The following is a 115,343-nucleotide window of genomic DNA, read 5'->3' on the forward strand; positions in this document are numbered from 1 at the left end:
ACAATCATTATTTTATTTCAAGAGTGTTATTTAGCATTAGATGAAAGGAAATCAATAAATGGATAGCAAAAAAAGAATGATGTTTATTTTAGAGGAAGATTATTATTTTATTACAATCAAGATTCTTTCAATTTTAAAAGCATTAGACTGTGAAAAAAATCCATTTCAGGATTATAGAAAATTGGGAATAATATTTGAGTTTATAAAAAACGATGAAAATATTTGTTTCCTAAAAAAATTAATTAAACATAATTCAGAAGAAATTTTGGATAGTGAAAAAACTTTAAAGATTTTTTGTGAATCAAGGTTGTGTGTTGCTGTAATAAAAAGAGTGATTTTCTTTCTTGAAAAAAAAGATATAATTGAATTGATTAGGAATAAAAAAAATTGTAACATAGATATTAGATTAAAAGAATCAATTGTAATGGAAGAATTAATGAATTTGGATATCTTGCACTGTGATATAGAGAAGTGTAAAGAAATAAAGGATTTAGTTCCTAGAATTAGAAGTTTGAAATTAGAAACACTTCAAACAAAAGTATTTGGATATAATGAGGTATCAAAATGGGAAGATTAGCCATTCGAAGAGTAATTTATAAAGGTGAAAAATATAGTTATGAGTCTCCTTATTTAAATGATGGATTGGTCATAATGGAAGGAGTTAATGGTCATGGAAAAAGTACATTTATGAGTTTAATCTATTATTGCTTAGGCGGAAGTGTACAATCATTCAATAAGAATGATAATTCAGGGAAAAAACATAAAGAAATATGTGAAGACAAGAATAATTATGTTGAAATGTTAATAGAAATTAATGGTGAGGAATATGAACTAACGAGGTACATTGGTAGTTCGTCTATTTTTATTGTAGATGAAAAGGAAAATGTAATTGAAACGTGTGTATTTAGACAACAAAATGATAAAACAATAACGGTTTTTTCTGACTGGATACTAGACAAGTTGAAAATCGAAGTATTTGATCTTGTTCAAGGAACAAAGAGTTTTAAATTAAATTTTACTGATTTAATGAGACTTATTTATCATGATCAAACGACAGAAGTAGATCGAATTTATAAAGATGCAGATAATTCTAATTTTATGTCAGACTCATTAGAAATTAGGAAGGCAATTTTTGAGATTTTATTGGGAAAGATATATAATGACTATTATTATACATTGGGACAATACAAAATAAAGTTAAAAGAATATGAAAAAGCACAGGCGATTATGGATAGTTACGATGAGTTTTTGAGAGAAATATTAGATGAGGATTTATTAAATGAAATTCATATTAAATCTATGGTTTTGGAAAACGAAGAAATGGTCGAAAAAGTGAAACTAGAGCGTGATATTATTATTAATCAACAAAGCGATGTAAATGATGTGTGGGATATTATCAAGGAGCAAAAAAGTGTATTAGCAGAAGAACAAAGTAAGGAAGAGGAATTATTATATTCAAAATATATCACAAATCAATCAATAGATAAAATTATATATTTAATAGATGAGGCTGAGAAAGAGTTAGAGGAAATTAAAAAAATTCGTTTAGTAAATAAAAAGTTAAAATTATTTAATCCAGATACATGCCCATATTGTTTAAGAAAGGTAGAAAGGAAAGAAGGAAAATGTATTTGTGGAAAAGATATTACAGAGGAACAATATGAAAAATTTTTTTATACAGATGAAGAGTATTTGGATATATTAAAAGTAAAGAAAAAATCTATTTCATCACTCAATTCATTGCTAGAAAGAAAAAAAGACAGTTTACAAACTATAGCTAAAAAGATAGAAATAGTTCGAGATGAAAGTGAAAAAACTAAAGATTATATTGCAGAATTAATGAAAGAAATCAATTTGAATTATAATTCAGCATACATAAGGAAACTAGATGAACGAGAAAGGCAACTTAATGAAAAAATTGCTGAACTGCAACGAGCTGAGCAATTAGCTGAAAAAAGAGAAAAAATCGATAAAAAAGTTATGAAATTACGAAATAGCGTAGAAGGATTAAAAATCAAGGTGGATTCTTGTTTAAATGATGCAAGGGATGATATGTTAAATAAAAAGAATGATTTTGATGAAATATATTTGGAATTAATGAAGAAGGCAGATAAACATTGTTATTCAGCATATTTAGGAAATGATTATATGCCTCATATAAACAGTGGAACATATAGAGAAAGAAGTGCAGAAGTCCCTAAACGCTTGATGTATTTTTTAACATTAATGATTGAAAGCTTGAAGGATAAAGATAATTTCCCGAGATTTTTAATGATTGATACACCTAATAAAGAAGGAATTGATAGAGATAATTTAATAGATAATATTGCATTACTAAAAGAAGCAGATAAATATACTGATAATGGCAATATTTCGTATCAAATTTTGCTAACAACAGGGAAGGATGTTTATCCAAATGAATTTAAAAAATTTGTTTGTTGTTCTCTTGATGCAGATACATATTTACTGAAAGAAAATGAGTGAGTTAGTATTGTTGATGAAAACCGATTGATTTGTAAAATAATCAATCGGTTTTTTTACTATGGTGAGAGGACTGGATTAGATACACTTTCCTACTCAATTTATAATCTCGTACTATTTTCATACCCCTTTTCGTATTATCCTCGATTTTAAGTTACCCCGGAAAATTTTACAATAAGTGCATAGTCATTGAGGTACCAACCCAAGGCTTAACTTACAAATACATAGAACAGGTTTCTACTATATTAATAGTGAATCTGCACTACGCCGTGATTAGTGTGGCTTTGTGGTAAGAGTAGCATTATAGCGAGACAGATTTATACTGGCGACGGTCAGAGGAAAAGAAACAACTATCGTGTAGGAGATTTAATAAGGCGTTTCTCTGTTGTGAAAACAGTCGATATACATTCAGACGTGATGACTATGTAGATGTAAGTTACCATTTATAACAAATATCAATTTAAAGAAGGTAGCAGAATGAAATATGACAAAATAGAAACAGGAGTAAATTTAAGACAGTTAAGAATAGAAAATAAATTGTCACCGGGAGAAGTAAGCGACATCGTTGATAAAAGCGAATCACATATAATGCAGCTTGAAAGAGGAAGCAGAAACCTTACAGTAGAAATGCTTTGTAAGTTTGCAGATGTATATAATGCAGATCCCAATACTATTCTTGGAATACATACATCAATGTCAGAAGAATTGTATGCAGAATTGAGTATGTTGTCTATGGATATAAGAAATAAGTTATGTTCTAGTTTCTTGGAAATTGTAAAAAGTGTAAAAAACGGACAGAGGTGATTATAAATGACAAAAGGTGCACAAGTAATGATAAGAAATCAGAAAATAGCAAAAAAATTTGTAAGATATGGTGAAGGGGCACAATTATATTCAATGTCCCAAAGTACCTTTGAAAAACTTGCAAAGGAAGCAAAAGCTATATATAAGTACAACAAGTTAGTATTAGTAAATACTGAAAAAATAGATGAATATTTAGAATTGTTTCATGAATTTTAGAAAAAGACCTTTCATTGACACTTGACTTTTTGGAGTACAAAAAGTAAAATATTGGTAAGTGCAGGGAGGTGTAGATAATGTCAAAAATGGGAAGACCAAAATCTGATAATCCAAAGAATAAGAAAGTATCTACAAGATTATCAGAAGCAGAGTACGATCGTTTGAAATTATATGCATCTAAGCATTCTCTTACAATATCAGAAGTGATTAACTTGAGTTTAGAATATTTGTATTCTAGCAGAGAGTGAAAATGAAGGGTCTTTTTTGTTTATTTGAAAGGAGACCAATCATGGAAAAGAAACGTAAAGATAGTAGAGGAAGAGTTCTTCGTAAAGGTGAAGCATTTCGTGAAAAGGAAGGTAGATATTCGTATGAATATAAAGATACCTTTGGAAATAGGAAGACAATTTACTCTGTAGATTTATTGAAATTACGTGAAAGAGAAAAACAAATAGAAAGAGACATAAGTGATGGACTCAACATGTATGTAGCTGGGAAGGCAACATTAAACTATTTGTTTGAAAGGTATATGGATACAAAATATAATTTACGAGAAAATACAAAAGTAAATTATAAATATATGTACGACAATTATGTTAGAAATACTATAGGAAAAAGACTGATAGCTGACATAAAATATTCAGACATCGTTTATTTTTACAAAAGTTTAATTACTGAAAAAGGTTTAGAACTTAATACAGTGGATACAATTCATACGGTAATACATCCGGTGTTTTCAATGGCGGTTAGGGATGATGTTATTAGAAAAAATCCAGCTAGTGGAGTATTGGCTGATATTAAGAAAGAGAGTGGTAAAAATAAAGGAATAAGACACGCTTTGACAATAGAACAACAGAGAGTTTTTATGAAATATATGATTGAAGAGGAACAATTTAATCATTGGATTCCAATTTTTACTATTTTATTAGGAACGGGATGTAGGGTAGGTGAATTTATAGGACTTAGATGGGAGGATGTTGATTTTAAACAAAAAGTAATTAGTATAAATCATAGTATAGCGTACGTGTGTTATGGTAAAGAAGATGGTAGGAAGAGCCATTATGCAATATCTTTGCCTAAAACAGAAGCGGGTATAAGATACATTCCAATGACAGACGAAGTATATGATGTATTCAAAGCAGAGTATTACAGACAACAGGAAAATGGCTTTAGTCAGTTTTCAATAGAAGGAATGTCGGGATTTATATTTACAAATCGTTGTGGAAGAATTTATAATCAACAAACTTTAAATAAAGGACTAAAAAGAATATCCGAGAATTATAACCAGAAGGAATTAATAGATGCAAAGAAACAAAAACGTGAACCTATTATTCTACCACATTTTACATGTCATCAATTAAGGCATACTTTTGCAACAAGATTATGTGAAAGTACAAGTAATTTAAAAGCAATTCAAGATATTATGGGACATGCAAATATTGAAACAACAATGGACATATATGCAGAAGCCACAGTAGGAACAAAACAAAAAGCAATTGAAAATTTATCAAACAATTTAAAACTTTTTTAGAAAGAGAACCTTATTGTTAGGGACGTAAAAAGTGACAAAAGACGTGAAAAGGACGTAATAATAATATTCCTTTATACATTATAATACACTATGATAAGTTTGACTGAATTAGGGAAATAACGATAATACCTTGTAGTATGGGATAATAAGTATAGCATATGATTATTCCCAACAATGAAGAGCTTAGATAGCCCTGTTAAGGAAAATAAGGAAGCTAAGAGTGATGAAGCAGAAAATTGCAACCAGAATGCGACTGTTGAAGAAAAGATTGATTTTTCAAATGTAAAGATTGAACCTTTATTTGAAGAAGAAGTTGATTTTGAAACATTTAGCAAGTCAGACTTTAGAGCAGTTAAGGTTAAAGAGTGTGTTGCAGTACCAAAGAGTAAAAAACTTTTACAGTTTACACTTGATGATGGCACAGGCGTAGATAGAACAATCCTTTCTGGTATTCATGCATATTATGAACCGGAAGAATTAGTTGGAAAGACATTGATTGCAATCACAAATCTTCCACCAAGAAAAATGATGGGAATAGAATCATGTGGTATGTTACTTTCAGCAGTAAATAACCTTAAGGATTCAGAAGATGAGGAACTTCATCTTGTTATGGTTGATAACCATATTCCAGCAGGAGCAAAGCTCTACTAAGATGAGAAAACTGAGCCTTGCGGCGGTGTGCGCTTGCAAACACCGACATAAGGCGAAAAACACACGGAGACGTCAGTCGACGTGATGTAAAGATGGACCGTTTCACCGAATAGACGGGACGTACTTCATTTGATAAAAAACTAAAAAAACAGCGATTTACATCAAACTTACATCAATTGATGCAGAAATCGGTGCAAGCAAGAAAAAATCGCATAATTTGGAACATCAGCAGGAAAACAAGCACGAGCAAAGCGAGTATTTGTTTTCACCTGATGTGACAACGACAAAATCAAGGAGTGCGAAGCACGGCAACGGCAAAGCCGTTGGATTTTGGAGTGATAAATGAGTGGGCAATTCTAATCGGAGTTGCCCATTTTTAAAACAAACAGAAATACAAATCGGGATTTGAGAAGGTAAGTGAAAGGGATACCACAATACAAGATACAATGGAGGAATATGATAATGTCGAAAGATGAGTATTTGATAACCGATACGCCCCTCAAAGCGTTGACGGTTTTTGCAATGCCAATGATTCTTGGAAGTTTTTTTCAGCAAATATACAATATGGCCGACTCTATTATTGTCGGCCAGTTTGTTGGTTCTTCCGCACTTGCAGCTGTGGGTGCATGTGCAGCATTGACCAATGTGTTCATTTGTGTGGCACTGGGAGCCGGTGTCGGAGCCGGTGTGCTTGTGAGCCGTTATTTCGGAGCCAGGGAGTATGGCAAAATGAAAACAATAGTATCAACCTCCTTGATTAGCTTTTTGCTTCTAAGTATAGTCCTTGGTGTTTTTGGCTTTTTCTTCGCCAGCTCGATGATGAGTGGACTGCAAACCCCTGCCGACATACTGGATGATGCAGTACTGTATCTGCGGGTCTATTTTGTGGGCTTTCCGTTTCTGTTTATGTATAACATTCTTTCTACCATGTTTACCTCAATCGGCGAATCCAAAATTCCGTTAGGACTGCTGATTTTTTCGTCTATCCTGAATATTTTAATGGATTTTTGGATGGTAGCCGGGCTAGGCCTCGGTGTGTTCGGTGCGGCTATTGCAACTCTGATTGCACAGGGAATTTCCGCAGTGTTTTCGTTTTTGATTTTCTTTGCACGGATGCAGCAATATAAAAGCCCCTTTAACAGGTTTGAACGGCAGGAGCTGCATTCCATGCTTCGCATTGCGGTGCCGTCGGTTTTACAGCAGTCCACAGTGTCCATCGGTATGATGATTGTGCAGGCAGTGGTAAATCCTTTCGGTACACAGGCACTGGCTGGGTATACAGCAACGATGAGGGTGGAAAATATTTTTTCATTGATCTTTGTATCCATCGGCAATGCGGTTTCGCCGTATGTTTCCCAGAATCTTGGCGCAAAGAAAATTGATCGTATCAAAAAAGGCTACCATGCTGCGCTGGTGCTAGATCTGTGCTTTGCGGCCATTGCGTTTGTGACCATTGAAGCGCTGCATACGCAGATCTCCTCACTGTTCTTAGGAAAAGACGGAACGGCGTTTGCTTATCAGGTGTCTGGTGATTATATGAGATGGATTGGTTACTTTTTCATCTTCATGGGTATCAAGATGGCAACCGATGGAGTTCTTCGCGGTCTCGGAATTATGCGTCCGTTCCTCGTTGCAAACATAGTGAATCTTGCGATTCGTCTGTCCGTTGCCCTAATCTGTGCACCACGTTTCGGCATTGTCTTTGTCTGGCTTGCGGTACCAGTTGGCTGGCTTGCAAACTTTTTAATCTCCTACATGGCTCTTAGGAGATTATGGTCGACTGATAAAATGGCATCCATTAGTTAGCTTCCTGTTTGCCAACTTGCCCTTTGAGAGAGGAGAAATCCCTTTCTCAAAGGGCTTTTTCTATTTATACGGATACTCGCAAACTACAAGATAAAGCCAAAACTTCATATAATCTAAGCACAAGGAGGTTGAGGTTTGGCTATGAATAACAGTTTAGCAGAAGTACACCCGGAGCTTGCTTCGGAGTGGTCGGAAAAGAACTTGCCTTTGAAACCTGATGAAGTAAATGCAAAGTCGAGGAAAAACGTCTGGTGGAAGTGCAGGCACGGTCATTCGTGGAGTATGAAGATAAATGAAAGAACGATATTGAAGAAAGGCTGTCGAATTTGTGAGCAGGAGTATTTGTCATTGTTTCCTGCTTTGGCTGTCAGCTATTATTCTAATAAGAAAGGCTTGAAAGCAGAACTTGGACGAATGGCCACAGAAAGTGGTTTTGTGAGGTATACTTTTGAAAAGGTGATTCGATTGAAGGAAATATTTGCAGCTAAAGGCAATGCTCTTATTACAAGAGCTGTAGCCAGGGATTTGTATGATTGGTGCAATATGGTGTCTGAGGGTCTCTTTGAAGAACAGCGTGATTTGTTTAGAAAATGCCGGTAGATGCTTATTTATAGCAAGAAGATTAAATAAAATAAAAAAGTCGCAAAATTCCAAATAATTGGAAGTTGAGAGGAGGGTGCGGACATTCGCACGATCACATTTGATAAGGAATTTGATGTTGTGCTGAATATGGCGGATGGAGCAATAGGATATCTTGAAGACGATGGGGAAAATCATAAGATTTTTTCTGTCATTGCGAAAGCATTAAAAAATGGTGGAAAGCACTTTATAAGCCTGAAATGAAAGAAGGAAATCCTATAAGGTTATATAGTTTGGATGAAATCACGGAGATATTCTGTAAATTAGGACTTCATATTTGTAACAGCTTTGCTGATTTCAGTGGAAAGCCGAGTTCTGATAATGATATTCAATTGATGGTTTATTCCATACGGGAATAAATCTTCATCAAATCTTTATTTTTTTCTGTTAGGTTATATTTCAGTAAGAAATGAAATATAGAAGGAAGGATAGTAAAGATGGAAATGATGTTACAGACACAAAATCTATGTAAATATTTTAGAAAACAGAAAGCGGTAAATAATGTTTCACTTAATATCGAAAAGGGACAGATTTATGGACTGCTTGGACCGAATGGCGCTGGTAAATCTACCACATTGAAAATGCTGACCGGTATGATGAAACCAACTGCAGGAAAGATTTACTTTGATGGAAAACTTTTGGATAGGAAAGATTTATCAAAAATAGGAGCGTTAATTGAAAATCCGCCTATTTATGAAAATCTTTCCGCCAGAGAGAATTTGAAGGTAAGACAATTATTGCTTGGTACAGATGAAAACAGAATTGATGAGGTCTTGCAGATTGTATCACTTACAAACACCGGAAAGAAGAAAGCAGGACAGTTTTCTTTGGGGATGAAGCAAAGACTAGGTATTGCAATGGCATTGCTTGGAGAACCGGAACTTTTGATATTGGATGAACCTACGAATGGATTAGATCCAATAGGCATCGAGGAATTACGAGAGCTGATCCTGTCTTTTCCGGAACAGGGAATCACTGTAATTCTCTCCAGTCATATTCTCTCAGAGGTACAGTTACTTGCAGATAAAGTCGGGATTATTTCAGGTGGAATCTTAGGATACGAAGGAGCATTAAAGCAGGGAGATAATCTTGAAGATTTGTTTATGAATGTGGTAAGAAAAAACCAGAAAGCAGGTGAAATCCATGGTTAATATTATAAAAGCAGAACATCAAAAAGCCAAAAGAACCATGCGAAAAAAGTTTATCTGGGGATTTCCTCTTCTTACATTTGTCATGGCATTTATATTTACTCTTGGGATGACAAATGCTTATGCAGAAAGTGTTTGGAACTGGTGGTATACACTTTTGTTGCCGGGGATGATTGCTCTATTTTGTTATCTTTCTGTGGCGCAGGAGAAAAAGATAAAATACTATCATTTAATGACTATTCCCACAGACAGAAGAAAATTGTTGCTGGGGAAAATTATTTATATTGGGTACATGATTTTGTTTTCTAATGTGATTGTGTTTGCAGGAGCAACGCTTGGAGGCTTTCTTCTAACGACACATGTTCCAGTTGGAGGAGCGTTGATTGCAGTATTGTTTCTGACGGTTTCTGAGTTATGGGAGATTCCGGTAGCTTTATTTTTAAGTGAACGATTTGGAATGATTGTAAACCTGTTCGTCTGCCTATTTATTACCGTCAGCGGTGTGGTAATATCACAAACCAGAATCTGGTATGTACTTGTTTCTGCAATCCCTATGCGAATGATGTGCCCGTTGCTTCATGTTTTACCAAATGGACTTGCCACAGAAGCAGGGAATCCTCTTTTGGATACGGGAGTCATTGTTCCGGGAATGTGTCTCTCAATCATCTGGTTTGTTTTTGTGACGGTTCTGTTTTTGAAATGGTTTGAGAGAAGAGAGGTGAAATAAGATGATTGGAAGATCTCTCAATGCAGACTTGCGAAAGATGAAAGGAACATCTGTGATTCTGGCACACTTACTGATTCCGATTATAACCAGCGTTATTTTTTTAATATATTACTTTTTTTCACCATGGAATGAAAATATGAAAGTGATTGCATTTTATCAGGCAATAGGAGCAGGACTTCCGGTACTTATTGGAATTTTTACAGCAAGTGTGATGGAACAGGAACAAAATGCAGGTGATTTTCAAAATCTGTTGTCTTTACCGGATAAACCTGCAGCATTTTTATCGAAACTGTTGCTGCTACTGGTTTTGTGTCTGTGCTCTATCCTATTGACAGCAATCATATTCGGAATTGGATTTGGAAGAATCGCATCAAGCGATATCGAAATCATGAAAGGATGTATATTTGCAGCATTGCTGCTGTGGGGAAGCAGTGTTCCACTTTATCTGTGGCAGCTGATTCTGGCTTTTCAGTTTGGAAAAGGGGTATCCATTGGAGCAGGGATTATATCAGGACTAATTAGTGCATTGATGCTTACCGGACTTGGAGATTATGTGTGGAAATATGTATTTGTCTGCTGGACGGGTAGAGTACCATATACTTATCTGCAATCTGTATTGGGAGAAACTAGTGTAGGTGAATGGTTGTCATTCATACCAGGTTGCTTAACATTTACAGGGATTAGTATGGTATACTATTTTTGGTGGGTAAACCACTGGGAAGGAAACAGAATATCGGAATAGAATCGAGGGAAACTATGGCAAAAATACTGGCAGTTGATGATGAACCGGCAATTTTGGAAATGATAGAAAGCATTTTGAATAAGGATGGACATCTGGTTACCAAAGTAAGTAATCCACTAAAAATTAATATGGAAGAATTACATCGTTATGACCTGATTTTACTGGACATTATGATGCCTGGAATTGATGGCTTCGAATTATGCAAAAGAATTAGGATACTTGTGGATTGTCCGATTTTGTTTCTTACGGCAAAAACGGAGGAAAACAGTCTGGTAAACGGACTTTCTTTAGGAGCAGATGATTATATTTCAAAGCCATTTGGAGTGATGGAACTTCGGGCAAGGATCAATGCACATCTTAGAAGAGAGCACAGGGAACATTCTGTCCGGATGGTTTTGGGGAGGGTCTGTATTCAAATATCTCAAAAGAAACTATTGGTTGATGATAAGGAACTTCCTCTTACGAAAGCGGAGTACGAAATCTGTGAATTTCTGGCTAAAAACAGAGGACAGGTTTTCTCGAAGGAACAGATATTGGAAGCGGTCTTTGGCTTTGACAATGAGAGTAATGACAGTACTATAATCACGCATATCAAAAATATAAGAGCAAAATTTGCGGATTATGATTATACACCGATAAAAACAGTCTGGGGGATTGGATATAAATGGGAAGAGTAAAGAGAAGCAATGCACTCAGCAGGATTTTTATGAGATATGTACTGGTCATGCTTGGATCATTAGTAGGTTTGGTGATTGTTGCTTATCTGCTGCTGTACCTTTTGATTAGTGTGGGCTGTATTTATCCGGCAAATTATGCGGAGCAAAAGATTAATGAAGCATATGATACGATTCTACGTGCAGATAAAGTAACTGCTGAGATGATTCCCGCACTTTGTGATTATGTAATCTTTTCAGAGAATGGAGAGAAAATAGGTGGAGATCTGTCAGAACAATACGAACAGATAGCATGGAATGTTGCAAAGTACGGAAACGCATCCGGGAAATATTTTTATAAAGTAATTGTAAGGGAAAATGAATATGTTGTATTGCAATATCGCCTGACACCTCAATATCATTCAGCTTTTTTGAGGGAGCATTTTATAGGACCACAGAATGTGATGATTATTATGTCTGTGATTGGAGCGGTAGCGATTATCATCATTCCGTCCATACGTTTTGGAAAAAGAATCAAAAAGCAGATGCAGCCTGTATTAGACGCAATCGGACAAATAAAGGATCAAAATCTGGAATATGAGACATCCTGTTCCGGTATCAAAGAGTTTGATGACTGTTTATCGGCAATCGATGATATGCGAGATGCATTGCGAGAATCTTTAGAAAAGCAGTGGAAAACAGAGCAGGAAAAGAAACAACAGATGTCTGCTTTGGCGCATGATATTAAAACACCTCTTACGATTGTACGGGGAAATGCAGAACTACTTTCAGAGACTGAACTGACCACAGAACAGAAGAATAATATCACTTATGTTTTGAACGGCACAACACAGATACAAAGTTATGTAAAACAGTTGATAGATGTCACAAAATCATGGAATTGCAGTGATGTTACCTATACAACGGTGAGGTTAGAAGATTTTTTCGCAGATATAAAGGAACAGGCACTCGGACTGGTAGAAATCTATCACCAGAAGATAGATTGGAAGGCGGAACAAAGTGATAAAAAGGTAACGGTTGCTTATGATCCAATGTTCCGAGCCGTAATGAATGTGATTCAGAATGCAGTGGAGCATACAAAAGAAAATGGAATCATTTATATTGACGCAAAGGAGCAGGATGACCGGCTGACATTCATTGTGGAGGATAGCGGATCAGGATTTACAAAAGAAGCATTATTGCATGGCACAGAGCAGTTTTTTATGGATGATACAAGTAGAAATGGCGAAGCCCATTATGGGATGGGACTATTTTTTGCAAAAACTGTGGCTGAAAAATATGGTGGAGGTATTAAACTTTCAAATTCTGAAAATACAGGTGGGGCGAGGGTAGAAATATTTTTCCTGAGTAGTCAGGAAACGAGCTAAATAGATCGCAATTAAGCTATGTAAAAGAAATTTTACATGCTTTTATCTAATATGTAAAAGCCTTTTGATAGACATTACTACTACGTTTGCTGTAATCTCATGGAAGAAGGAGGCATACAGAATTATGATAGCTGATAAAATTAAAAATGCTCGTACTATTCTTTATTACATAACTATCATTATAGTTGGGATTATATGCACATATAAGAAGAGAATAATATAACTTTTGTTATTATATCAAATGATTTTTTCATTTAATATAACATTGCATTGGATAGAAAAAATCAAATCAAATAAATTTGAAGAATACACTAAGTTAGATGAAAAGATAGGTGTAGAAGACTATATAGAAAAATTCAAAAAACTAATAAAAAGAATATATTTATCAGAATAAAGTGGTTATTGCATATTAAAATTAGAACTAAAGGAGAAACAAAATGAAATTTATTATAGCGTCAGATTCGTTTAAAGGAAGTTTATCTTCTAATCAGGTTAATAATATTATTGAATCAAAAGTTAAGGAAATTTTTCCAAAAAGCTTTTGTGAAAAAATGTTAATTGCTGATGGAGGAGAAGGAACTTTAGAAGCTATTTATGGTGAAAGTGGCAATGGATATGACAAAATAGTAATTGATACAGTGAATCCTTTAGGTAAAAAAATAGATGGATATTATCTTAGAAAAGGTAATATTGCAGTTATTGAAATGGCGCAGGCTTCAGGATTAACGTTAATTGACGAAAAAGAAAAAAATCCTATGATTACAACATCTTTTGGAACTGGAATTTTCATAAAGCATGCAATTGAAAACGGTTGTACTAAAATCTATATAGGAATAGGTGGGAGTGCTACAAATGATGGAGGAATAGGTGCAATGATAGCCCTTGGTTATAGATTCTTGGATTCGGAAGGAAATGAATTGTCAGGAATAGGAGAAAATCTTGAAAAAATTGCAACTATAGATGATACCTTTGCTATAAAAGAAATTTCTGAAGTCGAAACCATTGTCATGTGTGATGTGACTAATACTCTAACAGGTGAAAAAGGTGCAACATACGTTTATGGACCACAAAAAGGTGGTACAGAAGAAAAGTTGGAAAAGCTGGAAAAAGGAATGATTTCCTATAGAAAAATTCTGGAAGAATATTTGGGACATTCAATAGAAGAAATTGAAGGGTTAGGTGCTGCAGGAGGACTTGGTGCCGCTTTATATGGATTTTTAAATGGAAAGATGCAATCAGGCATAGATGTGTTACTTGAGTTAAATAATTTTGAAGAAAAATTAGATAGTACGGATATTGTTATTACAGGAGAAGGTAAGACGGATTACCAGTCAGCATGTGGAAAGGTTATCTATGGAATTGCAAGAAAATGTAAGAAATATAATGTTCCGGTATTGGTTATTTCAGGAAGTTTAGGAGAAGAAATTAATCAATTGTATAGTATGGGAGTTAGCGGAATGGAAGCTTCTGTGTGTAACATTATTTCTTTAAATAATGCCATGGACAATGCAGAGAAATATTTATGCTATGCAGTAGAGAGAGTACTTCGTGTACTTAAAACAGGAATGGAGTTAGTACAAAATGAAAAAATATAAAGGAATTATTTTTGATTCAGCTGGGTTAGGCGAAGCATCAAAGTATAACAAAACTACATACAAGTTAAACAATTTTAAAGAAATATTAGATATAGTATAGTTGGGAGTAATTATAGCAGTAAAAATAGCCTAAAATTAAATATGAGACATATGTCAACTTGTTAACCGGTAAGGGAATGTGTAATACTAAACATACCTTATCGGTTTTTTATTCTTTAACATAAATTCTGTTAAAGAATAAAATTAAGTGTACATTATTTTTGCAAATCAGCACATAAATGGGAATGTGAAAATAACGGGAAATATAATAAAAATTTGGAGGCATATGTGATGAATAAAAAATGGGTAGTTATAATTTTAAGCCTGGCGTTGATAATGTTAATAATGCCATAGAACATTACAGCAGAAGACAACAGTGTCAATTATGATAATTTGATAATAGTAAGTGACGACATCGTGTCCGAAGATGGAAGCCAATCCACGGAAACATTTTGGTTCAACAGTATGCTTTGAGGTGGCGCCCGACAATTATTTATCACGTAAGTTTATAGAAGCAGAAATTTGATTAATAGAGATGCAAAGAAAGGGTGCCTTGCAAATATTAGGCACCCTTTCTGTAATATGAAATAATAAATTTTAATAGATATCTAGGTCGTAATCACCAAAGTCGGCATAGTCGAATTTTAATGTTTCTACAACTTTTGTTTTCTTGTTTGTCATTGTTAGGACAGCAAGAAATGCAATGTTCTTTGATAAAAATTTTTTCATAGCACATACTCCTTCTTTTGTATAAATTATTATGTATGGTTAGAATATCAAATCACCTTAATATTTGGGGGAAAGATAAAAAAGACCCTTATCCATACAACTTAATAATAACATAAATCACAAGTATATAAAAATAATTTTATAAGTATATTTAAAAATTTAAAAGAATATTTCGAAATATCTTTCTAAAATAATGTAAGACTTTACATTGCAAATATGATACAATAGGTTTCATATAGCGAGTAGAAAGGATATTTATTTAATGGAAAAAACGAGGGACGGTTTTAAGAGCGGGACTGGGTTTGTTATCGCCTGTATTGGTTCTGCCGTAGGTATGGGGAATATTTGGAGATTCCCATATATGGTATCAGACTGGGGAGGAATGACTTTTTTGATTCCCTATGTTTTGTTTGTAATTTTGATAGGTTCAACTGGACTTATTGAAGAGATGGCTTTGGGACGTGCGGCTAAGGGCGGTCCTATTAAGGCTTTTGGAAAGTGTACTGAGGTGCACACAGGCAAGAAGAAGTCAGGAGAGATTGTGGGCTTACTGCCTGTAATTGGTTCTCTTGCATTGGCTATTGGCTACACAGTTGTTGTAGGATGGATTTTTAAATATGCATTCCTTGCAATATCAGGTCAGCTTTCAGGAATGGGAAAGAATATGGATGTCATAGGCGGTATGTTTGGAACTACGGCTTCAGCTTTCGGAAACAATACTTGGCTTGTAATTGCGGTGATTGTTACAGCAGTGATTATGGCATTTGGTATTGCCGGAGGTATTGAAAGAGCCAATAAGTTTATGATGCCTTTATTGTTTGCGTTGTTTCTTGGACTTGGAATTTATATTTTTACACTTCCGGGAGCAAGCGAAGGATACAAGTATATTTTTACAATTAATCCTAAGGGATTGCTGAATCCAAGACTTTGGATTTATGCTTTTGGACAGGCATTTTTCTCATTATCAATTGCAGGCAATGGAACAGTTATTTACGGTTCATATTTAAGTGAAACAGAAGATGTGGTAAGTTCAGCAAGAAATGTGGCTATTTTTGACACATTGGCAGCCCTTCTTGCATCATTTGTAATTATTCCGGGAATGGCAGTTGGTGGAGCAGAGCTTTCATCAGGCGGACCGGGATTAATGTTTATCTACCTTGTTAACGTGTTTAACGGTATGCCGGGTGGCAAGATTGTTGGAATTGTTTTCTACATATGCGTATTGTTCGCAGGAATGAGTTCACTTGTTAATTTATACGAGGCACCTGTGGCAACATTGGAAGAAAGATTTGGGTTCAAAAGACCTGTGGCAGTTGGAAGTATTGCCGTTGTAGGTTGCATTGTAGCATTAGTTATCCAGGGAATTGTTTCAGGCTGGATGGATGCAGTTTCAATTTATATTTGTCCACTGGGAGCAATGCTTGCGGCGATTATGTTCTTCTGGGTTGCAGGAAAAGACTTTGCGATTAATGCGGTTAATCAGGGAAGAGATAAGAATATCGGTCCATGGTTTGTGCCACTTGGAAAGTATGTTTTAGTACCACTTGCTTTTATTGCTTTGGTAGCCGGAGCAGTACTGGGCGGAATCGGATGATAAAAAATCTCAATACAACTTCTTGTTGAGACAAAAGTTACCAGTTTACATAATGCCATAAACTTGGAATTTAAAGAAAAACTGGTTTACATAAAATCAAGAAAATATTTGGTATATTGAGAAATACCCCAAAAATTCAGAAATATTGAATTTTTGGGGTACATTTTTTGCAACATAGCTAGTATAAGTAACATATTAGTTTACATAACAATCTAAGGATAAGTCAATATGTGACAATAGCGAGCTTAAAGCAAGAATATGTGACATAACAAGTTTACATAAGTTGAAAACGTACCACAAAAAAATGAAAAATGGTGAAATTTGGGGTACGTTACCGAAAATATGGGACAAATCGAAGAGATGGGAAAATTTGAAAGCTAAGAGCCTAAAGGCTTTCTGTGATAAGTATAAGCCAAAATATGCGGTGAGAACATCCATGTCAGATTTCAGGCAGCAGGATTGGATGACAAACATTCCTCTGTATAATATAGATAAGATATCTGAAATTTTGGATGAATAAAGAAAGATAGAAAAATAAAATACTAAAATAAAAGACAGCCGATTCAGTGAAGCAATTCTTCAGTGGTGCGGCTGTTTTTTTGTGGAAAAACAAGGGGTCAGTTTGTGAAAAAAACGACCATTCCATAGTGGTAAAATTATATCAGAGCTCAAAAATAAAACACATATTTAAGAATTAGGTTAATATTTGAAAAAAATCAATGAGATTTATGAATAAAATTTGTTGTATATGCCTAGAGTGACAATATGTGTCTATGCAAATTTGTATAATTCTTATAAACAAAAAATGGAGGAATGAATATGCAGCTTGAAAGCACTGATAAGATACAACGAGTTCTTGGTATATATAAAAAATTAGTCAGTGGTGAAATTGTTAGCAAGGTTGAGGAAGCTAATAATTATGGAGTAAATGAGAGAAGTATTCAGAGAGACATTGATGATATAAGAAGTTTTATGGAATCAGAAGTAGGGCGAACAGGAATTATAAATAATGTTATTTATGATAGAGAGAAGAAAGGATTTCGTCTGGAACAACAGAATCCGACGGAATTGACTAATGGTCAAATGTTGGCAATCTGCAAGATATTACTTGATAGCAGAGCACTTCTAAAAACAGATATGATAGAAATTCTGAATAAGCTGATTGAAAATTGTGTTACTAAAAATAATCAGAAAGAAATTCTTGATTTAATAAAAAATGAAAGATTTCATTATATTGAACCAAGGCATAAGGTTAGCTTTTTGGACACAATGTGGAATATTGGACAGGCAATCAGAAAATCACAATACATCCATATTAAATATGAAAAAGCAGGAACAAAAGAAATAGTAGAAAGAAAATTAAAGCCGGTGGCAATAATGTTTTCGGAATACTATTTTTATGTAACGGCATTCATCAGTGATGAAGAAATCAAAAAAGATTTTGAAGTTTTAAATGATTCGTTCCCAACAATATACAGAATTGACCGAATAAGAGAGCTTAAAATATTAGATGAGAAATTCTTTATACCATACAGAAACAGATTCGAAGAGGGAGAGTTTAGAAAACGAATTCAGTTTATGTACGGTGGCAAACTTAGAAACGTAAAATTCAAGTATATAGGCGACGATATTGATGCAATACTTGACCGACTTCCAACAGCGCAGATATTAGAAGAAGGAAAAGGCTACTACATTGTGAAAGCAGAAGTATTTGGTAAGGGAATTGATATGTGGTTGAGAAGCCAGGGGGATAAAGTTGAAACAATGGGATAGAACAATAGTACATATAGAGGAAAATATTTGTATATGAACAGATTTGATAAATTAAGAGAAAGTTCAAAAAAATCATTTGAGGAATACAATAATGAAGCAGATAAACTAAAAGTATTATCAGATGATGCAAAGAGGGTTGCGAAGATCTCGAAAAATGCAGGAACAATAATAAGAGATTTGGATGATGAATTTACAAATGCAACAAAGTTAACAAAATTTGATGTTGAAATTTTGTTTGTTGCTGTTGCAATGCAATGTACTAGACAATTGATTTTAAACGCGTTAAATAAAAGGACGGATGATAAAACAGCAGCAAAAAAAGTTAAGGGAGGTATAAAAGAAAAATCGTTGAGACAACATAGATTTTATCAACCTAGCTTACAGGAAATAATAAGTTCACCGGTTCCTTTTGATACGGTTTTTGGGGCAAAAAAATTTGATTTGGGATTAAGTGGCCTTAATCATAGAATAAAAACTTTGGGGCATGATCCATTATTAGGATTGATATTTGGAACAGCGAATATTGCAACAAGTACAATTACAATAAATCCCGGCTTTGAATCGTATCATGTCATAACAGGTCAAAATCAGTTAAATAGGTCATTGGACAAAATAGCATATAGAGCTAATACATATAAGGTGTTTGAATATACAAAAAATGCAATACTATTTGAGGGAAAAGAAGGAAAAGAAAAGATTGCATATTCTTTGGTTAAAGAAGTTGTCCATTTGGCATCAGATGTACAGAGCACATCAAGTCTTCCATTACCGGGAATTTCAGCATTATCAGTTGAAACTGCTCAAAGTTTAGCAACATGGGGATTAGATTTGGGAAATGCGATTAAGTTTGGAGAACAGGCTGTTTTTTGTGAACTTATAAATAGTTTAGTTGGTTATTATCATATGCTTTTTTACGATAGAAGTATAGATGGAAGTAAAAAATTATATATGGTTAGAACAAGAAAAATAATAAGATATTCAAACATTATATCTTCGTTAAGCAATGTTATTTGTGTGGCATTTAGCACATTGGCTGGAATAGAGACAATAAATAAAAGAGCGATAACAAAAAGTTTGGGGAATTTAGATGTTGGTGGATTTTTAATTACGGTATATAGAATATTAAATGACAGAAAATTTAAAAACGAAATAAAAAAGGAATTCATAAAAGAAGGATTTAAAGATGTTGTTATGGGAGATTTAGATTCAATACTGTTATAGGAGGAAAGGAATATGAGTAAAAAGAAAGAAATGGAAGCTTTTAAAGAGGGAATGGTAGCAGGAGCACAACCTTTTGAGGAAAAATTTAATCAACATGCGAAGTTTTTGAATAATATACAAAGAAGTATAAAACATAAAAGCGATTGCATACAGAATGATGTGGATAGTTTGATAGATATTGCCCAAGAGCATGATGATAGGTTGAATCAAATTCAATATCCGGAATTATATGATATATCAAAATTAGAAGAAGAAGAGAAGAATGTAATTTTTTCGTTTTTAATAGAGATAGTAGAAGAGTATGGAATGAATGACTATCAAAAACAAATGATAGAATTGTTAGCGAAATATTTTGAAAAGGATTTGGATTCGATAGATGCTGAACCAGATGATATTGATGAAATTGAAACTGTAAAAAAACAGAAGATTATATATAGAACAGTTTATGAATTTATGGCAATTAATTTTCAGACAGAATGTGTGGAAACATATAGAGATTATTTTTCTCTAAGTCCAAGAGCAAAGGCGAAGATAGAAGATTATGTTAAAGAAATAATTGAGGAATCAGGTGAAGAGGGAATAATTGAAATATATGATCAGGAAATCTTAAAAAAACCAAAAAGAAAATATCCAGTTTTGGAAATAGAAACAAAAATTGAAGATTATGAGTTAGAAGAATGGGAGGTGGATATGTGGTTTGAACCTGATATGGATATTGGAGAAAAGATTTTTAGAAAGGAAAACGAGTGTAGAGATGCTTATGCATATCTTTTATGGCCATATATAACAAAGAGAAATTCTTTTATTGAGAGAGAATCAAATAATTATGTTGGGAATAAAATAGTTGAAAAATTTGGAAAAGTAATTGAAAGTGATATAAATAAAATTTTGGATTATGTAAACGTAAACAAATTTAATATAGATATACAAGATTTATTGGATATGCGTGACAATTATAAAGAGAAAATATGTGATTTCTTTGATTATAAAGTTAAAAGTGCAAGTGATATATATCAATTTAAGTCGTTTTCATATTATAAGGACAAACTTGATATTGATAAAGATACAGATTATGTTGAAACACTTTTTGGTGATTTTAAAGAGGTGACAGTGTACGTTGAGAGTTTTGATGGATATGATTGTTACCAAGCAGTAGAGGATATGAAAAAGGAATTGTTGAGTATGGTAAATTATGCTTCAAGTGATATTTACTTTTTTGTAAAAGACAATTATATTCAACGTTTTGAACAAATAGTAGAACAAATTAATTCATATTTAGATAATTAAAAGGAGGAATAAAATATTTTTTTTAATTATTGTATAAGATGTGCAAAGTTAACTTAGTTAACAACTCGGAAAATGAAGAAGAGATGAATACAATTAATGAAGAAGAGATTAATACCACTTTGGATGATGCATATAAGGTTGTAAATCGTCTTAAATAATAAATGAAGAAAGAGAAAAGGATTTCCTGCATTCCGGGAAATCCTTTTTCCAACAATACTTTATCTTCCACATATGGTACAATAGAACTACCATAAAAAATACACAAAGAAAGGAGTCCCCATGAATCAATTCGCATTAACAAAAAGCATTGATACATACCTAAAGCATAACAATTTAACTATGATTGAACAGTCTTCATGGAACAATGGTGTTGTTGTTTTTAAGATTGAAGATGGGGACGGTTTGCCGAAATCATTGGTTGTTATTTATTTAGAGAAGGATGAACTTCATTTAAAGGATATGGTAAAGCAGCTTTATGGAGAAAGCAGCAACAGCTCTAATCTTATTCAATGCACAAGTATGTATGAGGAAAGTGTTGAGGACGGAATTATTATTTACATAGTGACGGAAAGGGTGAATCAGTTAGTTGATTTGGTTTTAGATGGTGGAGATGAGCTAAAGAACAAGACTGAGGAAGAAAAGAAGATTTACCTTTATGAGATTATGTATGATGTTGGAATGAGCGCAAAGTATTTGAAAAGCAGGCTTTCCAAGTTAAATATTTTTGTTAACAATGAAGAGTTGTGCGTTGATGGAAGTGGAAAGGGCAAGTTGTTGCTTTTTGATTTGATTAAGAATCAGGTAATGATTAACAATGAAGCTTATGAGATTTCAAGGCTTGTAAAGCAGGTTGCCAATGGACTGGGTACAGGGATTAATATTGATGTTAAGGAACAGACTATTGAGCAGCTTAACAGGGAGTGCCTTGAACAGATTGAGCATAGCAGGAAGAAGAATCAGCAATACAAATTAATTTTTCAAAGTAATATTGAAAATGCAAAAAAGGGAGACGAAAAAGCCCAATATGTGGTAGGCTATATGTATTACAAAGGAAAAGGGGTTCCAAAAGATTACATTAAAGCAGCAGAATGGTACAAAAAATCAGCAGAAGGTAGTTATACTAAGGCACTTAATAATCTTGCCTATCTTTATCAAAAAGGAAAAGGTGTAAACAAAGATATACATAAAGCTGAACAATTATTGCTTAAATCGGCAAAGCAGGGGGATGATGTGGCATGTTTAAATCTTGGGATTTTATACCAGACAGGAAAACTTGGAACAGCCAATATGGAAGACGCAGAATACTGGTATAGGAAAGCTATGGATAAAGGAAATCCTGCAGCGACAAGGATATATAGAAGAATCCAAGCAATGGAGCAAAAAGAAAACTAATATACAGAACAGATATACGGAGCAGAAAGAAAACTAATATACAGGACGGAGACAGGATGAAACATATAAACACTACAGATATGTATTTTCAGGTAATTAACTGTGAAGAAATAGATGAATTAAAGCAGATTTTGAACAAATACAGTCCATATTATTCTAATTGGAGGGATTACGTTAATAATGTTATGTTAACCAATGGACTGTCATATGAAAAACTAGGCAAGAAATGTGGTTTTAGCAAGAATACAATTAAAGGTTGGGTAAAAAACAACTGTATGCCTAAATCAAGAGAGAATTTTATAAAGTTTGGTATGGGTCTAAGATATAATCTACAGGAGATTAATTTTGTACTTCAAAGATACGGCAAGTATCCAAGACTTTATTCTAAGTCATTGGAAGATGCCATTTGTATTTATATTATTTCCCATTATCCAAAGGACGAAAGCATAAATCCATATGACGAATATGAGAAAATTAAAGCCAATTTCCTTAATATTTTGAAAACAAAAAATAAAAGAAAGTTTCTTGCAGATTCACCTAATAGTACAATGGATATGGAAAAGAAAATTATTGGTTTTTCTAATGAAAAGGAACTGGTGGATTTTGTAAGAAAGAATGAAGTAGAATATTTAAACAGTTATTATAAGCTGATTGATTATATTGAAGCCTATGTTAAAGCGGAAAATTTAGGAGGTTCTTATCACAGCCTGATTGAAAATGAAAAGCTTGATAAAGGATTTGAAAAGATGATTTCAAATCTTAAAAACTGGGGCGAAGTTCCCAACAGACAGCGCCTTATGGCTTTAGGTATTAAGCTTAATATGTCTTGTCTTGAAATAAACCAGTTGTTATGGTATGCCAATATGGAGAAGCTTTGTCCAAAGGACAAGATAGAATGTATAATTCTTTATGTGTTGTCTAATATTGATGTGGCAAATCCCACATATCAGACTAATCATATGGCGCTTGTAAGTGCTTATTCCGACAATCCACATATAGAAGAACAGTGTAAAAATCTTCTTGTTGAGCTAACAGGACTAAAAACTTCTGAGGAAATACAGGAAGAGGTACAGTATTATATTAAGGATACATTACAATCACTTGATTTGGAGGATGACAATTATGGAATACTTCAGTTGTTTATGGAAGAAAATAAGTAGAATAGTTATTGTTGTTATTGCATTATTTTGTGTTGGAAGTATTATGCCGGAAGAAGTTAAGGCATATGAAGGGGTGGACTTAAGATATAAAGAGGAAGGCAAGCACAATTTATATGATTCAAAAAGCTATACACATAATGGATATTTAAGAGTTTACTTTGATGAAACACAAGGATATGAACCGGGAGTTTATTTGTATCTATCATTTTATGATTGGACTGTAAAGTCTAATTATTCATTTTCTGTTTATATGGACAATGCACTATTATTACAGGGAATGTGTTCAGATTATCTGGAAGATTCAAAAGGATGGGCATATAAATATATCTTTATTCCATTACAATATTTTAAAGAACTGAATCGTCAGCATGTTATAACAATGTATACAATGAGTCCTTCCGGACAAATAGGCGATAGTGTTGTTAATAACATTACGTTGTACAAACCATTAATAAAAAACAATACAACTGTTTCAGCAAAACAGATTAGCGGAAAAGAATCTGTAAAACTGGAATGGGGTGAAATGACAGGTGCAAAAAAGTACTCTGTTTATCGTTCAGATAATTTAAATGGAAGATACGAAAAGATAGGTGAAACTACATCAACTAATATTTCAGATAATGAAGTTAAGAGTGGCAATAAATACTATTATTATGTGGAAGCAAAATACGTTGATTGTGATGTTTTAGCTACAAACAATACATCAGTAGAAGTAAAAAAGCCAGAACTATCAATTCCGAAAATAAAAGTAAAAAAGAAAAGAAAAACTCTAAATATATATTGGGGAATTATACCTGATTCAAGTAAAGGTATAGAAATATATATGAAAGAGGGGAAAAATAAGAAGTATAAGAAAGTAAATACAACTACTAATTTAAAGAAAAATAAAAACAAAAAAGGGGCAGTTGGAATTACAGCTTCAAAAAATACTTAAAAAAAGGAAAAAAATACAGTTTTAGAGCAAGAACATATACTTATTTTAACAATGAAAAAATTTATGGAAAATGGTCTAAAACAGTTAGCATTAAAGGATAAGATAATAGGAAGTGCTTATGAGAAATAATAGATTATGGGAAAATATAAATAAAATAAGTATAGTGTTTGTTTTTACAGTAATGTGTGTAATTACCGGTGTTACTAATGTAAGAGCTGATGATACAAGGTGTACTTATTATAGAGAAATAACAGAAGATGAAAATGTGTATTTTCATGGAGTTCAGATTAGGTATGAAGAAGATAGTAATTCACTAAATCCACCAGAGGTAAGATTAGACTTTGAATATATATCAGACGTTAAAAAGGGAAGCGTATTTAGTGTTTATCTGGATAATAAATGTTTAAAAAGAGACAGATGTATTGTTGGGCAAGGTGAGTCAGTTTCAATAGAACCGGAAAGTTTTATGGAAATGAATCGTAGGTATACACTTGCGTTATATACTGAGGATAGCAATGGAATAGTATATAACGTGCAAAAGTATTACTTGATTTTTCATAAGCCCCTAGTGAAAAAGGCTACTACTGTTTCAGCCAGTCAGGTTTACGGCGAAAAAGCAATTCGGGTTAAATGGGATAAAATAGTTGGAGCACAGAAGTATTATATCTACAGGGCAACTAGTGAGAATGGCATGTATAGAAACATAGGTGTCTGCACAGAGCCAAATATCATTGATGACCAAGTGAATATAGGAACGAAATATTATTACTATATTGAGGCAGCTTATGTTGATGATGATAGAGTTACAACTAACAAGTCCTCAGCTACTGTAGTTTCATCAAAGATAAAATTATCAGGTCCAAAGATTAAAATTAAAAGAAAACATAAGACATGGCAGGTTTATTGGGGAACTATATCAGATGAAAGTAACGGTATTGAAGTTTATATGAAAAAAGCAAATGGAAAATACAAAAAAATCAATACTACTACTAAGATAAAAAAACGAGAAAGCAAGCGTGGAATAGTTGGAATAACAAGTTCTAACAAGGCATTAAGGCCAGGGGTAGAATATAGCTTTAAGGCAAGAACTTTTAGATGGGTTAAAACTAAGAAAGTTTATAGCAAATGGTCTAACACAGCTACAATTATAAAGCGTGGTCAAAAGAATTCATCAATAAAGTTTAAGACACTAAAAAAATAGATAAAACCGGGAGAAAACAATGGATTCTATTTTAGGCAGAACAATACTTGGATACAGGGTAGTGGAAAAAATAGGTTCAGGTGGTTTTGGCAATGTATATAGAGTGGAGCGAAATAACATTGTAGGAAATACCACAAGGGCATTAAAGGTTATAACACTACCGGGCGAAAATGAATATATAGAAATATTAAACTCTATGGGCGGAGACAGGGAGAAGACGAATTCTTATTTCAAAAAGGAATTGGATCGTGTTCTTAACGAGATTAGGGTTTTTTCGTTGATTTCTGAAAAAGATAATCATAATATTGTTTCCTATTATGAAAGTGATGTGGAGCAGACAGGTGAGTTTAGATATAACATTTATATTTTAATGGAAATGCTTACACCTCTCACAAAGTGGCTGCAGGAGAACAACCTGACAGTTGGAGAAGGTCTAAAGATTGGTATTGATATATCAAGCGGATTAAGTATTTGCCATGAAAACAACATTATCCACAGAGATATAAAATTAAGCAATATTTTTGTGTCAAAAGACGGAACTTTTAAGCTGGGAGACTTTGGCGTTTCAAAGCGAATGAACGATACAACTATGGCAGGAACCCTTAAAGGTACGCCTAATTACATAGCACCTGAGATTTATATAGGACAGGAAAAATATAACAGTTCAGTTGATAATTATTCTCTTGGAATACTTTTGTATTATTTGTTTAACAAGAAGAGATTTCCATATTATCCTGATTTTCCATATGAATATTCAACAGAAGATGAGGACAGAGCTTTCTATAAAAGAATGAAATATGAAGAATTAAGTAATCCGGTCTGTGCACCTAAAACAGTTGCCCGAATTATAAAGAAGGCAATTTCCAAACCTGATGAAAGATATAGAAAGACAGAACAGTTTCTTGAAGATTTGATGGAGGCAAAAAATAATCTTACGGAAGATGAACTTAATACGCCAATTGGTTTTGAACCGGTAATAAAAGAATCTCCAATAGTAAATGAGAAAGAGGCAAAGCTAGTTGAAAATCTGTATGGGCAAACTGATGAAAGCATAAGTTTTGAGCAGTATGGCGTAACAATGGAAGATACAGATTCGATTAAGGGGCAGAATGCTTTGACGGATGATGAAGCAGAAAAAAACAACCGAGCAAAAATAGATTATAATTATGTGACAGACGAAAAAAACGGTAATAAATTAAGTAGTGGTGGTTCAGAAATAAACAAGCAGGAACTTACCAATGAATCTTCTAGTGAAAAGAGCAAATTTAAGTGGCTTCTCATTGGTGCAATAATAATCACCTGTAATGTAATGATTATTTTGTTGGCGGTATATGGAATAACTAACAGAATAAATAACACTCAGGGAGAAAGTAACAATATAGGAAACATAGGAGAAACTATAGCGCAAACAGCCATAGAAGAAACAACTATTGCTGAAACAACTGTGGCTCAGACAACCGTGCAGGAAACTACATCACAGCAACCGGTTACCACAACTGTACCTGCAACTACTAAAGCAAAAAAGAAAAAAGCCAAGAATACCACTACGACGAAGGCTTCAGGCAGCAGTTCTAAAAAAAGCAATGATGATGATTTTAACTTTAAAAATGTGGTAGAATAGTTATAATTAATTACAAAGTAATAGTACGGAAGTGATTATATATAACGACAGCACATATAATCAGGACTTAATCGCATAGGAGAAGTTATGAAGATTGCCATTGTAGACGACAGCAGTTTGGATAGAGATTTTTTAAAGAACGGATTAGAAATAATCTTTGAAGAGAGAAACATAGAGAACCTTGAAATACAGGAGTTTAGCAGTGGGGAAGAGCTGCTTAATTATCTAAGAGAGAATCCTTCAGATTTTTTCCACATTATTTTTATGGATATTTATATGGAAGATTTAACAGGTGTGGAGACGGCAAAAGCAATTAGAAAGACTGATGAACAGGTGAAAATTGTATTTATTACAACAAGTAATGAGTTTGCCAGTGAAAGTTATGAGGTAAGAGCAGAGGATTATTTGATTAAGCCTTTTGACGGCCGGCGGATGAATAAGATTATTGACAGATTTTTTAGAAAAAACAAAGAAGTTAATATTTTGGAATTTCCCAACGGCAGAAAGGTTTCTGTTAATTCTATTGTCTATACCAGTTTTTCAGGACATTACGTAACTGTTTTTATGAATGATGGCGAGAAGGTGCAGATAAGATGCACTCAGAAGAATTTTGAAAAAATAATCGGACCATATCCTCAACTTATATCAAGTTTCAAAGGTGTTATAGTTAATTTGGAACAGGTTGACGGAATCGAAGAGGACAGATTTAGAATGAAAGATGGTGAATTTGTTCCAATTAGCAGAAGAAAGTATGGTGAAGTGAAGAAGCAATATACAGATTTTCTTATGAAAAAATTAACGGAAAAGGAGGAAACGTAAATGACCTCTTTTAGAATGTTTGAAATTATATTGTATTCAATGGTTAGTCTTTTGCCATATTTAGGACTGGCGTTGTATCCTTTCGAGGACAAGTTTAGAATGTCCAAAATTAAGTTAAGCGGATGCATTGTTATTCTTACGGTAATTCAAAGTGCTCTTGGAATATATGCAACAATGTGTTCACAGGAACAGAAAGCTTTATTTTCACTGCTAAGCACAGTATGCTACGGTGGATTTTATTTTCTTGCAATAAAAGAGAATGTAGGAAAACTTGTATTTGTTTTATTAATAGTATCTAATTTTGCCAACTTTGTTGTAATGTGTGCAAAGTGTGTGGAAGGTCATATTTTTCCACAGCTTGCAGTTGAAAACAACAAATGGTCTTTTTCTTTATGCACAATGATAGTGCAGCTTATTTTTATTCCACTTTTATTTTTATATTTTAAAAAGTATATAAAAGGGGTGGCTCATATAGAAACGGGAAAAAAGATTTGGAGATTTTTGTGGACAATTCCGGCAACTTTTTATCTGTTCTGGTATCATGGGCTTTATTTTAATACAAAATCATCAATTGAGTTAGCAATGGACCCGGTTAATATGATTTTTACGTTTTTTATTAATCTTGGAGCTGTGGTTGTTTATACGGTTATTGTTAATTCTATGGCTGAATTTCAATATAATCTTAATTTGGAAGAAGAAAAGAAACAGCTTGAAATTGAAAATCTTTGTTTTGAAAATATGAAGAAGCAAATGGAATTTACAAGGAGGGCGCGTCACGATTTGAAGCATCATATGAAGGCTGTTCACACAATGGCAGAAAACAATGAGTGTAAGAAAATTACAGAGTACATAGAAACATATTTGGAACACGTGTCATTAAAGAAGCCTTTGGTTTATTGCACCAATTTTACTTTAAATGCACTGATTGTATATTATGTTCAGCAGGCGGAAGCTCACAAAATAAAGTTAAAGTTAAATATTGAGTTGCCGGAAGAAACCAATGTTAAGGAGGCAGATTTAACAGTATTGTTTGGAAATCTTTTGGAGAATGCAATTGATGCCTGTGATGAGGTGCAGGAAAATAAAAGATATATTAATTTAAAAATCTACAAGCCTAATTCAGATTCAATAGTTTTCTATATTGAGAATGGTTTTAATGGAAGTATTAAAAAGAAAAATCAGCAATTTCTGACAACTAAGGCTAACGGCAACGGTATTGGAATTGAGTCGGTAAAATATGTTGTTCACAAATACAACGGAGACGTTAATATAAAAACAGACGAAAACAAATTTATCGTTTCAGGAGTTTTATTACAACCACTTGACGCCACAAAATAACCGTTGGACGCCAGCTTATAGATTTCTTATATATTATTTTTTTATAATAATGTTGTAATAGACAAGGTACGATAAAAAAGGAGGATAATATATGAGGAGAAAATGGAAAAAATTACTAAGCACAACATTGGCATTGGCAATGGTTATAACAACTATTGGAGTACGTGAAGTGCCGGTAAGTGCAGCGGAAGAAGAGAATACAAATGAGAGTGTGGTTTATATGGATAACATGGCATATGATACCACAACAGGACATTTTTATAAGTTAAGTAGTGTGGGAACATACGAGCAGGTAAATGCAGAAGCTAAGGAAAGTGGCGGCTACCTTGCCTGTATTTCTTCAGCAGAAGAGAATGAGATAGTTGCAAAGGTTTCAAGTACAGGAAAAACAACTACATCATCTTATATTGGACTTATGAGAAATGAGGAAAATATTCAGGAATGGATGTGGGCAGATGGAAGCGAAGTAAATTACACTAATTGGAACGAAGGTGAACCTAACAGTGAAAATGAAAAAGTAGCGGAAATTTACGATAGCACAAGAAGTCCAGGTGCAGAAAAATGGAATGACTGTACTGTGTCAAGTAGAAATACAGGTGTCATAGAATACAATGAATGTATTCATCCTGAATCACAGTATGTTGTAAAGAATAAAACTTTTGCAGACTGTGAACAGGGAGGTTACACAGGAGATACTTATTGTGGATTTTGTAATGAAAAGATAGCAGACGGAAAAGAGACAGAGCCGGGAGGACATGCAGAGGCTGTTATTGATGAAAAAACAGTAAAAGAGGCAACATGTACAGAAGAGGGCTATACAGGCGATAAGATTTGCCCTACATGTAAGAAGGTTTTGGAACATGGGAAAACAACTCCGGTCAATGGACATACAGAGTCAGAAGAGCTTCGTAAGGTTAGGGAAGCAAGCTGTTATTTAGATGGTTATACAGGTGAAACATATTGTATAGTTTGTGGAGAAACATTAGAAGCCGGGGATGCCATTACAAAATTAGAACATAAATATGAAGATAATGTATGTAAAAACTGTGGAAGAATTAATAATGCCCAGTTAGATACAACATATACATCAAAAACAACAAATTTATATCCGTTTCAGGTAATACAGTTTAAGGCACCTGAAAATGGAACGTACAAGTTTTATTGTGAAAATATTACAAATTGGGATTCATATGGCTATTTATTTAAAGAAGAAAACTTTAATGACCAGGTTATAAAAGGCGGAATAGAAAAGTTTAATGCAAAATTAGAAAATTCGAATGTAGAGAATTCAAGATTAGATGGTTTTTGGGGTGTTAATGATGATGGGGGTAAAAATGGTGCACCTGCAATGACAGAAGAATTAGAGAAAGATAAGACATATTATTTCGTTTTAGGTACTTATTATGCTTATACATATACAGGAGAATTTAGCGTAACAATAACATGTACTCACGATAAAACACATATAGAAGGAAAAACTTTATCGGATTGTACAGTTGGAGGTTATACAGGAGATACTGTCTGTGATACATGTGGAAAAGTTGTGGAACAGGGACAGACTTTGGAACCGGGTGAACATCAGGAAGCAGTATTAGATGTTAAAGATGCAACCTGCTATGTAACGGGTTATACAGGCGATACATATTGTAGTGTTTGTAATATAAAATTAGCAGAGGGAACAGTTACTCCAAAACTTGAACATGAATATGAAGATAATGTATGTAAAAACTGTGGAAGAATTAATAATGCCCAGTTAGATACAACATATACATCAAAGACAACAAATTCATATCCGTTCCAGGTAATACAGTTTAAGGCACCTGAAAATGGAAAGTACAAGTTCTATTGTGAAAATATTAAAAATTGGGATTCATATGGCTATTTATTTAAAGAAGAAAACTTTAATGACCAGATTATAATAGACGGAATAGAAAAGTTTAACGCAAAAAAGGCAGATTCAGGTGCAGAAATACCTACGTTGAGTGGTTATTGGCAGTGCGACGATGAACATGGTAAAAATAGCGCACCTGCAATAACATCAGAATTAGAGAAAGATAAGACGTATTATTTTGTTGTAGGACCTTATTCAACAGCTACAGGTGAATTTAGAATAACAATAACATGTGCTCACGAGAAAACACACATAGAAGGAAGAACTTTTTCGAATTGTATAGTAGGTGGCTATACAGGGGATATAGTCTGTGATACATGTGGAAAAGTTGTGGAACAGGGACAGACTTTGGAACCGGGTGAACATCAGGAAGCAGTATTAGATGTTAAAGATGCAACCTGCTATGTAACGGGTTATACAGGCGATACATATTGTAGTTTTTGTAATATAAAATTAGCAGAGGGAACAGTTATTCCAAAGCTTGAACATGAATATGAAGATAATGTATGTAAAAACTGTGGAAGAATTAATAATGCCCAGTTAGATACAACATATACATCAAAGACAACAAATTTATATCCGTTCCAGGTAATACAGTTTAAGGCAGCTGAAAATGGAAAGTACAAGTTTCATTGTGAAAATATTACAGTTTGGGATTCATATGGCTATTTATTTAAAGAAGAAAACTTTAATGACCAGGTTATAATAGACGGAATAGAAAAGTTTAACGCAAAAATAGAGAATAATACCGGAGGCAATTCTAGATTAAAAGGTTATTGGAAGATTAACGATGATGATGGCGCAAACTCGGCACCTGAAATAACCGCAGAATTAGAGAAAGATAAGATATATTATTTTGTTGTAGGACCTCATTCAACAGCTACAGGTGAATTTAGCATAACAATAACATGTGCTCATGAGAAAACACACAGGGAAGGAAGAACACTTTCAGACTGTACAGAGGGTGGTTACACAGGTGATGTTATTTGTGATACATGTGGAAAACTTGTGGAACAGGGACAGACTTTGGAACCGGGTGAACATACAGTTGAGGTTGTGGATGCCAGAGAAGCAAATTGTTATATCGAAGGAAAAACAGGTGAAGAAAAATGTTCAGTATGTGATAAAGTATTAAAAGAAAATAAGGCAATACCAAAGCTCGAACATAAATATGAAAATGATATTTGCAAAAACTGTGGAAGAATTAATAATGCCCAGTTAGATACAACATATACATCAAAGACAACAAATTCATATCCGTTTCAGGTAATACAGTTTAAGACACCTGAAAATGGAAAGTACAAGTTTCATTGTGAAAATATTACAGTTTGGGATTCATATGGCTATTTATTTAAAGAAGAAAACTTTAATGACCAGGTTATAATAGACGGAATAGAAAAGTTTAACGCAAAAATAGAGAATAATACTGGAGACGATCCTAGATTAAAAGGTTATTGGGATACTAACGATGATGATGGCGTAGGCTCGGCACCTGAAATAACCGCAGAATTAGAGAAAGATAAGATATATTATTTTGTTGTAGGACCTTATTCAACAGCTACAGGTGAATTTAGCATAACAATAACATGTACTCATGAGAAAACACACAAGGAAGGAAGAACACTTTCAGACTGTACAGAGGGTGGTTACACAGGTGATGTTATTTGTGATACATGTGGAAAACTTGTGGAACAGGGACAGAATTTGGAACCTGGTGAACATACAGTTGAGGTTGTGGATGCCAGAGAAACAAATTGTTATATCGAAGGAAAAACAGGTGAAGAAAAATGTTCAGTATGTGATAAAGTATTAAAAGAAAATGAAGTAATACCAAAGCTCGAACATAAATATGAAAATGAGGTATGTGTTAATTGTGGAAGAATAGAGAATGCTAAAAAAGGCACAGAATATTCTTCATATATAACAGAAAAATTACCAATTCAGGTAGTAGAATATACTGCACCGGAAACAGAAAAAATTATTTTTGAATGTAACAATACAAGATATTGGAATAGCATCGGATACTTGTTTGACGAAACAAATTATAGCGATGAAATGCTTATGGATGAACTTGAAAAATATTATTCAGGAGATAGCGATTATATAAGCTTTAAAAACTATTTGGCAGAAAATGAGTATGGTGGAGGAGCGGGTGCTCCGGCAATTAAGTATAAAGTTCAAAAAGATAAGAAATACTACTTAGTTATAGTGCCTCAAGAAAATGATTATGGAGAATTTACTGTAACAATTGATTGTCCACATGACAGAACACATGTAGAAAATAAAGCAATTAAAACATGTTCAGAAGGTGGTTATACAGGAGATGTTATATGTGATTTATGTGGAAAAGTTGTAAAACATGGTGAAAACATAGAACCTGACAGTGAACATAATTACATTAATTATAAGTCAATTGAACCTACATGTAATGAATATGGTAAACGTTATTTAAAATGTGTGAATTGTGGAAATGAGAAAGTTTTAGAAGATGAAGACTATGGATATGCAGATCATAGGTATGTCTTAGTTAATAGCGTAAAGGCAACATGTACAACTGACGGATATTTAGGTGACAGTAAATGTAAGTATTGCGGTTTGGAAAATGAAAACCAGCCGGAAAATAAGGTCATAAAGGCATATCATGATATGGATCCGGAAGAAATAGATTCATGTTTGATAAATGATTATAAAAGTGTAGAAGCAACATGTGAGAAAGAAGGCTATACAGGAGATGTATATTGCACAATATGCCATAAAGTTATTGAAGAAGGCAAAACAATTGAGAAATTAGAGCACTCATTTAAAGATGGCAAGTGTATGGAATGTGGCGCTGACGAGAAAGTAGTAAAAAGCGAGAAAGACGGTTACTATGAAATTTCTACATTTGACCAATTAATTACATATTTGAAAAATGTAGAGTCAGGAATCAGCGGAAAACTTATAAATGATATAGAGTTTCCGGAAAATTATGATGATGAAGATGACGTTATTGGAAGAAAAACACTGAAAAATAGTACTTTTGATGGCAATGGTCATAAAATATCAGGAATTAATTCAAATGGAACTCAAACAAAGTTATTTGATGATATTTACGTAAGTGAAATAAAGGATCTTGAAATCGAATGTAAAGAAAAAGAAGATGGCAGAGGTTTGGGCGTCTACCTTGCAGATTCAACTATTGATTCAAAATTTACAAACTGTAGTATTACAGGTAATAGGATTGAAATAGACGGTTATTGTTCAGCTATGATAAGGGAAGCATATGCGAGTGAATTTATACATTGTATAAATAATGCAGACATTATATACAACAATGATACGCAGATAGTGGCAGGATTGGTATGCGAGGCAGAGAATTGTATTTTTGATAAATGTGAAAATAATGGAAATATTGCTACCACGAAGGCATATGTAGTTGGTGGTATTATTGCTCAAGCTAAAAATTGTATTATAAAAGACTGTATTAACAGAGGTGACATTACAACTTATGGTTATACAGCAGGAATTGTTGCAGGAGTTACTAATACAGATAATAGACCATGTACAACATCAATAACAGGATGTACAAATGAAGGCAAAGTGGAAAGTATAGCAAAGGGTAATCATACTTATACAGCAGGAATATGTATTATATATAATGGGTCTAATGGATCAACATATGCCGATGAATTAATTATAAATAATTGTGTTAATAACGGTGAAATTGAAGGAGATACAGTAGCAGGAATAATTGGTAACAGTTCTGGAAATTTGAAATTATCAGACTGCGAAAATAACGGTGCCATTAATGGACGATATAGTGCAGGCGGAATCGCACAATGTATAGAAAATAAAAATAGTAATGAGGCTGAAGTAAGCAACTGTATTAATAATGGTAATGTATTTGGTGGCGCAGAAGCAGCAGGAATAATTGATTATGCGGAAGGTATAACTGTTACAAACTGTATAAATAACGGAAATATTTCATCAAATGGTTATGTAGGCGGAATATTTAGTTATACTTCTTCTGTAAAAGGAACAGGGCTTGTTAACAATGGTAAAATAAGTGGTTTGGAAGATATTGGTGGAATCAGCGCATATGATGAAGGCAATTCAATATTTAGCAAGTTATATAATACAGGTGTAATTGATGAGGAAAACATAGGTGCTCAAGTAAGTAATCTTGTTAAATTGGGAGAAAGTTCAACAGGCGAAGAACTTGAAGAAGAGCATAAGCATGATTATGTTGCATTATCAACAGTAACAAAGGCAACAACTGAAAAAGACGGTTACATAGAAAAAAGATGTAAATGCGGTCAGACAGAAAAACAGCCTATAAAACAGATTAAGAGTGTTGATATTTCAAATACAAAATTTGAATATACAGGAAACAGCATTACTCCAACAGTAACTGTAAATGATACAGATGACAAGGTGATTTCATCTGAATACTACACAGTAACTTACAGAAACAAAGCAACAGGCAAGGCAGTAAATGAAGTAAAGGAAGTTGGAACATACGAAGTAGTTGTAACTTTCAAGGACTTATATGAAGGTCAGGTTGTAAAACAGATTGTTGTTGAAAATACAAATAAGCCATCAAATCCAAAAACTGACAATCCTAATGCTGGAGGTAAGGTATCCGCAAAAGTAACAAAACCTGCAAAGGTTAAAGGTGTTTCTGCAAAGAACAATAAGAAGAAATCATTAACAGTAAAATGGAGAAAAGTAAATGGCGTAAAAGGCTATCAGCTTAGATATGCAACAAACAAGAAAATGAAAAAGGCCAAAATAATAACAATTACAAAAAACAAACTTGTAATCAAAAAATTGGCAAAGAAGAAATACTACATTCAGGTTTGTGCATACAAAGTAGACAGTAACGGAAAGAAAGTCAAAGGAAAATGGAGTGCAAAGAAGGCTATAAAAGTTAAAAAATAGCAAGTTAGAGAAACAGTAAAGTTAGAGAATTATTTAAGTTAGATAATCAGTAAAGCTAGAAAAATAGTAGAGTTAGATAATCATTTAAGTTTACCTAAACGGGGCGCTGTGTCGATGAAGCAATATCGATACAGCGCCTTAATAGTTGGAGAGGATGGAATTTTTTTGTTATAATAAATGAATAAATATGCAGCTAAAGTATTGCCAAATAGGGTGAAAAAAACTATAATTTTTTTGGTGAAAAATTTTAAAAGACTATGTTAGTTGGTGAAAACCAGAGAGAAGATTAAGTAAAAAATATTAGAGGAGAGACTGAAATGAAAACAAGAATTGGTATTTTAGGTTATGGTAACCTTGGAAAAGGTGTTGAATGCGCAGTTAAAGAAGCTAATGATATGGAATTAGTTGCTGTATTTACAAGAAGAGATCCTAAGAATGTAACTATTTTAACAGAAAATGTTCCGGTATGTCATATTGATGAAGCAGCAGACTGGAAAGACAAGATAGATGTTATGATTTTATGTGGTGGTAGTGCTACAGATCTTCCTGTACAGACTCCACAGTTTGCTTCAATGTTTAACGTAATTGATAGTTTTGATACTCACGCAAGAATTCCTGAACATTTTGCAGCAGTAGATAAGGCGGCTAAGGAAGCTGGAAAAGTAGCAGTTATTTCAGTAGGTTGGGATCCTGGAATGTTCTCACTTAACAGAGTTTATGCTAATGCAATTCTTCCAGATGGAAAAGATTATACATTCTGGGGCAAAGGTGTAAGCCAGGGACATTCAGATGCAATTCGTAGAATTAAAGGCGTTAAGAATGCAAAGCAGTACACAATCCCTGTTGAAAGTGCTTTGGAAAGAGTTAGATCAGGTGAAAATCCTGAACTTACAACAAGAGAAAAACATGAAAGAGAATGTTTTGTTGTATTAGAAGAAGGTGCAGATGCTGCAACAGTAGAGAAAGAAATCAAAGAAATGCCTAACTATTTCTCAGACTACAATACAACAGTTCACTTCATTACTGAGGAAGAATTAGAAAAGAACCACAGCGGAATGGCTCACGGTGGTTTTGTAATTCGTTCAGGAAAGACAGGAATGAACAAAGAACATAATCACATTATCGAATATAGCTTAAAGTTAGATTCAAACCCTGAATTTACAACAAGCGTATTAATCGCTTATGCAAGAGCTGCAAAACGTCTTTATGATGAAGGCCAGAAAGGATGCAAGACAGTATTAGATATTGCACCTGCATACTTATCAGAAATGAGCGATGAAGATTTAAGAGCACATTTATTATAATAAGTAGATAGGATACAAATATTGAAGATTGAAAGTATTGAATTGTAGAGTAGTTGATTCAAAATTAAATTTGTATAATTGAATATTTGAAATAAAAAGGTCTGGTAGAAATATCGGACCTTATTTATTTTTGAAAAAGTGAGCAACGCTTCCGGAAAGTGAAACGTACCCCGAAAGAAGGGGTTTATGAAATATTGGGGTACATATCGCTATTTCAAACAAGAAAATAGTTGTCATATTGGTTGTATTAAAGGAAAACGTACCCCGAAAAAAGAGATTTATGAAATATTGGGGTACATATCGCTATTTCAAACAAGAAATTAATTATCATATTGGTTGTATTAAAAGAAAACGTACCCCGAAAAAAGAAGCTTACGAAATATCGGGGTACGCATCAATATTTCTAACGAGAAAAAGTTATCAAATCAGCTGCATTCAAATGATATGTGATGCTATAAAGAAGGGGATACCGCAACAAACTTAAAAAATAGGAATGTTGTGGTATAAATCAACAGAAAAGAGAATAAAAAAGTACCCCGAAAAGCATTTTTGCCGTATCGGGGTACTTTCTGTAACATTTAATCTACAGCGGACTTTTTCTCTTCCCGTTCATAAAACTTAGCACTTTCTTTTTCGTGGCCTTGTCTTTTATTTGCGCAGGCTGCCAGTTGTTTGTATCTCCGGTGTAAACGTAACATGGAATTATGTCGCCTGTTTCCTCTGATATTTTATTATTTGAAGTAAGAGTTATTGTGTGCTGGTATATGATTGTGCGGTTTTCGGGATGGCGGTTGCCACCAAAAATAAAGTTGCCCATTGAATAAATAATTGTTTTATTTTTGTATTTCTCCAATGGCTGTAGCACGTGTGGGTGGTCGCCGATTATCAGGTCGGCACCGGAATCAATTAAAGTATGACAGGCGTTAACCTTCCAGTTTTCAGGTTCGTGAAGACCTTCAGTTCCACCGTGGAAATAAATAATTTGATAGTCACTTTTTTTCGTAGCTTTTTTCAGGGCAGACTGAATTGTAGGTAAAACATAATCGCCATACATAGATACACAAATTACAGAAATTTTAAAATTATGCTTTTCGAAATAAACAATCTTACCTTCCTCGCCCCATTTAACGTTAGCAGCATCTAAAGCTTTTCTTGTGTCTTCGTGTCCCTCCAAGCCGTAATCATTAATATGATTATTTGAAATAGAAACCATATCAATGCCACCGGCTGATAAGATTTTGGCATTTTTTGCAGGTGACTTAAACCAAAAAGCACGGACATTAGGATCTGCATATTGTCCCTTGTCGCTAACTTTCAATTTCTTGCTGTCTGAATAAACATTTTCGCAGTCAGCAATTGTAAAGTCATCATTTAAGAAATAAGAGTTAACTTTCTCTAAAAAATATGAAGGATTCTTAGCCTTTGCAACGTCATTAAAACAATTCTCATAAGAAGTATTTTCGTCTGTTGCACAGAGACAATCACCAACAAAACTTAACTTAATAGTATTAGCAGGAGCGGTTGTTGCAACAGTACTTGAATCTTTAGTAGTGGTTTGTCCTGAACTTGAAAATTTGCTTTCATCGGATGAATTGCCTGTGTTGCTTCCAATTGATTTTGAATTGCTATTATTTTGAGCTGCATTTCCTATAGTGTTTTTCTTCGAATTTTCATTCTGACTCATCGTTTCTTTCTGACCCAAAACATTAGTTGTCGTATCCATGGGTTTAACCGAAAGGTTAAAAAATATTGCCACGGTTATAACCGACAGTATTATGGGAAAAATTACTATAATATTTTTTTTCATTTTCTCTCCATTCTTCTATAATTATGTAGAATAAATTTGAGGGTGCTTATAGAAAATATACAAAACCCGACCTTAGAATTTATTGTACCATATGAGTCGTTAAGATGAAAAATAAAAAACAATAAAAAAGAAGATAAAATATATACAAAAATAGATTGGCCGTATATACAAGGAATAAATAAGTGTGATACAATTATCGAAGTTAAAATTTATAGGAGAAATCATATGTCAAAATACATATTAGAAGTTTGTGTTGATTCAGTAGAATCAGCAATTTCCGCATATAATGGAGGAGCAACAAGAATTGAGTTATGCTCAAATCTTGTTATAGGAGGAACAACTCCGGATTTAGAATTGTTTAAAACTATTAGAAACCATATTCAGATTCCAATTAACGTAATGATACGTCCTCGTTACGGTGATTTTTGCTACACAGAATATGAACACGAAATTATGTGCAGACAGGTGGAAAACTTTAAAAACGAAGGTGCGGATGCAGTTGTAATTGGGAGTTTAAATATTGACGGAACATTAAATGAAAAGCAGATGAAAGAACTTATTAAAGAGGCAGGTCAGTGTAAAATTACGCTTCATAGAGCTTTCGATATGTGTAAGGATTATTTTCAAACAATGGAAGAAGCCATAAAACTTGGTGTGGATACGATTTTAACTTCAGGAGGAAAACAGAACTGCATTGTAGGTGCTGAAACCATTAGAAATTTGGTTGAACAGGCGGAAGGAAGAATAGAAATATTAGTTGGTGCAGGTGTAAGTCAAAATAATATTGCAGAACTGATTAAGAGAACAAAAACCAAAAGCTTCCATATGTCGGGAAAAACAATTATAGAGAGCACAATGAAATATAGAAATCCAGACGTTTTTATGGGACTTCCGGGAATTAGTGAGTATAAAAAATATCAAACAGATGAAAAAATTATAAAACAGGTAGTAGAAATACTACAAAGAAATATAGAGTCCAAAACACAGATTCAGGAATAAAAATTTTAATTTAAGAAAATTAATATAATCTGAAAACTAAAAAGTAACTTGCAGGAAAATGCAAAAGAAGGAGGAAAAAATGTATTCAGCATTATTAGTAATTATTTATTTAGCATTTATAAGTTTAGGTTTGCCTGATACTCTGTTGGGCTCAGCGTGGCCACAGATGCACATCGAACTTAATGCATCATTGTCTTCAGCAGGAATTATAACAATGATTATATCAATGGGAACGGTTATATCAAGTTTGTTTTCTGACAGATTAAACATTAAGCTTGGAACAGGAAAAGTTACAGCTATTAGTGTATTAATGACAGCAGTAGCATTGCTTGGATTTTCACTATCACATAGTTTCATAATATTATGTGTGCTCGCAGTACCATATGGATTAGGTGCAGGAGCTGTAGATGCGGCATTAAATAATTATGTTGCACTACATTATTCCTCAAAACATATGAGCTGGCTCCACTGTTTCTGGGGAGTTGGCGCGTCAATAGGACCATATATTATAGGAACATGTATGGCTCACGGTTTAGGCTGGCGTGGTGGTTACAGTGTTATTTCAGTACTTCAGTTTACACTTACAGCAGCATTATTTATAACATTGCCATTATGGAAAAAAGTAGAAAACAGCGAAAACAATGTAATCAATGGAAATAACGAAAGAACTCAGGAAGAACCACAGGAGAGAAAAGCTAAATCATTATCAGAAGTATTACATATTAAAGGGGTAATCTACATTTTATTTGCATTCTTTTGCTATAGTGCAGTTGAGCAGACAACAACATTGTGGTGTGCAAGCTATCTTGTATTAAATAGAAGCATTGACAGCAACATAGCAGCCAAGTTTGCAGCATTTTTCTACATAGGAATTACATTTGGACGTTTCCTGTGCGGATTTATTGCAGACAAGTTAGGCGACAAGAATATGATAAGACTTGGAATTGTAATAATTGTGGCAGGTATTGTAATGTTATTTATGCCAATACCGGGTGCAGCTATTGCTTTGGCAGGACTTATAACAATAGGTCTTGGCTGTGCACCAATATATCCGTCAATTATTCATTCAACACCATTTAACTTTGGCGCGGATAATTCACAGGCGGTTATCGGAATACAGATGGCATTTGCTTATGTTGGAACAACATTTATGCCACCATTATTCGGACTTATTGCCCAGTATATTAACATAGGATTATTCCCGGTATATATTTTAATATTTACTGCAATAATGCTTTTGACAACAGAAGTGTTAAACAACATTAACAAGGATAAAGCATATAAATAATCCAAATAAACAAAAGGAGTCAGTGTTTTTAACATGGGATATTATAAGGAAAACTGTTTTGGGCTTTTTATGTAATTAGAATTGAAAGAGTCAGGAAACAATAATACTAGAAAGTGCAAAAAAAGCCCTAAATTAATACCACAAAACTATGTACATAATTAAAAAAAGTATGTATTATTAAAGACGCGACAGTTAAGGCTGTCGCGTTTTGTGGAAAGAAGGGTGAAAATTATGAAATATATGAGACAATTTGGGATTATTATGTTAGTAACCTGTATAGGTGAAATCTTAAAATATTTAATTCCGTTGGCAATACCGTCAAGTATTTATGGATTGTGTCTGATGATGGTTTTGCTTGTGACAGGCATTGTGAAAGTAGACGATGTAAAAGAGTCAGGAACTTTTCTAATAGAAATAATGCCTTTAATGTTTATTGCATCGGGAGTAGGAATAGTTGTTTATTGGAAACAGCTTAAAACCATGCTTATTCCACTTATAATTATTACTTTTGTGTCAACAGTCCTTGTAATGGCTGTGTCAGGAAAAGTAACCCAGTATGTGATAAAGAGGAGAAAAAAATATGAATCAGATGATAATTAATTCTACGACAATAGGTGTAGTAATAAGTGTAATGGGATACGAGTTAGGCTTATTATTAAAAAGAAAATTTAAGTCAGCTATTTTTAACCCACTTTTAATTTCAATAATATTTGTAATATGCTGTCTGCTCTTGTTTAGGGTAGATTATGATAATTACAACAAAAGCGCACAGTATTTAAGTTATCTTTTAACACCGGCAACAGTATGTCTTGCAATACCTTTGTATCAGCAGATTAAATTACTTAAAGAGAATGTGGTAGCAATATTTGCAGGCATAATTTCGGGTGTACTTACAAGTTTGGTTTGTATATTTGCATTTGCTTTAATATTTAATTTCGGTCATGAAGAATATGTAACATTGTTGCCTAAGTCCATTACAACAGCAATTGGAATGGGAATTTCAGAAGAACTTGGTGGATATGTTACAATTACAGTTGCGGTAATAATCATTACAGGAGTTCTTGGTAACATATGTGGTGAGGCAGTTTGCAAAATATTTAAAATAACAAATCCTGTGGCAAAGGGAATAGCTCTGGGAACATCTTCCCATGCCATTGGTACTGCAAAAGCAATGGAAATGGGCGAGATTGAAGGGGCAATGAGCAGCCTTTCAATAGTAATAGCAGGAATTTGCACAATGGTAGGAGCATCTGTTTTTGCAAATTTTATATAAAGAGTTATAATAATGGCGGACAGATTTTTATTTAATAAGAAATTAATTTGGAAATTCTATTAAGCAAAAATCCCACCGAGGATTGAAGAGGTGCGGATAGGAGGCATATTATGATAATTACAATTGCAAGACAATGTGGTTGCGGCGGACATGAAGTTGCAAGAATATTGGCTAATAAACTTGGCATGGAACTTTTTGACAAAAAGAAATTGCTTGAAGAAGCAAATCAGCTAGGACAGGCTGAAGAACACAGTAATTTTTTTAACGAAGTACCTATTAATAGTCTTTTATATGGAATAGCAATGGGGTTTGGAAATACGAAGCCAATGGATAAGTCATTAAAACTTGTTAAGGCCATTACCGAAAACAAAGACGCCATAATTATTGGAAGATGTGCTAATATAATATACAAAGATAGCAAGGATGTTACATCAGTATATCTTTTTGCGGACAAAGAATTTAGAATAAAATATCTTATGGAAAGAGACGGAATTTCAGAAAAAGAGGCGGAAAAGTATATAAAAGAAGTTGACGAGAAAAGAACATCTTTCCATAAATACTGCACTGACACAGTGTGGGGAGATGCAAAAGAATATCAGCTTTGCCTTGATACAGGTAAGATTGGTTTTGAAAAGACGGCAGAGCTTATTATGAATTATATTAATGCAAAAAAAGAATCCTAAAAATTTGGAAATGAAAAAAATATATAAATAATTATATGATAATATTAGAAATGATTATAGGAGTTGATTATTATGAAACAGACAAGGCAGATGTCAGAGACTATAAAACTTGGAATACTTCTTGCACTTTCAGGTGGATTTATGGATGCGTACTCTTACATACAGAGGGATCAGGTTTTTGCCAATGCCCAGACAGGAAACATGTTGCTGTTTGGTGTAAATTTGTCAGCGGGGAATCTTAGGGGAGCGCTTCATTACTTCTTCCCGGTTTTTGCTTTTGCAATAGGAATTGCCATAGCAGAGCTTGTTCGTGCCAAAGAAAGAGACCTTTTACATTGGAGACAGGTGTCTGTTTTATTTGAGGGAATTATACTTGTAGGCGTAGCTTTTATTCCACTTGACATGAACCTTATAGCCAACTCACTTACATCTTTTGCCTGCGGAATACAGGTTGAAAGTTTTAGAAAAATCAGAGGTAACGGCATTGCCACAACTATGTGTATAGGAAATTTGAGAAGTGGTACACAGAACCTTTGTAATTTCATTCGCAAAAAAGATAAGGAAGATTTTAAGAAAGCAGTATTGTATTATGGAATTATTGTATGCTTCGTAACCGGGGCAGTAATCGGTAACTTCTTTATACATATGTTCCACGAAAGAGCAATTCTTTGTTGCTCAGTAGTTTTATTCTTTGCTTTCTTCTTAATGTTTATTGATTATGAAAAAGATGACGCTAGAGCAATTTAAAGAACAGTTTAATATAAAACTAAATAATCAACAGTTAAAAGCAGTGCAGTCGGTTCAAAATCCTACACTGCTTTTAGCAGTTCCGGGCAGTGGAAAGACAACGGTTCTTGTTACAAGACTTGGTTATATGATTTATTGTCTTGGAATAGAGCCTGAATCAATTCTCACTGTTACATATACAGTTGCGGCAACTAACTATATGAGACAGAGATTTGAAACAATGTTTGGTGAACAGCTGGCGGCAAGACTTGAGTTTAGAACAATTAACGGAATTTGTTCAAAAATAATTAACTATTACGGAAACTGCATCGGCAGAAAGGCTTTCGACCTGATTACGGAAGAAGGCTTTAAATCTAAAATATTGTCTTTGATTTATCAGAAAGAACTTAACGAATATCCGTCGGAAAATGACTTGCAGACAGTTATTACCCTGATTACATACATAAAAAATATGATGCTTTCAAATGAAGAAATTGAAAGCCTTGGCAAGAAGGAAAACCTGCCACTTGCTGAAATTTACAAGGCATATTGTGGGGAACTTCGCAGACAGTCATTAATGGATTATGACGACCAAATGGTTTATGCCTACACAATGCTAAAGACCACACCACAGGTTTTGGAATATTTTCAAAATATGTACCAATATATTTGCGTGGACGAAGCACAGGATACATCAAAAATCCAGCACAAAATTATTGAAATACTTGCAATGAAAAATAAGAAGCTGTTCATGGTTGGGGATGAGGATCAGAGTATTTACGGATTTAGGGCGGCTTACCCGGAAGCATTGCTTTCTTTTGAGTCAACTTATCCTGAAGGAAAAATTCTTCTAATGGAAGAAAACTTTAGGTCTGACGGAGCAATTGTAAGTGCAGCAGACAGATTTATTCAGAAAAACAAATTAAGACACAAGAAAAATATGAAAGCTTCAAGGGATATGGTAAAAGATATTCGACTTATTGAAGTAAAAACAAGAAAGTCTCAGTATAGCTATTTAACAAAGGTGGCAGAAAACTGCAACGTAGATACGGCAGTTTTGTACAGAGATAATGAAAGCATAATTCCAGTTGTGGATATGCTTGAGAGAAGTGGCATTGATTACAAAATCAAAAACGCTGACCTGACGTTTTTCAATCACAAAATAGTTACAGACATAAAAAACATAATAAGATTTGCAGAAAATCCAAAGGATACGGAAATCTTTATGCAGATATATTTTAAAATCGGAACATATTTAAGCAAAATGGGAGCGATTGAAGCCTGCCGTATAAGTGAAGAAAAAGGCATTCCCGTAATTGACAGTGCATTAAGATATGGAAGAATCCCAAAAGGCACGGAGAAAAGTCTAAAGGCAATGAAGACTCATATAGAAAGCATTTTAGAAGAGTCGGCCTACAAAGCAGTTTATAGAATTGTTAATTTCATGGGCTATTCTGCTTATCTTGAAAGAGCAAAAATAAAAGATGGTAAGATAAGTATTCTCCAGGCTTTGGCAGCAAATGAGAAAACACCGGAAGATTTTCTAAATCGTCTTGATGAACTAGCAATGATTATAAAGAATAAAAAGAACAATTATGATTGCAAATTTACTTTGTCTACAATTCACTCAAGCAAAGGTTTGGAGTACGATACGGTATACATAATGGATGTAAAGGACGGAGTTTTTCCTGAAAAGGTGGTTGCCAACAGAAAGAACGCAACAGATGAGGAAATAAAAACTTACGAGGAAGAGCGAAGACTTTATTACGTGGCAGTTACAAGAGCAAAAAATCAGTTGTGCATATTTGACTTTAAGGACAGCTCAACTTTCAACAACCAGTTGCTTGGCATAAATGTTAAAAGCAGTGCCGACAAAACTAAGTTTCAAAAATCGGGGAAAAAGGGTATAATAGCTACAGACAGGAAGACCTCCAAAGCAATAGAAATGCTAAGGTCAAAATCTTATCTAAGATAATTGGAAAATCTTTAATTAATAATTAGGAATAAATGATTCAAAAACTAATTAGGAATCTATGATTTCAAAAATAATCAGGAATCATTTTGAAAATAAAAATTACGAATGGAGTAAATATGAATAAAGATAATTCAAAAGTGGACAAGGGACTGCAGGGCAATGAAAAAATCGAAGAAGCCATTGCCATACTTCAAAGTCAGTCTACACCTGAACTGTTGGCGCACACACTTACAGTTATCAGAAGAAGAATGAAAGAACAGGGACAGCTTATTATTGCAGTTGAACCTTCACCATTAAGCAATGAAATGAACGTTCAGGCAGTAAAAACATCAGACGGAAAAAACTGGTGGGTTGCTTTTACAGGTTTTGATGAAGAGTTAAAAGGTGGCGACAGTGTAAAATCTACTTTTTTAACAGATATGGATAAGCTTTTTCAGTCAGCATTAACAGTGGATGAAATTGAGGGTGTAATAATCAATCCTTGGAACAGAACAATAATGTTAAACAAGAGATTGATAAGTATAATCCTTGGAACAGCTGATAATTAGATAAGATTAGCATGTTAAAACATAATTGCACGGCATATGTGAGATAAGACCTTAGACACTGTAATATAAATAATAAAGAAGAAACGGAGAAAAGTATGAATGCAATAATTAACAAAACAGGAAATGTAATTCAAAAAATAATATGGGGAATCCTTGTGGCAATGTTTGGGATTCTATCAATTTTTAATATTTTGGGAACAACAAAAATTGATATGAAAGTTAACGATTACAAGGAATATGCAGAGTATAGCCTTAACAATATTCTTATGATAATTTTGTATGTGGTAACTATTTTTGCAATTCTGTATATTATTGACAGATATACAAAATTACTAAAAATGGATACAAAGAAGTTTGCCAATATTGCAACAATATATGTTATTGCAATTGGAATCGCATACATAGTTATGGCAAGGGCATACCCTATAAGTGACCAAAGTATTGTTCAGAGAATTGCATCAAGTTTTCTTGATGGAGATTACAGCGAGCTTACAGGTGAAGGATATTTGGTAGCATATCCGCAACAGCTTGGAATAATCGGCATTATCCAAATTATTTACTACATATTCGGAAAAGATAATTACATCGCAATAATGCTTTTTAATGTTCTTGCAATGGCAGGAATTTTCAATATGCTATATAAGATTCTAACCAAAATGACAGATAATATTAGAATCCACAATCTGTATTGGGTTATGGTCTTTGGATGTTTCCCATTGATTTTCTATAGCTTCTTTGTGTACGGAACAATATTTGGACTATTCTTCTCATTAGTAGGCTTCTATAATCTTATCCTTGCAAAAGAAAATGGAAAAATCCTTAATTTTGTAATAAGTTTTCTGGCTTTCTGCATGGGAACAATAAGCAAAAGCAATTGTTTGATTTTTGTAATTGCAGCAGTTTTGGTTACTTTATTTTATGGAATAAAAGAACAAAAATTAAAATATGTAGTTTTCTCAATAATCTTAATGGGAGCGTTGATGGCGCCTAAATGTGTAAATCTGTATTATGCAAAAAAGGCTAATGTAACTATTTCAAAAGGTGTTCCGGCGAAATGCTTTATAGCCATGGGATTGCAGAAGGGTACAAAAGAGTTAGGTTGCGGTGTTGATGGCTGGTACAACGCTTATAATTTGACAACTTTTGTAAACGCAGGTCGTGACAGTGAAAAAGCATCAGAAATAGCGGGAGAAAACATAAGTGAACGACTAAGTGAGTTTAAAAGCAAACCATTAGAGTTTGTGGATTTTGCAAAAAATAAAATCACAACACAGTGGTGCGAACCAACATTCCAAACTTTCTGGATGCTTCAGGCAATGGATAATCACGCAGAATGGTCAAAGGTAGCTAAAAGTATAGAAAAGGGAAAAGTAAACAAAATCATATTCGTAATAATGAAACTATATCTTATATTTATCTGGCTTGGAAACCTTGCATACCTTATAGCAAAAAGAAAACAGCTTACCATCTGGAACATGTTACTACAGGTGGCAGTACTTGGAGGTTTCATATTCCATTTTCTGTGGGAAGGCAAGGCACTGTATATTATGCCGTACTATGTGATTTCCTTTGTGGCAGGAGTGCAGGGGATGTATATGTTATATGAGAAGATAAAAATAGAAACTTTAAATATACAGGAACAAAATAAAAAGGCTGTGAGTGAGGCGAACCACAAAAGTTAGACTTCAATTAGTCTAAAAACCAACACTTTCATTAATTAATTGAACACTTTACTTTATTAATAAGGGAAAAACAAGGCGATTTCAGTTGAATTTACAACGAAAATATGTATAATATCATATTAGGAACTTTGTTTTTTAGTTCCACAAGGTTGATATAAGAGCCAGCGCAAGCAGGTGTTCATTATATTACTATATTTAAAGAAAAGAGGTTTAAATAAGATGGCAGAAATCAATTTAAGCAAGTATGGTATCACAGGTACAACAGAAATCGTGTACAATCCTTCATATGAAACATTATTTGAAGAAGAAACAAAACCAGAACTTGAAGGTTACGAAAAAGGACAGGAGAGCGAACTTGGTGCTGTTAACGTTATGACTGGTATTTATACAGGTCGTTCACCAAAAGATAAATTTATCGTTGAAGACGAAAATTCAAAAGACACAGTATGGTGGACAACAGATGAATACAAGAATGATAACCACAAGGCAAGCAAGGAAGCTTGGGCTGCTGTAAAGGATCTTGCTATTAAAGAACTTTCAAATAAGAAACTTTATGTAGTAGATGCTTTCTGTGGAGCAAACAAAGACACACGTATGGCAATCCGTTTCATCGTTGAAGTTGCTTGGCAGGCTCATTTTGTAACAAATATGTTTATTAAGCCAACAGAAGAAGAACTTAAAGACTTCGAACCAGACTTTGTTGTATACAATGCTTCAAAGGCTAAGGTTGAAAACTATAAAGAATTAGGACTTAACTCAGAAACAGCAGTTGTGTTCAACATCACAAGCCGTGAACAGGTTATCGTTAATACATGGTACGGCGGAGAAATGAAGAAGGGTATGTTCTCAATGATGAACTACTTCCTTCCACTTAAGGGAATTGCTTCAATGCACTGCTCAGCTAACACTGACTTAAACGGTGAAAACACAGCAATCTTCTTCGGTCTTTCAGGAACAGGTAAGACAACACTTTCAACAGATCCTAAGCGTTTACTTATCGGTGATGATGAACATGGTTGGGATGACAACGGCGTATTCAACTTTGAAGGTGGATGCTACGCTAAGGTTATCAACTTAGATAAAGAATCAGAACCAGATATCTACAATGCAATCAGACGTGACGCTCTTCTTGAGAACGTAACACTTGATGCTGAAGGAAAGATTGATTTTGCAGATAAGAGTGTAACAGAAAATACTCGTGTATCTTACCCAATCAATCATATCAAAAACATTGTAAGACCTATTTCATCTGCACCAGCAGCTAAGAACGTTATCTTCTTATCAGCAGATGCATTTGGAGTATTACCACCAGTATCAATCCTTACAGAAGCTCAGACACAGTACTACTTCTTATCAGGATTTACAGCAAAACTTGCTGGTACAGAACGTGGAATTACAGAACCTACACCAACATTCTCAGCATGTTTCGGACAGGCTTTCTTAGAGCTTCATCCAACAAAATACGCTGAAGAATTAGTTAAGAAGATGGAAAAGAATGGAGCTAAGGCTTACTTAGTTAACACAGGATGGAATGGTACAGGAAAGCGTATCTCAATTAAGGATACACGTGGTATCATAGATGCTATCTTAAACGGTGACATCTTAAATGCACCAACAAAGCAGATTCCATACTTCAACTTTGAAGTTCCAACAGAACTTACAGGTGTTGATACAGGAATCCTTGATCCTAGAGATACTTACGCTGATGCTTCAGAATGGGAAGCTAAGGCTAAGGACTTAGCTGAAAGATTCATCAAGAACTTTGCTAAGTATGAAGGAAATGAAGCTGGTAAGGCTTTAGTTTCAGCAGGACCACAGATCTAATTTAAAGGTTAAAAGACACATATAAGTGTCATATAAATATATAGAACAATATATGTTTAAATAAAGAACCCGGGTGCGTATTTTGTACCCGGGTTTTATACAAGAGGAGAAAGACAATGATACATTTTACTGTCTATGATTTATTATGGATGTTTTTTATATATTCATTTCTGGGATGGCTATTTGAAACAGTATCAGCATCATTAAAACAGAAAAAATTCGCTAACAGAGGTTTGGTTAATGGACCTTTTTGTGTTCTTTATGGAATAACAGCAGTAATAATTACGGTGGGTTTACAGGAATTAACAGGAATCTGGCTATTTTTATTTGCAATGATTTATGCCACTGTAGTTGAGTGGATAGCAGGACATCTTATTGAATTGGCATTTAAAGAACGTTGGTGGGATTACTCCAATGTTAAATGGAATTTTGACGGATACGTATGCGTTCCTGTTTCAGTGTTTTGGGGATTTTTAGGTTATGTTATTGTAAAATGGGGAAATAAGATTACATTAAAAATTCTTACAATTTTGCCGGAACTGTTAATGAACGTCATTTTATTAGTTCTTGTAGGGGTAATGATAGTAGACATATTGGCATCTTATCTTTTGTTAAAAGGAAAAAGCAAAAATTTAAAAAAATGGGAAAGTGCCAATGATAAGATAGACAGCGTTAGGGTAAAACTTGGAACTTTAATTTACAATTTTGTAGACGGACGTATTCACAAAGCTTATCCTAAAGCACAAAAAACTGAAAATATAAAAGTTCAGTCAAAAGAAGAAAGTGAAACTAAGGTTTTTGCCTACGGATGTAGTTTTTATAAAATAGTATTGTTGTTTTTTATAGGAGCGTTTCTTGGTGATATAACGGAAACTATTTTTTGCAGAATAACTGAAGGCGTGTGGATGAGCCGAAGCAGTGTGGTTTGGGGACCTTTTAGTATTGTCTGGGGACTTGCAATAGCTGTGGTTACCCAGATGCTTTATAAATATAAAGACAAAAGCGACAGCTTCTTGTTTGCGGTAGGCACTCTCCTTGGTGGCGCTTATGAATATTTGTGCAGCGTTTTTACGGAGATAGTTTTTGGAAAAGTATTTTGGGATTATAGCGATATTCCTTTTAACTTGGGTGGTAGAATTAATCTGTTGTATTGTTTTTTCTGGGGCATAGCAGCAGTTGTCTGGTTTAAAAAACTTTATCCATACATATCTAGAGCAATAGAATTATTACCAATGCTATGGGGCAAAATTGTCACATGGATTTTGATAATATTTATGGTAATAAATTGTGGTGTATCAAGCTTAGCCTTAATCAGATATGATGAGAGAGATAGGGGCATAAGTGCAACTTCCCAATGGCAGAAGGTTATGGATAGTCATTTTGATGATGGCAGAATGGAGAGAATTTATCCAAAGGCAAAGTCCACGAAATAGAGAGATTAGAATTACAGAATATCAAACATAACAGAGAATAACATATATAATATAGAATGTGTTGGATAGGACGTGTAATAGAGGAACGAAATGTTAAAAGATCAGGATATAAGAGAGCCGTTATTTGATTTTTTTGATGAAAAATTCGGTAAGGTACGAATAATAGAAGAAAAGCAGATTGCAAAATCAAGAGCTGATGTAATGCTTGTTCTTGAAGAGAAGCTTATTGGCGTGGAAATCAAAAGTGATGCGGATACATACGCAAGGCTTGCAAGACAGGTGAAGGATTATAATAAGTTTTTTGATTATAATTATGTGGTTGTGGGAAGTAGCCACTCAAAGCATATTGAAGAACATGTTCCGGAATACTGGGGAATTATTGAGGCGATTAGTAAGGAAGAAAGTGTGGAATTTAATGTTTTAAGAGAGCCGGAAATTAATAAGCGTGCCCAAAGAACTTATAAGATGAAGCGTAAGCTAAGTATATTGTGGCGACCGGAACTTTCCCATATACAGGAGATTAACGGTATGCCTAAGTACAAACAGAGGAGCAAGGATTTTGTTATAACAAAGATAATGGAGAAGGTGCAGTGGGATTTGTTACACAGGCAGATTAGTGAAGAACTTTTTCAAAGGGATTATAATACTATAAGTGAAACAATAAAGGAGTGGAGAAGCTCTAATAAACATTAATATATATGATAGACTAAAATTGTTGAAATTGCTACATAGAATATACAACTGTTTTGGTGTAGAATAGAGGTATATTTTTTAACAAAAGAAACAGACCTGCTTAGGGGCAAGGAGGTAGGTATGGCAAAAGGAAGCAATCAGAAATTAAAGATAGTATATCTGATAAAGATATTAACTGAGAAAACTGATGAGCAGCATAGCATAACAATGAATGAAATCATTAGTGAGTTAAAGGCGTATGGGGTGAATGCTGAACGTAAAAGTCTTTATAATGATATTGAGAATTTGCGTCAATATGGATTGGATATTGTAGGAGAACAGCACGACAGAACTTATTACTATTATTTGGTAAGCAGACAGTTTGAATTGGCAGAGTTGAAGTTATTGGTAGATTCGGTGCAGTCAGCTAAATTCATTACTGAAAGGAAGACTAACCAACTTATTAAGAAGATTGAGGGTTTGGCAAGCGAATATCAGGCATCACAGCTTCAGCATCAGGTTTATGTATCTCAGCGCGTAAAGACAACTAATGAGAAGATTTATTATAATGTGGATAAGATACATACTGCAATTGACAGAAATTCTATGATTAGTTTTCAGTATTTCCAGTGGAATGTGAAGAAGGAAATGGTTTTGAGAAAGGACGGAGAACCTTACATAGTAAGTCCTTGGGCTTTAACTTGGGATGATGAGAACTATTATATGGTTGCAATTGATTCAAGTGATGAAAAAGTTAAACATTTCAGGGTTGATAAGATGCTTAACATTGAATTTTTGGACAAACCACGACTTGGAGGAGAAAAGTTTAGCGGGCAGAATGCAGATGTAGGTTTATATGCCAAGAAAGTATTTGGTATGTTTTCCGGCGAAGAGGAAATAATAAAACTAGAGTGCAAAAACGAAATGGCAGGTGTTATTATTGACCGATTCGGAAAAGACACTATGTTTATACCAAAAGATGATGAACATTTTACTGCAAATGTAAAAGTAATAGTAAGCAATCAGTTTATTTCATGGATATTTTCTTTAGGTGACGGTGTAAAGATTGTGGGACCTGAGGATATTTTGGAAAAAGTTAAGACAGAGGTTAAAAGACTGTCTAAACAGTATTTTGAATAAGGAGAGATATGTGTACAGCAGCAACTTATAAAACTAATGATTTTTATTTTGGAAGAACTTTAGACTATGAATTTTCATATGGTGATGAGGTAACAATAACACCTAGAAATTATGGATTTGATTTTAGACATATGGGAATATTGGAGAGCCATTATGCAATTATCGGTATGGCATATGTGGCAGGAGGGTACCCATTGTATTATGATGGAATTAATGAGAAGGGACTTGGAATGGCAGGGCTTAATTTTGTGGGCAATGCTAAGTTTCAGCCTATTGAAGAGGGCAGGGACAATATAGCCCAGTTTGAATTTATTCCATGGATTCTTGGTAGATGCCAGTCAGTTAAAGAGGCGAGAGAACTTATAGGCAGAATGAATCTTGTTTCAACACCTTTTAGTGAGCAGTTGCCATCAGCTCAGTTACATTGGATTATTTCAGACAGTGAAGAATCCATAACTGTAGAACCTGTGGCAGAAGGATTAAAGGTTTATGACAATCCTGTAGGAGTGTTGACTAACAATCCACCATTTCCACAGCAGATGTTTATGTTAAACAATTACATGAACCTGTCCCCAAGACAGCCGGAAAACAAATTTGCATCAGAACTTGATTTGACAACTTACAGCAGAGGAATGGGAGCGTTAGGACTTCCGGGAGATTTATCATCAGCCTCACGTTTTGCTAAGGTTGCCTTCACAAAGATGAATTCTGTTTCAGGTAATTCAGAGGCAGAAAGTGTAAGCCAGTTCTTCCATATTTTGGGCTCTGTTGACCAGCAGAGAGGCTGTTGTGAAGTAGCGGAAGATAAGTACGAAATCACATTGTACACTTCATGTTGCAATGCTAAAAAGGGAATTTATTATTATACAACATATGATAATCAGCAGATAACAGCAGTTGATATGAACAGAGAAAACTTAGATGGCGCGGAAGTAGTCAGATATCCGCTAATAAAGGAACAGCAGATTAATTGGCAGAATTAAGAAAATAGATAATCAGTTGATTTATGTAAATAAAGAGACTGATTAAACTATGCGTAATGCCGATTCCAGTTACGTGTCATATAACATTTCCTTTCGCTGACACGTAATTATTCTCGAAATATTAATGAAATTTCTAGTAATTACGTGTGGTACAACGTTTCGACTCACCGACACGTAAATTCAGCCGAAAGGACAAGCTAAGTTTCAATAAATTACGTGTGGTATAACGTTTCGGCTCACCGACACGTAAATCCAGTCGAAAGGACAAGCTAAAATTCAATAAATTACGTGTGGTACAACGTTTCGGCTCACCGACACGTAAATTCAGCCGAAAGGACAAGCTAAAATTCAATAATTACGTGTCATACAACATTTTCGCTCTATGACACGTAGTCGTGACCGAAAAAACAACTTATACTGCCCCCAGAGTGTGGACATCTCCACGGACGACTTTGTACGGAAAATGGAGCGAAAATCTTCAAAAAACACAAATAGAAACTAATCTCAAAAGCAAAAGCCACGACGCAAATCCGTCGTGGCTTTCCAATAATGCTACGTCCTCCCTGCAACATTAATCTTCTTCCTTTATTCTGCCTTTTCACATATATGTCTTGCAACATACACACCACTGGCTGAAGCATGTGAAAGTGAATGTGTAACACCACTTCCGTCGCCGATAATATATAATCCGTCATATTTACATTCAAGATTGTCATTAAGTTCAACTTCCATATTGTAGAACTTAACTTCTACACCATATAGCAATGTATCATCATTGGCTGTACCTGGAGCAATTTTATCTAAGGCATAAATCATTTCAATGATTCCATCCAAGATACGCTTTGGAAGTACAAGGCTTAAATCACCTGGAGTAGCTGAAAGAGTAGGAGTAACAAGTCCTTCTTCAATTCGGCTTTCAGTACTTCTACGACCTCTTACTAAGTCACCGAAACGCTGAACAATTACGCCACCACCAAGCATATTAGAAAGGCGGGCAATACTTTCACCATATCCGTTACTGTCTTTGAAAGGCTCAGAGAAATGCTTAGCAACCAAAAGGGCAAAGTTAGTATTTTCAGTCTGCATTTCTTCACCTTCATAACTGTGTCCGTTAACAGTAACAATGCCGTTAGTATTTTCGTTAACAACAATACCGTGTGGGTTCATACAGAAAGTACGAACATTGTCTTCGAATTGCTGTGTACGGTAAACAATCTTACTTTCATACAATTCATCTGTAAGATGAGAGAAGATAACAGCAGGAAGTTCAACACGAACACCAATGTCAACACGGTTAGACTTAGTAGGTATGTCCATTTCGTGGCAAACCTGTTCCATCCACTTGCTTCCGCTTCGACCTACAGAAACAATACAATCTTTACATTCAAAATCTTCATCTTCAGTATGAATACTATAGCCTTTATCTAAATGAGTAATTGAAGAAACAGGTGTGTCAAAGTAAAAATCAGCCTTATCTTTTAATTCGTCATATAAATTTTCAAGAACAACATAGTTAATGTCAGTTCCCAAGTGACGAACAGAAGCATCAAGAAGTTTAAGCTTGTTCTGCATACAAATCTTCTTAAACTTAGTTCCGGCAGTTGAGAAAAGTCTTGTGCCTTCTCCACCGTGTTCCATGTTAATTTCGTCAACATATTTCATTAATTCAATGGCCTGTTTTTTACCAATGTGTTCATAAAGAGTGCCACCAAAATCATTAGTAATATTATATTTACCATCAGAAAAAGCTCCGGCACCACCGAAACCACTCATAATAGAGCAGCTTTTACAATTGATGCAGTTAGGAATCTTGTCACCATCAATAGGACACTTTCTTCCTGATAACTTATGTCCGGCTTCAAAAACAGCAATAGAAAGTTCAGGCTGCTTTTTTGCCAATTCATATGTGGCAAAAATACCACCCGGTCCGGCACCAATTACAATAACATCATAATGTCTCATTCAAAATCCTCCTAAATGTAATAATTAAAGTAAATTAAAAATACTTTTTTGCACACAAAAATACCGCAAAATAAAATTCACCTATAATAAAGATTATAGATAACCATTTGCGGCAGTTAGTAGAAACGTTCATCCATATCATGAACTTATATAATCCTTTGATATGATAGCAAAATAAGAAGAAAAAATCAATAAAAAATAAACAAATTAGCGTATTAAAAGCTGTATATTTTTAGCAAAAAAATAAGCAAAGCAATGCTACGAAAAATTAGACATTTGTGTTAAAATATAGAAAGAGATAGAAAACAAAAGAAAAAGAATGAAGTGGAGGAAGTGAATACTTATGATAAAGGAATCAAGAGAAAAAAATAGATTACTAATTGCGGATGATTCCAAGATGAATAGAGAAATTCTGAAAGAAATCCTCGGAGATGAATATATTGTTACAGAAGCAAAAGATGGAACAGAAGCAATCGAGTTACTAAAGAAGGAAGAAGATTCATTTTCAGCACTTCTATTGGATTTAAATATGCCTGAAACTAACGGATATCAGGTATTGGAATGGATGAATGAAGAATATGTTATTGAACGTATTCCGGTAATTGTGATTTTAGCGGAAGATAATCACGAAAACATTGAGAAAGCCTACGAATTAGGTGCAATTGATTATTTTACACATCCTTTTGATATGTTTGAAATACAGAAAAGAGTTGCGGGAACTCTTAACTTGTATAAGAAATACGAGAATTTAATTATGGCATCAAAGCAGGTTATATATGTATGTAATTCAGATTATAGTCGAATACTTTATGCCAGTGATGGTTTTTGCCGAAAGTTTAATGTTGAAAGAAACAATCCATATAATGTGTCAATAGCGCGAGGTATAAGTTTCTACATTGATGAAAATGGAAATAAAAAATCTGTTGATCAGTGGTTTAGAGATGCAGATAAAAAAATGTATAAAGACAAAAAAGAAAGTCGTTAAAATATAACAGAAATTAAATAATAATTTTAAATAAAAAATTTATGCGATTAAAATTAATAATCAATATAAAATCAAAGTAAAATTGAAAGGAAAAATAAAGGAGGAACTTTTAATGAAATTGGAAAATCAGTATCTTTTGGTAGAAGCATCAGAAGACGGAGCAGAGATTACAAAAATTTACAATAAGGAAGATGGAACAGACATTATATGGGAAGGTAATCCTGAGTTTTGGAAGAGACATTCACCGGTTCTTTTCCCTAATGTAGGTAAAACGTACAAGAACAAGATGCTGATTAATGGAGAGGAATACACTACAAGCCAGCATGGATTTGCAAGGGATAGTGTTTTTGAATGTGTGGAAAGCACAGATAGTATGGTATCTTTTTTGTTAAATTCATCAGAAGAAACAAAGAAGAAATACCCTTTTGATTTTAAACTATTTGTTAATTATTACTTAGAAGGCAAAGAAGTTAAAGTTGAATGGAAGGTTGAAAATACAGGAAATGAGACAATGTATTTTACAATAGGTGCTCATCCTGCATTTAGATTTGCCAAGAAAGATGAAGTTAAGTCAGATTATATTCTTAAATTCCCCGGCAAGGATCAGTTAGAATATATTTTAGTAGATAAAGAAACAGAAGACGGAATGGGAACAGCAATTCCGGAAGAAAAAAGAACACTTAAGCTTGAAAATAATACATATGTATTAAATGAAGAAATTTTTGACAATGACGCACTTATTTTGGATGGAACTCAGATTGAAGAAGCATGGGTATGTCACAAGGATGGAACACCTTATGTTGGAATGAAATGTGAAGGGTTCCCAAGTTTCGGAATTTGGTCAGTTAAGGATGCTCCATTTGTATGCTTAGAGCCATGGATGGGACGTTGTGACGACAGAGGTTTTAATAAGGAAATTTCACAGAAGAACAATATAAATAAAGTAGAGCCGGGAAAAGAATTTTTAAAGGCATATACAATTATAGTTGCATAATATCAAAGAGACCACTTATCATAGAAGGTAAGCGGTCTTTTTAGGAGTAAAGATTTAAGGATAATGTAGAGAGGTTTTTATGTCTAATTATAAAAAAGTGAAGAAACAATCAGATAATCCATTTCTTAATTTATACAAATTAGATGCGGTAGATAGAGAAGGAAAAGTCTTTGACTATTATTTTGTATCAAGAAGAGATGAAGAACATATTAAATTAAAAACTAAAGACAATACTCCTGAGGGCATTGTTGTTTATGCCGTAACAGATGAGGAAAAACCAAGATTATTAGTAATTAAGGAATATAGATATCCTTTGGACGAATATATTTATGAACTTCCAGCAGGAATCATAGATCCGGGAGAAGTGGCAGAGCAGTCGGCTGTTAGAGAAATTAAGGAAGAAACAGGTTTCGATTTGAAAGTATATAAAGGTGGCAATGAAGCATTTAGAAGACCTTTTTATATGGGACCGGGTTTTACAGATGAGTCAAATGGCACAGTCTTTGGAACAATTCACGTTGAAGAAGTGGAGCAGCAGCTTGAAAGTGCCGAGCGCATACAGGTTATGCTGGCAGATAAGGAGCAGGTGAAGAGAATATTAAAGGAAGAAAGAGTAACACTTCGAGGGGCTTATCTTATGATGATGTATTTGAAGTCAGAGAATGGGCTGGATTTTTTGGAAGTTTAATTCAAAATATTTTTTTTACACAGATTGCCAAAGCAATCTGTGCCCCCAAAATTCGTATATCGTGAAACTGTTGTTTCACGATATTACTCATTTTGGGGCGCCTTCTAAGGTCATTACTCCACCTTTGTGCAAGCACAGGTGGAGTATGACCTTGAAGGCTGTAAAAAAAATTAGAACATCCGAGGGAAGGATGTTCTAATAAGAAGGAGTAGAAAATAAAAAAACTAATATATGTCAATCCGAATTTAATCGGACTATGAATCTTTTTATGAAAAACTTTTTGCTGTTTTGTTTAAAAACTGTTTTTCGTTCGCTATGGCTATAGTATAGAGTGAAAGTGTGGTTATTTTGTGAATTAGATATGAAATAAAAGTGAATATTATAAAAAAATAAGGAGTTTTTTTGAAAAATATGGATAAAAAGGAAGAGATTTCTAAGAAATATTGGGAGGAAAAAGAATTTTCCTATTTTTCTCATAGGAAATGTGAATTTTTCCCTTGTCACAAGAATGCTGATGGAAATAATTTTAATTGTTTATTTTGCTATTGTCCTCTTTATACTTTGGGCGATAAGTGTGGTGGCAATTTTAGGTATTTGGATAATGGGATTAAGGATTGCAGCGATTGTCTGTATCCTCATTTTAAGGAGAATTACGGAAAGGTTGTGGAGCGATTTAGTGAAATCGTGAAATCTATGAATGAAAAAAGATAAACATTTACAGATTACTAAAGATTATCAGATTGTTAATTTAATGGATTGACAAGTGCATCAAGAGATTAAAGTTGATAATTAACAAATATTAAATTTAATAATTCATAAATATTAATTTGTTTAATAAATAAAATGATTTTATTTGTTTCATATGTTATAATTTACGCAAATAGCGAAAAAAGTAAAACCGGCGAAAGGAATTTTTAAATGTCAAAAGAAACAAGATTTACAGGAACAGATACTTATGTGGCATCAGATGATTTAATGGCATCTGTGGAAGTGGCTACTAAATTGCAGAAGCCTTTATTGATTAAAGGTGAACCGGGAACAGGTAAGACTATGTTAGCAGAAGCAGTAGCTAAATCATTGGATATGGAACTGCTTATTTGGAATATTAAATCAACAACTAAAGCTCAGGATGGTTTGTATATATACGATACAATTCAGCGTTTGTACGACAGCCAGTTTGGTGTAGAGGGTGTTGACGATATTTCAAGATATATTAAACTTGGAAAGCTTGGTGAGGCTTTCAAGAAAGATAAACAGGTTGTTTTGTTAATTGATGAAATTGACAAGGCAGATTTGGAATTTCCTAATGACTTGCTTTGGGAATTGGACAAGATGGAATTTTATATTAATGAAACTAAAGAAACAGTTAAGGCAAAGGTTAGGCCAATTGTTATTATTACATCTAACGCAGAAAAGGAATTACCGGACGCTTTCCTTAGACGCTGTATTTTCCATTATATTACCTTCCCTGACGAAAGATTAATGAAGCTTATTGTAAATGCTCATTTTGAAAATTTGGAAGAGAATCTTTTGGAGCAGGCAATGAAGACTTTTTACAAAATCAGAAATATTAGAGATATTAGAAAGAAGCCAAGTACGTCAGAATTTATTGATTGGATTAGAGCGTTAATGATAGGTGGCGTTGATCCTGATACTATTGAGCAGAAATTACCATATCTTGGTGTGCTTATTAAGAAGGATGAAGATTTAGAAACAGTAGTAAGAATGAATCTGTAATAGAATGGAGGAATAATATGTTTACTTCCTTTTTCTATACTATGAGAAGTAATGGTCTTAACATATCCACAACAGAATGGCTTACTTTGATGGACGCCTTGGATAAAGACCTGGCTCATTCTAATTTTACGGATTTTTATTACTTATGTCGTACTATATTTGTAAAAAATGAAGGTGACTATGACAAATTAGACGCCAGCTTCTTAGAGTATTTTAAAAATATTAAAGACAAAAAATTAAATTTGGATCAGATAAATGAATGGCTTCATACTGACAGTGAGATGGGAGAGATGACAGATCCTGACAGGTATGTTGATACAAGATCAGAGCGTGAAGCTGCCGAGGTTCATCGTATGTTTAGGGAAAGACTTGCTGAGCAGAACAGTGAGCACAACGGTGGTAAATACTGGATTGGTAGCGGTGGTGGCTCTGAGTTTGGTAGAAACGGACGAGTTGCCGGCGGTATTAAGATTGGCGACCAGGCAGGAATGAAGACAGCTTTTGCAGTAATGGGAGAGCGTCGTTACAAGGATTTTCGTAGAGATACAAAGCTTACAATGCGTCAGTTTCAGGTTGCTTTAAGGGAGCTTCGCCAGTATTCAAGAAAGCTTGATTTGCCAAAAACGGAATTAGATATAGATGGAACAATCGACTCAACATGTAATCAGGGTGGTTATTTGAAACTTGAATTTCAGCAGCCACGAAAGAATACAGTTAAGTTAATGCTTTTGTTTGACAGCGGTGGATCAATGTATCCTTACAGCGAGTTGTGCAATCAACTATTTCAGGCAGTTCACAAGGCGAACCATTTTAAGGATGTAAAAACTTTTTATTTTCATAACTGTATTTATGCCAAGTTGTACAAGAATCCGGAATGTAATAGCGGTGACTGGATAGACACATCTTGGGCATTTAAGAATTATGACAAGGATTACAAAGTCATAATTGTAGGCGATGCAGGTATGGCACCGGAAGAGTTTTATGACAAAAACGGTAACTACAGCGGTCCTAACAACGGCTTGTCAGGCTACGAATGGATGCAGATATTTGCAAAAAAATATCCACATACAATATGGCTCAATCCGTCATTTCATAGCCAGGCAGACAGCATGTACTGGATGGAATCAGAAGGCAAGATACGTGAGTTGGTAGACATGTATCCGTTAACAGTTGATGGACTAAAACATGGTATTAAGAAACTAATGTCAGATAAAAAATAAAAATCTTAATAGATACAAGATTGGAATTTTAGAAGGGAAATTTGCACTATAAGCAAATTAAATGAGGTGATAAATGATGGAAATGAAATGTCCATATTGCAATTCAGAAATGGAAAAAGGTGAAATAAATCAGGACAGATATGCCTTAAAATGGAAATCTGAAAAGAAGGGTGCTAAAAGTGTAAAACTTACAAGTATGCTAACACAGACATACGTTGACGCGTATCTATGCAGGAATTGCAACAAAATTATAATTGATGTAGATTCGGTTGAAGAGTAATAAGTTAATTATATTGTTAGATATGTCAAGAAAAGGGATTCTTTGCAAACGATAAAATCAACGTGTTTGCATGAATCCCTTTTTGGACATATCATACATGAATTTTATTTCTTCTGCAACAGAAACAGTCTGTTCATTCCTTCCTGCCAAGGGTAAGGAAATTCAAGATAACGTATTATTTCATAATATTTTTCAAATGCCTGCTTCCATGAGGCGGTATCAACTTCGCGGTATCTAAGCACCCCATCTTCTTCAAACAAATTGTTGGCAATAGGCTTAAATCCAAAAGACTCAAGGTAGCCTTCCTCATAATATGGGTTTAGTTTTACAAACATAAGTCCACCTTTAGGAATTAGACGTGTAAGTTTTGAAAATGTTTCTGCAGCTATATTTTTTGGCATTACATCAAGAACGTTAGACAAAATAATGCCATCAAAAGAGCCATCCTCATAAGAATCCAGAGCAGAAATATTTCCAACTTTAAATTCCAGATTATCATAGTTGTTAATTTTTGCCATTTTTGTTGCATAGTTAATTCCGGTTTCAGATACGTCAACGCCAAGACCGTAGCTGGTGTTACCAAATTCGTAACATTGGAAAATGATATCGCCCGTTCCACAGCCAAAGTCCAAAACTTTCTTACATTTGCTTGCAAATATGTCAAGACAAATATCAAACATAGGTTCAACAGAAAGAGGTTTGCCTTTCAAGTCTACAAGCTTACATTCTGAGTATGTTTCATTCCAAAGATTTACTGCGCGATTATATTCTGTTTCTATTAATTCTTCCTGATTATTCATAGGAAAACCATCCTCTCTAAAATAGTACCGTATTTTTTACAAAGCAAAACGAACTTGTAATAAAATTTGTTGAAAAGAGTTACTATAAAAACTCATTGCAAAAAAATACGGAAGCACTTTCGTACTTCCGTATATTATAACTCTTAAAAATAATTATTACATAATTTTTCTAAATAATTCTTTGAAATCTTCAACACTTGCATCTTTTGGATTTCCAGGTGCACAAGCATCTGCAGCAGCAGATTCAGCAAGGAACTGTAAATCTTCTTCTTTTATTGCTTCAAGTTTTGAAGGAATTCCAACATCTGCTGATAACTGTTTTACAGCATCAATTGCAGCTTTTCTGTATTCTTCAACTGACATTGAGTCAACACCTTCAACGCCAAGTGCACGAGCAATTTCTCTGTACTTTTCTCCAGTGCATTCCTGGTTAAATTCCATAACAATTGGAAGCATCATAGCACAGGCAACACCATGTGGTGTATCATAAACGGCACCAAGTGTATGAGCCATGGAGTGTGCAATACCAAGACCTACGTTAGAGAAGCCCATTCCTGCAATGTACTGACCAAGAGCCATTCCTTCACGGCCTTCTTTTGTATTTTCAACAGCACCACGAAGTGATTTGCCAATAATTTCGATAGCTTTAAGATGGAACATATCTGTCATTTCCCAAGCAGCCTTTGTTGTGTAACCTTCAATTGCGTGAGTGAGAGCATCCATACCTGTTGAAGCGGTAAGTCCTTTAGGCATTGATGACATCATATCCGGGTCAACAATTGCAATAATTGGCATATCGTGTGGATCAACACAAACGAATTTACGTTTTCTTTCAACGTCTGTGATAACGTAGTTAATTGTAACTTCTGCAGCAGTTCCGGCTGTTGTTGGTACAGCGATAATAGGAACGCAAGGTTTCTTAGTAGGTGCAACACCTTCAAGACTACGAACGTCTTCGAATTCAGGATTTGCAATAATGATTCCAATAGCTTTAGCTGTATCCATTGAAGAACCACCACCGATTGCGATTATGTAATCAGCTCCAGAATCTTTGAAAGCCTGAACACCGTGCTGAACATTTTGAATAGTAGGATTAGCTTTAATATCTGAATAAATTTCGTAAGCTAAATCGTTCTTGTCCAAGATGTCTGTAACCTTAGATGTAACATTAAATTTGATAAGATCAGGATCAGAACAAACAAAAGCTTTCTTAAATGCGTGTGCTTTTGCTTCTGTTGCTATTTCATCAATAGCTCCTGCTCCGTGATAAGATGTTGTGTTTAACATAATTCTGTTTGCCATAATAAAAAATATCTCCTTTCAAACCTGTAACAACTGTGGATTAACATAAAGCTTCCACATCCGCCACAGAAAATTTCAGTGCAAACACGTTACTTTTTTTATTTTGCTCCGCCGCTTATTGTAAAACAAAAATCAAAACTCGCTTACGCTCAGACAGTTGATTTTTGCTTTACGCTATGCTCGCAAAATTTCAAAAAGTTGCCTATCTTTTGCAACTGAAGTTTTCTGTGACGGATTTTAAAATTTATGCTTTCCACGTTGTTATATTATTTTTATAAACCATACTTAAATTTTAACATATTTTTTTGAAATTGTATTAATATTTTGTAAAATATTACCAAAAATATTTAACAATTTTTTGGCTTTTAAAAGTGTAATATTTGGTCATTTGTTTTTATAGGGATTTTTTGGGATTTTGTAAGCCATTTTTGAAATTTTGTACAAAAAATCATAAATTTCATCAATAATTTATGGATATTTTTTAACCTTGAATGTAGTGTGGTAAAGTGGTAAACTAATGACAGTCAAAAAAATGAAATGCAATGAACGGGATATATCCTATGGAAATTACTTGATTACAGAGAGTCACGAGAGCTGAGAAGTGGCAGATGGTATCTGTAAGGACATCACCCGGGAGCAGCTCGCCGAAAGTTTTATCAAGTAGGTCGGGACGTGTTCTTCACGTTACAGAAGAAGCTGTTAATTTTGACAGTGTTAAGTGGTTGTATTTTTATACAGCAAACAAAGTGGTACCACGGTTAGTTTATAGTCGCCTTTGTAGTTTTTAAAACTACGAAGGCGTTTTCTTTTTTTAGAATTGTTAGAGCTCAATCCATGTAGCAATTCTAATAATTAGATTTTATAACACTAATAGGAAGTTTTCCTATATTTTATGGTTTTCGCTTTTGTCTTAACAGAAATAATTTATTATCCACAAAGGATTAAAAAATAATAAGAAAGAAGGATGAAAAAATGAGTGGAATATTAATGATGGTTATAGCCATAGTAGTTCTTGGCGGTGCTTATCTGTTATATGGTCGTTATCTTCAGAACAAATGGGGTATCGATCCAAACGCTAAGACACCAGCTTATGAGATGGAAGATGGAGTTGACTATGTACCTGCAGACACAAACGTTGTTTTTGGACATCAGTTTGCATCAATCGCAGGAGCCGGTCCTATTAACGGACCTATCCAGGCAGCTATTTTTGGATGGTTACCTGTTTTGCTTTGGGTTTTAATTGGTGGTGTTTTCTTCGGAGCAGTTCAGGATTTTGCTTCAATGTATGCATCAGTTAAAAACAAAGGTAGAACAATAGGTTTTATTATTGAAGAGTACATTGGTAGAGTTGGTAAGAAATTATTCTTAGCTTTCTGTTGGTTATTCTGTATTCTTGTAATCGCAGCTTTCGCTGATGTAGTAGCAGGAACATTTAACGGATTTAACATTGAAACAGGTGCAAAAGTTGCAGCTAACGGCTCAGTTGCCATGACATCAATTATCTTTATTGTTGAAGCTGTAGCACTTGGTATGTTATTAAAATATGGTAAATTAAACAAATGGGTTAACACAGCAATTGCAATTGCACTTCTTATTTTCGCAGTAGTAGTTGGTCTTAAGTGCCCGGTTTATTTATCAAGAGAAGTATGGCACATCATTATTTTTGCTTACGTATTAGTAGCATGTGTTGCGCCGGTTTGGGCATTACTTCAGCCAAGAGATTACCTTAACAGTTACTTACTTATATTTATGATTGTTGGTGCAATTATTGGTGTATTCGTTGCTAATCCATCATGTAACCTTGCAGCATTTAATGGTTTCAATGTTGATGGACAGTACTTATTCCCAATCTTGTTTGTAACAATTGCATGTGGTGCCGTTTCAGGTTTCCATTCACTTGTTTCATCAGGTACAGCATCAAAGCAGATTAAAAATGAAAAAAATATGCTTCCTGTTTCATTCGGTGCAATGTTAATGGAAAGTATGCTTGCAGTTATCGCACTTATCGCAGTTGCATCATTTGCAACAGGTGAAGCAGCAAAGCAGGGACTTGTTACACAGCCTCAGATTTTTGCAGGAGCTATTGCAAACTTCTTATCAGTAGCAGGTTTGCCTCATCAGTTGGTATTTACATTAATTAACCTTGCTGTTTCAGCATTTGCTTTAACATCACTTGACTCTGTAGCCAGAGTAGGAAGACTTTCATTCCAGGAATTCTTCATTGATGATGATACAGATATGGACAACTTAAACCCATTCATGAAAGTAGTAACAAACAAATATTTTGCAACAATCTTAACATTAGTACTTTCATACTTACTTGCAAAAGTTGGTTATGCAGAAATCTGGCCATTATTTGGTTCAGCTAACCAGTTATTATCAGTATTAGCATTAGTTGCATGTGCTGTATTCTTAAAGAAAACAAAACGTCAGGGCGCTATGCTTTGGATTCCAATGTTCTTTATGATGGCAGTAACATTTACAGCACTTGGAATGACAATCTACAGATTAGGTGGTCAGTTATTTACAACAGGATTAACATTTGGTATGACATTACAGTTAATCTTTGCAGTATTGTTATTATGCCTTGGTGTAATTGTAGCAATCCAGGGTGTGAGAAAGCTTTTTGAAAAAACAAACAAAGCAGTAGAAGCTTAAAAATAAATATAAATGAATTAGTTATAAAAGTGGACTGAGTAAGTCTTCTAAAAAGAAGCTGTTGCTTTAACGATTAAAATCGTTGGCACAGCTTCTTTTTTTGAAAAAATTTTTATGTATGTAAGTATTAAAGAGAATTTTAATTTTGCAGATTTTTCTTTTTTTTCGACGAAAAATTACCAAAAAATCCAAAAAACATACCAAAAATGCCAAAAGTATAGTATAGGAATTGAAATTATGTTACCATATGCGCGTGTAATTACATAGACAAAAATTGTGTAAGGAGGATAAGTAATGTTCTGTTTTAAAACAAAAAAAGCTTTAGCTTTATGTTTATGTGCCATTACTTTAAGTACATGTTTCACAGGATGTAAAGCTAATAAAAGCGAGCAGAAAACAACAACTAACAATACTTCCGAGAAATTTACTGTATCCGGAGACAATTTGTCTCTGGATACAACTATAGAGAAAGTACCAGACAGTATTGATGAAGTAGTTGTAAAGCCATATAAAATCAATGTTGAAAAAACAAAAGATATATTTTTAGATAAAGCTGAAAAAGTATCATATGATGTTCCTGACAATACTAAAGAGTATTATCAGGATAAAGAGGGAAACCAGATAAGGATTGATAATAAAGAAGGTTTGTACTTTACAACTGAGTTTTATTGGAATTTGATGAACTGTGTCAGATTAGATCCAAGGGATGAAAAATACAATGGAGACAAATTCTTAAAGGATACGGATTTAGATTTTATGTCAAGAGAGGAAGCATTAAATGTGTTATTGGATAAATTAGAGCTATTAGGAATCCAATTAGGTGACATTGAGTTTAGTTGCTATGGTTTGGAACATAATACATTGGAAGAAGAAGAATATGCTGAAGACGTAGAGGGGCAAGAGGACAAATCTGTATATAAAGATAAATGGACAAAGGACGATGACTGCTATTATTTTGTAATTCGTCAGAAGAAGAATGGAATTGTAGAATATCATAAGTATGGTGGAATAATGAAAAATTATGAAGATTGCAATAGTTCCATTCAGGCTGTTGTATCTAAAAGAGGGCTTGAATCATTAGATATGGAGTGTGCTTTAAAAATCGAGAATACGGGGAAAAAGGTAAAGATTATTCAACCACAAGCTGTTCTTGATATAGTTTCAAATAAATATGGAAAAATAATTGGAACAGAGAAATACACCATTAATTCCTTTAATCTGTGTTATATGTCAGATTTGTTTAATGATAATAAAGTTACACCTATCTATCAGTGCCATATGCTTGAAGAAAGCGATGAGGGTACAAGAGTTGAACAGTTACTTATTAATGCAGAAACAGGCGAGGAAGTGCAATGAGAGTAATGTTAAATTATTTAAAAATGGATATGTATAGGGCTTTCGTGAATAGCAAATTCATATTTACGGTAATAGTAATAGCATTCTTACCATTCTTGGCATGTGCAGAAAAGCAGGGATATTCATTTGTAAATGTATTTTCCTCCAATTCAATATTTGAATATTTTAATGAAGTAACCTTTTGGAGTCAAATAGGAATATTAATTTTTATAATTATTTCTTTCGTATATGCAGACTGTATTTGTGATGATTTGTCACAGGGAAATTATATATATAGCATAACAAGAGGAAATATAAATGGATATGTAATGTCTAAGATAATATGTGTCTTTATTAACAGCATAGTTACGTTTATTACAGGAATGTTATTGTTTGCAGGAGTGTCCTATGTATTGTTTGGATTTCAATGGGAAGTTGCAGGAGGAGAAATTAACAATCAATATATTTATTCATATATGACAGATAGAACTTTTAGTGGAATGTTAGAAAATAAAAATTATTTAATATTTTTTCTGTGCAGCGTGGGAACTAAAAGTATATTATACGGAATTACATCGTTAAGCTCTCTGTTAATGTCATTATATATAAAGAATAAACTACTTATTATGTGCGTTCCGGTTCTGCTAATTACAGTAGGTAGTTATAGTTTGGAGTATATTTTACCCAATTATAGCGGATACAAATATGTATATTCAGTTGATTTTTTTAATATGAAGGATACATCAGAAGCAATAATAATGTTAGGTTTAATTACAATTGTTATAGTTGGAATTATAACAATGCTGATTATAAGAAGAATGAGGAGGATTGTTGTTGGATAATTTTTTAAAATATATTAGATACAATATTTATTCTATTCAGTATAAAGTATTTTCCACAAGAACCATTACCACAATTGTTTTAATGTTATTATGCAATATTGTCTTTTCTGTGCCAATTCTAAATTTCGCATCAGATACAGGATATAAGGTTAATGTTATGACTTTGCCATTCTTTTTGTGTAATCTTAGTTATATGTGTGCATTTGTTCCCATAGCAATTTACTATTTTTCACAGGTACCATTCCTGAATTATTCAGAGATGTATTGTGTAATACGTGAAGGAAAGACTAAATGGGCGTTAAAGCATATTCTGCATATTGTTTTTATGTCATATATATTTATGTTTTTATTGGAAGTAACAAGTATTATTCCTTATATTTTCAGAGGAGATTTTTCTAATGAATGGGGAGAGGTAATTACTACTTTGTCAATTACGAATAGATGGATGGATTATGGAACTTCTGAAATTCTGTATACGATTTTGGAACATTATTCACCGTATAAGTCTATGGCGATAATTTTTTTATTTGTAGGATTAGTTATTTGTTTCTTAGGAGTATTTATGTTTTCAATGAGTCTGTTATTTACAAGACTTATAGCAATGTGTTCCGGTATGATTTTTGAAGTTTTAATGATTACAGCATTTAATATGAGAACAATTGACAATTATTTAATATATCTTTCACCATTTTCATGGACAGACTTAAGTATTTTTGGAAGAAAATATGATGGAATGGAATATTTTAACGGAACACCTACAATGGGATGGTGTGTTGGAATTTTACTTCTATTAATAGTTGTTTTGACAATAATATCAATTGTCAGGGTTGATCATATGAACTTTAATTTTACAAGTGAAGAATAATGGAAGGAATATGTAGTATGAATGATATAGTTATTAACGTAAAAGATGCGACAAAGAAATTTGAAAAATATACAGTACTTAATAATGTGAATCTTCAATGTTACAAAGGTGAAATATGTGGAATTGTAGGAAGAAACGGTTCAGGCAAAACGGTACTGTTTAAAAGCATATGTGGATTGGTGAAATTAAATAGCGGAGAGATTACTGTTAACGGAGATGTTATCGGAAAAGATGTAAGCATTATAAAAAATGCAGGGGTTATTATAGAAGAACCGGGTCTTTTAAGATATAAGAGCGGAATGAAAAATCTTGAGTATCTTTATATGATAAACAATAAGTTAGACAGGAAGTATTTAATGACAGTAATGGAAAAAGTCGGATTAGATCCAAAATCAAGAAAAAAAGTAGGAAAGTACTCAATGGGAATGAGACAGCGTCTGGCAATAGGGCAGGCAATAATGGAAAATCCGGAAATACTTATTCTTGATGAACCAATGAATGGTTTGGATAATCATGGAGTGGAAGACATGAGAAAAATATTCCTGGAGTTGAAGAACATGGGAAAAACTATTTTGTTAGCCAGTCATAATAGGGAAGATATTGACGTGCTTTGTGATAAGGTTTATGAAATGGATAGAGGAGAATTAAAACAAATACGTTAGTATAAGAAAGATGAAAAAGTAAGATACTTCTATTAATATGGTTTGAATTAATGTATGAAAACAACAAAATAAATAATTTACGTAATTTATACTTGACAGATAGGAATTATAGGAATATAATCCTACATATCAGGTATGAAATATATGAATTTTCTGAAAATTAATACAGAGAACATACCATTTAATTTAGGAGGAAAACTATGAGTACAATAAGAGTATTTGTTAGAAATATTCATATGTGTTGTATGATGTGTTGTTGCGAAAGATATTACATCATACCTTGTTTGTGCGCGTAGAACCTGTAAGGCTTAGGCAAATTAATATGAGTAATATCTTGGGAAGCAAAAACAACTGCTTCCCATTTTTTTGTAGCAAAAGCCAGACAAGAGGTATTGTGTTTACACGAAATATCATCTGACGGGTGCAAGAACATCGAAAAGCTATGCATTGAGATGTCTGCTGGCTGTAATCGAGAAGTCAGTCTACTGGACTAGCAATATCCTACTAATGAGATAGGATATTTAGAAGCATAAAAGTTATGCCATATAGGTTTAAGAAGGAGATTAAATGATTACTAACAAACTTCAAAATAAATACTTTAACAGCATACGATGTTGGAAATTCTCATAAATACAATAAAAAGTGATAGTGTAAAAATTAAGACTAAAGGGATTTTGAATAGATACTTATAAAAAACAGATACAAAAGGAGAACAAGAATATGAGACTAAAGAAATTAACAGTTGTGGCATTAACAGCTACATTAACAATAGGTTCTTTATTTACAGGAACTACAGTAAAGGCACAGACTAATTCAAATCAGGTTGCAACTTATGCAGAGGATTCACAGACAACTTATCCTTGGTCTAAAACAGCACAGGCAACAACAGGAGATTACATAGCAGATTCATATGAAGGAGTTGAAAGCGGACATGTTTTTGAGAGTGTTACACAGGAAAGACTTTTAGACATCTTAAGTAGCAAGGGAAATTACTACATTGTTTTTGCAGGACCTGAGCATAAAACAAGTAAGGCTACAATTGCAAAAATCAATGAAATTGCAAAGAAAGACGGAATAACAAAGATTTATCATTTTGATCCTTACGTTGACGGATATCAGTTAGACATTACTGACGAAGATACAGAATTTAAAGGTTCAAGAGGAACTTCAATTAATGAATTATGGAAGAAAATTACAGAGTTACTTCCAAATGAAAATGTAATCAATGAATATAACGGAGACGACACATTACTTTTCAATTATGAAAATACAGATGCAGGAAACAAAATCAATGCATACTATGAATTAGAAGATGCAAATTATTACAATGAGGCACAGGCAACACAGGACATCGAAAAAGTATTTAGAAAAGGTCAGGAAAACGGACAGGTTGCTAAGGCAAGCGTAAGAACAGATTATGAATTCTTTAGTAGAGTTTATAATGGATCAGCTACATACATTAACTACAATAAAGGAGTTGCAAATGCAAACAGAACTGGTAAGGCAGTAGAAATCTTTACAGAAAAAGATAAGGACAACTTCCCACTTCATCAGGTTAACTTCAATGAATTAATTGATTTATTAAATTCAAATGGTGATTATGTTATTTTCTTTGGTGCTTCATGGTGCCACAATACACAGGCAATTATCGGAAGCATTGCACAGAAAGCTAAACAGGCAGGCAAGAAGGTTTATGTTTATGATACAACAATTGGAAATCAGTTAACTTTCGGAACAGGAAATGACATTAATATAGTAACAGCAGGAAGTAGCGTGTTTAACTCAAGAAGTAGCGTAGATCCAACAACAGGAAATAACAACATTAGTTATGTATATGGTGAGTTGGTTAAATACTTAGGAAACTTTACAACAGAGAATAATTCAAATAAGAACAACAGTATTTCATATTATCCTAACGGTGATGTTACAGCAGAAGCAACAAGCGCAAAACCTTGGGAAGATGGAAGTAACAAGAGTGCCATCAGATTACAGATGCCTTTCTTAATCCGGTATAACAGGAATGCAGCAAATCCGGTAACAAAGAATTGGTTACACAAGAACAAAGCAAACGATGGCACATACACAGAATATATGTTAGAGCTTACTTGGGTTTTAGGAACAAAGGAGGCAAAAGAAGCAACTGATAGAACAGGCAATGCTAAACCGAAGGATGGTTTGTCATATGTCGATTTTGCAAGCGAAGCAGTTCAGGCATTAAATACATTCTTTGGCATTAAAGAAACAACTAATATAAAACAGCCAACAACAACTAATAAGCCAAGTCAGGAACAGAAGGTACCCGCAGTAACAGTAAAAGTTCCAGCTAAGGTAACAGCTAAAGCTTTAAAAAAATCAGCAAAGATTACTTGGAAAAAAGTTGCAGGAGCTACAGGCTATGAAGTTTACAGAGCAAACAAAAAGAAGGGTAAGTACAAGAAGGTAAAAACACTTAAGGCTAAGGCAACTTCATTTACAAACAAGAAATTAAAAGCAAAGAAAACTTACTTCTTCAAAGTAAGAGCGTACATAACAAAGAATGGTAAGAAAACATATTCTTCATGGAGTGCAGTTAAGAAAGTAAGAGTAAAAAAATAGAAATTAATAGAGTAGAGAATGAAAAATAAGCACGAAAAGAAAAAAACGTATACAAAAAGAAAGAGAAACAGGTGTAAAGGGTAAGTGGCACCTGTACAATACAAGGAGAAAAAAGATGAATTTGGATTTTACAGCAATAGCAGCATTGGTAGTTGTTTTAGTTTTATTTTTTGCAATATTTAAGCTAAGTAAAAAATTAGATTTTACATTATTGGTTATAGTAGCACTTGCAGCAGGTGTGGCAATTGGATTTATATTCCATGGACATACATCATGGATAACACCTATTGGAAAAGCGTATGTAAGTGTTTTAAGTGCATTAGTAAGCCCATTAATTATTGTGGCAATTATCAGCAGTATTACTTCACTTGAAAACACAAAACAGCTTAAAGGAATAGGCTTCCGTTCAATTGGATGGCTTATTACAACAACATTCTTTGCCATTATGTTAGCACTTGGCTTAGGACTTGTTTTTGGAGTAGGCAGAAATGCATACCTTTCAATTGACGGACTTGATACAACAACATTCCAGAGCAAGGTTACATCATTTTCAGAAATTTTCATAAATTTCTTTCCAAGAAACGTAATATCAGATATAGCAGAAGAAAACACAATACCAATGATTTTTACTGCGATTCTTGTAGCTGTGGCATATGTATTTGTGGCACATGACAACGAAGAAAAAGTAAAACCATTTAAAAACTTAGTGGAAGCACTTAAGGAAATCATCTTTAAAATCCTTGATTGGGTTATTGAACTTACACCATATGCAGTTTTAACTTTAGTAGCAACAAGTGTTGGAAATGGAATCAATTCATCAGGAATGATTTGGTCACTTGTAATGTTGTTAATTGTATGCTTTATAGCATTCATTATAGATTCATATTTAATTAATGCAGTATTACTTAAAGTTTTTGCAAAAGTTAACCCTATTAAGTTCTTCAAAAAAATTCTTCCGGCACAGATTGTTGCATTTTCAACACAGTCAAGTGCAGGAACATTACCTGTAGCAACAGAAATTCTTACAGACAAAATAGGAGTGAGCGGAAAAGTTGCAAATGTGACAACACCACTTGGAACAACAATAGGAATGCCGGGATGTGCAGGTATTTGGCCAATTCTTGTATCACTATACGGAATTTACGGACTTGGAATTAACTTTAGCTTAACAGATTACATAACATTAGTAGTTGTAGCATTATTTGTATCATTTGGAACAGCAGGAGTTCCGGGAACAGCAACTGTAACAACAGCCAGTGTGTTAACAGTAATGGGACTTCCACTTGAACTTATTGTTTTAACAATTCCTATTTCAGCTTTGGCTGATACAGGTAGAACAGCAACAAATATAACAGGGGCAATGGTTTCAGCTACAATCGTTGCAAGACAGGAAGACAGCCTTGACGATGAAATATTTGAAAAAGAAGACGAAGAAGAAAACAAAGCAGTAACAGCATAATTAGGAATTAAACAAATCAACAACTAATCAGATTAAAAAGATTAACAAAAACCAGTAATTAGTCAGATTAACGAAACTCAGATTTAAATAGCAAAGTAGGAATTTCCAAAGGAGTACGAAATGAGAAAGATATTAAGAAAATTATTACCAATAACATTTACATTAGCCGTTGCAACAGCAGTAACATTTTCAACACCTGTTTTTGTAGAAAGAGCATATGCAGCACCAATGGAAGACTGTGATTTAGATGGATATGACGACCATACAGGAAAGCCTGTACCATGGAGAGGATTTGACGGAACAAAGGGTGACGAAGTTCCATCAGACTGGGATGGAGTATCTGATAGCTACGTATTTAAAAACAATAAATCAGACAGCAGTAAGTCAAATTCATCAAGCAGTTTAAGCAGCAGCTCCTCATCAAATAGTTCATCAGGAAGCAGCTCTTCAAGTAGTTCTGGTTCTTCAAGTACAAAGAAGGCTACAACAAAGAGTAGCTCAAAAAGTAAAAGCACAAAGAGTAGTTCAAAGACAAGCACAAAAAGTAGTTCAAAGAGTTCTTCAAAAAGCACAAAAAAAGAGTCTTCAAAAGATAGCTCAAAAGAAGAAACAACTACAAAAGTAGAAGAAACTACTACAGCAACAGAAGAAACTACAACTGCAAAGAACAAGAAAAAATCTAAGAAGAAATCAAAAGAACAGGTTGAAACAACAGTTGAACAGACTACAGCAACAGAAGAAACAACAGTTCCTGAGCAGGTTGAAGAACAGCTGGCAGAGGAAGAAACTACAGTTCAGGAAACAGAACAGGAAACTAAAGACATTGCAGACACATTCCTAAAGGCAGCAACAGTAGGATTTACTACAGAGAATAAAGGACTTATACCGGGAATCATTATTCTTGTTGCATTAGCAGGTTTAGGCGTATTAACATTAGCTTTTGGAAGCAATTTTAATAAGAAGAAATAAGTAAAGGTTCGGGTGAAACATATGGGATTTAATTTTGATAAGATTACAGACAGAAAAGGAACAAACTGCATAAAATACGATTTTGCCATTGAAAGGGGAATGCCTGAGAATGTACTTCCATTATGGGTTGCAGATATGGATTTTCCAACAGTTCCAGAAGTGATTGAAGATTTAAAGAAAGCTGTAAGTAATGGAATTTTCGGATACAGCGAGGCAAAAAGCGGATATTTTAAGGCACTGTCAGAATGGTATGAAAAATATTTTGACTGGAAATTAAAGCCTAACTGGTTAGTAAAAACACCCGGCGTAGTTTTTGGTATAGCAATGGCAGTTAAAGCTTTTACTAATGAGGGCGACAGCGTAATAATTCAGCAGCCTGTATATTATCCTTTTAAAGAAACAATAGAGGATAACAACAGAGTAGTTGTAAACAATTCCCTTAAAAATGTTAACGGTCATTATGAAATAGATTTTGAGGACTTTGAAAGGAAAGTTAAGGAAAATAACGTAAAACTTTTCATTTTGTGTAGCCCACACAATCCGGTTGGACGAGTTTGGAAAAAATGGGAACTGGAAAAACTTGGTAATATTTGCGTGGAAAATAATGTGACAGTTGTAAGTGATGAAATTCACAGCGACTTCGTTTATCCGGGCAACAAGCATACGGCTTTTGCTAATATTAAGGAAGAATTTCAGAATATTACAGTTACATGTACTGCACCAAGCAAGACTTTCAACCTGGCAGGACTTCAGGTTTCAAACATTATTATTCCAAATGATAAACTTAGAAAGAAGTTTAGAAAACAAATAAGTGCAGCAGGATATAGTCAGGTTAATGCTTTAGGACTTGTGGCATGTGAAAGTGCTTACAGAAACGGCAGACAGTGGCTTGACAGTTTGAAAGAATATTTAATTGAAAACATTAATTTTGTAAGGAATTATTTAGAAGAAAATATTCCAAGTGTTAAGCTGATTGAGCCGGAAGGAACATATTTAATATGGCTTGATTTTGGTGAATTAGGACTTGAAAATGAAGAATTGGAAGATTTAATAATAAACAAATCAGGTTTATGGCTTGACAGCGGAGCTATTTTTGGAGAAGATGGTAAAGGATATCAGCGAATTAATATTGCCTGTCCTAGAAAAACTTTGGAGCAGGCATTAAATCAGCTTAAGTCAGGAATTGACAGCCTTAAGTAGAAAATGACAGTTTAAGTTAGAAAATGATATGCTTAAGTATAGACTGATATATCAAAATAAGAATAAACTTAAGAAAGTAGGATTATTATGACTCTTGCACAATTAAGATATGCCATCACAGTTGCCGGTGCTTCTTCAATGAATGAAGCGGCGAGAAAACTTTTTATATCACAGCCAAGCCTTTCAGCAGCAATAAAGGAGCTGGAAGAAGAGGTTGGAGTAGAACTTTTTAAGCGTACCAACAGAGGAATTTCAGTAACTTTGGAAGGTGAGGAATTTATAGGGTATGCAAGGCAGGTAGTTGAACAGTATAACTTAATTGAGTCCAAGTATATTTTAAAAGAAAATACAAAGAAGAAGTTTGGGGTTTCCATGCAACATTACACGTTTGCGGTAAAGGCTTTTGTGGAAATGGTCAAGCAGTTCGGTATGGATGAATATGAGTTTGAAATTCACGAAACAAAGACTTACGATGTAATTGAGGACGTGAAGAATTGTAAAAGTGAAATAGGAATTTTGTACCTGAATGATTTTAATAAGAAGGTATTAACTAAGTTATTTCACGAGTCAGCAGTGGAGTTTCATGAATTGCTGAAATGTCATATTTATGTATATCTGTGGAAAGGTCATCCACTGGCATCTAAGGAAGAGATAACTTTGGAAGAACTGGAAGAATATCCGTGTTTGTCTTTTGATCAGGGGCATAATAATTCTTTTTATTTTGCAGAAGAAGTACTTAGCACTTACGATTACAAGAGACTTATAAAAGCCAATGACAGAGCAACATTTCTTAATCTTATGATAGGACTTAACGGATACACATTATGTTCAGGAATAATGTGTGAAGAATTAAACGGTTCCGATTATTGTGCAATAAAGCTTAAGTCAGATGAGATAATGACAATAGGCTATATTGCGAGAAAAGGGGTTCAGGTAAGTCCTTTGGGAAAGAAATATTTGGAAGAAATCAGTAAGTACAAAGACAAAGCTCTTAGATAATGGAAAATTTGTTAGTTATTTTTACTAAACAGAAGTATTTATATTGAAAATATATAGAAAAAAATTACAACATACAGCTTGCTATAGAATTAAACTATGACTAGCTGTATATTTTTTTGATTAGACAACAATAAATAACAATAGTATACTTGCTACACAACAGAGAACAGTTGAAGAGAGGTGAGGACATGTCAGAGATAGAAATTAAAAACGTAAGCAAAAAATATGAAACAAAAGATGGAACTGTTGAAGCATTAAAAAATGTAAGTCTTTCGATTGAGCAGGGTGACATATACGGAATAATTGGTATGTCCGGAGCAGGGAAAAGTACATTGGTACGATGTATGAACTTCCTTGAAGAACCAACAGAAGGTCAGGTTCTTATAAAAGGAAGAACACTTGGTTCACTGTCAAAGAAAGAATTAAGAAAACAGAGAGAAGACATAGGAATGATTTTTCAGCATTTCAATCTTCTAATGCAGAAGTCGGTTATAGACAATGTTTGTTTTCCATTATATATACAGGGAAAGAAAAAGAAAGAAGCAAGAGCTAAGGCATTAGAGCTTCTTGAAATAGTAGGATTACAGGATAGGGCAAAAGCTTATCCGGCGCAGTTGTCAGGAGGACAGAAACAGAGAGTGGCAATTGCAAGAGCATTAGCTTCAAATCCAAAGATTCTACTTTGTGACGAGGCAACAAGTGCCTTAGATCCACAGACTACAGCATCAATTCTTGAATTACTTGAAAGTATTAATAAGAGATTTGGAATAACAATAGTAATCATTACACATCAGATGTCAGTAGTCAGAGAAATATGTACACATGTAGCCATTATGAAAGATGGTCAGGTGGCAGAGAAGGGATTAGTAACTGAGATTTTTGAACATCCTAAATCTGAAGTTGCAAGAGAGTTGATTAACAAAGATACAGGCAGCGACGTAGATGGTACCCGCAAAGTAACAAAGGAAATAAATAATAAGAAAAATCTCAGAATTGTTTTTTCAGAAAGTTCAGCTTTTGAACCGGTTATAGCAAATATGATTTTGAAGTTTAATGAGCCGGTAAATATATTGAAAGCAAATACTAAAAACGTTGGAGGCGTGGCAAAAGGTGAAATGATACTGGGCTTTCGCAAAGACAATCAGAAAATAGAAGAGATGAAACAATATCTTATAGAAAAAGGATTAGAAATCGAGGAGGTGGATAATTATGTGGACTAGTGCAACTACAGATATGATTATTACGGGAATAGGTCAGACACTATACATGACAATATTATCCACAGTAGTAGGATATGTGTTTGGACTTCCGTTAGGAGTAATGTTAGCAGTATTTGACAAAGACGGACTTAGACCTAACAAGGCAGTTTACAAAGTACTGGATGTAATTTCAAATATCATACGAAGCATACCTTTCCTGATTCTACTTATTCTTATAATACCTTTAACAAGATTAATTGTAGGTCAGAGTTATGGTTCATCAGCAACAGTAGTTCCATTGGTTGTTGCGGCAATTCCATTTATCGGCCGAATGGTTGAGTCATCAATCAAAGAAGTTGACGCAGGAGTTGTAGAAGCAGCAAGATCAATGGGAGCAAGTGATTTAAGAATAATAGTAAAAGTACTATTACTTGAATCAAGAACATCACTTATAACCGGAGCTACAATAGCCATTGGAACAATTCTTGGCTATTCAGCAATGGCAGGTTCCGTAGGTGGCGGTGGTCTTGGAGACATTGCCATAAGATACGGTTATTACAGATATGAATCTCAAATTATGATAGTAACGGTAATACTTCTTGTAGTATTGGTTCAGGTTTTCCAGTCTATAGGAATGATTATTGCATCAAAACTTGATAAGAGAAGAAAATAACAGGTAACACTGTTACTTATAAAATGAAAAATATGAAAAAGAAGGAGAATGAAAACATGAAGAAGAAAATTTTAGCATTAGCATTAGCAGGAGTATTAGTAGTAGGAGCATTAACAGGATGTGGTTCATCAAAGAGTGAAAGTTCAGAAAAGAAAACTGATGACAAAAAGATTACAGTAGCAGCATCAGCAACACCACACGCAGAAATATTAGAAGAAGCAAAAACATTACTTAAAGACAAGGGATACGAATTAGAAGTAAAAGTATTCGATGACTATGTACAGCCTAACAACGTAGTAGAAAGTGGAGAGTTTGACGCAAACTACTTCCAGCATGTACCTTATCTTGAACAGTTTAACGAAGAAAAAGGAACACACCTTGTAGTTGCAGGAAAGATTCATTATGAACCATTTGGTATTTATCCTGGAACAAAGAAAGACTTAAAGGACATTGCCAAGGGCGATAAGATTGCAGTTCCAAACGACACAACTAATGAAGCAAGAGCGCTTTTATTATTACAGGATAATGGAATCATCAAATTAAAAGATGGTGCAGGAATCAAGGCAACAGTAAATGACATTGAAGAAAATCCTAACAACATTGAAATCGTAGAACTTGAAGCAGCTCAGGTACCAAGAGTAGTAAACGAAGTAGCTTATGTAGTATTAAATGGTAACTATGCATTAGAAGCAAATTACACAGTAAAGAAAGACGCATTAGCTTATGAAAAGTCAGATTCAGAAGCAGCAAAAACATACGTTAACGTAATTGCAGTAAAAGAAGGCAACGAAAACAGCGAAAAAATCAAAGCTTTAGTAGATGTATTAAAGTCAGATTCAATTAAGAAATTCATCGATGAAAAGTATGATGGAGCAGTAATCGTATACGATGGAGAATAAGAACATAATATAAGATTTAAAAGGCTATTGCAGGGCGTATTAGAGGCTTGCAATAGTCTTTTTTTCCAGTATAGAATAATGTCTGTTGTTCATAACAGTCTGTTTGTGCTATTATAATGCTAAATCAGTAAGTAGCGCAAAGGAGAAATTATGGGACAGGTTTATTTTACAAGACATGGGCAGACATTTTGGAATGTTGAAAATAAAATATGTGGAGCAACAGATATTGTCTTGACAGAATTAGGACATAAGCAGGCTGAGGAGTTGGGACAGAAGATTTTGAAGGAGGGAATAAAAATCGACGAAATTTTGTACTCACCACTTAGCAGGGCAGCAGATACAGCGAAGCATATTGGGGAAGTAACAGGGATTCCGATGAGAGAAGAAATCCGATTAAAGGAACAGAATTTCGGAAAGTACGAATCTACACCAAGACACGGCGAAGAATTTGAAGAGGCAAAAAAGAGCTTCATAAATCATTTTGACGGTGGCGAATCAATGTTTGAAATGGCTCAGAGAATCTATAATCTATTGGATGACTTGAAGAAAGAATCAGGCGAAAAGACATATCTTCTTGTTGCCCATAATGGCATATCAAGAGTCGTAAATTCATATTTCCACGATATGACAAACGAAGAATATGCAGCGTTTGGAATAAAGAATTGCGAGATATTAAAGTATGAATTTTAACGCCAGTTAAAAAGTGGAAAACGTAGTAGTTGCAAAGGGAGCATTCCATGATAAAGTGGAAGACTCCCTTTTTATATGCTATTGGGCTGAAAGTAATAAGAAATAGGAAAGAATAATAAAGACTAGTAAAATTAGTAAATTATGTTGAAAATGTAATGGAATATGCTATAATTCGACGTGTCGGATAAAAAAGAAAGAGGGAAGGAAAAACAGATGAAAAAATATGCTTTTATTTTGACTATGATTTTGACTGGGAGTATGTTTTTTAACATACAGACCTGTAGTGTTGAGGCGAAAGAAACCAAAACAGTAAAGAAAGTTAATGAGATTGTTCAAGACATGTCATATGTGTATAAGGACAAGGATGGAAAGGAAGTAACAAAGACGGTAAGAGAGCCGGTAGCCTGTTCAATATCAGGATGTAATGAACATTCAGAGGATAAGATTATTGAGGGACTAAAACAAGGGAAAAAGATAACAGATATTGTAAAATGTAAAAGTGGTTCAGATTTGTACAATATAAAAGTTCCGGTAAAGTATGTTGAAAAGAAAAAGATTAAAATTAAATACAAGACTTTAAGTGAATTAAAATTTTATTCAGTTCAAGGAAGTTGTTACAAGAATAATTGTTTATACATAGCTTTTAGTGATAAAGAAAAAACAGACACTGCTCAAAAAATAAAGGAGAGTACAGGTTTGGGAGTGGTAAATTTAACAGCTATTGTAAAACTTAAGTTTTCAAATGGAAAATGTACAGTAGCACAGGTGGAGTTTATTAAAGGAATGGAACAAATAGATGACGCAATTAACTATATGGGACATGCCAACGATATGACCTACTTTGATGGAAAACTTCATACAACGTGGTATGAGGTTGCAAAGAAAAGTAATGGTAAAAAAGTAACAAAGAAGAAATTTACATTAGGTTATATAGATGTAAGTGACCAGGTTAAAGGGATGGCAACAAACATAGGGGATGCTAAAGATTCTAAGAATAAATCAATCTTTGGAATTGCAAAATATGGAAAGAAATTATTTGCTGTTGGGATAAGAGACACAAGCAAAGGCGTTAAAAGATATGTGGAATCCTGCGCATATAAGAAAGCCAAAAGCGAAGGCAAATATAGTTATGTGATAAAAAAGAAATTGTTTGATTTAAAGAAAGAAAAAGATAATTATACAATCCCACAATGTATGGCAAGTGATGGAAAATATATTTATGTTAATAAATATAGTAAAAAGAAGAAAGAGCATAATAATTGCATACAGGTTTACAAAAATAATAAACATAAGAAAACGATTATAATTAAAGATCCTATAATTGTTGCACCTAATGGTAAAAAGAAATCATTAAAAAATGCCCAATGGGAAATGGAAGGATTTGGAAGAATAAAAGGAAAGAACAATTTTTACTGCGTTATGGCTATGCCTGAAACAAAAGGTGCAGGAAAGCTACTTGAAAAAGGTAAACAGGCATATTTGTGTACGTTTACAATGAAGAACTAGAAATATAACATTAAAGAGGGAATATTATGAGTAAAAAAATATTAGTAATGATGCTGATTATAATTTCAGCTATAAGTTTTATTAAACAGCCTAATTTAAATGTAATGGCAGATGAAAAAGCTAAGATAGAGATTTGGAGTGAATCACTGAATGAAAGAATTGAACATAGAAGTATTGAGGTTGGAAATTCAAATCCGAACTTTTCTATAAAGGTTACTCCAAGTGACACAACAATTGAAAATGTAACTTGGGTTACAGAGAATATAGGTGTGGCAACTGTTGAAGGTAATAATTCAACAGCAACGGTTTATGGAGTGTCAGAAGGCTCCACTAAATTAGTATTATCAGCCCTAACTAAAAAATATGGTATACTAAATTATGATTGTGTAATTTCAATATACACAAAGATAAATGATATATCAGGTGTAATTAAAAAAACAACAACCTTGTATAGAGGTGCAGATAGTAGTTCTTGGGTTAGAACTGAAAAGGCAAAGGTAGGTCAGGAGTTAACTATTATAGGTTCATGTGGCAATTACTATTATGTTAAATTACCGGACAATTATATTTTTGATGATAATAGATCAAAAAGAGAAGCTTATGTATTGAAATCAGATGTGAATATACCGGTAACAGATGTTGTTTTAGATAAGGATAATATTGTTTTGCCAGTGGGAGATAATTCCAACTTAAGTACAGAAGTATATCCAAACATAGCATCAAACAAAAACTATAACTATAAATTATCTGATAGTGGTGTGGCAGAAATAAACAATGGCTCAATAAAGACAAAAAAAGAGGGTATGACGGTTATAACAGCAGTAGCAGACAATAAGGAAGCAAGCTGTAATGTTTCAGTATATACACCGATTAATGCAACAAGTGGAACACTTGCCAGAAATACATCATTATATGCCGGGGCAAGTGAAAAATGTAGAGTTAAAAAGAATGATGGAAAGAAAGGCAACTCATTAAAAGTAATAGGAAAATGCGGAAGCTATTATTATGTAGAATTTTCGGAAAATTATTTTGGAAACAATTCGGATAATAAAGCTTTTGTGCCAATCTCAGATGTGTACATACCAGTTGAAAGAATTGAAGTGTCTGAAACAAATATTATTATGAATATTAATCAGAAAACTAAAATAAATGTTAAGGTTTATCCGGAAATTGCAACAAATAAGAATGTAGAGTTTAAAGTGACGAAGGGAAAAATATATGTAAATAAGATAGGAGAGATTAAACCAATAGTTGAAGGAGAATCAATTATTGATGTGTATGGGGCGAATGGAGAAAAAGCACATAGTTGTACAGTTCAGGTATTAAAAGATAAAGTTATAGAAAAGTTAGATCCAGATAATAAATTTACGGTTTCAGGTTTAAGAACAGATTTGGATGGTAATTATATCACATTCTCAGAATGTCAGGGAGCTTCTGAATATATTGTGTTCAGAAAAGAAGGTAAGAAATGGGAAGATATATACTATTCATATAATAATGATTCTAAGAATTATAGAAGTGTATTTGATCCGGGAGCAAAACTTGGAAAGAAATATAAGTATAAAATAGTTGCGTATTACAAATATGTAACATATAAAAATGGAAAGTTAGGAACCGAAAGGCTCACAAAAACAATTATATCTCCAGAGATTACAACAGGCACACCTGAATTAAAAGCTAATAAACAAAATAATAAAAAAGGAGTTGTCAAGAATATAAAATTAAAATGGAATAAAATGTCATATGATTATAACAATAAATCATTAAAAGGTGGCTATGTAATATCAAGAAAAATCGGCAGTGGAAAGAAAAAACAAATTAAGACTATTAACAATAAGAAGACAACCAATTATACAGACTCAAAAGTAAGTAAGAACAAAAATTATGTTTATTACATAAAGGCATTTTATGAAACAAAATCAGGTAAAAAAATCTATTCACCAGTAAGAAAGATAGAAGTAAATACTAAGAAATAGGAGGACAAAATTATGTCAAATAAAGTAAAAAAAAGAATTGTACTATGTTCAGCAATGGTTACAATAACAACGTTATTGTTATGCACAGGCATTGTTAAAGAAAATGTTAAGGCGGAAGAAAATACAACAATCATCACAGAAAAAACAACTAATAAAGCGTTAACAGCACCATCATGTTTCAAGGGAATGTCATCCAAGAAAGGCATAGTTCTCAGTTGGAAGAAAAACAATGAAGCTGATGGATACATTATATACAAAAATGGAAGAAAACTTAAAACAATTAAGTCATCAAAGACAAAATACACGGACAAAAAAGTAAAAACAAACAAGGCATATACATATGAAATACAGTCATATAAGAATGTTGGAGGTAAAAAAACATTAAGCGTAAAAAGCTTAAAAATAAAAGTTGTAAAGGCAAATGCTAATTCGAGGAAACAGAATGTAACAGGATTTGAAAACATTAAGAAGGAATACAAGTTGGGAATTGGCGAAAGTTCAAGACTTAAGCCAACAGTTAAGATTACAAAGAAATCAAAGAAGAGCAAGAAAGTAAAAAACACAAAGAAAGTAAAGCAGAAGGCTTACAGTAAAAAAATACGATGGAGTTCCTCAAATCCAAGTCTTGTGAAAGTGGACAAGAATGGCAAAATAACAGCAACCTCAGACAAAACAACAGGGACAGCATACATATATGTTACAGCGCACAACGGATTACAAAAGAAGATAAAGGTAAGTGTGGTTAATTATGCCTTGCTGGAAAGTGTAAAGAACCTTAAGAAGGTAAATGAAAACTCGATAAAGGAACTTCTTACAATCAGTAAGAATGATACATCGAAAATTGCAGAATATTTTCAATACAATAATCCGGGAAAGTCGGTTGAATTAACATTGGGGGAAAGGGAAGTTAGAACAAAAGATGGAGGATATACATATGAGTACTGTATAGGAATGAACACTGAAATAGAGATAGAAAAAGGAATGTATGAATTTGTTTTAAAGTATCTGTTGACAAAAGATATAAAAACAATAAAAATTGAAAAGAATTATGTGGTATTTCAAAATGCAGGATTATACAGCTTTGGATATAAGTTAAACGATTTAGTGTATGTGTTTAACGGAAAAGAGGCATTGGATAATTATCAGTATAACAATGCTGTGTATGATGTAATCCCAGTTTCAGACAGATGGTATTACGGAACATCCTATGCTTATGGAAGCATATTTTAATTAAGACCGTTATGGCTAGGGGAGAAAACAAAGAACAGAATGAGATTGTGGCACATATGAAGAATTTTGAAACTGTTTCTAATTCGGATATTAAGTTTGATGAATCTTTCAATATAAAGATAGATTGCAACAATGACATAGGAATAATGTATTTGCGAAGTCAGGACAAAATATGTTATTTGAAGAACAAAGATAAAGCATACCAGTTATCAAAGGAAGACTATGATTTCATAATTAATAAGGTAGAAGAGGAATAATAAAAAAGGCACAGAGTTAATCAGCTACGATTAGCCCTGTGTTTTTTTTGTAAAGATAAATTATCTCACAGTTATAGATTGAAGATTATTTATCCATTTCAAAAAAATTATTAATACTTTTTCGGCATTTTGAATATATTGAACTGTTAGGAATTTTTCCTGCAAAAAACAGTGAGGAGGTGAAATAATGCACAGGTTTTTCCGGCTATGGAAAAGGCAAAGGATGAAAAAGTTTGGAGCATGTATGTTATGTATGGTAATTACAATGACAATGTTTCAACCGGTTTCGGGAAGTATAGGGCCGGGAACGGATACACTAAAGACTGATGAGGGAACACCGGTGAAAAGTATTTACGTTTCTGACAGCTCCACATCTGACATTGAATCTTTGTTTCAGGGAAAAAACAAAGATGACGGAAGGATAGAAACTGACAAGTCAGTAATGTATGGAAAAGATGATTATTCCATATTTAACAGTTATAACCCGGGAGAATTTAGCGTAATTTTGTCAGCACTTGGACAGAAGTATATTGATACGACTTCGGGAATAATTCATGTACCTTTAGATGTGGTACTTGTTCTTGATATTTCAGGAAGTATGTCTGTGGATGGCGATGGCAAGAGGGCTGATAATCTGGTAAAAGCTGTAAACAAGACCATTACTTATTTGATGAAAGAAGATGAGAATAACAGGGTAGCGGTTGTGGCATACAACACAAAAGCCACAAAGATTTTGCCGCTTGGAAGATATTATGTTGGAAGCAAGGCAGACTACTCTAATACCAATTCTTATTTTTCTGTATCAAAATCATCTAAGAATGATGGCTACAAAAAATTAGATATAGGAAAAATTAAAAACGAAAGTACAAACAATCTTACAGATAAGGCATCGAAATCAATTGAGGTATATGGGGCAACATACATTCAGGATGGAATAAAGCAGGGGGCGGATATTCTTATTAATGAAAAAACAACAACTTACACTGACAGTGTTTCTGGTCAGAAAGTAACAAGAACACCTAATATTCTTTTGCTATCAGATGGTTGTCCTACCCTTGGCAATTCGGATTACAAGAATTTGGCTTCGAATAAAAAATTTGGTGACGGTTCATGTTGTGGAAGTGAAAATACTACGGACAATAACAAGGAGTATTCAGAAAATGACAAGGGAATTTTTGGTTATTACACAATTCTTACGGCAAAGTATTATAAGGACAGTGTAAGTAAGCATTACAATGGTCAGGCAGACCATAAAAATAACAAGTTTTTTACAGTTGGTGTAGGCGTTACTGAAGGGGAAGGTTATGACTACATTAGTCAGGTACTTCATCCAACGGCGCAGAATCTTGAACGATGTAAGAACAGCAAAGATCCGCGAGCTAACGAATTGCACAAGGCTTTGAAAAAACAATATGCCGATAATACAAAGATAACTGTAGGAAGTAAAAATACGGGAGTTCAGGCAAAAAGTTCCACGTATTATTACACCAATCCATACAGCAATTATGATTATGCCGACAACAGCAAAATGGCAAAAGATGATGCAATGGACAGCGAAACACTGGCGCAAATCTTTAAGCAGTTTTTGCAGGAAGGCATGGAAATAATCAACTATCATTCCTGTGTGGAAGAAGGACTTGATAACGCAGTAGAGTTTACCGACAAAATAGGTCAGGGAATGGAAATAAAGGAAACACCGATTCTAAGATACAATGGCATAAATTACAAAGTGGCAAAAATCTCAGAAGACGGTGACGTTACCACCTATATATATGAAGGAAAAGTTCCATCGGCAACAGATGGAAATGACGATGTAAACTTAAAAAACATCAAAGTCACAGTAACAAAAAACAGTAAAGGATTACAAAACGTAAAGTTCACAATACCATCCAAACTGTTACCTGAAAACGTCCAAATCCAAGGCGGCACACAATACACCAAGGCATTGCCAATCAGACTATGCTACAAAGTAGGTCCAACCAAAGAAGCAATCCTTGAAGCAGCCACTTTTGAAACAATGGAAATGGAAAAAATACTCTACACAAATATGTGGGATGAGGGCAAAGAAGCAACAGTCACCTACATTCCAAACTCGGAAAACCCATACTACTACGGTTATGAAGAAAATCCAAACTTTGTAGGCTATGAGGAAGGCGAAATAGCCAAAGACAAAAACGCAACCAAAACAAAGCAATACTCAAAATCATATGGAAAAATAAAAAACAAAACAATAACGGCAACACTAGGCAACAACGGCAAACTAACCATAAGTGCAGCCAACACAAACAAAATCTACCAACTGCCCGACACAGGCGGAAACGGAACAAACACATACACATATATAGGAGCAATACTAATAGCAACATCACTAATCTACAACCGATACAAAAAAAACAGCGACAATATAAATTTGACATAAATAGAGGCGGGCGATAATTGAAAGGGGAAGTATGAAAAGTATAAAAAAATTTTTAGCAGTCATTTTATCAATGACTTTAATGTTAACACTTGGCACAGCCGCTTTTGGCGCACAAAAAACTCTGCCATCAGGCAAGGACACAGGCAGCATTAACGTAACCAACCTAAAGCCGGGAGACACAGTTACCGTATATCAGTTTGTAAAAGCCGACTACAATGAGTATGGCTTCACAGGTTATTCGGCAATAAACAACTACGTAAAAGATCCTGTTGCACCAACAGCACAGGAAGTAATTGATATGGCATCAAATGCAGCCACTATGACAGTTGCAGCAGAGAAGAAAGTTGCCACAGGGGATACGGAAGTTACAATTAATGGACTTCCTGTAGGTTATTATCTTGTAATGGTAACAAGCGGTTCTGAAACAGTTTACAGTCCAATGATTGCCGGTATTTATTATTCAAAATCAGCTACCGACAACACTTTGAAAAACGGTGCAATTAGTGCAGATTCTGATTTTGAAATTAAAGCTCAAAAATGTTGGGCAAAGTCATCAACACCTAAGCTTGAAAAAACAATTGTTACACCTTCAAGCAAAAACAGCAAAGGTGACGATATTGCAATTGGCGACAAAATCACTTTTAAATTAAGTGCAACTGTTCCATCTTATAGCAAGGAATACAAGAAAGTAACTTACAAGATTTATGACATAATGAGCGAAGGACTTGACTACGTGGATGGCTCAATGAAGTGCTTTATTGAAAAATATGAAAATAACAGAGAGAATATTAAAGTTACACCTAAAGTAAATGGAGGCATTATTGAAATTACATTTGACTCAAAATTTATTCTTGAACATCCTGGCCAGAAGATTCAGGTTGAATATCAGGCAAAACTTAATGAAAAAGCAGGTGTAAACTTTGATGCAAACATTAATAAGGCATACCTTGAATACTCAAACAATCCTGCCAGTGGTTCTACTGCAAAAACTGGTGAAGACAAAGTTTACGTGTACACATTTGGAATTGATTCTAACTTATTTGGCAAGAGTACTGAGAAATGGAACGAGAAGACTAAGGAATTAATTAAGGTAGAAGAAGGGGAGTACCAATGGGGTGAAACTGAAAAAGAAAGTGGAATTTTCACTACAACAACGGCCCTTGAAGGTGCTACTTTTACTTTGACAAATAATAAAACTAAGAAATCTTACACGGCAACATCTGACAAATACGGATATCTTAAGTTTACAGGTCTTGATGCAGGTGAGTACACATTGCAGGAAACAGATGCGCCTGACGGTTTTACATTAAATGACGCAAAACATACAGTTGTTATCACAGCAGAATATAATCAGGATGGAACTTTAAAATCATACACAATAAAAATCGATGACAAGGCTACATCAACTTATACTGCAACTTACGATAAGGGAGTAATCAAAACAATTACTTCAACAAAAGACAGTCAGGGAAATATTTCTGAATCTGCTATTTTGAAAAACTCAAAAATGAGCTTTTTACCTTCAACAGGTGGCGTTGGCACAACTATTTTTGCAATTGTAGGTGTTGTATTTGTGGCAGCAGCGTTAGGTCTTCATATGATTTTAAGAGGAAAAAGCAAGCTGGAACAGGACAGATAGTTTGAGATAGAAAAAAGAGTTTCAGACAGCTTTAAAATAAAAAGTTTCAGATAGGTAGTTTTCGTAATTGAAGGGGAACAGATTAATATCTAAAATTATTATGGTTGTAATTTTTCTTGTAGGATTTGGTTTTATTTTGTATCCAATTGTGGCTAACGAGTGGAATGAAATATGCCGGCGAAAAGTTATAACCGTATACGACAGGCAGGTTGAACAGTCTGTGGAGCAGGGCAAAATCAGTTATGAGAATGAGAAAAGGAAGGCCGACGAATATAATAAAGCTTTAAGATTTAACATAACTGATGACGGATTTGTCTCAAATAATGATAATAGTGTCAATAACAGTGACAATGATACTGATGAAGATAATAATAAAGAGAGTGAAGAAAGTTCCTTTGATGAAAACAGTGAGTACAACAAGTGTCTTAATTTAAACAATGACGGCATGATGGGATATATTTCAATTCCAAAGATTGACGTAAAACTTCCAATTTATCACTCTACTGACAATGAAGTTTTGCAAAAATATGTGGGGCATTTGGAAGGCTCAAGCCTGCCGGTAGGGGGCAAAAGTACACATGGAGTTTTGGCGGCTCACAGGGGGTTGCCCAGCTCCAGATTGTTTACGGATTTGGACAGAATTGAAGAGGGAGACAGGTTTTATATTTATGTGCTTAATCAGGTTTTGACTTATCAGGTTGATCGGATTTATCCAATGATAGACAAAAACGACAAGGCAAAATTGACGGAAGCATTGCAGACAAAGGAGGGTGAGGACTACATTACCCTTCTAACCTGTACCCCATACGGTGTCAACACTCACAGATTATTAGTTAGGGGAAAAAGAGTAGAAAATAGTAACGAGAGTTATGATAGAAAATTAAACAGCAACTCAAACTTGTGGATTCTAGGTGGCGCAGCAGTTGGGATAATTGCAACGTCAGTAGTGCTGGTTATTTTGATAAGAAAGGGGGAGAAAGCAGATTGAAGAAGCATTGCAAAAGCAATCAGGGAAGATTGGCAAAACACATATTAGGCAAGTATTGTAGAATTAGTCAATTAAGAAATGGTTGTATTTTAAATAAGATTTGTGTGGGATTTACTTTGATTTTTTTATTTGGCTGTTTGGTCTTAAGCAATGGAAAAGTTTTGGCAGAAAACGCTGTAGACATTGGTAAACTTTGCAATCTTATGGTTCAGGTGCCGAAAGAAAATCCGGAGCTTAATAACGCACAATTGCAAGTGAAATTGTACAAAACAGCTGATATTACAAAATTGTGGAAATACAACACAATAGGAAATTATGAACTAATGAACAATTATGAATATTCCTTTATTAATGGTAATAACGTAATTGAAAAAATAAAGGTTAACCTAAATGAAATAGACAGAAATACCACGGCAAAGGAATGGGAGGGGCTTGCTTTTGTGGCAAAAGAAGTGGCAAAGAGCGAAAAGCCTACTGCCGTGGCAACAATTGCTGACGGAAAAGCTGTTTTTCAGGGGCTTCAACCAGGACTTTATTTGGTGGAAGTGAACGACGCAATTGTAAATGGTAAAGCATACCGATTTATGGCATATTTGATTTCAGTGCCTAACTACAACGCCCAAAATCCTGCTGGAGAAAAAATAGAATACAACGTTGACACAGAGTTGAAAGTGGAAGTAAACGATAACAACATAACAACTCAGGTAACCACGTTTAAACCAACAGAAAACACAACAAAATCTAAAGCCAAAACATTAAAAACACCAAAGAATCAGCCGGATGAAACTTCAAAATATTTTGGCATATTGCCACAAACAGGGCAGCTTAAGTGGATTATTCCTGCCCTACTAATAGTAGGATTTGGTTGTATAGGAATAGGAATACAACTACTAAAAAAGGAAAATAAAAGTGAATAAAAAAATATCTGCCGTAGTTACACTAGTAGGTTTAATACTTATAATGTGTGCTATGGCAGTTTTGTTTCACAACAAAAAAGAAGACAATCTGGCACAAAAATCATCCAACACAGTTCTGTCAAGTCTGAAAGAAAAAATAGAAGAAAGCAATTTAAAAACTTCGGATGAGGAAAAAGATTTGAACAAGGATTTGAATCAATATGACGGCTACATCAAAATTCCAAAGTTGAATCTTGAATTGCCTGTAATGAAAAAACCAACTCAGGCAAACTTAAAAAAATCACCATGTATATATTCAGGCACGGCAAAAGATTCAAACCTGATAATAGCCGCCCATAACTACAGCGCCCACTTTGGCAAAATAAACCAACTTGAAAACGGCGACAAAGTACAATACACCGACTTACAAAACAACACCTACACCTACTGTGTAACCGCTAAAGAAAAAATAAATGGCAGCAACTCAGAGCAAATGCAAAACGAAAACTATGCACTAACCTTATTCACTTGTGACTATACAGGGAGGGATAGGATTACAATAAGATGCGAGAGGAAATGAGGAATGTTGGGGATAAATGGGATGAAGAAATGTAAGACAATTAAGTTGAAACGAAGAAATGCAGGAAAGCAGGAATAAATGTTGAGGTGGATTCATAGAATAGAATATAGTGTTTTCTGGAATATTTTTAGTCTGATAGTATACAGAAAATTTTGGAAACAAACAATAGGCAGTGTTGCGCAATTTTGCGAGCATAGTGTATGTGGAAAAACGACTGTTTGAGCCATTAGGCGAGTTTCGTTTTTCCACATACAATGGACGGCGGAGCAAAATAAGAAACACAACGTGTTTGTGCCAAAATTTTCTGGGACTATCAGAAGTGAGAAATAACAAAAACACTATATTTTATAAATGAATTAGGAGGGAAAAATGAAAATACGTTTTAGATCAATTAATGCAATTGAGGAATTTCTAGACATTGTCAACAGATTTTCAGCAGAAATCGACATTAAATCAAAAAGGACAACCGTTGACGGAAAATCAATGATGGGAATTTTTAGTTTGGACTTGTCAAATCCAGTGGAGGTTACTGCAATTGGAAATGAATCAGAGCAGGTATATGAGGCAATAAGCAAATATGCGGCGTAGGCTACATATATGAAGCAATAAGCAAATATGCGGCGTAGGCTACATATAATTTAAGATAGAATTCCAGGGGAGGCTCCTGCGGGAGCCTTTCTTTATGCATAAAATAGATTTTGGAAAAACAAAGTTTAAAAGCTGTTTGAAAATAGGGATTACGTGTCACAGAGAAAATTTTTTATATGACAAGTAAAATCTCTTGGGTTTTATGCAATTTAATTGGGGATTACGTGTCACAGAGAAAAAACTTTATATAACAAGTAAAATCTCTTGGGTTTTATGCAATTTAATTGGGGATTACGTGTCACAGAGAAAAAATTTTATATAACAAGTAATTTTTAAATTTTTCAGTATAATTTGACTGGGAATTACGTGTCAGATGAAAAAAATGTTAAATGACAAGTAATTACTTATTATAATGCTTATATTTTCCTAAAAATTACGTGTCATATATCAAAAATATAATATCACACGTAATTCTTATCCATTACGAAGTTCTGAACAAAAAACGCTGTAATATCCGTAAATAATTGATTAAAACTTGTTTGGGACAAGTCCAAGCTCCCACGTCCACGCTTTACCACAACGATTTTCGGCTGTGTTAGTACAAGAATAAATTTGTCCATTCACAACCATCACATTTTATTTTCCACCAAGTTGTTGACATATTATAATATTAGTACTATAATCGCTAACACCGTTAATTATTAATAGTGTTAGCGATTTTCTTTGAACAACAAAAGAGTAAAGGAGCATTTATATTCTAATGGATGATAAAAAGAAATATTATGAAGAGAAAGCAAAGGAGTTATTAAACTTTAATATGATGGCCAAGCAGTCTAAGATGAGCGATAACCTTCATAAGATGGCAAGGGGAGAAGCAATTATGTTGGAATGCTTAGCACATAGTGACAATGGGTTAATGCCTAATGAGATTGCTAAGAGTGCGCATGTAAGTACTGCAAGAGTAGCAGCTTTTCTTAAAGCAGTTGAGAAGAAAGGCTATATTCAAAGAATTAGCCTTGAAGGGGACAGAAGAAAGGTGAATATTGTATTAACAGACATAGGCTGGGATGCAGTAAAAGATAGAAGAGAGAGAATGCTTAAAGGCGTAGTGGCCTATTTGGAAAGACTTGGAGAGGAGGACACTGAAAATCTTTTAAGAATATTAGAAAAAACTCGAACTATAATGAAGGAAAATAATGACATGAAAGGAAAACAGTAATGAAACATATTTTTGAAAATTTAAAGAAATACTGGTACTTTGTAATTTTAATATTGGCATTACTTGTTGTTCAGGCGTATTGTGACTTATCATTGCCGGACTATACATCTAATATTATTGATGTTGGTATTGTTAATGGCGGTGTTGAACATCAGATGCCTGAGTTTATAACAGAGAACAGTTACAATAGTTTGAAGCTGTTTTTGAATGAACAGGAGACAAAAGACTGGGATAATGCTTATGAGTTTAGCAAGTCTGACAAAGCCTATAAGCTTAAGAACACAGACAAAGATAATATGGAAGAATTAGACAGTGAATTTGGCAATGTTATTGCAGTATATTACATGATGTCATCACAGCAGGATTCACAGTTTAAAAATATGAGTGGTAATGCACAGCAGATGACTCCTGAGCAACAGCAGGAAATGGCTAAGAAGCTACAGGAATTTGGTGTTGATCCACAAAGTCCAACATTAATGTATGACTTAAGAAAGGTTTTTGAAAAGAAACTTTCAAGTCTTGGAGATTCAACTATTAGTTCATATGCTAAGAGTTTTGCAAAGAGTGAATATAAAGCCTGTGGTAAGGACCTTGATAAGTTGCAGACAGACTATATGTTTAAAACAGGGGCAAAGATGATTTCAATGACTTTGCTTATGGTAATCGCGGCAATTCTTGTTGGTTTCTTTGCATCAAAAACAGCAGCAGGAGTTGGCAGAGATTTAAGAGAGAAAATCTTTACAAAAGTTATGAGTTTCTCCAACGCGGAACTTGATAAGTTCTCAACAGCGTCTCTAATTACAAGAAGTACAAACGACGTGCAGCAGATACAGATGGTTTCGGTTATACTTCTTAGAATGGTACTTTATGCACCTATTCTTGCAATTGGCGGAATCATTAACGTAGTTAATTACAGTTCAGGAATGGAATGGACAATTGTTCTTGCAGTGGCAGTTGTTGTATGTATCATAGGCGTGCTTATGGTTGTTGCAATGCCTAAGTTTAATATGATGCAGAAATTAGTTGACAAGGTTAACCTTATTTCAAGAGAGATTTTAACAGGTCTTTCAGTTATCAGAGCTTTCAGTAGAGAAAAGAAAGAAGAAGAAAGATTTGAAGAAGCCAACGGCAATCTTACAAGAGTAATGCTTTTTACAAACAGAGCCATGTCATTTATGATGCCGGCACTTATGTTTGTAATGAACGGCGTTTCAGTTCTTATTATCTGGGTTGCGGCAAAGAAGATTGACCAGGGTGTTATGGAAGTCGGAACAATGACAGCATTTATCACATATTCAATGATGATTATCATGGGATTCTTAATGCTTACAATGGTTTCAATTATGCTTCCAAGAGCAGCAGTTGCAGCTAACAGGATTGATGAAGTATTAAAAACAGAAATTACCATAAAAGACAGCCACAATGCATTAACAGAAAAAACAAACAATGCAGTTGTTAAGTTTGACCACGTTGATTTTAAATATGCAGACGGCGAAGAAAATGTTTTGGAAGATATAGATTTTGAGGCAAAGCCGGGACAGACAGTTGCAATTATCGGTAGTACCGGAAGTGGTAAATCTACTCTTGCAAAATTAATTCCAAGATTTTTCGATGTAACTAATGGAAAGATTACTTTGGACGGTGTGGATATTAGAGATATATCAATTGAAACATTGCGTTCACAGATTGGATATGTTCCACAGACAGGTATTTTATTCTCAGGTGATATTAATTCCAACATTTCATATGGTGCACCGGGAATAGATGAAGCAGGAATTAAGGAAGCAGCACAGATTGCTCAGGCTACAGAATTTATTGAAGACAAACCTGACAAATTTGAAAGTGCAATTGCACAAGGTGGTACAAACGTATCAGGTGGGCAGAAACAGCGTCTTTCAATTGCAAGAGCAATAGCAAGAAATCCAAAGATTTATATTTTTGATGACAGTTTTTCTGCACTTGATTTTAAGACAGATACACAGCTTAGAAAAGCACTTAAACCAAAGACTAAAGATGCAACAGTATTTATTGTTGCACAGCGTGTAAGCACAATTCTTCACGCAGACCAGATTCTTGTTTTGGATGAAGGAAAGCTTGTAGGAAAGGGTACACATAAGGAACTTGTAAAAACTTGTGAAACATATATGCAGATTGCAAAATCTCAGCTTTCAGAAGCAGAGTTTGCAGCAAGTATTGAAGGAAAGGAGGACTAAGCCATGCCAAGAATGAATCGTAAACCGGGAGAGAAAGCAAAAGACTTTAAGGGTACATTAAAGAAGCTTATTAAATATGCCGGAAGATACAGAATAGGCATTATTGCTGTTATGATATGTGCCATAGCAAGTGCCACATTTTCAATTGTAAGCCCTAAGATTTTGGGAAAAGCTACAACCAAATTAGCAGAAGGTTTAATGTCCAAGATTTCCGGAACAGGCAGTATTGATTTTGGTTATATTGGAAGAATAATTATTATAGTATTGGTTCTTTATGGAATAAGCTCATTATTTAACTTAGTTCAGGGCTTTACAATGTCAACAATTACACAGAAGTTATGTTACAGACTTCGTCGTGAAATTGTTGAAAAAATCAATCGTATGCCAATGAAATATTTTGAAAGCAGAACATATGGTGAAGTACTTTCAAGAATTACAAACGATGTTGACACATTGGGTAATGGTTTAAACCAAAGTGTAACACAGCTTATTACTTCATCAACAACTATGATTGGTGTAGTAATAATGATGTTAACAATTAGTCCGCTTATGACTTTAATAACATTATTAATACTTCCTGTTAGTATGATTTTTATAAGCTTTATAATGAAGCATTCACAGAAATACTTTAAAACACAGCAGGAGTATTTAGGTCACATTAACGGTCAGGTTGAAGAGAATTATGGCGGTCATTTAGTAGTTAAAGCTTTTGGAAAAGAGCAGGATGTAATAGATGAATTTAAGAAGACAAATAATGTTTTGTATAATTCAGCTTGGAAATCACAGTTCTTGTCAGGTATGATGCAGCCTATTATGACTTTTGTAGGTAACTTAGGATATGTTGGAGTAGCTATTTCAGGTGCGTTCCTTGCAATTAACGGAACGATTACAATCGGTGATATTCAGGCATTTATAACATATGTTAAGAACTTTACACAGCCTATAGCACAGATTGCCCAGGTTACTAATATGATGCAGTCAATGATGGCAGCAGCAGAAAGAGTTTTCGAATTTCTTGAGGAAGAAGAGGAAGACCAGATTACTGAAAATCCTGTTCCTATTGAAAATGTTAAGGGAGTTGTTGATTTCGAACATGTACATTTCGGATACAATCCTGATAACATTATTGTAAATGACTTTAACGCTCACGTTAAGGCAGGTCAGCAGGTAGCAATTGTAGGACCAACAGGTGCAGGAAAGACAACAATGGTAAAACTTCTTATGAGATTCTATGATGTTAACTCAGGAGAAATAAAACTTGATGGACATAATTTAAAGGATTACAACAGAAATGAACTTCGTAATGCTTTCGGAATGGTTCTTCAGGATACGTGGTTGTTTAAAGGTTCAATAATGGAGAATATCAGATACGGTAGACTTGATGCAACAGATGAAGAAGTAATTGCAGCTGCTAAGTCAGCTCACGCACATCATTTCATTAAAACATTGCCAGGTGGATATGATTTCGAGTTAAATGAAGAAGCATCTAATGTTTCTGCAGGTCAGAGACAGCTTCTTACAATAGCGAGAGCAATCCTTGCAGACAACCCTGTAATGATTCTTGATGAGGCAACATCATCAGTTGACACAAGAACAGAGCATAGAATCCAGAGAGCCATGGATAACCTTATGAAAGGCAGAACAAGTTTCGTTATAGCTCACAGACTTAGTACAATTAAGAATGCGGACATAATTCTTGTAATGAAGGATGGAGATATAATCGAGCAGGGTTCACACGAAGAACTTATGGCAAAGAAAGGCTTCTACGCAGACTTGTACAATTCACAGTTTGATGTGGTGGCATAAAAATATAGTTATTGAATATATGGATTGTCTTGCAATTTGTATTTTAACAATTCTGTAAAAAGTACGTGTATGTTTTGGAAAGTCCCAAACCATACACGTACTTTTTTGTTTTTAATATTCCGCATTATTAATACTTATCATATTTCTTTCATATTCAGATGTTATTATCCATAACAGCATAACTATTAAATAATAATAGTTATAATGAAAAAGTTATAAGAATGAACGAAAAGGAGAATTGATATGAGAAGAATAAAAAAGGGTATAGCAGTAGCATTATCGCTTGTTTTGGCATTGTCTTTAACAGCTTGTGGAACTAAAAAATCAGCAGAGAAAAATGATAAGTTGGTAATTGCTTATCAGAATGGTCTTTCATACACACCGCTGTTGGTTATGAAGGAGAAGAAACTTATTGAGAAGCATTATGGAAAAGACGTAAATGTAGATTGGAAGTTGTTGGAAAGTGGCGCAGCAATTAGTGAAGGAATTACAGCAGGTTCAATAGACATTGGTGCACTTGGAACATCAGTTGCAATTAACGGAATTATGTCAAAGACACCGTACAAGATTTGTACAGGTTTGGCAGCAGTTTCTTGCGGAATCCAGACTAATGACAGTAGCATTAAGACTTTGAAAGACATAAAATCAAGCGACCAGATTGTTGTAACTCAGGTTAACAGTCAGCCTCATATATTATTGGCTATGGCTGCAAAGAAGGAATTGGGCGACGCTCATGCCTTAGATGCAAACTTAGTTGCAATGGCTAATGCAGACGGATATTCAGCGTTAATATCAGGTGCAGTTCAGTGCAATATGGTATTGGCACCATACAATTTAATGGAAGTAAAAGAAGATAACATACACGAAATACCGGTAAGCGAAGACGTTTGGGCTAAAGGTGACACATCAATCGTAGGAATAGCATCAGAAAAGTTATACAAAAACAATCCTGATCTATACAAAGCTTTTTGTGACGCAACAGAAGAAGCAATGAAATATATAGAAGATAATCCTGACGAAACAGCAAAAATCCTTACTGAAACTTATGATGCTTCACAAGATGAAATTGCATCATGGTTGAAGGATGGTGCCGTTCAGTACAATTCAACTTTGCAGGGAGTTATGAATCTTTCAGACTTTATGGTAGAAGAAAATTTCTTAGACAAAGGTGCAAGTAGTATTGACCAGTTAGTATTCGATAATGTTAAAGGAGAATAGTTTTGAATAAGAATATTAAAAATAGTTTGGTGAAAATAATTTTTATTGTTTCAGTTCTTATCTTGTGGCAGGTATTATATACTTTGAAAATTTGGCCGGAAATTTTGTTTCCATCATTAGGCGATATTGGAAAAGCTTTTGTAACTGCTTTTACGGAAAGAGAACTTGGGACAATGGTGTTACATTCCCTTTCACTTATCATTAAAGGATTAATTGTGGGAATAGCGTTGGCTTTGGTTTTTTCAAGCCTTTCAGTTATAAGCGAAACATTTTACACAATCTACAATATGATTGTTTCAATGTGTGACTTAATACCGGGAATAGCTTTAATACCAGTAGCAATTCTTTGGATAGGCGTAGGTGACGGTGCCATAATTTTTATGGTTATTCACGCAGTTGTGTGGCCTATGTCAAGAAGTATAATTGATGGTTTCAATGCAGTGCCGGAATTGTATTTGGAAGTAGGCAGAAATATAGGACTTTCACCGGTTAAGTTGATTTTTGGAGTCTTTCTTCCGGCAGCTTTGCCTAGAATTTTTTCAGGTATAAAAGTAGGCTGGGCAAGAGCGTGGCGTGGACTTATCAGTGCCGAAATGATTTTTGGCGGAGGCGGAGCTTTAGGAATTGGCTATTTTATTCAGGACAGACGTACTAATACTGACATTGCCGGAGTTTTTGCGGCAATTATTGTTATTGTAATTATTGGAATGGTTGTTGAGTACGGAATTTTCCGCAACATAGAAAATAAAACTTTTAGAAAGTGGGGAATGACACGATGAGCAATGAAGTTTTAAAGATAAGTAATCTGGTAAAAAAATATGATAATTCCGATAGAGTTATTTTAAATAATCTTGATTTGACTATAAATGATGAAGATTTCTTATGCATTCTTGGCCCTTCAGGTTGCGGAAAATCTACATTAATAAGATGTATTGCCGGTTTTGAAGACTATGAAGGAAGCATAAAAGTTGACGGTCAGCCGGTTGTAAAACCGGGACCTGACAGAATAATGGTATTTCAGGACTTTAATCAGTTATTTCCTTGGAAAACTGTTTTGAAAAATATTACATATGCGTTAAAAGTAAATGGAATGAAGGATAAGGCGGAAAGAGAGCAGAAAGCAAAGAAATATTTGGAAAAAGTTAATCTGGTACAGTATGCTAATTATTATCCACATCAGTTAAGCGGTGGAATGAAGCAAAGAGTGGCAATAGCAAAGGGAATGGCACTTGGTTCAAAAATAATATTAATGGATGAGCCTTTTGCAGCGCTTGATGCAATGACAAGAAAGCAGTTGCAAAGTGAATTACTGAAATTGAAACAAAAAGAAAAAATAACAGTTATTTTTATAACTCACAACATTCAGGAGGCAATATCTCTTGGAAACAGAATTATGGTAATGTCTAAGGAAGGAACCATTAAGGAGCATTTGTACAACACTATTGAAAAGCCTGTTACACCTGCAAGTGAGGGTTACGCCAAGTTATGGGAACATTTAAACAATCAGCTAACATAGCATTGGAAAAAGTACAGAAAAATATTATAATCATATTAGTTCAAAATTGATTGGGAGTGGAGCTAACATGAATAATAACGAATTTACTTATATAAAAGAAGTGGCAAAACAGAAAAGTTTCTCAAAGGCTTCAAAAGCTTTGGGAATATCCCAGCCGGCATTAAGCAATTACATTAAAAAACTGGAAGACAGAATGGGTGTATTGCTTTTTGACCGAAGTATTTCTCCGATTGAAATAACAGAGTTCGGCAAGGCATATTTGGAATACGCAGAGGATGTTATATCAGCCACAGACAGACTTAATGATGTTATGTCAGATTTGCAGGATTTAAAAAAAGGAGAAATAAAAATAGGAAGTGTTGTATGTTTTTCAACAACATATTTGCCGGGACCAATGTCAGTCTTCCACAAGAAATATCCGGGAATTACTTTTAAATTAACAGAAGAAAAAGTCCCTGAAATAATGAATAAATGCCTTTTGGGAGACATTGATATTTTCCTGACAGATGGAAGAATCGATAGCGAGTTATTTGATAAGGAAACTCTTTTTGAAGAAAGATTGCTTATGGTTGTTCCGAAAAACCTGGCAATTAATGAAGAAATAGGAGAATACCAGATTCCAATAGAAAAATTACTAAGTGACAAAATTGACTATTCATCAGTGAAAACATTGGACATAAGCAGAATGAAGGATGAAGAGTTTGTTTTGTTAAACGAGGACCAGCATGTAAGACGCATGGTAGACAGCATATTTGAAAAAGCCGGTTTTACACCTAACGTAATATTGCAAACATCTCAGACAGTAACAGGGCTTGCCATGACACTTGCCAATATGGGAATCTCTTTCGTTACAGAAACAACCATAAAATACAACAACATAAAAAATCACGCATACTACTACAAGGTAGGCTCAGATGAAGATGCGGTCAGAACAATGTGCGTGGCGTATAAGAAAGGGAAATACATATCTAAGGCGTGCAGGAAGTTTATAGATACGCTGAAAGAAGAGTTGGAATAAAAGAAAATTATAGGTGTGGTTCTTATTAATTTTGATTGATATTTATAAACGAAAACGGGTTTGCAAACACGTTGATTTTCTTATTTTGCTCCGTCATTTATTATAAGACAAAAATCAAAACTCGCCTACGGCTCAAACAGTTGATTTTTGTCTTAAATTATACTCGCAAAATTTCGAAAATCTGCCTATCGTTTGCAGAACCCGTTTTCGTTTATACAATACAAAATTAATAATGTACCACACCTAAAAGATTGTTAAGTAATGATTTAGTTGGATATAGCATTATTTGTATTTTCTTTATTTGCTAAATACAGTATTATATCTTTTCTTGTGATAATACCAATAAATACATTGTTGTCATCCACCACAGGTACGAAGTTCTGGTTAGTGGCTTTTTCAAAAAGTTCTTCCATTGAAACCTGTATGTTGACAGCGTTGTTATCTCTTTTTCGTTCAATGTCCGTAATAGGAATATCCTCCAACTGGTAGATGTCAGGAAAATCGTGGTCCTTAAGGTACCAAAGCAAGTCCCCTTCAGTAATTGTTCCTATGTATTTTCCTTCTTTATCTAAAAGAGGAATGGCGGAATATCCGTGGAACTCCATTTTTTCCACAACCTGTCTCAGTGTATCGTCATTGAATATATGTGACACCTTTTCTTTCGGTGTCAAAAAAAATAAAATGTTCATTAATTACCTCCTGTAAGCTTCGGGCAATCCAGGCATACCCCCCGGTCAATGCAATAAGGGAAACATTGACATTTAGCTTCTTTTTTAAATTTTTCTACGCCGTTAATTCTACCAAAAAAATACCAAACTATCCATAGAATACACAAAAAGTTAACAATAAATTAAGAAATCTTTATGGATTAATCAACCTATGATATAATGGGCGGTGTTGAAAGATTTTGGATTAAAAATTAATGGCAAATACATTATCTTAAATAAAGTTCAGAAAATGTTATTGAAAACAAAATATTTATCGAAAACAAAATGTTTATGGAAATAAGAGGGACTGAAAAAATGAAAAATATTACAAAAGAAGAAATAAACATAAAAGAGTTTTTTGAAAAATATCCTAATGTGGCAATTGCTTTGTCAGGTGGAGTTGATTCAGTATTTTTGGTTTATATGGCAAAAAAATATGCAAAGAGCGTGAAGGCGTATTTTGTCAAATCTGTTTTTCAACCGGAATTTGAAAAAAAGGATGCAGAAAAAATTTGCCGGCAGCTAGGCGTTGATTTGAAGATTTTGAATGTGGATGTTTTGTCTAACAAGCTGGTTACAGACAATCCGGTCAACAGATGTTATTATTGTAAGCAGGGTGTTTTTGGAACAATTCTTGAAGCAGCAAAGAATGACGGAATGACAGTAATTCTTGATGGAACCAACGCTTCAGATGATGCAGATGACAGACCGGGAATGAAGGCTTTGCAGGAGATGAAGGTTTTGTCCCCACTTAGAATGTGTGGCTACGTGAAATCTGAAATAAGAAAGCAGTCAAAGGAAGCAGGTTTGTTCGTGTACAACAAACCGTCATACGCTTGTCTTGCAACAAGAATACCAACAGGTACTGAAATAGATGAAGAAAAAATCAAACAGGTAGAAACAGCAGAAACATTTTTGTTTGACTTAGGCTTTTCTGATTTCAGAGTAAGATGGATGGACAACAAAGCCAAAATCCAAATGCCTGAAAGCCGGTTACAGGCACTTATGGAAAAGCGAGAAGTTGTATTGGAAGAATTGTTAAAAATATTTGATGAGGTATTGCTTGATTTGAGAACTAGATAGTAACAACATAAAACGAGACAAAGAAATATGATTATAAGAAAGGCGACATTATGAAACAATCAGAGTTGATGAATATTTTGGATGATGTTGCAACGGGGAAAGTTACTAAGGAAGAAGCTTTGCTTGCCATTAAAGAAGAGCCTTTTAAGGATATGGGGTTTGCAAAGATTGATACCCACAGAGGCATCAGACAGGGTGTGCCTGAAGTTATTTATGGCGCAGGAAAAACCAAGGAACAAATAAAAGAAATTGTCAAGCATCTACAAAAAAGTGGTGAGGAAACTGTACTTATAACAAGAATGAGCAGTGAAGCCGCTAAGTTTGTCAGTGAAGAAATAGATTTGAGATATGATGAAATATCTAAGGTTGGAATAGTTGGACCAATGCCTAAGAAAGACGGTATTGGAACAATAGTTGTTGCAACGGCAGGAACAAGTGATATGTATGTTGCAGAAGAAGCAGCATTGACGGCAGAGGTTTTCGGCAATCAGGTTACAAGACTTTATGATGTGGGTGTTGCCGGACTTCACAGATTGATAAGCCACGTTGACGAAATAATGAGTGCCTCCGTAATAATCGCAATTGCAGGAATGGAAGGCGCACTTGCCAGTGTCATAGGTGGAATGGCAGACTGCCCTGTAATCGCAGTGCCAACAAGTGTAGGCTACGGTGCAAACTTCGGAGGCTTATCAGCCCTTTTGTCAATGCTAAACTCCTGTGCCAGCGGAGTAAGCGTAGTCAACATAGATAATGGCTTCGGAGCAGCATATCAGGCAAGCATGATAAATCATATGAGAGCGAAGTAGTAGGGTGGGAGAAAACCTGCTCTTTTGGAAGAAATTACGGATAATTCCAGGGAAAATACATATAAAAGAGGAACTAATATGAGAATTTTGTATTTAGATTGTGGAATGGGTGCAGCAGGCGACATGTTGATGTCTGCTTTGCTAGAACTTGTTCCGGATAAAGATAAGTTTGTTGAAAAAATTAATAATATTGGAATTTCAAATGTTAAGGTGAAGCTTGAAAGCTCGGTTAAATGTGGTATAAAAGGAAATCATGTTAGAGTTTTGATTAATGATGAAGAAGAATTGTCTGAGGATGTACAAAACAGTAATGAATTACATCATCATAACCATACCCATCATCACGCTCATTACCATGCAACTATTGATTTTATTGAGCACACGATTCAAAATCTCGCAGTTTCAGACAAGGTTAAGAATGATGTAATTTCTATATACAAGCTTATAGCTCAGGCTGAGAGTAAAGCTCACGGTGTGGATGTTTCTGAAATTCATTTTCATGAGGTTGGAATGATGGATGCAATTGCGGATGTAACATGTTGCGTTATGTTAATGGAAGAGATTAACCCTGACAAGGTGGTTGTATCGCCTATTAATACAGGTTTTGGAAAAGTGAAATGTGCTCATGGAATACTTCCGGTTCCCGCACCGGCTACAGCTAATTTGCTTGAAGGAATGGTTTGTTACAGTGGAAATATTGAAGGCGAACTTTGCACGCCAACAGGGGCAGCAATTTTGAAATACTATGTTAATGAGTTTGGAAATATGCCTGCGATGATTATGGAAAAGCAGGGTTATGGCATGGGAAACAAAGACTTCCCGGTGGCTAACTGCATTAGAGCAATTCTTGGAGAAAAGACAGAAAATAATTCAATTACGGAAAGTAACAATGACACCAATCAAAATAATAGAACCATTGAGAATAGTGATACTATCCAAGACACCATTGTGGAGCTTCGTTGCAACATTGACGATATGACTGCGGAAGAATTAAGTTTTGCGGTGGAACAGATTTGGCAGGATGATGTGTTGGACGTTTACACTACGCCAATTAGTATGAAAAAAGGTCGTCAGGGAACTTTGCTTAATGTAATGTGCAAAGAGTCGGCTAAGGAAGATGTTGCCGTAACTATTTTTAAGCATACATCAACAATTGGAATTAGAGAATACAAGTGTAGCCGAATGATTTTGAATAGAAAGATTGAGAAGGTTAGCACCCAATATGGAGATATTGATGTGAAAAAAACATATGGCTATGGAGTTGAAAAATCCAAATTGGAGTTTGAAGATTTGAAGAAAATAGCTATTGAAAATAACATTTCCATAAGAGAAGTGAAGGAGAATATTTAATAAAGATACTTTAGGAGGACAAATTTATGCATATGGCAGACGCCTTGTTATCACCGGCAGTTGCAGGGACAATGTACGCCTGCAGCACAGCGGTGGCAGCATATTCAGTTACAAAGATAAGAAAAGAAGATGATCAGACTAAAATCCCAACCATGGGAATAATGGGAGCTTTTGTTTTTGCAACTCAAATGATTAATTTTACAATACCGGGAACAGGTTCTTCAGGACATTTGTGCGGAGGAATGTTGTTGTCTGCAATGCTTGGGGCACCGGCAGGTTTCCTGACAATGATAGGTATTTTGCTGATTCAGTGTTTGATGTTTGCTGACGGAGGTTTGATGGCTCTTGGGGCAAATGTGTGGAACATGGCATTTTATGGATGCTTCATAGGAGCGATGGTTATATGGCGCATTGTGATGAAAAACGGCGCATCAAAAAAGAAAATAATGGCAGCGTCAATTATTGGTTGCGTTGTTACTTTACAACTTGGAGCTTTTTCAGTAACACTTGAAACTTTGGCTTCAGGAATTACAGAACTTCCTTTTACTGCATTTGTTTCAGTAATGCAACCAATACATTTGTGCATCGGATTGGTTGAAGGAATAATTACCGGGGCAGTTCTTTGCTTCGTCTACGAGGCTAGACCTGAATTGCTTTGGGGAATTGAAGCTGTTGACAAAAAAGAAAAAATGCCATACAAAAAAGTTTTGGCAATTCTTTTGGCAATGGCAGTAATTATTGCAGGTGGCTTATCACTTGTGGCTTCATCTTTGCCTGATGGCTTGGAATGGTCAATTTCAAAAATCACAGGAGCTACAGAAGTGGAAAGCACAGGTGGAATTTACAGCTTTTTTGCGGGAATACAGGACAAGCTTGCAATCCTTCCTGACTACGGATTTAAGTCTTCAGACACAATTGCCGGAACATCATTTTCAGGCATTGTAGGTGGAGTGGTAGTAATCCTGTTGTGCATTGTGTGCTGCAATTTATTTAAGTTTTTTAGAAAGAAAGCATAATGGAAAAATTTGAAAATGCAATACACGAAATGTGTGCTATTGAAAATCAGGCTGGGGAAGATAATTTTCTAAATAACATACATGCACTGGCAAAACTGTTTGTAACGGTTTTGTATGTTTGTATGGTGACTTCTTTTCCGAAATATAATGTGACAGGTCTAGTGGAAATGATAATATATCCCTTGATTATTTTTAACCTTGGGGACATTAAATTTGGAAAATGTATAAAAAGAATCAGACTTATTTTGCCATTGATTTGCATAATTGGTATTTTTAATCCTTTTTTTGACAGAAATGTTTTGCTGACAATGGGTGGAGTGAAAATAACCGGCGGCGAAATTTCCATGGTGACACTGATGATTAAAGGAATTTTGACGGTGATTGCCATTTATATTCTTATAATTACAACTACTATAGACCGAGTATGCATGGCGCTTAGAAAAATACATATTCCTGAGATTATTGTTATGATTATCCAGTTGATTTACAGGTACATTAACGTGTTGCTAAAGGAAACAAAAAGAATAGTTGAGGCGTACAGCCTTAGGGCACCGGGCCAGAAAGGCATTAATTTTAAGGCTTGGGGAAGTCTGCCGGGGCAGTTGCTTTTACGAAGTATAGACAGGGCAACCGATGTGCATAACAGCATGAGTCTTAGAGGTTACAATCTTAATAACGTGCGAATCAGAAATTACAAATTAAGTAGCAGGGATTACGTGTGGATGATTGTATGGACACTGGTGATTATCACTTTTAGAGTGTACCCTGTTTTTGAAATAGTGGGCGGTTTGTTTACATAAAAGGACAAAAAGATGGAGAATATAATTTCAGTTTCCGACCTTTCTTTCGGCTATGATAGCAAGAGAAAGGTTTTGGAAAATATAAATTTTCAATTAAAAAAGGGTGAGTCGGTGGGCTTGGTTGGCGCTAACGGCGTTGGAAAGTCTACTCTTTTAAGAATACTTGTTGGTCTAAATACAGGTTTTCAGGGAGATGTGATGGTCAACAATATTCCCCTTGAAAAAAAGAATTTAAAGACTATTAGAAAAAATATTGGCTACGTTTTTCAGGATGCTGACAGTCAGCTTTTTATGTCAACTGTTTTTGATGATGTTGCTTTTGCACCGAGAAATTACGGAATGTCTGAGGCAGAAGTTAATGAGAAAACAATGGAAGCGCTGAAAGTTGTGCACATTGAACAGCTAAAGGACAAGCAGATTTATAAGCTTTCAGGAGGGGAGAAAAAACTTGCCTCTATTGCAACAATCCTGTCAACAGAACCGGATGTTATATTGATGGATGAGCCAAGCGTGGCACTTGATCCAAAGAACAGACGAAACCTAATCAACATATTAAATCGACTGAATCAGGCAAAAATAATAGCTTCTCACGATTTGAATATGATAATGGACACTTGCGAGAGAACAATACTTCTTTCAGACGGAAAGATAATTAAGGATGGTAATACAAAGGAGATTCTTTTGGATAAAGAGCTGATGGAAGAAAGCGGCCTGGAGTTACCGTTAGGGTATTAGGAAAGTTAAAAATCAGATAACATTTTATATTATAAAAGTTAACAAAATGTTTACAAGAAATATTAGCACTCACTGTTGACGAGTGCTAACAAAAGTGCTATAACATAATCACAGGGAAAAAAGAGAGTCCCTGAAAGAAATAAAATTAACAATTACGACTAATGGAAGTCGCAATATGCAGTCAGCTAAATTCTCAGATTTTGATTGCAGATATATAAGGAGGTAAGTATTATGTTAGCACCTAGTATTTTTGGAATGAATGATTTATTTGATGATTTTGGAGATGTATTTGAATTTTCACCTGCATTTAGAAAGCAGGTAGCAGCAGCTAGAAATATAAGCTCAGATATTAAAGAATTGGCTGACGGCTACCAGATTGAAATGGAATTACCTGGATTTTCCAAAGAAGAAGTAAAGGCACAGTTGAAAGACGGTTACCTTACAATTACCGCTGAACACAATGCAGAAAATAAAGAAGAGAACAACGAAGAAGGTCAGAAGAAGGAAGCCGTTAAATACATCCGTCGTGAAAGATATTATGGCAAGTGCCAGAGAAGCTTCTTTGTTGGCAAGAACGTAACAGAGGAAGATATTAATGCCAAGTTTGAAAACGGAATCTTAACAATGTATGTTCCTAAAGAAGTAAAGAAGCCACAGGTAGAAGAAAAATTCATTACAATTGAGTAATAAAGGTGGAAGAACTTGAATAAATCTTTTGGATAAAAATTAAATAAGGCAGTAGCATTGCGTGGTGGAAACGGGAATTACAGTAAAAAATAGAAAAATCACAAAATGTTCTGTGTAATGTAAATAAAAAATATCCGGATAGAATGTAAGCTTAAAATACTTTCTTCTATCCGGATATTTTATTAATTCATTTAAAAAATTCAAACCCTATTTTTTCTTCTTAATCTTCAATGGCTTATTTTTCACAACAGTGCTATATGAGCTGTAGTAGTATTTTTTACCAACTTTTAAGTAGGCTCTCACTTTTACGTAATATTTCTTTGTCTTTGTAAGGCCTTTAACTTTTACATACTGTTTTGTGTTGCCTGAAACAGTGTATTTCTTTACGACATGCTTCATTTTCTTGTCTGTTGCAACTCTAACTTCATAGCCTGTGCATCGTGGTGAGTTAGTCCACTTAACCATGATTCGTCTGTTCTTGCTATATCTCTTAGCAGACTTAATTGTTACTTTTGCCGGCTTTGTATACGTAGTCTTTGCTGTGCAAGGTGAAGATGTATATGTTTTGCCATCAGCCTTTAAATATGTTGCAACTCTGTATCTGTACTTTGTAGCAGAAGCAAGTTTAGTGATTTTGTATGACTTTGCATCTGAGTTTGCGATAGTCTTTATGGCTTCATATTTCTTTTTTGAATAGTTGTAACGGTAAACAATATATCCTGTTATTTTGTCTACAGGTGTCCATTTTAAAGTGACTTTTGATGTTGTAGTGGTTGAATCACTAAAGCCGGTCACTTTAGGCATAACAATTTTGTACTTTAATTCTTTTTCATCTGTACAGTTGTTTATACCTGATATGTAAACCTTTGCTGTTCCCGGATTTTTATTGTCAGAGTAGCTTAACTGATAATTAATGCCCTCTACAAGTTCGATATCCTTATATTTAACAGTAACAGCAGGCAACTTTCTTGAACCGTCATATGTGTAACTTGTCTTACTTAATGTGCAACTAAAAGCTTTAGTGTTGTACTTGGCACGAAGAATTGTAGGTGTAACTTCATTAGGATTAACCATATTAGTTGTGAAGCTTCGCACACCCCATTGATAATAAACACCCATTATTGCAGGGGTATCAAGTGTGTAAACACCAACCTTTAAACCTTTAGACAAAGCAAGTTTTATGGCAGCTTCCTTAGTATAATTTTTTTCTCCATTAAAAGTAACTCCTTCAGCGTTACATTTAAGTGCGTCATTTACTGCATCTTCATCCAAAATAGTACTAAGATAAGTAGTTGCTAAAGTGCTGTCAATGCTTTTAATTTTCTTCAAATAAGTTTTGCTAAAAGAAATAAAAGTTACACAGTCTTCAACGCCGGCATTTTTTAAAGGTTTAACTAATTCATTCTCAAAATAGTTAGGATAGTTACTGTCAGATACGCTCTTAAGTTCAATCTGCCAGTTGACTTTTTTGCCTTCGGATTTGTATTTCTTAATCAAGTCAATAACCTGGTCTAATGTGGCAATTTTAAGATTGCTGTAAGCATCAACATTGTTACCCTTAGTATATGAATATTTTAACAGTTCGCTGTAAGTTGAGTCTGAAATATCAACGTTAACGCCCATTGTATTTTTTAATGAATCGTTGTGTGAGACAACCCATGTAGCCTTGCCGTTTGAATCGGGCTTACATCTTCTGATATCAAGTTCAATCTTTGAAAATCCTGAAGCTGCAGCCATTTCAAAAGCCGGAATTGAGTTCTCCGGTGCATAAGCTGAGTAACCTCTGTGTGCAACTAAGTCAAAAGCATCAGGGTCTACTGTTGTAGGTTGTTCAGTTGTAGTTTCCTGTGGTTTTGTAGTTGTTTCTGCAGGATTAGTTGTAGAACTATCCGTTGTAGTATTGTCAGTTGTTGATTTCTCAGTAGTAGTTTCAGTGGATTGTTCTGTTGAAGTTTCAATTGCTTTTCCCAAAGAATCAGAAGAATTAACCACATTAGAAGCAGATTGCACAACATTATATGTGGCAGCTTCAACTTCGGTAGCCTGTGTATTTACTTCATAAGAATATGATGAGTTAAATGTGTCTGCCTTAACTTCCTTAGGCGGTGCTACATATCCGCTCATCATTGTTGTAATCATAGCAAGAGAAAGAATCTTTGCTACTAGTTTCGTGTTTTCATTTCTTTTTCCCATATTTACATCTCCTTTTCATACAAGATTGTATTATAACATTGATTGTATGATTTGACATCTAAATCTTATAAAAAATTTGTGATAAAAAACAGTTGAAAAAAGAAAAAAAATAGTTTATGCTACTTATATATTCCATATGACTGGCGGATTAGTGGGATTACCCACAGGGAGTATGGATGCACGTAGTCGACCGCCTGGGCAACCCTCTGGGTTACCTGGGTGGTTTTTTCATTTTGTGGAATTTTTAGAAAGGTTTGAAAGATTCTTTTAGAAAATTTCTTATAAGTTCTGCAAAACAATTAACTATCTTTGGAGAGGACAGAGGAGTTAAAATATGTTTATTAATTCTTTTTGCAGAAAAAACTTCGACCCATTTTCTGCAAAGAGAATTACATTAAACAGTAATCTTAAATTAAAAACTTAAAATACAAAGTAAACTTAAAATCAAAATTAAGGAGATTAAAAAATGCAGATGTTATCACTTGAAAATGAATTAAAAGAAAATTCATATCCGGGAAGAGGAATCGTAATTGGAAAAACACCTAATGGAAAGCATGCTGTAACAGCATATTTTATTATGGGAAGAAGCGAAAACAGTAGAAATCGTGTTTTTGTTGAAGAAGGAGAAGGAATCCGCACAGAAGCTTTTGATCCATCAAAGCTTGTTGATCCAAGTCTTATTATCTACGCACCTGTTCGTGTTCTTGGAAACAAGACTATCGTAACTAACGGCGATCAGACAGATACAATTTACGAATTAATGGATAAGCAGCAGACTTTTGAACAGGCACTTAGAACACGTGAGTTTGAACCTGATGCTCCTAATTACACACCTAGAATTTCAGGAATTATGCATATTGAAGATGGGAATTACAATTATGCAATGTCTATCTTAAAGAGCAACAACGGAAATCCTGAAGCATGTAATAGATATACTTTTGCATATAATAACCCTGTTAACGGAGAAGGTCATTTCATTCACACATACAAATGTGACGGAAATCCACTTCCAAGTTTTGAAGGTGAACCAAAGCTTGTACCTATGATGGACGATATGGACGCATTTACAGATATGCTTTGGAACAGCTTAAACGAAGATAACAAGGTATCTCTTTTTGTAAGATATATTGATATTGAAACAGGAAAATACGAAACAAAGATTGTTAACAAAAACAAATAATTATAATAATCAGTGTAAGTTTTGGAGGAATATATAATGAAGGAATTAGAATTAAAATACGGATGTAACCCTAATCAGAAACCATCAAGAATATATATGGAAGAAGGAGAACTTCCAATTAAGGTTCTTAACGGAAAGCCTGGATACATTAACTTTTTAGACGCATTTAACGGCTGGCAGTTAGTTAAGGAATTAAAGAAAGCAACAGGTCTTCCTGCAGCAACATCATTTAAGCATGTTTCACCTGCAGGTGCAGCAGTTGGTCTTCCACTTAGCGAAGTTGAAGCAAAAATCTACTGGGTAGATGATCTTGGAGAATTATCACCACTTGCATGCGCATATTCAAGAGCAAGAGGTGCAGACAGAATGTCATCATATGGTGACTTTATTGCTTTATCAGATGTTTGTGATGTTTCAACAGCAAAGGTTATTAAGAGAGAATTTTCAGATGGAATCATTGCACCGGGATATGAACCTGAAGCACTTGAAATGTTAAAAGGAAAGAAGAAAGGGGCATATGCAATTATTGAAATTGACCCTAATTATGTACCAAAGCCAATTGAGCATAAAGAAGTATTTGGTATTACTTTTGAACAGGGACGTAACGAACTTAACATTGATGATGATTTCTTCAGCAATGTAGTTACAGAAAACAAAGATATTCCTGAATCAGCTAAAATTGATATGGCTATTTCAATGATTACATTAAAATATACACAGTCTAACTCAGTATGTTTCGTAAAGAATGGACAGGCAATCGGTGTAGGTGCAGGTCAGCAGTCAAGAATTCACTGTGTAAGACTTGCAGGACAGAAAGCTGATAACTGGCTTCTTCGTCAGGCACCACAGGTACTTAATCTTCCATTTAAGGAAAATATGAAACGTGCAGATAGAGATAATGCAATTGATCTTTATATTGGTGAAGAATATATGGATATTCTTGCTGATGGAGAATGGGAAAGAGTATTTACAGAAAAGCCACCTGTATTTACAAAGGAAGAAAAGCAGGCATGGCTTGCACAGGCTGATGGCATTACACTTGGTTCAGATGCATTCTTCCCATTTAGCGACAATATTGAACGTGCTTACAAGAGCGGTGTAAAATATGTTGCACAGCCAGGTGGTTCAATTCGTGATCAGGATGTTATTGATGCATGTAATAAGCATGGTATGGCAATGGCATTTACAGGACTTAGATTATTCCATCACTAAAAAGCATAAAATAGTGAGACTATAAGAGGGCTGTATTATTAACGATTGGACTTCTCCTTTTTGAAATTCTTGTGTAATTTAATCGTTTTACATAGCCTGCAGAAATTTTCGTCGCAAACACGTTGATTTTCTTATTTTGCTCCGCCGCCTATTGTAAAACAAAAATCAAAACTCGCCTACGGCTCAAACAGTTGATTTACGCGTTACTACAAACGGTGCATAAATTAGTGAACCTGCTTTTTATTAGCTTGCTTAATAAAAGCAGGTTTAATTAATTTATATATCGCGCCTGCGCGATATGAGTATGAAGCGTAGCGGAATACGAATGCCCGCTTGTTTGCTTTCAAAAATTTCTGCATCTATGTAAAAAAAGATATTATAAGAATTTCAAAAGGAGATATCTCACCGTTAGTGATACAGCTCTATTTTCATATAGCAGAGTTAAATATAAAAGGGTAATATAAAAGGGATTGTTTAAACTATGTTGACATCCATAGACCTATATAATATAATTTGTATGATATTGTACTATATGGTGTAGTACAATCTCACAAAAATTATAAATTTGTAGAGGAAAAGTATGGAACGTATTTACAAGATATTGCCTAAATACGCATTTATTCCCATTATATCCTGCCTTTTATTAAATAGTATTACTTATTTTGGAAGCAGAATATTTACAACGGGAATGCACCACTATGATATAAGCATAGCCATTGATAGAATGCTGCCATTTGTAACTCCCATGGTATCGGTTTATGTTTTGGCTTATGTTACATGGATTTTGGGCTTTATCATAATAGGAAGAGAAAGCAAAAAATTATGTTATGAAGTATGTTCAGCGGAAATGATTGC

100 protein-coding genes and 2 riboswitches (2 of these 102 only partly in view) are annotated in these 115,343 nt (G+C 34.3%); of the genes, 93 read left to right on the forward strand and 7 right to left on the reverse strand.

The features are described from left to right. From NQ558_RS04720 to NQ558_RS04805, 17 genes are all read left to right on the forward strand, one after another. On the forward strand, positions 1–66 hold the final stretch of the coding sequence (locus NQ558_RS04720; protein WP_005359251.1) for a hypothetical protein. 1,197 nt of this gene lie to the left of the window's left edge; the window shows 66 of its 1,263 coding nt (coding positions 1,198–1,263); the start codon falls outside the window, past its left edge; it ends in the stop codon at positions 64–66. Then, a complete protein-coding gene (locus NQ558_RS04725; RefSeq protein ID WP_005359250.1) occupies positions 59–577 on the forward strand; it encodes a hypothetical protein in 519 nt (172 codons plus the stop codon). The genes NQ558_RS04720 and NQ558_RS04725 overlap by 8 nt, the downstream gene beginning before the upstream one ends. Continuing rightward, entirely contained in the window at positions 565–2,484 is a 1,920-nt protein-coding gene (locus NQ558_RS04730) for an AAA family ATPase (protein ID WP_005359248.1), read from the forward strand. Before NQ558_RS04725 ends, NQ558_RS04730 begins: the two co-directional genes overlap by 13 nt. A gap of 474 nt (positions 2,485–2,958) precedes the next feature. Continuing rightward, positions 2,959–3,285 (forward strand): helix-turn-helix domain-containing protein, encoded by a 327-nt coding sequence (locus NQ558_RS04735; RefSeq protein ID WP_005359246.1) that lies wholly within the window; start codon positions 2,959–2,961, stop codon positions 3,283–3,285. A 6-nt stretch (positions 3,286–3,291) separates the two neighbouring features. Beyond that, complete coding sequence (locus NQ558_RS04740; RefSeq protein WP_005359244.1) at positions 3,292–3,501, forward strand: DUF6462 family protein; 210 nt, start codon at positions 3,292–3,294, stop codon at positions 3,499–3,501. Positions 3,502–3,578: 77 nt separating this feature from the next. Beyond that, a complete protein-coding gene (locus NQ558_RS04745; RefSeq protein WP_198006725.1) occupies positions 3,579–3,749 on the forward strand; it encodes a CopG family transcriptional regulator in 171 nt (56 codons plus the stop codon). A gap of 41 nt (positions 3,750–3,790) precedes the next feature. Then, positions 3,791–5,032, forward strand: a complete 1,242-nt coding sequence (locus tag NQ558_RS04750) for a tyrosine-type recombinase/integrase (RefSeq protein ID WP_040445905.1) — start codon at positions 3,791–3,793, stop codon at positions 5,030–5,032. Positions 5,033–5,206: 174 nt separating this feature from the next. Further along, on the forward strand, positions 5,207–5,683 hold the full coding sequence (locus tag NQ558_RS04755) for a methionine--tRNA ligase (RefSeq protein ID WP_005359241.1): 477 nt from the start codon (positions 5,207–5,209) through the stop codon (positions 5,681–5,683). A 462-nt stretch (positions 5,684–6,145) separates the two neighbouring features. Continuing rightward, the gene (locus tag NQ558_RS04760) at positions 6,146–7,489 is read left to right on the forward strand and encodes an MATE family efflux transporter (RefSeq protein ID WP_040445903.1); all 1,344 of its coding nucleotides are present in this window, start codon (positions 6,146–6,148) and stop codon (positions 7,487–7,489) included. A gap of 141 nt (positions 7,490–7,630) precedes the next feature. Next, entirely contained in the window at positions 7,631–8,089 is a 459-nt protein-coding gene (locus NQ558_RS13155; RefSeq protein ID WP_005359236.1) for a zinc-ribbon domain-containing protein, read from the forward strand. A 120-nt stretch (positions 8,090–8,209) separates the two neighbouring features. After that, positions 8,210–8,332, forward strand: a complete 123-nt coding sequence (locus tag NQ558_RS04775) for a hypothetical protein (protein ID WP_259907643.1) — start codon at positions 8,210–8,212, stop codon at positions 8,330–8,332. Between the two features lie 233 nt (positions 8,333–8,565). Then, positions 8,566–9,279 (forward strand): lantibiotic protection ABC transporter ATP-binding protein, encoded by a 714-nt coding sequence (locus tag NQ558_RS04780; RefSeq protein ID WP_005359230.1) that lies wholly within the window; start codon positions 8,566–8,568, stop codon positions 9,277–9,279. Then, positions 9,272–10,003: a lantibiotic immunity ABC transporter MutE/EpiE family permease subunit gene (locus NQ558_RS04785; RefSeq protein WP_005359229.1), complete on the forward strand. Its 732-nt coding sequence runs from the start codon at positions 9,272–9,274 to the stop codon at positions 10,001–10,003. Before NQ558_RS04780 ends, NQ558_RS04785 begins: the two co-directional genes overlap by 8 nt. Position 10,004: 1 nt before the next feature. Then, positions 10,005–10,745, forward strand: coding sequence for a lantibiotic immunity ABC transporter MutG family permease subunit (locus NQ558_RS04790; RefSeq protein ID WP_005359228.1), 741 nt, complete (start codon positions 10,005–10,007; stop codon positions 10,743–10,745). A 14-nt stretch (positions 10,746–10,759) separates the two neighbouring features. Beyond that, complete coding sequence (locus NQ558_RS04795) at positions 10,760–11,422, forward strand: response regulator transcription factor (protein ID WP_005359225.1); 663 nt, start codon at positions 10,760–10,762, stop codon at positions 11,420–11,422. Further along, positions 11,410–12,786 (forward strand): sensor histidine kinase, encoded by a 1,377-nt coding sequence (locus NQ558_RS04800; protein WP_005359224.1) that lies wholly within the window; start codon positions 11,410–11,412, stop codon positions 12,784–12,786. Before NQ558_RS04795 ends, NQ558_RS04800 begins: the two co-directional genes overlap by 13 nt. 437 nt (positions 12,787–13,223) lie before the next feature. Beyond that, positions 13,224–14,381: a glycerate kinase family protein gene (locus NQ558_RS04805; RefSeq protein WP_005359220.1), complete on the forward strand. Its 1,158-nt coding sequence runs from the start codon at positions 13,224–13,226 to the stop codon at positions 14,379–14,381. Positions 14,382–15,017: 636 nt separating this feature from the next. Here NQ558_RS04805 and NQ558_RS04810 read toward each other — a convergent pair. Then, complete coding sequence (locus NQ558_RS04810; RefSeq protein WP_005359216.1) at positions 15,018–15,149, reverse strand: hypothetical protein; 132 nt, start codon at positions 15,147–15,149, stop codon at positions 15,018–15,020. Between the two features lie 262 nt (positions 15,150–15,411). Here NQ558_RS04810 and NQ558_RS04815 point away from each other — a divergent pair, with 262 nt between their 5' ends. The 14 genes from NQ558_RS04815 to NQ558_RS04880 all read left to right on the forward strand — a co-directional run bounded on the left by NQ558_RS04815 (position 15,412) and on the right by NQ558_RS04880 (position 37,604). Further along, positions 15,412–16,743 (forward strand): sodium-dependent transporter, encoded by a 1,332-nt coding sequence (locus NQ558_RS04815; protein WP_005359213.1) that lies wholly within the window; start codon positions 15,412–15,414, stop codon positions 16,741–16,743. Between the two features lie 304 nt (positions 16,744–17,047). Next, entirely contained in the window at positions 17,048–17,263 is a 216-nt protein-coding gene (locus tag NQ558_RS04820) for a hypothetical protein (protein ID WP_005359211.1), read from the forward strand. Positions 17,264–17,562: 299 nt separating this feature from the next. Continuing rightward, on the forward strand, positions 17,563–18,516 hold the full coding sequence (locus tag NQ558_RS04825; protein WP_040445896.1) for a helix-turn-helix transcriptional regulator: 954 nt from the start codon (positions 17,563–17,565) through the stop codon (positions 18,514–18,516). A 33-nt stretch (positions 18,517–18,549) separates the two neighbouring features. Then, on the forward strand, positions 18,550–19,737 hold the full coding sequence (locus NQ558_RS04830; RefSeq protein WP_005359206.1) for a hypothetical protein: 1,188 nt from the start codon (positions 18,550–18,552) through the stop codon (positions 19,735–19,737). Positions 19,738–19,749: 12 nt separating this feature from the next. Further along, a complete protein-coding gene (locus NQ558_RS04835; protein WP_005359203.1) occupies positions 19,750–21,024 on the forward strand; it encodes a hypothetical protein in 1,275 nt (424 codons plus the stop codon). A 279-nt stretch (positions 21,025–21,303) separates the two neighbouring features. After that, complete coding sequence (locus NQ558_RS04840; protein ID WP_005359198.1) at positions 21,304–22,416, forward strand: tetratricopeptide repeat protein; 1,113 nt, start codon at positions 21,304–21,306, stop codon at positions 22,414–22,416. Between the two features lie 56 nt (positions 22,417–22,472). Further along, positions 22,473–23,576 carry a hypothetical protein gene (locus tag NQ558_RS04845; protein ID WP_005359196.1) on the forward strand — a complete coding sequence of 368 codons (1,104 nt, stop codon included), beginning with the start codon at positions 22,473–22,475 and terminating at the stop codon, positions 23,574–23,576. Then, positions 23,539–24,510 carry a hypothetical protein gene (locus NQ558_RS04850; protein WP_040445894.1) on the forward strand — a complete coding sequence of 324 codons (972 nt, stop codon included), beginning with the start codon at positions 23,539–23,541 and terminating at the stop codon, positions 24,508–24,510. The genes NQ558_RS04845 and NQ558_RS04850 overlap by 38 nt, the downstream gene beginning before the upstream one ends. 118 nt (positions 24,511–24,628) lie before the next feature. Beyond that, positions 24,629–25,711: a fibronectin type III domain-containing protein gene (locus NQ558_RS04855; RefSeq protein WP_005359190.1), complete on the forward strand. Its 1,083-nt coding sequence runs from the start codon at positions 24,629–24,631 to the stop codon at positions 25,709–25,711. A gap of 19 nt (positions 25,712–25,730) precedes the next feature. Continuing rightward, positions 25,731–27,332: a serine/threonine-protein kinase gene (locus NQ558_RS04860; RefSeq protein ID WP_005359188.1), complete on the forward strand. Its 1,602-nt coding sequence runs from the start codon at positions 25,731–25,733 to the stop codon at positions 27,330–27,332. 87 nt (positions 27,333–27,419) lie between these two features. Then, complete coding sequence (locus NQ558_RS04865) at positions 27,420–28,151, forward strand: LytR/AlgR family response regulator transcription factor (protein ID WP_005359185.1); 732 nt, start codon at positions 27,420–27,422, stop codon at positions 28,149–28,151. Next, positions 28,152–29,489 (forward strand): ATP-binding protein, encoded by a 1,338-nt coding sequence (locus NQ558_RS04870; protein WP_005359182.1) that lies wholly within the window; start codon positions 28,152–28,154, stop codon positions 29,487–29,489. 91 nt (positions 29,490–29,580) lie between these two features. Further along, positions 29,581–36,300 (forward strand): lectin-like protein, encoded by a 6,720-nt coding sequence (locus NQ558_RS04875; RefSeq protein ID WP_040445892.1) that lies wholly within the window; start codon positions 29,581–29,583, stop codon positions 36,298–36,300. A gap of 317 nt (positions 36,301–36,617) precedes the next feature. Continuing rightward, a complete protein-coding gene (locus NQ558_RS04880) occupies positions 36,618–37,604 on the forward strand; it encodes a diaminopimelate dehydrogenase (protein ID WP_005359162.1) in 987 nt (328 codons plus the stop codon). 583 nt (positions 37,605–38,187) lie between these two features. Here NQ558_RS04880 and NQ558_RS04885 read toward each other — a convergent pair. Then, positions 38,188–39,411: a CapA family protein gene (locus NQ558_RS04885; RefSeq protein ID WP_005359161.1), complete on the reverse strand. Its 1,224-nt coding sequence runs from the start codon at positions 39,409–39,411 to the stop codon at positions 38,188–38,190. A 225-nt stretch (positions 39,412–39,636) separates the two neighbouring features. On the opposite strand from NQ558_RS04885, the gene NQ558_RS04890 reads away from it, so the two are divergent. The 14 genes from NQ558_RS04890 (at position 39,637) to bsh (ending at position 54,637) form a co-directional block, all read left to right on the forward strand. Continuing rightward, positions 39,637–40,410, forward strand: coding sequence for a copper homeostasis protein CutC (locus NQ558_RS04890; RefSeq protein ID WP_005359159.1), 774 nt, complete (start codon positions 39,637–39,639; stop codon positions 40,408–40,410). A gap of 79 nt (positions 40,411–40,489) precedes the next feature. Beyond that, a complete protein-coding gene (locus NQ558_RS04895; RefSeq protein WP_040445888.1) occupies positions 40,490–41,698 on the forward strand; it encodes an MFS transporter in 1,209 nt (402 codons plus the stop codon). A gap of 231 nt (positions 41,699–41,929) precedes the next feature. After that, complete coding sequence (locus NQ558_RS04900) at positions 41,930–42,298, forward strand: CidA/LrgA family protein (RefSeq protein WP_005359156.1); 369 nt, start codon at positions 41,930–41,932, stop codon at positions 42,296–42,298. Further along, complete coding sequence (locus tag NQ558_RS04905) at positions 42,279–42,971, forward strand: LrgB family protein (RefSeq protein WP_005359155.1); 693 nt, start codon at positions 42,279–42,281, stop codon at positions 42,969–42,971. The genes NQ558_RS04900 and NQ558_RS04905 overlap by 20 nt, the downstream gene beginning before the upstream one ends. Before the next feature lie 110 nt (positions 42,972–43,081). Next, the gene (locus NQ558_RS04910) at positions 43,082–43,654 is read left to right on the forward strand and encodes a cytidylate kinase-like family protein (protein ID WP_005359154.1); all 573 of its coding nucleotides are present in this window, start codon (positions 43,082–43,084) and stop codon (positions 43,652–43,654) included. Positions 43,655–43,726: 72 nt separating this feature from the next. Continuing rightward, a complete protein-coding gene (locus NQ558_RS04915; RefSeq protein ID WP_005359152.1) occupies positions 43,727–44,401 on the forward strand; it encodes a YoaK family protein in 675 nt (224 codons plus the stop codon). After that, positions 44,373–46,355, forward strand: coding sequence for an ATP-dependent helicase (locus NQ558_RS04920; RefSeq protein WP_005359147.1), 1,983 nt, complete (start codon positions 44,373–44,375; stop codon positions 46,353–46,355). The genes NQ558_RS04915 and NQ558_RS04920 overlap by 29 nt, the downstream gene beginning before the upstream one ends. 116 nt (positions 46,356–46,471) lie before the next feature. After that, entirely contained in the window at positions 46,472–46,903 is a 432-nt protein-coding gene (locus tag NQ558_RS04925) for an SseB family protein (RefSeq protein WP_040445885.1), read from the forward strand. A gap of 95 nt (positions 46,904–46,998) precedes the next feature. Next, the gene (locus NQ558_RS04930) at positions 46,999–48,585 is read left to right on the forward strand and encodes a glycosyltransferase family protein (RefSeq protein WP_005359143.1); all 1,587 of its coding nucleotides are present in this window, start codon (positions 46,999–47,001) and stop codon (positions 48,583–48,585) included. Between the two features lie 219 nt (positions 48,586–48,804). Further along, positions 48,805–50,409, forward strand: a complete 1,605-nt coding sequence (pckA, locus tag NQ558_RS04935; protein WP_005359142.1) for a phosphoenolpyruvate carboxykinase (ATP) — start codon at positions 48,805–48,807, stop codon at positions 50,407–50,409. Between the two features lie 116 nt (positions 50,410–50,525). Then, positions 50,526–51,842, forward strand: a complete 1,317-nt coding sequence (locus NQ558_RS04940; RefSeq protein WP_005359140.1) for a putative ABC transporter permease — start codon at positions 50,526–50,528, stop codon at positions 51,840–51,842. Positions 51,843–51,932: 90 nt separating this feature from the next. Continuing rightward, complete coding sequence (locus tag NQ558_RS04945; protein ID WP_005359138.1) at positions 51,933–52,535, forward strand: sce7726 family protein; 603 nt, start codon at positions 51,933–51,935, stop codon at positions 52,533–52,535. A gap of 120 nt (positions 52,536–52,655) precedes the next feature. Then, the gene (locus tag NQ558_RS04950; RefSeq protein WP_005359137.1) at positions 52,656–53,654 is read left to right on the forward strand and encodes a helix-turn-helix transcriptional regulator; all 999 of its coding nucleotides are present in this window, start codon (positions 52,656–52,658) and stop codon (positions 53,652–53,654) included. An 8-nt stretch (positions 53,655–53,662) separates the two neighbouring features. Beyond that, complete coding sequence (bsh, locus tag NQ558_RS04955; RefSeq protein WP_005359136.1) at positions 53,663–54,637, forward strand: choloylglycine hydrolase; 975 nt, start codon at positions 53,663–53,665, stop codon at positions 54,635–54,637. 585 nt (positions 54,638–55,222) lie between these two features. Here bsh and NQ558_RS04960 read toward each other — a convergent pair. Next, entirely contained in the window at positions 55,223–56,599 is a 1,377-nt protein-coding gene (locus tag NQ558_RS04960; protein WP_005359134.1) for an NAD(P)/FAD-dependent oxidoreductase, read from the reverse strand. Positions 56,600–56,675: 76 nt separating this feature from the next. Then, positions 56,676–56,773: riboswitch (purine riboswitch) on the reverse strand. Positions 56,774–56,942: 169 nt separating this feature from the next. Here NQ558_RS04960 and NQ558_RS04965 point away from each other — a divergent pair. The 7 genes from NQ558_RS04965 (at position 56,943) to NQ558_RS04995 (ending at position 62,503) form a co-directional block, all read left to right on the forward strand. Then, the gene (locus tag NQ558_RS04965; protein ID WP_005359132.1) at positions 56,943–57,584 is read left to right on the forward strand and encodes a response regulator; all 642 of its coding nucleotides are present in this window, start codon (positions 56,943–56,945) and stop codon (positions 57,582–57,584) included. Between the two features lie 112 nt (positions 57,585–57,696). Next, a complete protein-coding gene (locus NQ558_RS04970) occupies positions 57,697–58,578 on the forward strand; it encodes an aldose 1-epimerase family protein (RefSeq protein ID WP_005359125.1) in 882 nt (293 codons plus the stop codon). A 79-nt stretch (positions 58,579–58,657) separates the two neighbouring features. Then, a complete protein-coding gene (locus NQ558_RS04975; protein WP_005359123.1) occupies positions 58,658–59,266 on the forward strand; it encodes an NUDIX hydrolase in 609 nt (202 codons plus the stop codon). A gap of 411 nt (positions 59,267–59,677) precedes the next feature. Beyond that, positions 59,678–59,977 carry a cysteine-rich small domain-containing protein gene (locus tag NQ558_RS04980; protein WP_005359118.1) on the forward strand — a complete coding sequence of 100 codons (300 nt, stop codon included), beginning with the start codon at positions 59,678–59,680 and terminating at the stop codon, positions 59,975–59,977. 207 nt (positions 59,978–60,184) lie between these two features. After that, positions 60,185–61,003: an AAA family ATPase gene (locus NQ558_RS04985; RefSeq protein ID WP_005359116.1), complete on the forward strand. Its 819-nt coding sequence runs from the start codon at positions 60,185–60,187 to the stop codon at positions 61,001–61,003. 17 nt (positions 61,004–61,020) lie between these two features. Further along, positions 61,021–62,223 (forward strand): VWA domain-containing protein, encoded by a 1,203-nt coding sequence (locus tag NQ558_RS04990; RefSeq protein WP_040445877.1) that lies wholly within the window; start codon positions 61,021–61,023, stop codon positions 62,221–62,223. 73 nt (positions 62,224–62,296) lie between these two features. Further along, a complete protein-coding gene (locus NQ558_RS04995) occupies positions 62,297–62,503 on the forward strand; it encodes a PF20097 family protein (RefSeq protein ID WP_005359109.1) in 207 nt (68 codons plus the stop codon). Between the two features lie 104 nt (positions 62,504–62,607). On the opposite strand, the gene NQ558_RS05000 is transcribed toward NQ558_RS04995, so the two are convergent. Further along, on the reverse strand, positions 62,608–63,303 hold the full coding sequence (locus tag NQ558_RS05000) for a class I SAM-dependent methyltransferase (protein WP_005359108.1): 696 nt from the start codon (positions 63,301–63,303) through the stop codon (positions 62,608–62,610). Between the two features lie 156 nt (positions 63,304–63,459). Beyond that, positions 63,460–64,605, reverse strand: coding sequence for a lactaldehyde reductase (fucO, locus tag NQ558_RS05005; protein ID WP_005359105.1), 1,146 nt, complete (start codon positions 64,603–64,605; stop codon positions 63,460–63,462). A 972-nt stretch (positions 64,606–65,577) separates the two neighbouring features. Here fucO and NQ558_RS05010 point away from each other — a divergent pair. The 31 genes from NQ558_RS05010 (at position 65,578) to NQ558_RS05160 (ending at position 102,719) form a co-directional block, all read left to right on the forward strand. Further along, positions 65,578–67,263, forward strand: a complete 1,686-nt coding sequence (locus NQ558_RS05010) for a carbon starvation CstA family protein (protein WP_005359102.1) — start codon at positions 65,578–65,580, stop codon at positions 67,261–67,263. A 294-nt stretch (positions 67,264–67,557) separates the two neighbouring features. After that, entirely contained in the window at positions 67,558–68,619 is a 1,062-nt protein-coding gene (locus NQ558_RS05015) for a hypothetical protein (protein ID WP_005359093.1), read from the forward strand. Further along, positions 68,616–69,440, forward strand: a complete 825-nt coding sequence (locus tag NQ558_RS05020) for a hypothetical protein (protein ID WP_005359091.1) — start codon at positions 68,616–68,618, stop codon at positions 69,438–69,440. The genes NQ558_RS05015 and NQ558_RS05020 overlap by 4 nt, the downstream gene beginning before the upstream one ends. Next, on the forward strand, positions 69,433–70,305 hold the full coding sequence (locus NQ558_RS05025) for a hypothetical protein (protein ID WP_040445873.1): 873 nt from the start codon (positions 69,433–69,435) through the stop codon (positions 70,303–70,305). The genes NQ558_RS05020 and NQ558_RS05025 overlap by 8 nt, the downstream gene beginning before the upstream one ends. A 17-nt stretch (positions 70,306–70,322) precedes the next feature. After that, the gene (locus tag NQ558_RS05030) at positions 70,323–70,967 is read left to right on the forward strand and encodes an ABC transporter ATP-binding protein (RefSeq protein WP_040445971.1); all 645 of its coding nucleotides are present in this window, start codon (positions 70,323–70,325) and stop codon (positions 70,965–70,967) included. 720 nt (positions 70,968–71,687) lie between these two features. Then, positions 71,688–73,562, forward strand: a complete 1,875-nt coding sequence (locus tag NQ558_RS05035) for a fibronectin type III domain-containing protein (RefSeq protein ID WP_005359069.1) — start codon at positions 71,688–71,690, stop codon at positions 73,560–73,562. Between the two features lie 115 nt (positions 73,563–73,677). Then, positions 73,678–75,021: a dicarboxylate/amino acid:cation symporter gene (locus tag NQ558_RS05040; RefSeq protein ID WP_005359068.1), complete on the forward strand. Its 1,344-nt coding sequence runs from the start codon at positions 73,678–73,680 to the stop codon at positions 75,019–75,021. A 120-nt stretch (positions 75,022–75,141) separates the two neighbouring features. Then, positions 75,142–75,990, forward strand: a complete 849-nt coding sequence (locus tag NQ558_RS05045; protein WP_005359064.1) for a hypothetical protein — start codon at positions 75,142–75,144, stop codon at positions 75,988–75,990. A gap of 21 nt (positions 75,991–76,011) precedes the next feature. After that, positions 76,012–77,190 (forward strand): MalY/PatB family protein, encoded by a 1,179-nt coding sequence (locus NQ558_RS05050; RefSeq protein WP_005359062.1) that lies wholly within the window; start codon positions 76,012–76,014, stop codon positions 77,188–77,190. Between the two features lie 87 nt (positions 77,191–77,277). Next, positions 77,278–78,189: a LysR family transcriptional regulator gene (locus NQ558_RS05055; RefSeq protein WP_005359059.1), complete on the forward strand. Its 912-nt coding sequence runs from the start codon at positions 77,278–77,280 to the stop codon at positions 78,187–78,189. A 188-nt stretch (positions 78,190–78,377) separates the two neighbouring features. Further along, entirely contained in the window at positions 78,378–79,409 is a 1,032-nt protein-coding gene (locus NQ558_RS05060; protein WP_005359056.1) for a methionine ABC transporter ATP-binding protein, read from the forward strand. Then, positions 79,399–80,061: a methionine ABC transporter permease gene (locus NQ558_RS05065; RefSeq protein ID WP_005359053.1), complete on the forward strand. Its 663-nt coding sequence runs from the start codon at positions 79,399–79,401 to the stop codon at positions 80,059–80,061. Before NQ558_RS05060 ends, NQ558_RS05065 begins: the two co-directional genes overlap by 11 nt. 56 nt (positions 80,062–80,117) lie before the next feature. After that, positions 80,118–80,960: a MetQ/NlpA family ABC transporter substrate-binding protein gene (locus NQ558_RS05070; RefSeq protein ID WP_040445969.1), complete on the forward strand. Its 843-nt coding sequence runs from the start codon at positions 80,118–80,120 to the stop codon at positions 80,958–80,960. Positions 80,961–81,110: 150 nt separating this feature from the next. Continuing rightward, on the forward strand, positions 81,111–81,650 hold the full coding sequence (locus NQ558_RS05075; RefSeq protein WP_005359047.1) for a histidine phosphatase family protein: 540 nt from the start codon (positions 81,111–81,113) through the stop codon (positions 81,648–81,650). Positions 81,651–81,863: 213 nt separating this feature from the next. Beyond that, positions 81,864–83,156, forward strand: a complete 1,293-nt coding sequence (locus tag NQ558_RS05080) for a hypothetical protein (RefSeq protein ID WP_005359044.1) — start codon at positions 81,864–81,866, stop codon at positions 83,154–83,156. 26 nt (positions 83,157–83,182) lie between these two features. Then, on the forward strand, positions 83,183–85,132 hold the full coding sequence (locus NQ558_RS05085) for an Ig-like domain-containing protein (protein WP_005359041.1): 1,950 nt from the start codon (positions 83,183–83,185) through the stop codon (positions 85,130–85,132). A gap of 12 nt (positions 85,133–85,144) precedes the next feature. After that, entirely contained in the window at positions 85,145–86,362 is a 1,218-nt protein-coding gene (locus NQ558_RS05090; protein WP_005359038.1) for an Ig-like domain-containing protein, read from the forward strand. Positions 86,363–86,373: 11 nt separating this feature from the next. Continuing rightward, complete coding sequence (locus NQ558_RS05095) at positions 86,374–86,619, forward strand: hypothetical protein (protein ID WP_005359033.1); 246 nt, start codon at positions 86,374–86,376, stop codon at positions 86,617–86,619. 223 nt (positions 86,620–86,842) lie between these two features. Then, entirely contained in the window at positions 86,843–89,038 is a 2,196-nt protein-coding gene (locus NQ558_RS05100) for a VWA domain-containing protein (protein WP_005359031.1), read from the forward strand. Positions 89,039–89,069: 31 nt separating this feature from the next. Beyond that, positions 89,070–90,677, forward strand: a complete 1,608-nt coding sequence (locus NQ558_RS05105) for an isopeptide-forming domain-containing fimbrial protein (RefSeq protein WP_005359029.1) — start codon at positions 89,070–89,072, stop codon at positions 90,675–90,677. 100 nt (positions 90,678–90,777) lie between these two features. Next, entirely contained in the window at positions 90,778–91,665 is an 888-nt protein-coding gene (locus NQ558_RS05110; RefSeq protein WP_005359027.1) for a class C sortase, read from the forward strand. Continuing rightward, positions 91,662–92,582 (forward strand): isopeptide-forming domain-containing protein, encoded by a 921-nt coding sequence (locus NQ558_RS05115; protein WP_040445867.1) that lies wholly within the window; start codon positions 91,662–91,664, stop codon positions 92,580–92,582. The genes NQ558_RS05110 and NQ558_RS05115 overlap by 4 nt, the downstream gene beginning before the upstream one ends. Beyond that, positions 92,575–93,141 carry a sortase gene (locus NQ558_RS05120; protein WP_050750929.1) on the forward strand — a complete coding sequence of 189 codons (567 nt, stop codon included), beginning with the start codon at positions 92,575–92,577 and terminating at the stop codon, positions 93,139–93,141. The genes NQ558_RS05115 and NQ558_RS05120 overlap by 8 nt, the downstream gene beginning before the upstream one ends. 369 nt (positions 93,142–93,510) lie before the next feature. Further along, positions 93,511–93,729, forward strand: coding sequence for an HPr family phosphocarrier protein (locus NQ558_RS05125; protein ID WP_040445865.1), 219 nt, complete (start codon positions 93,511–93,513; stop codon positions 93,727–93,729). Positions 93,730–94,489: 760 nt separating this feature from the next. Next, positions 94,490–94,948, forward strand: a complete 459-nt coding sequence (locus NQ558_RS05130) for a MarR family winged helix-turn-helix transcriptional regulator (RefSeq protein ID WP_005359016.1) — start codon at positions 94,490–94,492, stop codon at positions 94,946–94,948. Continuing rightward, positions 94,948–97,161 (forward strand): ABC transporter ATP-binding protein, encoded by a 2,214-nt coding sequence (locus NQ558_RS05135; protein WP_005359014.1) that lies wholly within the window; start codon positions 94,948–94,950, stop codon positions 97,159–97,161. The genes NQ558_RS05130 and NQ558_RS05135 overlap by 1 nt, the downstream gene beginning before the upstream one ends. 3 nt (positions 97,162–97,164) lie before the next feature. Further along, complete coding sequence (locus NQ558_RS05140; protein ID WP_005359012.1) at positions 97,165–98,967, forward strand: ABC transporter ATP-binding protein; 1,803 nt, start codon at positions 97,165–97,167, stop codon at positions 98,965–98,967. 243 nt (positions 98,968–99,210) lie between these two features. Beyond that, complete coding sequence (locus NQ558_RS05145) at positions 99,211–100,185, forward strand: ABC transporter substrate-binding protein (protein ID WP_005359010.1); 975 nt, start codon at positions 99,211–99,213, stop codon at positions 100,183–100,185. A 2-nt stretch (positions 100,186–100,187) separates the two neighbouring features. Further along, complete coding sequence (locus NQ558_RS05150; RefSeq protein ID WP_040445863.1) at positions 100,188–100,964, forward strand: ABC transporter permease; 777 nt, start codon at positions 100,188–100,190, stop codon at positions 100,962–100,964. Continuing rightward, on the forward strand, positions 100,961–101,701 hold the full coding sequence (locus NQ558_RS05155; RefSeq protein ID WP_005359006.1) for an ABC transporter ATP-binding protein: 741 nt from the start codon (positions 100,961–100,963) through the stop codon (positions 101,699–101,701). The genes NQ558_RS05150 and NQ558_RS05155 overlap by 4 nt, the downstream gene beginning before the upstream one ends. Before the next feature lie 67 nt (positions 101,702–101,768). Beyond that, a complete protein-coding gene (locus NQ558_RS05160; RefSeq protein ID WP_005359003.1) occupies positions 101,769–102,719 on the forward strand; it encodes a LysR family transcriptional regulator in 951 nt (316 codons plus the stop codon). A gap of 266 nt (positions 102,720–102,985) precedes the next feature. On the opposite strand, the gene NQ558_RS05165 is transcribed toward NQ558_RS05160, so the two are convergent. After that, entirely contained in the window at positions 102,986–103,408 is a 423-nt protein-coding gene (locus tag NQ558_RS05165) for a CBS domain-containing protein (protein ID WP_005359001.1), read from the reverse strand. 333 nt (positions 103,409–103,741) lie between these two features. Between NQ558_RS05165 and larE the strand changes: the two genes are divergently transcribed. The 7 genes from larE (at position 103,742) to NQ558_RS05200 (ending at position 109,903) form a co-directional block, all read left to right on the forward strand. Then, complete coding sequence (gene larE, locus NQ558_RS05170; RefSeq protein WP_040445859.1) at positions 103,742–104,509, forward strand: ATP-dependent sacrificial sulfur transferase LarE; 768 nt, start codon at positions 103,742–103,744, stop codon at positions 104,507–104,509. Positions 104,510–104,559: 50 nt separating this feature from the next. Continuing rightward, positions 104,560–105,315 carry a nickel pincer cofactor biosynthesis protein LarB gene (larB, locus tag NQ558_RS05175; RefSeq protein ID WP_005358996.1) on the forward strand — a complete coding sequence of 252 codons (756 nt, stop codon included), beginning with the start codon at positions 104,560–104,562 and terminating at the stop codon, positions 105,313–105,315. Positions 105,316–105,393: 78 nt separating this feature from the next. Beyond that, positions 105,394–106,665 carry a nickel pincer cofactor biosynthesis protein LarC gene (gene larC / locus NQ558_RS05180; RefSeq protein WP_005358994.1) on the forward strand — a complete coding sequence of 424 codons (1,272 nt, stop codon included), beginning with the start codon at positions 105,394–105,396 and terminating at the stop codon, positions 106,663–106,665. A gap of 26 nt (positions 106,666–106,691) precedes the next feature. Next, positions 106,692–107,681 carry an energy-coupling factor ABC transporter permease gene (locus tag NQ558_RS05185; protein ID WP_005358991.1) on the forward strand — a complete coding sequence of 330 codons (990 nt, stop codon included), beginning with the start codon at positions 106,692–106,694 and terminating at the stop codon, positions 107,679–107,681. After that, on the forward strand, positions 107,681–108,481 hold the full coding sequence (cbiQ, locus tag NQ558_RS05190; protein WP_005358989.1) for a cobalt ECF transporter T component CbiQ: 801 nt from the start codon (positions 107,681–107,683) through the stop codon (positions 108,479–108,481). Before NQ558_RS05185 ends, cbiQ begins: the two co-directional genes overlap by 1 nt. A gap of 12 nt (positions 108,482–108,493) precedes the next feature. Then, positions 108,494–109,216: an energy-coupling factor ABC transporter ATP-binding protein gene (locus NQ558_RS05195; RefSeq protein WP_005358986.1), complete on the forward strand. Its 723-nt coding sequence runs from the start codon at positions 108,494–108,496 to the stop codon at positions 109,214–109,216. A gap of 231 nt (positions 109,217–109,447) precedes the next feature. Then, positions 109,448–109,903, forward strand: coding sequence for an Hsp20/alpha crystallin family protein (locus NQ558_RS05200; RefSeq protein ID WP_005358981.1), 456 nt, complete (start codon positions 109,448–109,450; stop codon positions 109,901–109,903). 207 nt (positions 109,904–110,110) lie between these two features. Here the strand turns inward: NQ558_RS05200 and NQ558_RS05205 are convergent, their stop codons facing one another. Continuing rightward, positions 110,111–112,096, reverse strand: a complete 1,986-nt coding sequence (locus NQ558_RS05205) for a glycerophosphodiester phosphodiesterase family protein (protein ID WP_005358979.1) — start codon at positions 112,094–112,096, stop codon at positions 110,111–110,113. Between the two features lie 126 nt (positions 112,097–112,222). After that, positions 112,223–112,303: riboswitch (ZMP/ZTP riboswitch) on the forward strand. 259 nt (positions 112,304–112,562) lie between these two features. Between NQ558_RS05205 and NQ558_RS05210 the strand changes: the two genes are divergently transcribed. The 3 genes from NQ558_RS05210 to NQ558_RS05220 all read left to right on the forward strand — a co-directional run. After that, positions 112,563–113,276, forward strand: a complete 714-nt coding sequence (locus NQ558_RS05210; RefSeq protein ID WP_005358977.1) for an IMP cyclohydrolase — start codon at positions 112,563–112,565, stop codon at positions 113,274–113,276. A gap of 36 nt (positions 113,277–113,312) precedes the next feature. Continuing rightward, on the forward strand, positions 113,313–114,488 hold the full coding sequence (locus NQ558_RS05215; RefSeq protein ID WP_005358976.1) for a phosphoribosylaminoimidazolecarboxamide formyltransferase: 1,176 nt from the start codon (positions 113,313–113,315) through the stop codon (positions 114,486–114,488). 580 nt (positions 114,489–115,068) lie between these two features. Beyond that, positions 115,069–115,343: the 5' portion of a phosphatase PAP2 family protein gene (locus tag NQ558_RS05220; RefSeq protein ID WP_040445857.1), read on the forward strand. 385 nt of this gene lie beyond the right edge of the window; only the first 275 of its 660 coding nucleotides appear in the window; its start codon is at positions 115,069–115,071; its stop codon lies beyond the right edge, outside the window.

This window comes from Eubacterium ventriosum (genome assembly GCF_025150745.1).
In the GTDB taxonomy this organism is placed as follows: domain Bacteria; phylum Bacillota; class Clostridia; order Lachnospirales; family Lachnospiraceae; genus Eubacterium_G; species Eubacterium_G ventriosum.

Coding starts and splice junctions, on each gene's coding strand:
- NQ558_RS04910 (WP_005359154.1), top strand. CDS start 43,082: ATGATAATTACAATTGCAAGACAATGTGGTTGCGGCGGACATGAAGTT.
- NQ558_RS05070 (WP_040445969.1), top strand. CDS start 80,118: ATGAAGAAGAAAATTTTAGCATTAGCATTAGCAGGAGTATTAGTAGTA.
- NQ558_RS05080 (WP_005359044.1), top strand. CDS start 81,864: ATGAAAAAATATGCTTTTATTTTGACTATGATTTTGACTGGGAGTATG.
- NQ558_RS05045 (WP_005359064.1), top strand. CDS start 75,142: ATGAGAAAGATATTAAGAAAATTATTACCAATAACATTTACATTAGCC.
- NQ558_RS04745 (WP_198006725.1), top strand. CDS start 3,579: ATGTCAAAAATGGGAAGACCAAAATCTGATAATCCAAAGAATAAGAAA.
- NQ558_RS05015 (WP_005359093.1), top strand. CDS start 67,558: ATGTTCTGTTTTAAAACAAAAAAAGCTTTAGCTTTATGTTTATGTGCC.
- NQ558_RS04960 (WP_005359134.1), bottom strand. CDS start 56,599: ATGAGACATTATGATGTTATTGTAATTGGTGCCGGACCGGGTGGTATT.
- NQ558_RS05010 (WP_005359102.1), top strand. CDS start 65,578: ATGAGTGGAATATTAATGATGGTTATAGCCATAGTAGTTCTTGGCGGT.
- NQ558_RS05125 (WP_040445865.1), top strand. CDS start 93,511: ATGAAAATACGTTTTAGATCAATTAATGCAATTGAGGAATTTCTAGAC.
- NQ558_RS05000 (WP_005359108.1), bottom strand. CDS start 63,303: ATGAATAATCAGGAAGAATTAATAGAAACAGAATATAATCGCGCAGTA.
- NQ558_RS04915 (WP_005359152.1), top strand. CDS start 43,727: ATGAAACAGACAAGGCAGATGTCAGAGACTATAAAACTTGGAATACTT.
- NQ558_RS05030 (WP_040445971.1), top strand. CDS start 70,323: ATGAATGATATAGTTATTAACGTAAAAGATGCGACAAAGAAATTTGAA.
- cbiQ (WP_005358989.1), top strand. CDS start 107,681: ATGGAAAAATTTGAAAATGCAATACACGAAATGTGTGCTATTGAAAAT.
- NQ558_RS04730 (WP_005359248.1), top strand. CDS start 565: ATGGGAAGATTAGCCATTCGAAGAGTAATTTATAAAGGTGAAAAATAT.
- NQ558_RS05085 (WP_005359041.1), top strand. CDS start 83,183: ATGAGTAAAAAAATATTAGTAATGATGCTGATTATAATTTCAGCTATA.
- NQ558_RS04835 (WP_005359203.1), top strand. CDS start 19,750: ATGAGTAAAAAGAAAGAAATGGAAGCTTTTAAAGAGGGAATGGTAGCA.
- NQ558_RS04890 (WP_005359159.1), top strand. CDS start 39,637: ATGTCAAAATACATATTAGAAGTTTGTGTTGATTCAGTAGAATCAGCA.
- NQ558_RS04975 (WP_005359123.1), top strand. CDS start 58,658: ATGTCTAATTATAAAAAAGTGAAGAAACAATCAGATAATCCATTTCTT.
- NQ558_RS04985 (WP_005359116.1), top strand. CDS start 60,185: ATGTCAAAAGAAACAAGATTTACAGGAACAGATACTTATGTGGCATCA.
- NQ558_RS04790 (WP_005359228.1), top strand. CDS start 10,005: ATGATTGGAAGATCTCTCAATGCAGACTTGCGAAAGATGAAAGGAACA.
- NQ558_RS04840 (WP_005359198.1), top strand. CDS start 21,304: ATGAATCAATTCGCATTAACAAAAAGCATTGATACATACCTAAAGCAT.
- NQ558_RS04950 (WP_005359137.1), top strand. CDS start 52,656: ATGGCAAAAGGAAGCAATCAGAAATTAAAGATAGTATATCTGATAAAG.
- NQ558_RS13155 (WP_005359236.1), top strand. CDS start 7,631: ATGAATAACAGTTTAGCAGAAGTACACCCGGAGCTTGCTTCGGAGTGG.
- NQ558_RS05210 (WP_005358977.1), top strand. CDS start 112,563: ATGCAGATGTTATCACTTGAAAATGAATTAAAAGAAAATTCATATCCG.
- NQ558_RS04735 (WP_005359246.1), top strand. CDS start 2,959: ATGAAATATGACAAAATAGAAACAGGAGTAAATTTAAGACAGTTAAGA.
- NQ558_RS04895 (WP_040445888.1), top strand. CDS start 40,490: ATGTATTCAGCATTATTAGTAATTATTTATTTAGCATTTATAAGTTTA.
- NQ558_RS04845 (WP_005359196.1), top strand. CDS start 22,473: ATGAAACATATAAACACTACAGATATGTATTTTCAGGTAATTAACTGT.
- NQ558_RS05035 (WP_005359069.1), top strand. CDS start 71,688: ATGAGACTAAAGAAATTAACAGTTGTGGCATTAACAGCTACATTAACA.
- larE (WP_040445859.1), top strand. CDS start 103,742: ATGAAAAATATTACAAAAGAAGAAATAAACATAAAAGAGTTTTTTGAA.
- NQ558_RS04785 (WP_005359229.1), top strand. CDS start 9,272: ATGGTTAATATTATAAAAGCAGAACATCAAAAAGCCAAAAGAACCATG.
- larB (WP_005358996.1), top strand. CDS start 104,560: ATGAAACAATCAGAGTTGATGAATATTTTGGATGATGTTGCAACGGGG.
- NQ558_RS05110 (WP_005359027.1), top strand. CDS start 90,778: ATGGTTGTAATTTTTCTTGTAGGATTTGGTTTTATTTTGTATCCAATT.
- NQ558_RS05075 (WP_005359047.1), top strand. CDS start 81,111: ATGGGACAGGTTTATTTTACAAGACATGGGCAGACATTTTGGAATGTT.
- NQ558_RS04810 (WP_005359216.1), bottom strand. CDS start 15,149: ATGAAAAAATTTTTATCAAAGAACATTGCATTTCTTGCTGTCCTAACA.
- NQ558_RS04855 (WP_005359190.1), top strand. CDS start 24,629: ATGAGAAATAATAGATTATGGGAAAATATAAATAAAATAAGTATAGTG.
- NQ558_RS05020 (WP_005359091.1), top strand. CDS start 68,616: ATGAGAGTAATGTTAAATTATTTAAAAATGGATATGTATAGGGCTTTC.
- NQ558_RS04925 (WP_040445885.1), top strand. CDS start 46,472: ATGAATAAAGATAATTCAAAAGTGGACAAGGGACTGCAGGGCAATGAA.
- NQ558_RS04850 (WP_040445894.1), top strand. CDS start 23,539: ATGGAATACTTCAGTTGTTTATGGAAGAAAATAAGTAGAATAGTTATT.
- NQ558_RS04740 (WP_005359244.1), top strand. CDS start 3,292: ATGACAAAAGGTGCACAAGTAATGATAAGAAATCAGAAAATAGCAAAA.
- NQ558_RS04875 (WP_040445892.1), top strand. CDS start 29,581: ATGAGGAGAAAATGGAAAAAATTACTAAGCACAACATTGGCATTGGCA.
- NQ558_RS05215 (WP_005358976.1), top strand. CDS start 113,313: ATGAAGGAATTAGAATTAAAATACGGATGTAACCCTAATCAGAAACCA.
- NQ558_RS05185 (WP_005358991.1), top strand. CDS start 106,692: ATGCATATGGCAGACGCCTTGTTATCACCGGCAGTTGCAGGGACAATG.
- NQ558_RS05160 (WP_005359003.1), top strand. CDS start 101,769: ATGAATAATAACGAATTTACTTATATAAAAGAAGTGGCAAAACAGAAA.
- NQ558_RS05065 (WP_005359053.1), top strand. CDS start 79,399: ATGTGGACTAGTGCAACTACAGATATGATTATTACGGGAATAGGTCAG.
- NQ558_RS04755 (WP_005359241.1), top strand. CDS start 5,207: ATGAAGAGCTTAGATAGCCCTGTTAAGGAAAATAAGGAAGCTAAGAGT.
- NQ558_RS04865 (WP_005359185.1), top strand. CDS start 27,420: ATGAAGATTGCCATTGTAGACGACAGCAGTTTGGATAGAGATTTTTTA.
- bsh (WP_005359136.1), top strand. CDS start 53,663: ATGTGTACAGCAGCAACTTATAAAACTAATGATTTTTATTTTGGAAGA.
- NQ558_RS04980 (WP_005359118.1), top strand. CDS start 59,678: ATGGATAAAAAGGAAGAGATTTCTAAGAAATATTGGGAGGAAAAAGAA.
- NQ558_RS04920 (WP_005359147.1), top strand. CDS start 44,373: ATGAAAAAGATGACGCTAGAGCAATTTAAAGAACAGTTTAATATAAAA.
- NQ558_RS04815 (WP_005359213.1), top strand. CDS start 15,412: ATGGAAAAAACGAGGGACGGTTTTAAGAGCGGGACTGGGTTTGTTATC.
- NQ558_RS04905 (WP_005359155.1), top strand. CDS start 42,279: ATGAATCAGATGATAATTAATTCTACGACAATAGGTGTAGTAATAAGT.
- NQ558_RS05090 (WP_005359038.1), top strand. CDS start 85,145: ATGTCAAATAAAGTAAAAAAAAGAATTGTACTATGTTCAGCAATGGTT.
- NQ558_RS04965 (WP_005359132.1), top strand. CDS start 56,943: ATGATAAAGGAATCAAGAGAAAAAAATAGATTACTAATTGCGGATGAT.
- NQ558_RS05105 (WP_005359029.1), top strand. CDS start 89,070: ATGAAAAGTATAAAAAAATTTTTAGCAGTCATTTTATCAATGACTTTA.
- NQ558_RS04800 (WP_005359224.1), top strand. CDS start 11,410: ATGGGAAGAGTAAAGAGAAGCAATGCACTCAGCAGGATTTTTATGAGA.
- NQ558_RS05100 (WP_005359031.1), top strand. CDS start 86,843: ATGAAAAAGTTTGGAGCATGTATGTTATGTATGGTAATTACAATGACA.
- NQ558_RS05040 (WP_005359068.1), top strand. CDS start 73,678: ATGAATTTGGATTTTACAGCAATAGCAGCATTGGTAGTTGTTTTAGTT.
- NQ558_RS04870 (WP_005359182.1), top strand. CDS start 28,152: ATGACCTCTTTTAGAATGTTTGAAATTATATTGTATTCAATGGTTAGT.
- NQ558_RS05140 (WP_005359012.1), top strand. CDS start 97,165: ATGCCAAGAATGAATCGTAAACCGGGAGAGAAAGCAAAAGACTTTAAG.
- NQ558_RS04825 (WP_040445896.1), top strand. CDS start 17,563: ATGCAGCTTGAAAGCACTGATAAGATACAACGAGTTCTTGGTATATAT.
- NQ558_RS05095 (WP_005359033.1), top strand. CDS start 86,374: ATGGCTAGGGGAGAAAACAAAGAACAGAATGAGATTGTGGCACATATG.
- NQ558_RS04880 (WP_005359162.1), top strand. CDS start 36,618: ATGAAAACAAGAATTGGTATTTTAGGTTATGGTAACCTTGGAAAAGGT.
- larC (WP_005358994.1), top strand. CDS start 105,394: ATGAGAATTTTGTATTTAGATTGTGGAATGGGTGCAGCAGGCGACATG.
- NQ558_RS04795 (WP_005359225.1), top strand. CDS start 10,760: ATGGCAAAAATACTGGCAGTTGATGATGAACCGGCAATTTTGGAAATG.
- NQ558_RS04860 (WP_005359188.1), top strand. CDS start 25,731: ATGGATTCTATTTTAGGCAGAACAATACTTGGATACAGGGTAGTGGAA.
- NQ558_RS04780 (WP_005359230.1), top strand. CDS start 8,566: ATGGAAATGATGTTACAGACACAAAATCTATGTAAATATTTTAGAAAA.
- NQ558_RS04805 (WP_005359220.1), top strand. CDS start 13,224: ATGAAATTTATTATAGCGTCAGATTCGTTTAAAGGAAGTTTATCTTCT.
- NQ558_RS05200 (WP_005358981.1), top strand. CDS start 109,448: ATGTTAGCACCTAGTATTTTTGGAATGAATGATTTATTTGATGATTTT.
- NQ558_RS05145 (WP_005359010.1), top strand. CDS start 99,211: ATGAGAAGAATAAAAAAGGGTATAGCAGTAGCATTATCGCTTGTTTTG.
- NQ558_RS04725 (WP_005359250.1), top strand. CDS start 59: ATGGATAGCAAAAAAAGAATGATGTTTATTTTAGAGGAAGATTATTAT.
- fucO (WP_005359105.1), bottom strand. CDS start 64,605: ATGGCAAACAGAATTATGTTAAACACAACATCTTATCACGGAGCAGGA.
- NQ558_RS05055 (WP_005359059.1), top strand. CDS start 77,278: ATGACTCTTGCACAATTAAGATATGCCATCACAGTTGCCGGTGCTTCT.
- NQ558_RS05165 (WP_005359001.1), bottom strand. CDS start 103,408: ATGAACATTTTATTTTTTTTGACACCGAAAGAAAAGGTGTCACATATA.
- NQ558_RS05130 (WP_005359016.1), top strand. CDS start 94,490: ATGGATGATAAAAAGAAATATTATGAAGAGAAAGCAAAGGAGTTATTA.
- NQ558_RS05205 (WP_005358979.1), bottom strand. CDS start 112,096: ATGGGAAAAAGAAATGAAAACACGAAACTAGTAGCAAAGATTCTTTCT.
- NQ558_RS05060 (WP_005359056.1), top strand. CDS start 78,378: ATGTCAGAGATAGAAATTAAAAACGTAAGCAAAAAATATGAAACAAAA.
- NQ558_RS04990 (WP_040445877.1), top strand. CDS start 61,021: ATGTTTACTTCCTTTTTCTATACTATGAGAAGTAATGGTCTTAACATA.
- NQ558_RS05135 (WP_005359014.1), top strand. CDS start 94,948: ATGAAACATATTTTTGAAAATTTAAAGAAATACTGGTACTTTGTAATT.
- NQ558_RS04995 (WP_005359109.1), top strand. CDS start 62,297: ATGATGGAAATGAAATGTCCATATTGCAATTCAGAAATGGAAAAAGGT.
- NQ558_RS05155 (WP_005359006.1), top strand. CDS start 100,961: ATGAGCAATGAAGTTTTAAAGATAAGTAATCTGGTAAAAAAATATGAT.
- NQ558_RS04885 (WP_005359161.1), bottom strand. CDS start 39,411: ATGAAAAAAAATATTATAGTAATTTTTCCCATAATACTGTCGGTTATA.
- NQ558_RS04900 (WP_005359156.1), top strand. CDS start 41,930: ATGAAATATATGAGACAATTTGGGATTATTATGTTAGTAACCTGTATA.
- NQ558_RS04750 (WP_040445905.1), top strand. CDS start 3,791: ATGGAAAAGAAACGTAAAGATAGTAGAGGAAGAGTTCTTCGTAAAGGT.
- NQ558_RS05195 (WP_005358986.1), top strand. CDS start 108,494: ATGGAGAATATAATTTCAGTTTCCGACCTTTCTTTCGGCTATGATAGC.
- pckA (WP_005359142.1), top strand. CDS start 48,805: ATGGCAGAAATCAATTTAAGCAAGTATGGTATCACAGGTACAACAGAA.
- NQ558_RS04930 (WP_005359143.1), top strand. CDS start 46,999: ATGAATGCAATAATTAACAAAACAGGAAATGTAATTCAAAAAATAATA.
- NQ558_RS04970 (WP_005359125.1), top strand. CDS start 57,697: ATGAAATTGGAAAATCAGTATCTTTTGGTAGAAGCATCAGAAGACGGA.
- NQ558_RS04940 (WP_005359140.1), top strand. CDS start 50,526: ATGATACATTTTACTGTCTATGATTTATTATGGATGTTTTTTATATAT.
- NQ558_RS05050 (WP_005359062.1), top strand. CDS start 76,012: ATGGGATTTAATTTTGATAAGATTACAGACAGAAAAGGAACAAACTGC.
- NQ558_RS04945 (WP_005359138.1), top strand. CDS start 51,933: ATGTTAAAAGATCAGGATATAAGAGAGCCGTTATTTGATTTTTTTGAT.
- NQ558_RS04830 (WP_005359206.1), top strand. CDS start 18,550: ATGAACAGATTTGATAAATTAAGAGAAAGTTCAAAAAAATCATTTGAG.
- NQ558_RS04820 (WP_005359211.1), top strand. CDS start 17,048: ATGAAAAATGGTGAAATTTGGGGTACGTTACCGAAAATATGGGACAAA.
- NQ558_RS04760 (WP_040445903.1), top strand. CDS start 6,146: ATGTCGAAAGATGAGTATTTGATAACCGATACGCCCCTCAAAGCGTTG.